Source organism: Leeuwenhoekiella sp. LLG6367-2.1, assembly GCF_045055775.1.
Taxonomy (GTDB): Bacteria; Bacteroidota; Bacteroidia; order Flavobacteriales; family Flavobacteriaceae; genus Leeuwenhoekiella; species Leeuwenhoekiella aequorea.
The window spans coordinates 3,379,876-3,495,218 of the sequence record NZ_CP159331.1 but is presented as its reverse complement, the minus strand read 5'-3'; the positions used below and the strand labels follow the sequence as shown (position 1 = coordinate 3,495,218).

Genomic DNA, 115,343 nt, shown 5'->3' with positions numbered 1-115,343 from the left:
ACAGATGGTGTTGTAATTAAGGTAAATAGTTTTCAGCAACAAGACGAACTAGGATTTACTGCTAAGGCTCCGCGCTGGGCAATGGCCTATAAGTTTAAAACCGAACAAGCAGAGACATTATTAGAAGAGATTACATATCAAGTAGGGCGTACCGGTGCCATAACTCCGGTTGCTAATTTGCAGGCTGTACAGCTAGCGGGTACAATTGTAAAGCGAGCATCTTTACATAATGCTGATCAAATCGCTAAGCTGGATATTCGGGAAGGCGATATGGTTTATGTAGAAAAAGGAGGTGAAATTATACCTAAGATTGTAGGTGTGGACTTTGAAAAACGCTCTATTGATTCAAAGGAAACTCAATATATTACCAACTGTCCAGAATGTAACACCGAGCTCGTAAGGCAACCGGGGGAAGCGCAGCATTATTGTCCCAATACGATGGGATGTCCTCCTCAAATTATCGGCAGAATACAACATTACATTTCTAGAAAAGCTTTAGATATTGAAGGTTTAGGGGGTGAGACCGTTGCCTTGCTAGTAAAACAAGGCTTAATTACTAACTATGCCGATTTATATAGCCTGAAGAAAGAGCAAATATTACCATTAGAGCGTATGGCTGAAAAATCTGCTGTGAATCTTATTAATGGTATTGAAGCCTCTAAAAAGATTGCATTTGAGCGTGTTTTGTTTGGTTTAGGAATACGCTATGTGGGTGAGACGGTTGCGCGTAAATTAGCTAAGCAATTTAAAAATATTGACGCCTTAGCTAATGCATCTTTAGAAGATTTGATTGCTGTAGATGAAATAGGAGAGCGCATAGCTCAAAGTGTAGTTGAGTTTTTTGGTTCTGAGCAAAATAGAGAATTAGTTGATAGGCTTAAAGAATATGGTGTCCAATTAGAATTAGACGCTGCTGTGTTAGAAAATCAAACTGAAAAGCTAAAAGGAAATACGTTTGTAATTTCTGGAGTATTCACCCAGGTTTCCAGAACAGAACTCAAGAAATTAATTGAAGATAACGGAGGCAAAGCTTCAGGGAGTATATCTTCGAAAACTAATTATCTGGTTGCTGGGGAGAATATGGGGCCAAGTAAACGGGAGAAAGCAGAGAAACTAAATGTACCTATAATTACAGAAGCAGAATTTCTAGATATGATCTAGTAATTTTGATAGACTATAAGAAAATATGAAACCTACTAGATTCTGGTACTTAGCACTCTTAAGTTGCCTGCTATACCTTGTTATATCTGAAATTGATATGGAGTGGGGTTTTTATATTAAGCCACTTTATGGGATGTTTTTTTATTTGTTTTATTACTATGCGGTAAAGAAACATAGTATTGTTCTTCTCATTTTTCAGATTACTTCTATTATTGCTGAAGTGTTTTTTGTGCTAGATCTGAATATGTATTTTGATGAGGTACTGTATTTTTATTTTATAGCAACATCCATGATGCTTTTCTTATTTGTACCTATTTTGAAAATTAAATCTAGGGAAATAACACGAGAAATGACTCTGGAGCCTTTACTTGGAGTCTTATTTTGTGCATATTTAATAGGTCATATGTTGACGCTGTTTTATGATAGCGTACCTAATAAATTACTTCTTATAATTGGAGCTGTATTTTTATTTGCCTTCACGGCGGTTTGTTCAGTTATACCCTTACGCTCAGGTCATCCTAGTAATATCAAAGCATATATAATAGCTGGCACCTTAGTTATAGAGTGTGTAACAGGATTTATTTATTATTATATGCTAGAAATACCGATCATGTTTTCGGTACTCACGATATCTATCTGTTTTCATAAGGCCGCAGTAACCTCGTATTTTGTAGATGTTACTAAAATTCTTAAGGATCAGGAAGAATATATCTAAACCCTGATCAACGTAGCAGAATTACTCTTGTTTCCGTCCATATCAAATTCAAAATCAATTCTCCCTAAATTGACACCGGCCCAGCCTACTTGATTTACAAGCACATCCTTGCCTTCGATATTTTTGAGAATTTCAGGTTTCGGTAAAAAGGTATGAGTATGCCCACCTATAATTAAGTCGATGTTTTTAGTTTGAGATGCTAGCTTACGGTCAGATATTTTATCATATTTATAATCGTAGCCCAGATGAGAAAGGCAAATAATAAGATCACATTTATGCTCTTCTTTTAATACACGAGTTGTGTCTTGTGCAATTTCTAAGGGATTGAGGTATTTTGTTTCTTTCGACAGACTTTCAGTTACGAGTCCGTCAAGCTGAATACCCAATCCAAAAACACCTATTTTAATACCGTCTTTTATAAATATATCGTAGGGTTTAGTCAGCCCTTCCATAATTGTATTGGTAAAATCATAATTAGCACTCAGTAACTTAAATTTTGCGTTAGGCATTTGAGCTGCTAATCCGCCAACACCATTATCAAAGTCATGGTTTCCTATAGTAGCGGCATCGTATCCCATCATACTCATCAATTTAAATTCGAGTTCTCCACCATAGAAATTAAAATAGGGAGTGCCTTGAAAGATATCACCTGCATCTAAAAGGAGTGTGTGCGGATTTTCTTTACGTATATTTTGAATAAGCGTCAATCGTCTTGCTACACCACCCTGATTTGAAAAAGACGGATCTTCTACTGGAAAAGGTTCGATGTGGCTATGTACATCATTAGTATGTAAAATGGTGATTTTCTTAGTGCTTCTAGTTTCTGCAAAAAGATTAAAACTAGGAGTTGTACTTAAAAGCGCAGTCGCAGCACCTGTTTGCATTAAAAACTTTCTTCTTTCCATAGAATTTATTCCTTAATAAATCGATTGTCGCGTATGGGTGCGATTGTATCCTGTTTTGTAAAGTGATCAATTAAGATACTTCTCATTTTATAATCTAAAATGGTTGTTGATTTTGGATTTGTAAAAAATACCATTCCGTCTCCACCTTGCTGTAAATAATCATTCGTAGCAATAAAATAAGTTTTGCCATCTTCAATAGCATTGCCGTTCAAAGTTGCAGAAGCTAATTCGTTTTCTGAATTTAGAATGAGTTGCATATTTGATATAGGGTGTGCTTTTCCGGTTTTAAGATATTCAAACATAGCTCGCACATCTTCACTTGTAATTTCTACCACGACAATACTGTTTTCAAAAGGCATAATCTCATATGCGCTTCCCATAGTTACGTCACCTGCACGTAAAACAGATCGTATTCCACCGTGATTTAATACAACACCGTCTATATGTTTACCAGTTTTTTTAAAAAATACCGGATCGCCATATTCGAGAACAGTATCTGCCATCATATTGCCAATAGCCGTGTTGTAAGGGCCATCAGATTTAGACAGACTTTGAGGAGCATAAGCAAGAACTGCGTTCATCTCATCGTCGATACGTTTTTTGTAAGGAGCGATATAATCAATCACCATTTGATTAGACTCAAGGCTGTCTGTGACTGCAATCTGTTTACCTTGTATAGCTTTTAGATTTGCTTGAGAGGGCTTACAGGTAACGAAGAGAAAACCTATAAGTACTAGAGTATAAATTCTATTCATACGTGTTAAATTAGCGGTTTACATTGAGGTATAATTGTCTACATTTGCCGCAAAACAAAGGTAAATGTTTTTAGACGGATGGAAACAATATTCGCTTAAAAGAAAGCTTCAAAAAAGTGTAGAAAATAGCACGTCAAATCATATTGATAGTGGTAATACGCAGCAGATTGGGATTGTATTTGATGCTCGTTATGTAGATAAAAGCCAAATGCTTACTCTGGCGCAAGATGTTTTTAACGGTTGTGAAGTGCAGTTATTCGGGTTTTCAAATACTAAAAATTCAGTAGACTTAATTGAAAATACAAGTTTTTCAACTCGTGACTTTACGGTATTTGGAGGTATTAAGAATGAGGTATTAAATATGTTTCTAGCAAAACCTTTTAATATCTTAATAAGCTATTACGATAGAGAAAATGTATTTTTGCAGTTTGTTACATCACAGTCAAAAGCAAGTTTTAAAGTTGGTCTGCCCGTAGACGATTCAGGAATAAATGATCTTACAATCAGTACTGATTTAGATGATATTACCTTGTTTAAAAGTGAATTAGTAAAGTATTTGAAAATATTAAAACGCATATACTAAATGCAAGAATTAAAAGGTACAGGAGTAGCGCTAGTCACTCCATTTAAAGAAGATCTAAGCTTGGATCTTGAAGGATTAAGTAATGTGATTGAAAATTGTATTGCTGGTGGGGTAGATTATCTTGTTGTAATGGGTACAACGGCAGAAAATGCTACATTAACTGAAGATGAAAAGGAAAAGGTGATAGCGAAGGCTATCGAAGTTAATGCAGGTAGATTACCTCTAGTACTTGGAGTAGGAGGTAACAATACAACTCGTATTATTCAAGAGCTTACCGAAAAAGATTTAAGTGCTTTCACGGCTATTTTATCGGTTTCTCCATATTATAATAGACCGAGCCAAACCGGTATATATGAACACTATAAGGCACTAGCTAGTGTGTCAAAGCTGCCTATAATTTTGTACAATGTACCTGGACGCACAGGAAGTAATGTGCTTCCGGAAACTATTATCAGGTTAGCAAATGATTGCCCAAATATTATAGGAGTAAAAGAAGCGGCTGGAGATATAACGCAAATGATGCGCATTATTAAAGATCGTCCGTCTAATTTTCTAGTTATTTCTGGAGATGATGTTCTGGCCTTGCCTACAATAAGTGCTGGTGGCGATGGTGTAATTTCGGTTTTAGGACAAGGTGTTCCTAAACCATTTTCTAAGATGGTTAAAGAAGGTTTAAACGGTAATTTTAAGGAGGCTTATGCGCTGCATTATCAATTGATGCCTGCTGCAGACCTTATTTTTGCTGAAGGTAATCCTGCAGGGATTAAAGCGATGCTAGCTCAAAAAGAGGTTTGTTCAGATACGGTACGGTTGCCATTAGTCGCAGCAAGTATGTCTTTGAGAGCAAATATTGCAACATACTTAAATGACACTGGTCTTTAAGTTTTTTAATCTATAGAAAAAACCTATTTTTGCACGATGTTTTCAAGAATAAATAAGAAAATTATAATAGTAGCAGTTGCAGCAGTGAGTCTGGCATCTTGTAGTGAGTATCAAAAGGCGTTAAAGTCTGAAGATATGGGTAAGAAGTATGCAATGGCAGATTCTCTATATGACTCTGGTAAATACCGAAAGTCTTTAAAGCTTTGGGAGCAAATTGTACCTAGCTATCGAGGTAAGCCTCAGGCAGAACGCATTATGTTTTTATATGCAGATGCACACTTTCAGGTAGAAGACTATTATTTAGCAGGTTATCAGTTTGATCGTTTTGTTTCTGCCTATCCAGATTCAGAAAAAACAGAGGAAGCACAATACAAAGCGGCTTTAAGCTATGCGGAGTTGTCGCCTAATTATCAGTTAGATCAATCAGAGACTCAAAAAGGTCTTGATCAACTTCAACAATTTATTGCAGCATATCCAGAATCTGAATATACTGAGGATGCTAGTGAGCGCATTAAGGAGTTGAGTATTAAAATGCAGAAAAAATCTTATGAGATTGCAAAGGGATGGCACAAGATTATGGAGTATCCTACAGCTATCTCAGCATTAGATGATTTTATTTCAGATTATCCGGGTTCACCTTTTCGTGAAGCAGCATTTTTCTATAAATTAGATTCTCAGTATCAATATGGTTCAAAAAGTATAAATGTACTTGTAAGACCACGACTGGAAGAAGCGTTAGAAATGTACGAGACCTTGACACGTTATTTTCCAGAAGGAGAATACAGAGCTCAGGCAGATGAGATAAAATTAGATATTGAAAAAATATTAGAAAATTATTCCTAATTAAATAATTGAATTACTATGGACGTTAAAAATATGGAAGCACCAGTAAATACAGTAACTCTTAATAGAAGTGAAATTGACGCTCCTACAGGAAATATTTACGAGGCGATCTCAATTATAGCAAAACGTGCTACACAAATTAATACTGAGATTAAAAAAGAATTATTAGAGAAATTAGATGAGTTTGCTACTTACAGTGACAGCTTAGAAGAGATCTTTGAAAATAAAGAACAAATAGAAGTTTCTAAATTCTATGAGCGCTTGCCTAAAGCACATGCAATGGCGGTTCAAGAATGGTTAGATGATAAAATATATTTTCGCGATACGACTACACCTACAGAGTAGTTTATGTCTATTTTAAGTGAAAAAAAGGTATTACTTGGAGTAACTGCCGGAATAGCTGCCTATAAAGCAGCTATTTTGGTTAGAGGGTTTATCAAAGCCGGAGCACAGGTACGTGTGGTTATGACTCCTGAAGCAAAAGATTTTGTAACCCCTTTAACCCTTTCTACACTTTCAAAAAATGAAGTGCATTCTACATTTGTAAGTACAGATAATGAGAATGCCGTTTGGAATAATCACGTTGAACTCGGCCTATGGGCCGATTTCTTTGTTATAGCCCCGGCGACAGCAAATACACTTTCAAAAATGGCTTCTGGAGCTAGTGATAATTTATTACTGGCGACCTATCTTTCAGCTAAATGTCCGGTTTATTTTGCACCTGCAATGGACCTTGATATGTATAAACATCCTAGTACGCATCACTCCTTTGAGAAACTAATTAGTTTTGGAAATATAATGATTCCTGCTACGAGCGGGGAATTAGCTAGTGGTCTTGAAGGTCAGGGTAGAATGGCTGAGCCGGAGGATATTGTTGCGTTTATTGAACGTGATATGCTGAGCAAATTACCTTTAAAAGGAAAGAAATTTCTAGTTACAGCAGGACCTACCTATGAAGCTATTGATCCGGTACGCTTTATAGGAAATCATAGTAGTGGCAAAATGGGATTTGCAATAGCAGAAGCCGCTGCTAATTTAGGAGCATCGGTTTATTTGATAGCAGGGCCTACACATTTAAATACAACTCATAATTTTGTTACTACAATACGCGTTACTTCAGCTGAAGAAATGTTTGCTGAAGTGACTAAGCATTACGATACTTGTGATGTAGCGATAGCTGCTGCTGCAGTGGCAGATTACAAACCTGCAGCTGTTGCTAATCAAAAAATTAAGAAGAAAGACAGCGCTTTAGTAATAAATTTAGAACCCACGCAAGATATTCTCGCATATATGGGTTCAGAAAAAAAGCAACAGTTTTTAGTAGGTTTCGCTTTAGAAACCGAAAATGAGCTTGAAAACGCAAAAGGTAAATTAAAGCGAAAGAATCTAGATTTGATTGTTTTAAATTCACTAAATGATACAGGTGCCGGTTTTAGAACAGAAACTAATAAGGTAACCTTCATAACAGCAGACAATCAGATTTTGCCACAAGAACTCAAACCAAAAAATGAAGTTGCTGAAGATCTACTTGATATAATTCAAAAAAGAATACATGTATAAACTCGTAGTATTATTCTTGTTTTGTGGACTAGGCTTATCAGCTCAAGAGCTTAACTGTTCTGTAATTATTAATGCAGAGCAAACGGGACAAAGCAATCTTCAGGTTTTTAGAACACTAAAAACCGAGTTGACTGAATTTATGAATAATACCACCTGGACAGATTTAAATGTTAAGCAACAAGAACGTATAGATTGCAGTCTGGTGATTTTAGTATCTAATATCGATTCAGATTCGTTTACTGCTTCGATTCAAGTTCAATCATCCCGCCCGGTTTATAATAGCACTTATAGTACACCGATTTTTAATTTTAACGATAAGCAGTTTAGTTTTAGATATACAGAATTTCAGCCTTTAAATTATAATCCCAATACATTCGACTCTAATTTAATCTCTGTCCTTGCATTTTATGCATATACTATTATAGGTCTTGATGCCGGTAGTTATGAGCTAAACGGGGGTGAGCCTTATTTTGAGGAAGCTAAACAAATTGTAAATACGGCTCAGCAACAAGTGAGTGATGGGTGGTCTGCTCAAAGCGGTACTCAATCACGCTTTAGATTAAATCAGGATTTACTATCTCCTAATTTTAGAGAGTTTTCTGATGTTCTATATGCGTATCACAGAAACGGACTTGATTATATGGCAGATAATCCCAGAGAGGCAAAACAAGGAATTGCAGTTAGCTTAGAACTTTTTAATCAAATGTATTTAAACAGACCTAACAATTTTTTGTCTCGGGTATTTTTTGATACTAAAGCAGATGAAATAGCAAATATGTTTTCATCAGGCCCGCAGGTGAATATAAGTAATCTGGTGTCTATGTTAAATAAAGTAGCTCCTACAAAATCTTCTTCCTGGCAACAAATCAAATTATAAGAGAGCTCCTAAATTCTTTGACTGTCGTTAATTTCTCTACTATATTTACTTTAAATTATTATTCAAAGAAATCTAAACACATTACTTAATTGCTCAATTCAATACACATAAAAAATTACGCTTTAATTGAGGAAGTTAACCTTCAGTTTAACAATGGGTTTACCGTAATTACTGGAGAAACTGGAGCTGGTAAATCAATACTTTTAGGAGCTTTAGGACTCATTTTAGGAAAGCGTGCAGATATTAGTAGTATTGGTAATCCCGATGAAAAATGTGTTATTGAAGCACATTTTGATCTTACACGATACAATTTAGAGCCTTTGTTTAATTCTGAAGATCTGGATTATGAACCGCAAACTATAATTCGCAGAGAAATATTAGCGAGTGGAAAAAGCAGAGCATTTGTAAATGACACACCGGTTACCTTAAACCAACTCTCTGCTTTAGGTATGAACCTGGTTGATATACATAGCCAACATCAAACTATGGAGGTTACTGATGTTGATTTTCAATTTCAGGTTTTAGATGCTTTTGCCGAAAATGGTAAAAATCTTTCCGAGTACAAAAATATTTATACGAGTTATAGAAAAAAAGAAAGTGAATTAAAGAAGCTCATTAAGCAAAAGACAGATGCTCAAAAAGAAGAGGAGTATAAGTCCTTTCTTTTAGAAGAATTATTAGCTGCAAATCTAAAACCCGGAGAACAGGAACAATTAGAATCTGCACACGATACACTTAATAATGTGGAGCAAATCACAGAAGGTTTAGCTGCCGCATATCAAACATTAAGTAGAGAAGAAGTGGGTGTCAATGAGATGCTTCTCACAGCAAAAATCCGCTTATCTAAACTTTCTGGTTTCAGTCCTAAACTACAAGCATTAAATGATCGACTTGAGGCAGTAACCATTGAGCTCGATGATATTTCAGAAAGTATAAATGATCTTGCCGCAGATACAGAAGGTGACCCTACTGAACTTGCGCGCTTAGAAAGTAGATTAAAATTGTTTTTTGACCTTCAGAAAAAACATCAGGTTGTTAGTGTTGAAGAGTTGATAGCGATAAGAGATACACTTGATGAAGAGGTGCAATCTCTTACAAATCTTGATCAAAATATTACAAAGCTTGAACGTGAAATTGCCCAGTCTAAAATAGAGTTAGAAAAAATAGCAGTTATAATAACAGGTAAGCGTAGAAATACCATTGAGCCACTTACTGAAAAATTACAGGAAATATTGTCTAATCTGGGAATGCCTAATGCGCGTTTTGAGGTTAGTTTATCAGATAGTACTTCCTTTTTAGAAAATGGAAAAGATATTTTAAACTTCCTTTTTACTGCCAATAAAGGAATGCGAGCTCAAGAACTTAAAAAAGCCGCATCTGGAGGAGAATTATCTCGTATTATGCTTGCTATTAAATCTGTACTTAGTGATTATACTCAACTGCCTACCTTAATCTTTGATGAGATTGATACAGGTGTGAGCGGTGAAATCGCACTTAAAATGGGGCATATTATGAAAGCTATGGGTAATCGTATGCAGCTCATAAGTATTACTCATTTACCTCAAATTGCAGGGCAAGGAGCACATCACTTTAAAGTATTTAAAGAGGATAAACAACAAAAAACCACTACGGGTATTCGGGTTTTAGATCAGGATCAGCGTATTGCAGAGTTAGCAGAAATGCTGGGTGGCAAAGCATCATCTGATGCTGCATTTGATCACGCAAGGCAACTTCTCAATTAATAAAATAGTATATTTGACCACTTAAATTAAACAACAATTATGTCCTATAATTTATTAAAAGGAAAACGAGGAATCATATTTGGAGCGCTTGACGAAAATTCAATCGCTTGGAAGACAGCAGAACGCGTTCACGAAGAAGGTGGAACTTTTGTCTTAACAAATGCACCTATTGCTATGCGTATGGGAAGCATAAACAAGTTAGCTGAAAAAACAGGTTCTAAAATAATTCCTGCAGATGCAACTTCTGTTGAAGATCTAGAGAAACTTGTGGCCGGTGCTGTTGAAGAATTAGGTGGTAAACTTGATTTTGTTTTACACAGTATAGGAATGTCTATTAATGTGCGTAAAGGACGCCATTATACAGATCAAAATTATGACTGGACTCAAAAAGGTACAGATGTAAGTGCAATGTCTTTTCATAAAACTATGCAGGTGTTGTACAAACACGATGCAATGAATGAGTGGGGAAGTATTGTAGCTTTAACGTATATGGCTGCTCAACGTGTTTTTCCAGACTATAATGATATGGCAGACAATAAAGCATACTTAGAAAGTATAGCACGTAGTTTTGGTTATTTCTTTGGTCGTGATAAAAAAGTACGCGTTAATACTATTTCTCAATCACCAACTCCTACAACTGCAGGGCAAGGTGTTAAAGGATTTGATGGTTTTATAGCATACGCTGAAAAAATGAGTCCGTTAGGAAATGCTACAGCTCAAGAATGTGCAGATTATACAATTACATTATTTTCTGACCTTACTAAAAAAGTTACCCTACAGAATTTATTCCACGATGGTGGTTTTAGTAATATGGGTGTTAGTAACGAAGTGATGGAAGCGTTCGTTAACGAACAAAAATAATATTCAATAAGCTTATTTAAATGCCCGAAGATTCTACTTCGGGCATTTTTTGTATAAATTAACCAGTTTTAATTAAGGTGTATATGAACTTTGTTTTTTCTGTTATTGTTCCTGTTTATAACAGACCTGAAGAAGTTCGGGAATTACTTCATAGTTTATGTTTGCAAACTTATACAAAGGATTTTGAGATAATTATAGTTGAGGATGGATCTACTGAAACTTCTGAAACTGTAATAGAAGAATTTTCAAATCTTAACATCACCTATTTTTATAAAAAGAATACTGGTCCCGGAGACTCACGCAATTACGCAATGCAGCGTGCTAGTGGAAATTATTTTATTATTCTCGATAGTGATTGTGTACTACCTAAAGCATATTTAAGCAGTATAGATACCCATCTTTCCTCTAATTATTCTGATTTTTTTGGAGGGCCAGATGCTGCTGCATCTAATTTTACATCACTGCAAAAAGCCATTAATTATTCGATGACTTCTTTATTAACCACGGGGGGAATACGAGGAAGAAAGGAAGCAGCGACTAATTTTGAACCCCGAAGTTTTAATATGGGAATATCAAAAGCAGCTTTTGAAAAATCTGGTGGTTTTGGTAAAATCCATCCTGGAGAAGATCCTGATTTAAGTATACGATTATGGAACTTGGGATTTAAATCTCAGTTAATTTCGGAGGCTTTTGTGTATCATAAACGTCGTATCTCTTGGTCTAAATTTTATAATCAGGTGCGCAAGTTTGGTTTAGTACGACCTATACTTACAGCCTGGCATCCGCAAACCGCTAAAATAACATTCTGGTTTCCTACTTTATTTACGTTGGGATTATTTATTTCCTTTGTACTTAGTTTATATGGAATATATTTTCCACTTGTTTTAGTTGCACTATATTTTCTCCTTATTCTTGGGCATTCAACTTTCAAAAATAAAAGTTTGCAAGTTGGTTTTTTATCAGTTTGGGCAGTTTTGGTGCAGTTTGCTGGTTATGGTATTGCATTTGCAGAATCTACAATTAGCATACGGTATTTAAAAAACGATCCTCGTAAAAAGTTTCCTCACTTATTTTTTAAGTAATTTTAGCGTTAATCTCTCGTTCCATGTCAGAAAAAAAGAAACGTAACAGGAATTCAAACCTTCGGGTTTTTCTAACAATTTTGTTGGTTGTAGCTTCTATTTCAATAATGATTAAGCTTAATCGCAATTTTAGTTTTACGGTAAAGATTCCGCTTACCTTTCAAAATCTTTCCGAAGACTATATACTTAAAAAAAGTTCGACTACCTCTGTAAAAGTTACCGGTAAGGCCAGCGGATATGATTACTTTAAATACCGTTTTTTTTCACAGGCATTTCCTATAGATTTATCAAATCTTCCTAAGGATGGTAAAGAATCTTATTATGTTTTTAATAAAGAAAGTGATGCGTTAAAAGGAAGTTTAAGTGGTAGTGAGATTATTGCATTTGAACCAGATACAGTATTTTTTCTTCTAGATAGGAATTATGATAAGCGTGTGCCGGTAGTATCTAATTTTGATATTTCCTATTCACCCGGCTACGGAAGCTTTCAGGGAATGCAAATCACACCAGATAGTATTACCGTGCGTGGCCCCGAGTCTGAAGTTGATACCATCACAAAGGTATATACCAGCTCACAAATTTTTGAAAATATAAGAGCATCAAAAGAAGGAGATATATCGGTACATCTCTATAAAAATATTGCTAACGTCGAACTCATACCAAATACTATAAAGTATAGTTTGCAAGTAGATAAATTTACTGAGGGAACGGTTTCTGTACCGTTACAGCTACTTAATGTGCCAGCAAACGTTTCGGCAAAAGTTTTTCCTAAGCGTATTAATGTAATATTTAATGTAAATGTTACAAATTATGATCTTGTAAAATCATCTGATTTTAAGGTGGTAGTTGATTTTGATGAAGCAGATAGTCTATCTACATCTTTAACTCCACAAGTAATTGAGACCCCAGATTTTGTAAGAGATGTGCGTATTAGTGAAAGTACGGTTCAATATTTACTTGTAAAATGAAAATAGTAGGAATTACGGGAGGTATAGGCAGTGGTAAAAGTACCATTGCAGCATATTTTAATTCAGAATACAATATACCGGTTTACTACGCAGACGCTGAGGCCAAGAAATTGATGGTATCTCCAGATCTCAGAACTCAAATTATTGACTTATTAGGAGTAGCGGCTTATAAAGGAACTGATTTAGATCGAATGTTTGTGGCTTCAAAAGTATTTAATGACGCACAGTTACTAGAAGCACTCAATGCAATAGTGCATCCTGCAGTAGGGGAGCATTTTATAAAATGGTCACGCTCTCAGGACGCTCCTTATGTATTAAAGGAGGCGGCTATTTTATTTGAAAACAACACAGAGAAGCTTTGTGACTATGTGATTTTAGTCACTGCTCCCGAAGAAGTACGTATTGATCGTGTTTTAAAAAGAGATCAAACTACTGAAGCAGAGATCAAAAGCAGAATGGATAAGCAGTGGAAGGACTTAAAAAAAATTCCTCTTGCAGATTTTGTTATTGAAAATACAGATCTGGAGTTAAGTAAAAAAATGGTTTCTAAAATTCATAGCCAACTCTTGGCAGCCCCTATAAATACCTAGCTTAATCTTGTTAACATTTGGTTAAACCAATTATTCCCTAAATGTTAAAATCATACATTTGGGGATATGAATAAAAAACTCTTTGTACTACTTGTTGTGTTGATGAGCTTGTCTCTCATAGGCATTATATTTGTGCAGGGTTATTGGATATCTAATAGTATAGATGCCAAGCGTGGTCAATTTGGTTTTAATGCTAAGCAAGTATTAAATGCAGTTGCGCGAGATATTCAAATTAAAGAAGTAAACACGTGGTATAATCCTGTGCTTAAAATGCGGGATAGTTTAGGAATTCCTGATGATGTAAGCCTCTATGATTTAGTTTACAAGCAGGAAGACTCAATAACCAATGAGTCGTATGTTTTTAGAAATAGCATTGTAGAGCAAGACTACAAATTAAGCTCTCCTATTCTTGATTACGAAGTTGATAGCATAAAATTTAAAAAATACCTACAGCGCCAGTATACTCAAATTATCGATAATAACGATATTGACAAAGGGGATGTAGACCGCACCACAATATTCACCAGAATGTCTGATCTAAGTGATATTGAGCGATACAATATTGAACAGGCGGTGATGTATATTACGCGTAAAATACCTATTCATAAGCGGGTAGATGTTGAGGAGCTAGAACGTCTTCTTACAATGGAGCTTGCTGAACGCGATATGGAAACCAATTTTGAATATGCAATTTACAGTAACAATTTTGTTACTAATGTGCGTTCTAAAGATTTTGATATTCAATCTCCAGATCAAAATTTTAGTGTTCCACTTTTTGCAGATGATGATGGTAATAGTGATTATCAATTAGTAGCAAACTTTCCCGGTGAAAAAAAATATGTAGTTTCTTCCGTTATAGGAATGGGAGGGTTGAGTATTTTATTTACGCTAATAATAGTTATCGCATACAGCAGTGCGTTACAACAATTAGTAAAACAACGTCAGATTTCAGAAATCAAAACCGATTTCATAAATAATATGACGCACGAGTTTAAAACTCCTATAGCAACTATTAATCTTGCCCTTGATGCTATAAAAAATCCAAAGATTAATGGCAACCCGGAGGCGTTAACGCGCTATATGGGAATGATACGTGAAGAAAATAAGAGAATGCATGCTCAGGTGGAGAATGTATTGCGCATTTCAAAACTAGAAAAGAACGAACTTGATATTAAGAAAGAGCGTTTAAAACTTCACGATATTATTGAAGATGCAATTATGCATATTGAATTAATTGTTGAAGATCGCCAAGGATATATAAAAACTCATTTGGGAGCTGTAAAAAGCTCAGTTCTTGCAAACGAATCTCATTTTACAAATGTTTTGGTTAACATTTTAGACAATGCGGTTAAGTATTCGACAGATGTTCCTAAAATAGATATCTACACAGAAAATCTAAAAAATTTCATTCTGATTAAAATTAAAGATCAGGGTGATGGGATGACAAAACAAGTTCAAAAGAAAATATTTGATAAATTTTATCGCGAGCATACTGGCGATATACACAATGTAAAAGGTCACGGTCTGGGTCTCGCATATGCAAAACGTATGGTAGAAGATCACGCAGGTGAAATCTGGGTACAGAGCGAAAAAGGCAAAGGCAGTACCTTCATTATTAAACTACCACTAATATCTTAAACAAATGGAAACAGAAAACAAAAAAATCTTACTCGTAGAGGACGATCCGAACTTTGGAACGGTATTGAAAGATTATCTTTCAATGAATGACTACGATGTAACTCACGCAAAAAATGGAATGGAAGGATTTGAGAAGTTCAAAAAGGACGACTTTGATCTTTGTATTTTAGATGTGATGATGCCTTATAAAGATGGGTTCACACTTGCGAAAGAAATACGCGAAAAGAACGAAGATGTGCCTATTATATTCTTAACCGCAAAAGCGATGAAAGAAGATGTCTTAAAAGGATATAAAGTAGGTGCAGATGATTACCTTAATAAGCCATTTGATAGCGAAGTTCTTTTAATGAAAATTAAAGCTATCATGATGCGCAAGGCGACAGATTCTGTTGCAGATAGTAAACAATTTGAATTCCAAATAGGTGGTTTCTTCTTAAATTCTAAGTTGCGTTTCCTTACTTATAAAGAAGATGAGCAAATTAAACTTTCTCCCAAGGAAAACGAATTACTGCGTCTTTTAGCATTGCATGAAAATGATTTAATGCCTCGCGAGCTAGCACTTACAAAAATATGGAGAGATGATAACTACTTTACTTCTAGAAGTATGGATGTTTATATCGCTAAATTACGTAAGTACTTAAAGCGTGATGATACTGTAGAAATACTTAATATTCACGGTGAAGGTTTCCGCCTTGTTGTTAAGAGTGAAGAAGAAAAAAAATAGTGGTATTTGAAAAACGCCTCTTATTCCAGAGGCGTTTTTTCTTTTATTGTTTTTATTATTTCTTCAATAGGTGTAAGATAATCAAACCAGATTACGGAATCATCTCTACGATACCACGTTAATTGCCTTTTGGCAAAACGTCTGGTATTTTTTTTAATTTCCTCAATAGCAGTATTTAAGTCGTACTGGTTATCAAAGTAATTGAATAATTCTTTATAGCCTACGGTGTTTAATGCATTTAAATCTTTAAGGGGAATTAGTGCTTTTGCTTCTTCAATAAGTCTATTTTCTATCATTAAATCAACACGGTGGTTAATGCGATTATAAATCACTTCACGTTCTGCATTAAGACCAATTTTTAGTGTTTTAAAGACTCTCTTTGTTTTATTCTTTGCCAGAAATGAAGAATACGGTTTACCGGTACTTCGGCATATTTCCAAAGCGCGAATAAGTCGTTGCTTATTACTCAAATCTATTGAGTTGTAGTGTTCAGAATCTTTTTCTAAAAGTTCTTTTTGTAAAATTTCTATTCCTTTAGTTTCTAATTCTTTACTAAGATTTTCTCGAATTTGTGGATCTACATCAGGGAACTTATCGAGACCATTAATTATGGCATCAACGTATAGTCCAGAACCACCTACTAAAATCGCTACATCATTATGTACAAAATAGGTGTCTAGTGCCTGAATGCATTCTTTTTCAAATAAACCTACATTATAAGTTTCTTCAATAGATATATGCTGAATAAAATGATGTTTTGCAGTATTAAGTTCGTCTTCTTCCGGTACAGCCGTTCCTATTTTCATTTCTTTGAAAAACTGTCTGGAGTCTGCTGAGAATATTTCAGCATTAAAATGCTTGGCAAGTTTTATGGATAAAGCAGTTTTACCGATTGCGGTAGGTCCTACAATTGCTATTAAAAGTTTATTCATAATGTAAACTGTTTCCGCAATTGTGACAGTATTTTGCAGAGTCTTGATGTTTGCGTGCTCCGCAATTATGACAAACTTGAGTATTAATATGAAGCTTATGCTCGGGTAGCGCACCAGGTTCTTTTTTAGCCATTTCGGCACTCACGATACCCGTAGGAACTGCAATTATACCATAACCCAAAACCATTATAATCATAGCTATAAATTGCCCTAAGGCTGTCACAGGAGCAATATCTCCAAACCCTACGGTTGTTAACGTAACAATACACCAGTAAACACTTACCGGAATACTATTAAAGCCGTGTTCTGGTCCCTCAACTATGTACATTAATGTACCTGCAATTACCGAAAGAATCATAACTGCAAATAGAAAAACAAGTATTTTAGGACGACTATCTTTAAGCGCCTTAGTTAATTTATTACCTTCTCCTATGTATCTCGTGATTTTTAAGATCCTAAAAACACGAAGCAATCGTAATGCTCTAATCGTGAGTAGTGCATTAGTTCCTACAATAAAAAAGGATAAGTAAAGCGGAATTGTAGATATGAAGTCTATAAGACCATAAAAGCTGAAGACATATGCTGAAGCTTTTTTAATGGAAATCACACGTAAGATATATTCTATAGTAAAGAAGATAGTAATTATCCACTCGCTGATATAGAAGTAGTCTCCGTATTTAATTTGCATTCCGGCAACACTTTCTAGCATTACTAAAACAACACTAAGAAGTATTATTATAAGCAGAATTACATCAAATATTTTTCCTGCGGGTGTATCTGCCTCGTAGATTACCTCGTGTATTTTTGATTTCCAGGTATGTTTAGCTAATTCAGTCAAAAAAGAAATTAAATTTAATAAGTAGTATTTATTACTTCCAGATTTTCTAAAGAAAATTCGCCGAGCATTTCATCTTTTAAAAACATTTCGACCACACCATATTCTCCAGAATCACCGTATTTAGAAGTTGCATTTTGATCTTTCACGATGTTAATTTCCTTAATCCAATCTGATTTGATTTGACGAAGGTCACTTTCTGTGATTATATATTTTTTTGTGTCAACCACTAAGATAATCAAAGGAGACTTTGAATCATTGCATATTTTACAATTGAATATTGTGGAATCCTTTTTTTGCTGATTATTTTTTTCGAATTTAGTAGTTTCCTGAGCAACTACTGTAGAAATTGTAAAGCAGGCTATTAAAAAGAAATAAATAATTGATTTCATCTAGTGCGCTAATTCGTTTAAATCTATTGTTTTAATAACCTTTTTGACACGTAAATAACTTTGGATAATGTGTCTGGCATCTAACGAATTTTCCATAGGGGTGATAATTCGGTTTAAGATTTCAGTATTACTTATTTGATAGTTGAGATTAAAATAGCCCAAACCTTTAAAGGCTCCTTCTTCTATTAGAATCAAGCTACGTTCATCTGTAGTTCTGCCTCGGTCTATTAACGCCACACTTTTTTGTTCAAAACTAACTGCATCAATAAATGATTCTACCCGAGTATTATAATCTGAAACAAGTTCTTTATTAAAACAAGCGCCACTGCAAGTGCTGTCAAGGCATCTATCTTCTTTTAGATTTAAGTTGGTTTTTGCTGCACAGAGATTATATTCTTCTAAAATACGTACGAGATTTGATTTTGCTACGTGTAATGTGGCGTAAGTAACAATACTGGATTTTTGAGGATCTGCTTTTTCAACTTGAAGATTAATGTATCCTTTCTCGTCTATAAAACTCACAATTTGAGCCTTAAATTTTAATCGGCGGTAGGAGCGATTGTGAGCAGGCTTTATTTTTTTAATCTCTTCATTCTCCTTTAATTGAGCTATAAGTTCATTACCCGTCTCTTCATAACTAATGGCTTCTACATCTTCTTGAAGCTGTTTTGACTTTCGGTTATCATTGGTAAAGTGCTGAGTAACCCGTTTTTTTATGTTTCGGCTTTTACCAATAAGAATAACTTTCCCGTTTGCATTATGAAAATAATATACACCTGTGGAACTCGGAACTTCAGAAATAAGATCCCTTAATTTTGTATCTAGTTTCTTTTTGGGATTAAGCTTTATCGCTTCTTGTATAATTGTCTTATTCGTGTCTTTTGCCAGTAGTAATTTAAAAAGTTTTACGGTGGCAAGTGCATCACCGCTTGCGCGATGTCTATCTGTAATAGGGATTCCCAGATTGCGTACTAATTTTCCTAAACTATAGCTTTCCTGATCTGGAAGTAAATTTTGTGCAAGCTCTACTGTACATAGACTTTTACGCTGATAATCATAGCCGAGCCTATCAAATTCTAATTGAAGAATACGGTAATCAAATTGTGCATTATGCGCTACAATTATACAGTCTTCGGTGATTTCTATGATGCGTTTTGCTACTTCAAAAAATTTAGGAGCATTACGTAACATCTCGTTATTTATTCCTGTAAGTCCTACTACAAAGGCTTGTATGGGCCGTTCGGGATTTACAAGACTAATAAATTGATCTACAATCTCATGACCATCATATTTATAAATCGCAACCTCGGTAACTCCTTCTTCATTATATTTTCCGCCTGTGGTTTCTAAGTCGAGTATTGCGTACATAAATTATCTGCTGTCTTAAGTTTTGTAAATCAGTAATTTATTAATTATAGTTGCGTTCACCAAAAATAGCACTTCCTACACGTACCATCGTACTTCCATGAGCTATAGCAAGTTTATAATCTCCACTCATACCCATCGAAAGTGTAGTGAAATTATTTTGCTCTTTATACTGGTCGTAGATTTTTTGCAATTCTGAAAACTCCCGCGTTAATTGATCTTGATCATCTACGAAAGATGCCATTCCCATTAAACCAACTACATTTATATTTGGATAGTTTTCTTTAAACGAATTGCTGTCTAATAACTGTTTTGCCTCAGCAGGTTGCATTCCGAATTTACTATCTTCTTCAGCAATTTTAATCTGTAATAGAACTTTAATAATTCGGTTATTTTTTTCAGCTTCCTTATCAATCTCCTTAAATAATTTTAATCTATCTGCACTATGAATTAAACCCACATAAGGTGCCATGTATTTAACTTTGTTCGTTTGAACATGACCTATCATATGCCAGTCGATATCTTTGGGAAGTGATTCCCATTTATCAGTCATCTCCTGGATCTTATTTTCACCAAAAATACGTTGTCCCGCATTATAAGCTTCTTGCAAATCTTCAATAGGTTTGGTTTTTGAAACTGCCACCAGATTTACATGTTGTGGTAAACTAGATTTTATCTGATTAAGATTAGTTTTTATTATAGACATATATTAAACGCAATTAGCTTAAGGGTAAAGTTAAGCAATGCGAAGTTCTATACAGCCTAGAAAAACTCATAAATTGTTATACCACTTCGCAGTTTTGGTTGAATGAAAGTTGATTTTGGAGGCATGGTAAGTCCCTGATCTGATATATCTTTGATTTGCTGTGTAGTAGCCGGAAATAATCCAAAGCCTACAGCATATAATCCTTTATCTACTTTTTGCTTTACAAGAAGCATATCGTCCTTTCCTTTACCATAGCCTAGCCTTACATCTGCTCGTGGATTAGTAATATTAAGTATAGGTTTTAAGACCAAATCGTAGAGTATTTGTGCATCTAAATTTTCCAGAGCATTATTAAAGCTGCGATATTGAACCCGTAAGCTAAGCAAATAGAATTCTCCATCGAGATACATTGAAAATTCGTGAATCCTTGCTGGCTTGACATAGAAGTTCCCTCGGTTTTCAATTTTAAAGACAGAATCTAGTTCTACAAGTAACTGTTCTTTATCCTTTCCGTTTAGATCCTTTATCATTCTGCTAAATGCATGAATACGCAGATGAGACTCCGGAATTATATACGCCATAAAATGGTTAGAAGATTCTCCCGCGCTCTGAGATTGACTTAAATCGTCAAATAAAAGTGCAGAAGAGCTCGATCTATGATGACCATCTGCGATGTACAGAGCCGGCATTTTTGCATATGCGTTTTGTATAGCTTGTATTGTATTGTGGTCAAAAACCGGCCATAAATAGTGTGTGTCTTGATACGTGGTCGTAAACTCATACTCGGCGCGCTGTTGCATAACTGCTTCGCAAATTACTGTTAGCGCTGCAGAATCTGGATGTGTAAGTAAAACCGGTTCAGAATTAAAGCCGGTAATCTTCAAATATTCTTTAAAAATCTCTTCACGATCTTTAATGGTGTTCTCGTGTTTTTTAATGAGGTTATTTTTGTAATCAAGAATACTAGCTGCTGCGATTATACCTACAAATGATTCGTTATCGCGATTTACAATTTTATAGACATAAAATGCAGGCTCTTGATCCTGAATAAATATGCCTTCCTCCTTAAATTCAAGATATCGATTGCGCACTAGTTTATAACGAGCTTCTCCGCTAATTTCCTTATGATATTTATAACCCGGGTTAACGATATGTAAGAAGGAGTACGGATTGTTATCTAACCGTGCCTTGCGTTCTGACTTTGAATACGTATCGTACGATCGGGAAGCTATTAAACTTACTTTATCTCGCGTGGGACGCACTGCTTTAAATGGAATTATTTTTGGCATAAAAAAGTAATTATAGGTCAAATGCAAAGAGGTAATACCCTATATTAATTTGCAAAAAAATTCTGCTTAATCTAAATACTGAAACTATTGAGATTAAGCAGAATAACAAGGAGCTTTTCTTAAAATAGATCTATTTTGTGAATCAAAAATGCCTATCTAATTTAGAAAAAATATAGAATTTAACTGAATTGCGCTGAAACAATTTCTGCTTTCCTGCTTTCGCTGTAATCATAAAAACCTTCTCCAGATTTCACGCCCAGTTTACCCGCACGCACCATATTTACGAGTAGGGGACAAGGAGCGTACTTTGGGTTTTTAAATCCGTCATACATCACCTCAAGAATTGCAAGACAAACATCGAGACCTATAAAATCGGCTAGCTGTAAGGGTCCCATAGGATGGGCCATTCCTAGTTTCATTACAGTATCTATTTCTGCTACACCGGCAACATCATTATATAATGTTTCAACAGCCTCATTAATCATTGGCATTAAAATACGGTTTGCTACAAACCCCGGATAGTCATTAACTGGTACCGGCGTTTTACCAAGCTTTTGGGAAAGATTGGTTATCTTCTCGAGTGTTGCTTTTGATGTACTGTAACCGCTAATAATTTCTACAAGCTTCATTACCGGAACAGGATTCATAAAATGCATCCCGATTACCTGAGCAGCGCGATTAGTCGCCGCAGCAATTTGAGTTATTGATATGGATGAAGTGTTACTGGCAAGAATAGTTTCAGGTTTACAAAACGTATCAAGATTTTTAAAAATATCCAGTTTGATTGTGAGATTTTCGCTTGCAGCTTCAACAACAAGATCGACATCTTTAACCCCGTTTTCTAAGTCATTAAGTGGAATAATATTAAGAAGCGTTTCATTTTTCTGGCTATCTGTCAAAAGCTCCTTAACAACTTGTCTATCTAGATTTTTTGTAATAGTCTCGATACCTTTCTTTAGAGATGCTTCTGAAATGTCGATTAAGTTAACTTTAAAACCATTTTGAGCAAAAGTATGCGCAATTCCATTACCCATTGTACCGGCGCCAATAACTGCAATTTTATTCATTTGATATAGTTTGATAATTACACCAGCAGATTACACTATTCGCGTTATAAGCCAGTGTTATAAGATTAATTCTTTATTTTCTGTAAAGATACTATCGTAAAGTTACGAATTTTTCAACGCTCCACGCTTCGGGTTTTGCATTAAAAAGAACTTTAGTCTTTGCCCAGGTAGAAGTAAATAAATCACTTTTTCTGTATTTTTCTAAAGCTTCTGCACTCGTCCAATGGCTATGAGTAAAGAATACCGAGGATTGCTCTGAGCCTTTGAGTAGTTCTAGAAATTCACACCCTTCAAAGCCACGTATTTTCTCTTTTACTTCGTTAAAAAGAATTTCAAAATTTGCGACCTCTTCCGGTTTGAATTCCATTTTTACAAGACGTACGAGCATAAGATAGATTTAATCAAAATTTACTGTTACCGTGTCTCTATAATCTAAACCAAAAAGTGTCGAAGCACTACCTACGGTAGAAGGATTGCTTTTATAGATAGCTAGCTCCAGATATCCAGACGAATTGAATAAGGCTATTTTTTTGCCATCTTCTTCCCGTTTAGTTTTTTCAATATCAAAATTGATGGCATCACTATATTTATCATAGATTTTTTTAAAATGTGCTCTCCGAGCTTGTATACTAAACGCTCTACTTTTACCAACCTCCTCAAATAAACGTCGAGTGATATTAGTGATCACATTGCCATAATTATCTACATAAATAACATTTCCTATAATTTGTTTTTGTTCGCTATTGATTACAGGCATAATACCGGTTATGGCGCGTATTTCTTTAATAGGCTTGCCTATAACTCCCAGGGTTCCGCCGCGTGCAATATGACAGGCAACCTGTACAAATACATCAAGTTCGGTAAAGTTGGTTTTAATACGGTCATGTATATTAATTTCTACAACTTCCTCAGGGACAATGGTGCGCGTAATCATAGACATAATACCATTGTTTGCACACACAAAATAATGACCTTCCAGTTTTACGGCAATATGTTTGTTTTCTGGTGTCTGCTCAGAATCAATTCCTATAATATGTATAGTGCCTTCTGGAAAATTGCGATAGGCATTTTGAATGATGTAGGCAGCTTCAGTAATATGAAATGGCGATACATTATGCGAGATATCAACAATTTTGGCATCTGCCAATTCAGAATAAATAGCGCCTTTAACCGCACCGGCAAAATGATCTTTTAAGCCGAAATCTGTGGTTAATGTTATAATGGGCATAGGCGGTTTTGTTGATATTTTTAAAGGGTAGAGTTACTAATTTTATTTACATTTGTTAAACGCAAAACTAAAGATAATTAACTAGTTTCTTTATAAAATTCTTCCGCTTTTGAACGAACTTATCATTGAACTTTCAGAGATTACACCAAGAGATTTTTTTGGTGAAAATAATATTAATATTGAGCTACTTAAGAAGTACTTCCCAAAACTGAAGATTGTTGCCCGTGGTAATAATATCAAGGCCTACGGTGATGAAGATCTTTTAGAAGAGTTTGATAAACGTATGACTATGCTCCTAGAGCATTTTGCAAAATATAACAAACTCGATCAGAATTCTATTGAACGTGTTTTAACGAGTGAGAGCAAAGCAGATTACGAGACTTCTGTTGCCAGTGGTGAGATTTTAGTTCACGGGGTAGGAGGAAAGCTTATTAAAGCACAAACTGCTAACCAGCGCAAGATGGTCGACTTATCACGTAAAAATGATATGGTTTTTGCTATAGGACCCGCAGGTACCGGTAAAACATATACAGCTGTTGCATTAGCAGTAAAAGCATTAAAAGAAAAGCAGGTTAAACGCATAATATTAACGCGTCCTGCTGTTGAAGCTGGCGAGAATCTCGGTTTTTTACCAGGTGATTTAAAAGAAAAGCTAGATCCATATATGCAGCCGCTTTATGACGCATTGCGTGATATGATACCACATGAGAAATTGGAGAGTTTTATAGAAAAAGGAGTTGTTCAAATTGCTCCTATGGCTTTTATGCGTGGCCGCACGCTAGATAACGCCTTTGTAATACTTGATGAGGCTCAAAATACTACGCACGCACAGATGAAAATGTTCTTGACACGTATGGGTAAACATGCAAAATTTATGATTACCGGAGATCCTGGTCAAATAGATTTACCAAGACGTGTAATAAGTGGTTTAAAAGAAGCTCTTTTAGTACTTAAAGATGTAGATGGTATAGGTATGGTTTACCTTGATGATAAAGACGTTATACGTCACCGACTGGTAAAAGAAGTAATAGCAGCTTACAAAGCAATCGAAAACAGAGACTAAACTTTAAGAATTACAATCAAGAAATGTCAAATAAAACCATCACCGATACAAATTACAATTTTCCGGGACAAACAGCTGTTTACAAAGGAAAAGTACGAGAAGTATATAGTCTTGAAAATGATCAATTAATTATGGTTGCTACAGATAGGCTAAGTGCTTTTGACGTAGTTATGCCTAAAGGAATACCCTACAAGGGACAAATTCTAAACCAGATTGCGACAAAGATGATGCGCGATACTCAGGATATTGTTCCTAACTGGCTTGAAGCTACTCCAGATCCTAATGTTGCTGTAGGTAAAAAATGTGATCCTTTTAAAGTAGAGATGGTTATTCGCGGTTATATGAGTGGGCATGCTGCACGTGAATATAAGGCCGGTAAACGCATACTTTGCGGAGTAGAACTTCCTGAAGGATTAAAAGAGAATGATAAATTTCCGAAGCCTATAATTACTCCCGCTACAAAAGCCGAAATGGGAGACCACGATGAAGATATCTCTAAAGAAGATATTATTAAACGCGGAATTGTATCTGCGGAAGATTATGCGATTCTTGAAGACTATACTCAAAAATTATTTCAAAGGGGTACCGAAATTGCTCATGAAAGAGGATTAATTCTCGTAGATACTAAATACGAATTCGGTAAAACATCTGATGGTAAGATCGTATTAATTGATGAAATACATACTCCAGATTCTTCCCGTTATTTCTATGCAGATGGCTACTTAGAGCGTCAGGAAAATGGCGAAGCTCAAAAGCAGTTATCTAAGGAGTTTGTGAGACAATGGCTTATAGGAAATGGTTTTCAAGGTCTAGAAGGTCAAAAGTTACCCGTTATGACCGATGAATATATAGAAACTGTATCTGAGCGATATATTGAGTTATTTGAAAATATAACTGGAGAGAAATTTGTAAAAGCAGATCTTTCTAATATTGATAAGCGCATAGAGGACAACGTACTTGCTTATCTTAACAATTAAAGAACTATTCTCCTGCAAAAATGTTTTAGTACAAATGCCTCAAGTACTTTGATAACTTCATAATTCAATAATTAAATTTTAAAGATTTTAAATGATGGAAAAAATTAATTATTGGGTTTCAGAAGCGGCATCATTTGTTTGGGGTTTACCTCTTTTAATTTTATTAATAGGTGGCGGTATATACCTGCTTATTTATTCTAGATTTCTACCGTTCGCATATTTTGCTCACGCCATAAATGTTTTACGTGGTAAATATGATAATCCCAATGATCCTGGGGAAATTAGCCATTTTCAAGCCTTGATGACTGCACTATCCTCTACTGTAGGAATGGGGAATATAGCAGGAGTTGCGGTTGCTATTGCTGTAGGAGGACCCGGAGCAGTTTTCTGGATGTGGGTAAGTGCAATTGTAGGTATGAGCACCAAATTTTTTACTTGTACGCTAGCCATATTATATCGTGGTAAAGATGATGCTGGTGAAATTCAGGGTGGACCGATGTATTTTATAGTTGAAGGTCTAGGAAAAGCCTGGAAACCACTAGCAATAATGTTTAGTGTAGCCGGTTTAGTGGGAGCCCTACCAGTTTTTAATGTAAATCAGCTTACGCAGGCCATTAATGATATTTTACTAGTTCCTAATGGTTATGAAAAAAGCTTTTCAACAGATTTGATCATAGGTATTGTACTTGCTTTAATAACTGGTGTTGTAATTCTGGGAGGATTAAATCGTATTAGTAAAACCGCTTCACGCATTGTACCTGCTATGGTAGGATTATATTTTATCGCAGTCCTGGCCATACTTTTTATAAATGTGGACGTAGTTCCCTATTATTTTAAGCTCATATTTACTGATGCTTTTGCCGCAGATAATTATACTGGCGATCCTATGTTTGGTGGAATTCTAGGAGCTTTAATTGTTCTTGGAATTCGTCGAGGAGCATTTTCAAACGAGGCCGGTATAGGTACGGCTCCCATGGCTCATGGTGCAGCAAAAACAAATGAACCTATACGTGAGGGTTTAGTAGCTATGTTAGGTCCATTTATAGATACTATAATTGTGTGTACGCTTACAGCTTTAAGTATTTTGGTGACCGGTGTTTGGAAGACTAGCGAAGCAAATGGGGTAAGTCTAACTGCAAAAGCATTTTCTGATGCGATTCCGGGGTTTGGACCGTATTTATTATTAGTATGTATTGCTGTGTTTAGCATCAGCTCTTTATTTTCCTATTCTTATTACGGCACAAAATGTCTATCCTTTTTATTTGGAACACGCCATAAACATATCTACAATTATTTTTATATAGGTAGTATTCTACTTGGTGCGACCACATCATTGAGCTTAATGATAAATCTAATTGATACGTTTTTTGCGCTAATGGCAATACCTACAATGCTTACCACACTTATATTGGCTCCTAAAGTAATGGCTAGAGCTCGTTTATACTTTGATAATCTTAAAAATCAACCTTAGAATTTGGTTATTTTAACTGAAGTATAAAAACTAGATTACCTAATTAGATCACTTTACCGCTTAACTACACTTTAGCGCAACTCGTCTACACTAAATTTACGGGCTAACGTTTCATGATGAAATAATGCCATTCTTTTTTGCAACTTTATACTATTAAGTACAAGTTGAATTCACACGCTCTGTCATGAAAAAAAGAATTTTATCTATTCTTCTTATAGAAGATGATCGTATTGAGGTAATGAAACTGAAACGTGTGTTAAGTAAGAATAACTTAAAACACGATCTGGTTGAAGCGCGCAATGGTGAGGAAGCCTTAAAGATTCTAGAGGATAGAAGCAATCTTCCAGATATTATTCTTCTTGATTTAAATATGCCAAAAATCGATGGAATTGAATTTCTCAAAGTCTTGAAAAAAGAGCCTCTATTAAAATATATCCCTACCATAGTTCTAACTACATCAAACAATCATAATGATGTCAAAGAATGTTATGAAATAGGGATTGCCGGTTATGTTTTAAAACCGCTGAAATATGAGGATTATGTTGAAAAAATAGAAAGATTGCTGGAATACTGGAGTATTAATGAAGTTATACATATTTTATGAAAGGAGTAGTATTTACAGAATTTCTCGAGCTAGTTGAAACTAAATTTGGAATCCAGATGGTTGATGATATTATCAAATCTGCTAACCTGGAATCTGGAGGAGCCTATACCGCAGTAGGAACTTATAAATTTGGAGAGATGGTCTCGCTACTTTCAGAATTAAGTAAACGTACCCAGCTTTCAATTGATGATTTACTTTATGTATATGCTCAGCATTTTTTTACTGTTATACAAGTTAGCTATCCGGGATTTTTGAAGACGTTTTCAGACCCTATAGAAATGCTTTCTTCAATAGAAGATCATATACACGTTGAGGTGCTTAAAATATACCCTGATGCGCAATTACCTACTTTTAAAACTCTCGAAAAGACAGAAAATACGTTAACTTTAGATTATATGTCTGGCCGTGCTATGTATAGTTTTGGTTTAGGATTGATGCATGAGACATTTAATTTTTTCAAAATCGATTGTACGATTAGATTAGAAAAAATAAAAGGCGACGGAACGCACGTTAGATTTTTTATTAAAGGAAAAAATGGAAATACCAGACCTTGAGATATATAAACGTATAATCGAACGGGAGCGTAAAGCTCGCAAAATGGCTGAGAGTATTCTTGAGGCAAAATCTTCTGAACTTTATAGAACTTCCCAAGAATTAAAACGATCTAATGAGCGTTTACGGTCTTCTATTTATCAAAAAAATTCTGAGCTCAAAGGTCTTTTTGAAAGTCTGGTAGACGCTTATATCGTTATTGACTTAGAAGGTTACATTTTAAAGATGAATGCTGCTGCCATAAATCTTCTAGGGTATAATTCAGATCAAGAATCGGTGTTTCTTCCGAAGTTAATATTAAAGGAAGATAAGTATAAAGTAATAAAGGGATTTAAAACCTTATTATCTACAGGTAACATTACCAATTTTAAGGTTACAATTCTCACTAAAAATGATAGGCATTGTAGAATTCATATCAATGCAAGTGTTATTAAAAATGAAGAGGGAGAACCGGTAGCAGCTCAAGGAATTCTAAGAGATATCACTTTCGAAGAAGAAAAAGCGCAAATAATTAGTGATCAGAAAAAGCAGCTCGAATTTATTGTAAACAGTTCGCCTCTAGGAATTGCTCTTACTACAAACGGTCTCATTGATAATTGTAATGCAAGTTTTACAAGAATCCTAGGGTATCAAGAGGAAGAAATTATAGGCAAAAGCTTAAAATCTATAACGGTTGCAGCTGAGCAGTCTGATTATGATGACAAGAGTAAACAGCTACATAAAGGCGAAATAAATTCCTTTACTACAACCATAAAATACATTACTAATTTTGGAGAGATTATAACTACAAAGATTAACGTAAGTAGTGTTCAGGATCATAATGATATCACCCTTCAGCAAGAAGTAATTACCATTGAAGATGTTACTAAAGAGCTGTTAGCTCAAGAAAAACTTATTGAATCAGAAAACCGCTTATCAGCCTTGATTTTGAGGCTACAAAGTGGGATTTTACTGGAGGATGAAAATAGAAAGGTGGTTTTAACTAACCCAATGTTCTGTGAGATGTTTGGTATTGATGTTAATCCTGAAATGTTAATAGGGGCAGACTGTATTAAAGCAGCAGATGATGCCAAAACTTTGTTTAAAGATCCCGATAAGTTTTTAGTTCGTATTTCTGAAATATTAGAAAAAAGAGAATTAGTAACTGGTGATGAACTTGAATTGATTGACGGAAGAATTTTACTCAGAGATTTTGTTCCTGTTTATTCAAATGAAAAATACAAAGGGCATTTATGGAGTTATAATGATATAACGCTTAGTAAAAGACATAAGGAAGATCTAAGAAACCAAAAAGAGAAATACAGCAATATAATCGCCAATATGAATCTTGGTCTGGTGGAGACCAATACAGAAGGAAAAATTCTATTTGTGAATCAAAGTTTTTGTGAGCAAAGTGGTTATAGCAAACAAGAATTATTAGGCAAAATTGCCAGTGATATATTTGTAACTAAAAAAAGTAAACAGATTATTCTTGAAAAATTTAAATCTCGTAAAAAAGGGGTTTCAGATTCTTACGAAGTAGAAATAATATCAAAAGATAGAGGTTTAAGAAATTGGCTTGTAAGTGGAGCTCCTAATTATGATATTCACGGTAACCACATAGGAAGTGTAGGTATTCAGCTTGATATTACCGAGTTTAAAAATCTTGAAACTCAAAAGGAACTTCTCTTAGAAAATCTAGAAAAGAGTAATAAAGAATTACAAGAATATGCACACGTGGTTTCTCACGATTTAAAAAGTCCGTTGCGCAGTATTAATGCACTTGCCAATTGGATAAAAGAAGATAATGCGGCAGTCTTAGATGAGCAAAGTTTAGAAAATTTTGAAATTCTTGAAAATACTCTGGAGAAAATGGAGAATCTAATTTCAGGAATTTTGAATTATAGTAGTATTCAAATTGAAACTACAAATGATAAAACAACAGACGTATATGATATTATTCAGGATATACGAGAACTTATGTTTATTCCTAGCAATGTAAGTTTAAATGTCGTGACTAAGTTACCCGTAATTAATGTTGATCGTACACGTCTTCAGCAAGTGTTTCAAAATCTCATTGGTAACGCAATACGGTATTGCGATAAAGATAAAGGGCGCATCGAAATATCCTATATAGATCGAGGGGATTTCCACGAATTTGCAATACGTGATAATGGGATAGGTATTGAAGAAAAATACCACGCAAAGATTTTTAATATATTTCAGTCGTTAACAGATCACGATGATTCAACCGGAATAGGACTATCGATTGTAAAGAAAATTGTTGATATGTATCAAGGTAAGATTTGGGTGGAAAGTATTCCGAAGAAGGGTAGTACGTTTTATTTCAGTCTTAAGAAGACGAAATAATTAATTAATGCAGATTAAAGTTAGACTGAACTTAAATAGAATTATCAATCTGTTTAGAATATAAAATATGATTACGGAAACTCCAGATCTAAACAAGATTAAATATATAGCAGCCGATAGTAAGGACTTTGAATATGAATTGATATCAATTTTAAAAGAAGAATTGCCTTTAGAAATAAATCAGTACTATCTGCACCTCAAAACACAGGATTTTATAAAATGTGCTGCAGACGTTCATAAATTAAAGCATAAAATAAGTATATTGAATATGCATAAGTCTTATGAATTTGCAATTATTTATGAGGATGAACTGAAGTTAGGTGACGATAAATCTTCTTTACATTTTGATAAGATTCTAAATGCGATGTCAACCTTTATTTCAAAAATTTAATACTATGGATTGTATCATAATAGATGACGAAGCTTTAGCACGAGCAATTGTGAGCAATCACTGTAAAAAAGCAAATCTCAATTTAGTTGCAGAGTTTGATAATGCTATTGCAGCCATAAAATTTCTTAATCAGCAGCCAGTAGATTTGATTTTTCTAGATATACACATGCCAGATTTTACAGGATTTGACTTGATTCAAACTCTAAAAAATCCTCCCAGAATTGTATTGACAACATCAGATCGTAATTTTGCTATTGAGGCTTTCGAATATGAGTGTATTGTAGATTATTTAGTTAAGCCAGTAGGATTACCACGATTTTTAAAATCTGTTGAAAAGGCAAAGCAAGTTAAACATCCAGTATCTTACCCTTCTACAAAGCCACTTACCGAGGTAAATGAGGTGAAAACCGAAAAGGGTACAGACTTATATGTGAATATTGATAGAAGACTAATTAAAATAAATTTTGATAGCATTTTAATTATAGAAGCTAAAGGAGATTATATTCTTATTAAAACGGAGTCTAAAAATTATACAGTTCATTCGACGTTGAAGAAAATAGAAGAGAAACTACCAGACAGTAAGTTTTTAAAAATTCACCGTTCGTTTGTAATAAACTTCCATAAAATCATAGACATAGAAGATAACAGTGTTCTTATTGCAAAAGACGTAATACCTATAAGTCGCTCAAATCGACCCATTTTGATGAAGCAGCTAAACTTACTGTAAAGTTGATATCAAGCAAAAACTCAAGCTCCAGATCTTAATTAAAGAACTGGAGCTTTTTTTATTTCCACTAACACAAAGTAGACTTTTAGAGATATAAAACACTGAAATGTAGGAATTTAGACAATTAGTCAAAGTTTTCTGTAGGAAAATGTTAAAAACCGTTTTTTATTATGCATTTCAACGAATTAAATTGTTTGTTATAGATTAATGGTATTATATTTACGATGTAATACAACAAAACCCAACTTATGCTTAAAATTATTAGTACTAGCTTGATTCTGTTTATAGGATCGATAAGTTTTGCAAATTCATCTGAAATAGTAATTCCATCAGACAATTTTAAGTCAGAAATCATTCCTCTCTTTAAGTATAATTTGGATAATGTAAAATTTTACGAAGCGAATAATCTAATAGCATCAGAATTACCTAATGCTGTATTGAGATTGCACGATTTGAAAGAAGTTAATTTTAGAGGTGAGATACTATTAAGACGTTCTCCACTAGAACTTGCAAAGTTAAAATCACCAATTAAAACTGCATAAAGAACCCCAAATTACAATTGAAATTTAGTTTCCCCAAAGACTAATTGATTATTACATTAACTATAACAAAACCTAATTTAGATTTTTTTCTTACAAAGATTTCCCCAATTTGTAGGATCATGTAACCCTTACAATTACAACAATTCCCCAAATCGTAATTGACTAAGAATTTAAGTTGGGAGAAAGGCCCGTTGCGTATGCACGGGTTTTTCATTTTATATAATTTTGAGTTTTATATCCATTTGCCTAATTCCTACCTCTCCGTTTAACGGCTCAAAATTACCACTCGTCTACATTCATCAGCTTCCGAACGTTTTTTTTCAAAATATGTAATTCTAATTGAGAAATTTGAATAGAATTAATAAGGGAAAATATTTAAGGTTTTTTACGATTCACTTTTTTAGTGATTGATGTCTTATTTTTTAGTTAGCCAATTCTAAGGTCAGTTTAAGCCCCCTTATATCTATTCTTTTCAATTACTGAACTCCTTTCACTTTCCCTAGAGCGATTGGAGTTCTTTCATTATGATTAGTCTTCTTTAATCATTCTAAAGGTTAGGTTTATTCTAGAAGTAAGAATTTTTTTAGTAGTAGGTAATCTATGTAACCAGTTCTCTTGTGTTTCTCCTTTCATAACCAGTAAGCTGCCATTCTCTAGAAAAACCTCCACTTTTTCATTTGTACTTTTGTGTTTAAGTAAAAATCGTCGTTCTGCACCTAGACTAATTGAGGCTATAGCGCCATTCTTTTTTAAATCTTTTTCAGCATCGCTGTGCCACGACATGCCTTCGCTACCATCGTGATATAGATTTAATAAGCAAGAATTAAATAATTCACCTGTTTTATCTTCGGTGCGTTGTTTTAAAATTTGTAATTCAGTCGTCCAGGGGAGTGCAGATTTTGTAGTTTTTGAGTACGTATATGAATAGGGTTTATCTCCATACCACGCTACTTTACGTTTTGTTATAATCTTTTTTCCAAAAATAATAGCTTCGTCATTTTTCCAGGCAATATTTTCTAAGAGCTTATTGTAAAATAAATGAGCTTCTTTGGAGTCAAACAGAGATCCATAATAGTTAACTGTACCATCTTTTGGGAGTAAATTTATATTTGAATCTGGTTCTAGTTCGAATAATTTCATACCTTAATTTTAATTAAAGTTCTGTAATTTTAAGTAGTTATGGGAAATATCTGAATCAATTATGATTTGTAAAGTTTGAAGTTTTAAAATTTATATATTTTAATGCATATTAAATTAGCGTGTAGTTTATTTAAAACGAGAGGTTTAAATAGACTTTGCCAACTGCTGTGAAAATAATCTGTATTTTTTTTCAACTAACACTTTAACTTTTTAGTTAATGTATTATATTTGCACCCGCAAAAAGGGTCGCGTAGCTCAGTTGGATAGAGCATCTGCCTTCTAAGCAGACGGTCACAGGTTCGAATCCTGTCGCGATCACTTCTTCAAAGCCTCAGTTTTACTGAGGCTTTTTTTTATTTCCTCACTTTAATTAAACTCAATACGCTAGATAGAAAATCTTGAGAATAGTTCGTGTAGGTTATTAATTCTTTCTATACACTAAAGAATGATATTATTTAAGTTTCTTTAGAATAAACAAGGATGATTACTTTCTGAATCTTTTGGTGCCGATGTAGGGAGATATTATTTGAATACTCGTGTATTTTATTATATATAAAAATATCACTTGGGCAAGAAAAAAATCAAATTATAAAAAGGGTAATTTTAAATCAAGATTCATTTTTAACTATCAGAATGATATATGAAGTTTAAAAAAAGATGTTTTACTTTAGCCTAACTTATTAAAGAGATCATTTGAAAAAGCAAATCACAATATATGATATTGCCGAGAAGCTCAATTATTCTACGTCTACCATTTCTAGGGCTTTACGTGATCATCATTCAATAAGTAAAAAAACTGCTACCTTAATTAAAAAAGAGGCTGAGATTATGGGATATCGCCCAAACACTCTTGCTGCAGGTCTAAGGAAAAATAGAACAAAGACTATAGGTGTTTTAATATCAAGAATTAATAGACCTTTTATGTCATCTTTAATAAGTGGAATTGAAGACCAAGCAAAGAAAGCAGGTTACACGGTCATTATTATTCAGTGTAACGATGATTACGAAAGTGAAGTGAGAAATGCAAAGACTTTATATGATATGAGAATTTCAGGGATCATCTCATCATTGTCAATGCAAACTTCTGATTATGATCATTTTAAACCTTTTTTAAATCGAATACCTTTAGTTTTTGTAGATCGTGTTCCAGAATGCTTGCCTTCTTATAAAGTTATAATAGACAATTATGCATCTGCATATAAAGCAACTAGCCACCTTATCGATCAGGGGTGTTTACGTATAGCGCATTTCGCTGGTTCGCAGCTTAGAAGCATTTACAAGGATAGAAGGAAAGGTTATGAAGATGCTCTAAAGAATGCTGGTTTGAAAGTAGATGAAGAATTGATAATCGAAATGAAAACATTAAGTTCTAAAGAAGGAAAGAAAGCTACAGAATATTTAATGAAAATGAAAAATCCACCTGATGGTCTTTTTACTTCTAATGATACTGTAGCAATAAGTGCAATACAATCTATAAAAAAAATGGGATTAAATGTTCCATACGATTTAGCAATTATAGGTTTTAATAATGACCCTGTTGCTTCAATTATAGAACCCTCGTTATCCTCTATTTCACATCCTGCATCTAAAATGGGCGAACTTTCGGCAAAATGTATTTTGGATAACTTTGATAGTGTAGAGAATGGCGGACAACTTGACCAAACCACAATTCTAGATACTCAACTAATTATTCGCAAATCTTCCTCACGAAAAATAACCATTCAACATTAGAAACGTCGGTTCAAATAATTTAATTGGTAATTTTCACGGTAGAAGAATTAAATTTATGTAGAATATTATATATGACTTATATTTACGCAATCGATTGTGTAAATGTTAATATTTGAAATTTACCATTATATATTTCAAAGTCATTAAGATATTTAGATTTGGTTAAAGACCAAAACTATCTAAATAAGTTATACAGGAATATTGTTTGTAGGATTTCTAAAAGACATTATTGGGATTAATCGAGGGCCTATGTTAAAAATTAATCAGGATTATATTAAATAAAACTACACTGATATTATGAATAAAGTAAAAACTTTAATTAGTTGTGTGTGTATTACTATTTTTTGCTTGACTTTCATGCAGGGACAGATTAGTCTATCTGAAAAAGCCTCTTCTAAAGGGGCTTTTTCTATAGTAGTTGATAAAATGACCACCCCAATTTATTATGATGAAAAGGATGAAGATTTAATAGCAACGGCCTCTGAGCTTCTGGCTCAAGACATTGAACGGGTTACGGGCAGATTACCATTAATCAAAACAAGTAAACCAAATTCAGACAAAGCTATAATAGTTGGTTCCATAAAGAACAGTAGGTTAATTGATCAGCTTGTTAAGAGCGGCAAATTAAATGTTAGTGACCTTCAAAATTCTTGGGAGCGTTTTATCGTTAAAGTGGTTTCTAATCCTTTTCCTGGAGTTGATAAGGCACTGGTTATTGTGGGGAGTGACAGACGAGGTACGGCTTATGGTGTATTTGAACTTTCTAAGATTATTGGAGTTTCACCTTGGTATTGGTGGGCAGATGTACCTGTTACAAAACATAAGAGATTGGCTATAAATGTTACTGATTATATTTCTAAAGAGCCGTCTATTAAATACAGAGGAGTGTTTTTAAATGATGAAGACTGGGGATTAAAACCTTGGGCATCTAAGATGATGGATCCTAAGATTAATGATATCGGTCCTAACACTTATTCTAAAATATCAGAGCTTTTGCTTCGTCTAAAATTAAATATGCTTGCTCCTGCTATGCATGAAGTCACAGGTGCTTTTTACAAATATCCTGAGAATAAGATTATTGCAGATAAATATGGCATACTAATAACAACTAGTCATGCAGAGCCACTACTCTATAATAATACAACAGAGTGGCATCACGATATAAATGGTGATTGGAATTATACTACTAATAAGGACGGTGTTTTAGAGGTAATGGATAAACGTGTTGCAGAAGCTTCCCTCTATGAAAATATTTATACAGTAGGTATGCGTGGCATCCATGATAGAGGTATGAGCGAAGTTCCTAAAGGCTATACTAAAGCAAATGTATTGGAGCAAGTTATAGAGAATGAGCGTGAAATATTAAATAAACATATTGATAAATCTATTACTGAAATTCCACAGATATTTGTACCCTATAAAGAGGTTTTGGATATCTATAGAAGTGGTATGAGATTGCCTGAAGACATTACCCTTGTATGGCCCGACGATAATTATGGGTATATAAAAAAATTAAGTGACACAGAAGAAGCTTTGCGTAGTGGTGGAGCGGGCGTTTATTATCATATTTCATATTTGGGATCACCTAATGATTACTTGTGGTTAAACACGACGCCACCTGCCTTAATGTATGAAGAACTTTCAAAAGCTTACAAAAGTGGTGCACAGCGCTATTGGTTGCTCAATGTAGGTGATATCAAACCTGGTGAAGTTGGAATACAATTTTTTGCAGATTTTGCGTGGGACGTTGAATCATATAGTTTTGAAAAAATTCCCTTCGTGAATGCTGAATTTTTAGCATCTATTTTTGGCGAAAAATATAAATCCGAGTTTAAGCAGATTTACAATACCTACTTTCATTTAGGTTTTGAAAGAAAACCGGAATACATGGGGTGGGATTGGAGATGGAATAGTATAGAAACCAATGAAAAAATTATAGATACAGAATTTTCTTTTAAAAATTATAATGAGGCTGAAAATAGAATAAAAGCTTATACATCTATAGCAAACCAAACGGAAGCAATCTATAAGAAAATTGATAAAAAGCAGAAATCGGCATTTTATCAATTAGTATATTATCCTGTAATAGGAGCATATCTAGAAAATTTAAAAATGCTTACCGCTCAGAAAAACCGCTGGTATGCAAAACAGGGTAGGGCTGCAACTAATCGACTCATAGAAGAAGTTAAAGAATATGACCTAAAGCTTTCTGAAATAACCGAAACCTATAATAATCTCGAAAAAGGAAAGTGGCAGGGGATTATGACCGCTCCAGAACGTGTGCCAGAGGTTCAATTACCACCATTATCTACTATTCAAATTCCTGAAAATGCAGAACTCGGTTTATTTATACCCAATGCTGATGAAGCCTCAGGCTTACATATACTTTCACAGTTTGATGTAAATACCAAAAAGGATTATACGTTTGAAATTTACAATAAAGGCAAAAAACCTCTTAAATGGAAAGCAGTCGTATCAAATGAATATTTAAAATTAAGCCAGGATAGTGGTGAAACCACAGATCAAGATCACATTAAAGTGTCAATAGATTGGAAAAATCTGCCAAAGAAAAAACAGCTTCAAGAAAATATTACAATCAATTCTGGCGATACGACGAAAACAATTTTTGTTAGTATTAAAAATTCAAAAGTCGCAAAAGCCGATGCTTTGCTTTATGTAGCAGATAATGAAGTTGTTTCTATAGACCCTGCTCGATTTTCAAGAATTAATGAGAAAAACGGTTCAAAAGTTTCAATAATTGAAGAATTAGGCTATGCAGGAAACAGTATACAATTTGGAAATATTATTGATAAGGGTTGGGCAAATACTTCAATTGAATATGATTTCTACACAGATAAATCCGGTTATGCTACTGTCTATACGTACGCACTTCCTCTATTTGGTAGGGATGACAATACGGGTACAAGCTACGGAGTGCAAATAGATGATAGTAAGGTAAACTGGGAAAGTACAGCATCAGCAGAATATTCGTTTGACTGGCAACAAAATGTTATACGTAATGCAATTATTAATACCAGTAAAATATGGATTAGGGAGCCCGGTAACCATACCCTTAGGCTCATTGGAGGTGATCCTGGTATGATAATTCAAAAGGCAGTTATAGATTTTGGAGGCCTTCGAGAATCCTATATGGGACCAGAACCCAGTTTAATTGCAGAAGATTAACATAAAGGCACATTTATTTTTTTTATGACATACAGCTCAATGCATACAATGCGTTGGTTCGGTCCAGATGACAGTATCAAATTAAAGGATTTGAGACAATGTGGTATCAAGAATATTGTAACTGCTTTACACGATATAAATGTTGGCGAAGTCTTGCTTATTACTGAAATTCAGAGTCGAATAAAATATATTGAATCCTACAATTTAAAATGGCTGGTGGTAGAGAGCTTGCCGGTTAGTGAGGATATCAAGCGCATGCAAGGCGATTTTAAACGGCATATAACCAATTATAAAAAAAGTATCCATAACCTCGCTCAATGAGGCATTCATACGGTTACCTATAATTTTATGCCGGTATTATATTGGGTTCGCACGCATCACAAACACAATAACCATGACGGCACGCAGGCTCTTTTATACAATCATATATCCTTTATTTATATAGATGTTTTCTTACTGAAAAGACCTGGAAGTGAAGCTGATTATTGTAAAAGTCAAATTCAAGAAGCACAGGCTTATGGCGCGCAATTAAGTACAATAGAAAAGGATGAACTCTTTAAGAATGCTTTATTAGGGTTACTGGGTAGCAAAGGGCATTTTTCAGCAACTCAAATACTCGATCTTCTTAATCAGTACAAGGATATTACAGATGAAAAATTAAGGAAGCATCTAGCATATTTTTTGAAAGAAATAATACCTGTAGCTAAAGCAAATAAAGTGAATTTAGCAATTTACCCGGATGATCCGCCGTTTTCAGTTTTAGGATTACCACGTGTAGTACGCAATTATTTAGACTTAAAAATTGTATTTGAAGCGGTGCCTGATAGCTGTAATGGTCTCTGTTACTGTACAGGTTCTCTGGGAACAGATCCTGAGAATAATTTACTTGAGATGATAGATAAATTCTCTGATCGGATTCATTTTTTACACTGGCGAAATATAAAGCGCTACAATGAAAATATCTTTCAAGAGTCGGAACATCTAAAAGGTGACAATCCCATTGAAAAAATTGTATTAAAATTACTAAAGGTGATGCAGGAGCGAATGGTTAACCTTCCTTTAAGACCTGATCCCGGTTTTTTATACAGCTTTGAAAAAGTCAAAAATTCTTATCCCGGTTATTTTTTAACAGGTCGCTTGAAGGGTTTGGCAGAATTAAAAGGTTTAGAACTAGGGTTTATTTAATTTGAATAACATATTTTTTGAGTATTACTTCAAACTTAATTCAAGTTTGATCCCAGACTACACGGTATAATATTTAAAAGTGTTATAATATAATTTAGAATTTTCAATTTTGTTTTATATAGTTTTAGCTAACAACTAATCTAAAACTTACCAAAATGCTTAATTCAATTATAATGCAAATTCCACACGGGACACCTAATCCAGATAACAACAATCCTGTTGATTTTACAAATCCTTTTGATCTCCTGGTATTTCTAATTTTACCCATTGTACTTGTTGTTTTTTATATTATCTGGAGACGTAAGAGAAACAACCGTAAGTAAATCATAGAATTTTTAAGAATCATTATTTATAACAATAGAAAGCATTTTAATTCGATAACATTTCGTTAATTATTTTAAGAAAAATTTAAATAACTATATTAAATATTTAATAATTATAATTTAAGATGATGGCTAAGCAGTATTTAGTTTATAATTTTAAATAATTACTAATAAAAATAATTGCGTTATGAACTTCTCCAACGAAAATCACTTTCTAAATACAATTGATGATTTGCGAAGACGCCATCAATTTTCTGAAAACGAACTTCAAAAATTAGAGCATCTTAAAACAACACCTATTTTAAGTTTAGCGTATACAGACGTAGGTGGTTTTGATCTTAAAACCGGAAGTTTTTCCAATGAGGGGCAAACTGGAACTTATAAGTTGAAAATAAGTTATTTAAGTTCAAAAAATGCTCAGCAAAAAGTCACTGGTTTTATCCCTAATACAGTGGAGGATTTATAATTAATATTAAAGCCTTCGCATTATGGAAACTTCAGCATCTAATAAACTACTACAGCGTCTTAACGGTTTAAAATTTATTACCTCTAGATATCTAGATATTTATGAGGTAATATCTATTAATTCTAGAAATATTTCACTCAAACGAATTTTCATTAAACTGTATACTAACAAATTAAATTTCATTGAATCATTAGAAAAACTGAAGCAAAATATTGTTTCAGAGTACGCTACCGAATGTAGTAGTAATTCAGTTATTCCTAACGAGTATCTAAGTATGATGCCAGAAATAGGATATACAAGTGTTATTAAAAATTGTTATCAAATAGAAAATGCGATTTATGAGTCTTGTAAATCTGTAATGACACAGACGAATAATACCAGTTTTAAGAATAGTATAGATAACTTTTTACGAGTTCATAAAAATATACTGAAGGATTTAAAGCCTATAAATCTTGACTGTGTAGAATATAATAATCAAACGATCTAACTAAAACACCTATATGAGTAAGCCAGAAAAATTTCCAGAACAAGACCAAAACTTACCGGGAAGTGAAAAAGAAATGAATCCGCAGCCAGAAATTATTAGAGCTAATTATAAGGGTTCAGAAAAATTAAAGAATAAAATCGCCTTAATTACAGGCGGCGATAGTGGTATAGGAAGAAGTGTGGCTGTGCATTTTGCAAAAGAAGGTGCATCGGTAGCCATTATTTATAAATCAGAATCTGAAGATGCTGCATACACTAAAGAATTAGTTGAGAAAGAAGGTCAAGAGTGTTTACTCTTTGAAGGTGATGTAAAGGATGAGACATTTTGCGCTGATAGTGTTAAACAAGCGATAGCTCATTTTGGACATATAAATATCCTGGTAAACAATGCAGCTGTGCAATTTCCAAAAAGTACTGTTGCAGATCTTTCTATTTCTGAAATTAAAGAAACTTTTGAAACCAATATTTTTCCGTATTTCTATTTCGTTAAAGTTTTGGAAGATCAGTTTAAAGATGGGGACTGTGTTATTAATTCAACATCTGTAACAGCTTACAGAGGATCTTCACACCTTCTTGATTATAGTAGTACAAAAGGTTCTATAACCACATTTACCCGATCACTTAGTAAAATGTGGGCTTCTAAGAATATACGTGTAAATGGGGTTGCTCCCGGTCCTATATGGACTCCTTTAATTCCTGCTACTTTTGATGATGTATCAGATTTTGGACAAGATGTTCCGCTAGGAAGAGCCGGCCAGCCCAGTGAAGTCGCTCCGGCATATGTATTTCTGGCGAGTGAAGATAGTTCGTATATAACAGGGCAGGTTATCCACGTGAATGGTGGTGAAGTTGTAGGTGCGTAAAAGAGATAACTGCTTTTAGAAAACGATAACCACTTATAGTGGTTATCGTTTTTTTTTTAAATCAACTTAAGCTCGACAATTTTCAGATTTGTTAAAGTAATTTGAAAGAATCAAGAAGTCATTTTATGAATGGCTATTTTTAAAAGAAAAAATTATGAGATCTATTTGGAATGGTACAATAAGTTTTGGTTTAGTTTCTATACCCGTAAAACTATTTTCAGGATCTGAGGATAGAAAATTAGATCTTGATATGCTAGACAAGCACGATAATCAACGTATTAGATACAAACGTGTGAATGAGAAGACCGGGAAAGAAGTGGTTTGGGGCGACATCGTAAAAGGGTTTAAGAAAGATGACAGTTATGTCATTTTAGAAAATGAGGATTTTGAGAAAGCCAATTTAAAAAAGAGCAAAACTATAGATATTGAAGAATTTGTAAATCAAGACGATGTAGCTGATGTTCTATTCAAAAAGCCTTATTTTCTCGAGCCTCAGAAAGAAGGAAGTAAATCGTATAACTTACTGCGGGATGCTTTAAAAAAAACGAATAAGTTAGGGGTAGGTACTTTTGTAATGAGACAGAAAGAGCATTTAAGTTTGATAGGTCATTATAAAGATGCTTTAGTACTTCACGTAATTCGCTTTACCGATGAGATTCGCGATCCTTCAGAATTAAAACTTTCTAAAACCAAAGTGACTAAAAAGGAAGTTGATATGGCTATTTCTCTTATAGAAAATTATTCTGAAAAATTTGATTTATCAAAATATAAGGATGTTTATAATGATCAGCTTATGAAAATTATAAATGATAAAGCCAAAGGGAAAACCACAAAAGTAGAAGAGGTAAATGTAGAACCTACTGACGCGAAAGATTTGATGGCGCAATTAAAAGCAAGTTTAGAAGCGCGTAAGAAGAAAAAAGCTTCGTAAACTATGAGTCTTCAGAAGTATAACGATAAGCGTGATTTTAAAAACACACCCGAACCTTCTGGTCAACTAGATGCGACAAATAGCAATCGATTTGTAATACAGGTTCATAAAGCTACCCGGTTACACTTTGATTTGAGGTTAGAATTAAATGGGGTTTTAAAGAGTTGGGCGATACCTAAAGGCCCTTCATTAAGCACTAAAGATAAACGACTCGCGATACAAACCGAAGATCATCCTGTATCTTATTTAAATTTTGAAGGGGTGATTCCTAAGGGTAATTATGGAGCTGGTAAAATGCAGATTTGGGATTCTGGTACATTTGAAATTCTGAATGATACAAAGAAGAGTGATCCTGAAGCGTTATTAAAGAGTGGGGATTTAAAAATTAAATTCTCTGGTGACAAGATACGAGGAGATTTTGCTCTGGTAAGAATAAAAAACTCTAAGTCCACAAATCAATGGTTGCTCATTAAAAAGCAAGATGCTTTTTCCACTTCTCTGGATTATGATATTGATTTGCCAGATTTTGCATTACCTAAAGTAAAGTCTGAAGCTTCTCAACCTAAGATAAAAATTGACCAAGTAATAAAACCTATGTTGGCAACACCAACAAAGGAAATATTTAATAATCCCAATTGGATATATGAGATTAAATGGGATGGATATCGCTTAATATCTCACGTGAATGAGGGAAAAGTAACTCTGCAATCTAGAAATGGTCAGGAATACACTAGTAAATTTGATTTAATTACTGAAGAATTAAAAGGCCTTTCACAGAACGTTATTTTGGATGGGGAAGTCGTTATTCTTGAAGAAAATGGATTGCCAAATTTCCAAAAATTGCAGAATTATGAAGCTGGTGTCACTAAAGGGGTGCTGAGATACTATGTTTTTGATGTGATTTATCTGAATGGGTATGATATGCAAAAGCTTCCTCTTATAGATCGTAAAAGTCTCTTGCCCGAAATTTTAGAAGGATTAGAATATTGTAAATACTGTGACCACGTCGAAGGTATGGGTACGATGTTTTACAATCAAGCTATCGAAAGTGGGCTTGAAGGGGTAATTGCCAAAAAGAAAGATAGCCTGTATTATCCCGGAATACGTTTTGAACATTGGTTGAAGATTAAAAACATTGAAAGTGATGAATTTCTAATTTGTGGTTACACTACGCCAACTAATAAACACGATCACTTTGGGTCTTTAATATTAGGTAATTATGTAGATGATAAACTTACCTATGCAGGTAATTGCGGTACCGGTTTTTCAAATGAAATGAAAAAGGATTTACTTGCAAAATTCAATGAATTTGAAACTACAGAAAGTCCTTTTTCAGAAAAGATAACCTTAAAAGGTAGAAAACCACACTGGATGCTTCCGAAGCTGGTATGTGAAGTAAAATTTATGGAACAAACCGAAAATGGCTTGTTGCGACATCCTGTATTTAAAGGCTTACGTTTTGATAAAGAATTAAAGAAAAACGTTTCCTCATCGCCGGCAAAAGAAGTTAAAACAAATATTGATAAATCATCTATATCATCAGATTCAGTTCTTAATATCAACAGTACTTCAGTTTCCATAACAAATATTGAAAAAATTTATTGGCCGGAAACAGGTTATATGAAATATGATTTGATCGATTACTATTTAAATATTTCAGATTTTATTATACCCTATTTAGTTGACCGACCTCAAAATCTACATAGACATCCTAACGGAATTAAAGAGTCGGGATTTTATCAAAAAGATAATGAGTACTTACCCGATTGGATAGAGAGTTACTCGATCTACTCTAAGTCTGCAGATCGAGATATTAATTATTTGCTCTGTCAAAATGAACAAACGCTTATTTATATGGCTAATTTGGGCTGCATCGAACTCAATCCCTGGAATTCAAAAATCACTTCTTTAGACAGTCCAGATTATGGAATAATTGATTTGGATCCTTCTTTAAAAAATTCTTTTGAAGAAGTCATCGAAGTGGCTCAAGCGGTAAAAGAAGTTCTTACTAAAGCGGGGATTGCTGGTTATTGCAAGACTTCTGGATCTACCGGTTTGCATATTTATATTCCAATGGGTGGGGATTATTCCTATGAAGAAGTTCGTAATTTTATAAAATTACTCTGTATATACGTACATCAACTGGTTCCGGAAATTACAAGTATGGAGCGTAATTTAAAAAAACGCGGAGCAAAAATATATTTAGATTACTTACAGAATAGGAGAGGGCAGACACTCGCTGCAGCATATTGTGTGAGACCAAAAAAATATGCTACGGTTTCTACTCCTTTAAAATGGAACGAGGTAACGCAAGGTTTAAAAATCAAAGATTTTACTATTAAAACAACTCCAGAACGCTTACAGGATTATGGTGATTTGTTTATAAACGTTTTAAAGGAAGGAATAGATATGGAATCTGCCCTGCAAAAACTTGAAAGCTGAAAGAATATTTTAAAACAAACAAAAAGGGCTTCAATAACTTGAAGCCCTTTTTGTTTAACTAAGATTTGAGTGCATTAAACTCCCCAGAAATTAAGCAGAGCCTTAGCTGTAGGACCTGCAGATAATGGATTCTGACCAGTGATTAGCAAGCCATCTGTCTCAATATGCGACAAAAACGGTACAGTTGCCGTTTTATAAACAGCTCCCAATTCTTTAAGTCGATCCTCCAGATTATAGGGAATATTGTTAGATCGTAATGCAAGTTTTTCTTCCGTATTTGAGAAGGCAGTAACCTTTTTATTCGCTAGTATAGCGGGATCAAGTTCTGCTGCTTTAAGTAGTGCTGCGGGACCGTGACAAACTGCTGCTACAGGTTTTCCACTATTTATAAAATCTGCGATTAGTTTTCCGCTCAGCTCATTTGAAGCTAAATCAAACATAGGACCGTGACCACCGGGAAAGAATACCGCATCAAAATCTTCAGCGGCTACACTTTCAAGTTTTAAGGTTGTATTCAAAGCAATTTGAGCCACCGTGTCATTTTTAAAACGCTTGTTAGATTGCGTAATATTTTCAGTAAGCTGACTCATTTCATCGATTGGTGGTTTTCCTCCCAATGGGCTAGCAAGAGTTATTTCACATCCTGCATCTACAAATTCATAATAAGGATCTGTAAATTCGCCAATCCATAAGCCCGTTTTTGATTTAGTATTTATTAACTCTTCGTGAGAAGTGAGAATCATTAAAATTTTCTTTGCTCTCATTGGTTGTAAGTATTTAAATATTCTTTGATATAAGAATTCGATTGACCATTAAAAATAATGCCAATTTTAGTTTTCTCAAGAAGTAGTAAAGCTAATTTTCTGCTAAAATTTCTTGAAGGTTCAGTTTTTGAAGTGATCGTTATATACTTTTTTAGCCGCATTAAAACCACACATTCCGTGAACTCCTCCGCCAGGAGGTGTAGATGAAGAGCAAATATATACTTGGTCGTTAGATGTTTTATATGGCGACACTTTTACAACCGGGCGTGTAAACAATTGAGTGATATCTTGCTTTCCACCATTTATATCGCCTCCTATAATATTGGGATTAAACTGCTCTAATTGCTTTGTGTTTTTAGTACTTCGTGCCAAAATAATTTTTTTAAATCCCGGAGCAGCTTTTTCAATCTGATCTTCAATTACTGAAGTCATATCTGTTGTATCTCCATTAGGAACATGGCAGTATGCCCAGGCAGTATGCTTATTTTCTGGGGCCCGAGTTTTGTCAAAAACAGTGTGTTGTGCAATTAAAATATAAGGCGTTTGAGATATTTCACCTTTATGCGTGAGTGCTTCAGAATCTTTAATTTCTTCAGGAGTATATCCTATGTGAATAGTCCCAGCTTTGCGACATTTTTCATTTGTAAATGGAATAGGTTCATCTAGTGCCCAATCAACTTTAAATATCCCAGGACCGTAGTTATAGTTGCTTAGTCTATCTCTGTACGTGGAACTCAATGCTGTGTTTTTAATTTCAAGTAGCTGTTTTGGGGTTAAGTCAAAAACAAAGGAACGGGACTGTGGTAATAATTTAATGTCTGTAACCTTGTGATTTAATATGAGTTTTCCACCGATTGATTCATAATAAGAAATAAGCGCATCTACTAAAGAACTTGCACCCCCTTTAGGAAACGGCCAATTGTATTTATGCGCCATCACACTTAAAACTAAACCAAATGAACTGGAAGCCCAGACATCCATAGGTAAGGTTGAATGCGCAGCAGCACCGTAGAAAAAGGCTCTGGTTTTTTCATTTTCAAAATAATGTTCGCCAAGCTGTTCTGCAGATTGAATAGCTTTAAGTCCAAATCGTACAAAATCAAATGGATGTGATGGGATGGTTAGCGGACCTAGTAAATCTGATGAAATGGCTTCCCAGTTTGACGTAATCTTACTAAATAATGTTAGATATGAATCTTTATCTGTTTCTAGTTGGGAAGCAGTTTCTTCTACATCTGCATAAGCTGCTAATGCACTCCCATCTAAAAATGGATGAGCATAGGGGATTTCTGGAAATACCCATTCTAAACCAAATTTTTCTAGCGGTAAGGTTTTGAAAAATGGAGATGCATATGCCATAGGGTGAATAGCAGAACCAGTATCATGTTTAAATCCCGATAAGGTTAAAGCTTCGGTTTTTGTAGATCCTCCGGCAGTTGAGGATCTCTCATAAATAACCGTGTTTAACCCTTTCTGCTGCAGATAAATGGCTGCACTTATACCATTTATTCCACTTCCTATAATTATGCTATCATATTTCTCCATTAAGGCAAATCGTTTTCGTTAATTCCTTGTAAGTATTGTTTAAATGTCATAACTCCATGTTTATCTCCAATCATATCATGAGTACATATATATTTAAAAAAACTGGTCTTATCGTAAAAATTCTTATCAAAAAGTCGTGGTAAGAAAGCACCGATATCTGCTATTGTCTTTGGTATTTTGACAATTTTGGCACCAAAACGATCTTGAATCATTTCGGCCATTTCAAGTCTGGTATGAATTTCAGGACCGCCTATAAGCTGTACACCTGTAGTTCTATTTTTTAATGTTGTAATGACCACTTCTGCCATATCATCTTGTGAAATACTATTTGTTCTTGCTTCACCATCCCCAATTATAGGAATCATATTACGTTTAGCCATAATGGCAAGATCATGAAGACCAGAAAACATACCTACCGGTCTTAAAATACAATGTGGGATTTCAGTTTCTGTTAATTTATCTTCAAATTTTTTATGACTTTTAGGAATTTCAAAGTCATCGTTGTGCCCAGCTTCTTTAATAGAAACATAAATATAATATGGAACCTTATTTTTTAGCGCATCTAAGAGTACTTCAGCATTACCTACGTGATCAACTTCATTGAACGTGTCAGGAGAGTTTGTAAATAGGCTTACGCTCTTTCCCATACCTGAAATTACAGCGTCCATTCCTAATGTTATTCCGGTTACTTCTTCAGGATTGTTTGCCGGGTCTACAACCCAAATATCATTTGTATAGGGCAACAGCTTAGCCATTCCCTCTTGCGAGCTCGTTTGCGCTCTAAACGGAATTAAATCTCTTTTTAATCGTTTTGCTATTTCCAGCCCCAAAGCACCAGAAGCACCTAATAATAATACACTCGAATTCATAATTTTTTTATTTAAAATTACACAAGTGGAGAGTAGTTCTATTTATAATTATTTATAATTAACTCTAATTTAATAGGGGAGGGTACTACGTTGAGAATGATTACGAACTGCAAGCGCTATCCTGTATTTAGATTAGTTATTCAATATTCTAAACTTCAAATTTCCAAATCATTACTTGTTATTGTATTAAAGATTTGAAAATTAGATATATAAATATTAGCTTTAAAGACATAGTCTAAAAGAAACAATTGAATATTGTAATACTAGTCAATTAAAATTTTGATAATCAGGTAATTAAATTTAAAATAGAATTACTAAACATTATTTGTCTAGTAATATTTATCCCATTAATTATAATTAATAATGTTTCTTACATAATTATAAATGAGTTGGATGTAAATGTTCCCCATAAATGCTTTTAACTTATATAGTAGTCAAACCCCGCTTAGAACATGTTTATATGATCGATAATTACACAATATGCACCAGATAGAAGAACGGGAAGTAAAACGTCTTAAGTGCGTAAGTTCATACAGATCTGTGAATGATTCAACAAAGCAGGACTTTGATCAGATAGCCCGAGTAGCGGCAATACTGGCAGATATGCCATCTGTACTCATAAGTTTCATGGATGTCACACACCATACGTTTATATCTAATTATGGAATTAATCTAAAAGAAATACCGCGCGAAGAGGCTTTTTGTGAACACTTATTGAAGAACCACAAAAATCCTTTAATAGTAGAAAATGCACATCTAGACGAGCGGTTTGTAAATAATACTTACGTGGTAGGCTATCCATTTATAATGTTTTATGCTGGGTTTCCGATCATCACTCACGATGATTATGTATTAGGAACACTCTGTGTAATTGATCATAAACCCAGAGAAATCTCACAACAGCAAATAGATGGTTTAAGTCTGCTGGCTAATCAAATTTTACAAATTTTTGAATTACAGAAGAAAAGCCACGATCTCGAATTAAGTAAAGCCCAGTATAAGCACAAATCGGAGCGCTTTTCTAATATTATAGAAGCCTCTAATGTAGGTACATGGGAATGGGATTTAAATTCTGGAAATGTCTATTTTAATGATAAACTAGCTGAAATGCTGGGTTACGATCTTTATGAAATGCAACCGGAAACGAAAGATTCATTCACAGCACGAGTGCATAAAAACGATGTTGAGCTATTTGAAAGGACATTAACAGCCTATTTTGCTGGGGAAACAGATTTTTATACTTGTGAATATCGCTTACGCGATAAAAAAGGGGGATGGGTTTGGATCCTAGATAGAGGGAGAACAGTTACTTGGAATTCTGATGGAACTCCTAAATTAATGTTTGGGACTCACGCTGATATTACGCAGCGCAAAGTAGACTCGAGAAAGCTTGCAAGTACTAATAAGCGATTAAAGATTGCGCAGAAAATCGCAAAACTTGGTTACTGGGAACTGAATCGTCTTACAAATAAGGAGTTTTGGTCGAATCAAATTTTTGAAATATGGAATATTAATCCGGGAGTGCAAAGCTTCAATTACACGTATTTAATTAGTACGGTTCATCCGGATGATTTACATCAATTTAAAGCCAAATTTCAGACAGAATCTTCAAAATCTGAGTCCTCTTTTCATTTCAGGATATTAGTGGACGGTAAGACTAAGTGGATACGATGCAGTAAAACCTTTAAATTATCAAATCCGGCGCATATTGAGGGAACATTTCAAGATGTTACATCTCAAAAAATGCTCAAACTTTCACTTGTTGAATCTGAAAAAAGATACAGTGATTTATTTCAATTAATGCCTATTCCTTCATTTGTATATAATCTCGAGACTCTTGCCATTACTGAGGTTAATTTTGCTGCAGAAAAAGATTATGGGTATACAAGAGAGGAGTTTTTATCAATGACGCTAAAAGATTTAAGGCCTCAAGATGATATTAAGGTTTTAATGGATGCCGTGAACCGGACCAAAAAGGAGATCGGACTCCAAAAAATAGGAATTTATCGCCACAAGCGTAAAGATGCCTCAGAATTTAAGGTAGAAATTCACAGTAATCAACTCCACGGAAGTAAGAATTTCTCACGAGTAGTAATGGCTGTAAATATATCTGATACGCTCAATTATATTAAGCAAATAGAGGATAAAAATGCTCGTCTTCAAGAAATTTCGCACGTACAGTCACACGTGGTACGAGCGCCATTAGCAAAAATGATGGGTATTATAGGCCTTATTAATGAAGACTTTGATTTAGACGCTGAAGAAAATAAAATGTTTCTTACGGAGATCCTTGAGTCCGCTAAAGAATTAGATAAAATTATACGTTCCATATCAAATAAAGCATCTCAATTAAATAGTTAATACCCCTTTATGGAGCAGGAAGTATTTATAATAGATGATGATAAAGTTATATGCATGGTTCATCAATATTTAATTGCCCATGTTCTTAAAACGGAAACCTCTATCTTCGTAGATGCTTCCGAAGCTCTCGCTGTTATTCAAAAGAATTCTTCTTCTAAAGGCTATTTGATTTACCTTGATATTAATATGCCTGAGTTAAACGGATGGGAATTTATCAAACATCTGGAAAGATTAAAGAATCCGGAAAGATTCGTTATTATACTGGTAACATCATCTGTAGATGTTGCAGATAAATGGAAAGCTAGTCAGTTTGAATGCGTTAAAGGCTATGTAGAAAAACCACTTACAAAAGCGAAATTAATTAATCTTAATTGGTAATGTTTCTATTCCTGCTTATAATTATAGGAAATATTTAAGACTGACTAATCTTATAATTAAGTACCTTAAACTAATTCAATTTAAATTTATTATTAACCGTAAATAAATTAGTTATGAGTAAGGATAGCAAAGAATCTAAGAACGATAAAAAGGAAGATAAACAAAGTATTGATAAAGGTCCTTTAAAGGATAAGCATGTAAATCAATACGGAGAGAAAGACAAAGATAAAAAGCGAGGAGCTTAAATTTTTGAGAAAAAAAAAGGGCTACCATTTGGTAGCCCTTTTTAGTTTATTGAATGTCTAAACTGGAATACTAGAAGCTTTTTCCATTCGATCCCAATTTCTGTGTTTTGCCATAGCATTCACAAATTCTTGAGGTTGCTTAGCATTTACAAATAAAGCTTTATCATCGTTGTATTCTTTGATGTAGCTATTTTTAAGTAAATCTTCAGCTTCATTACAAACTGCAATGGCTTTACAGTGTTTAAAGGCCTCACTTATGAACTTGCTAAACTTTCCGTTCTTAAGCAATGCGTCCACAGATTTTTTTCCTCCAGGCACAAAAACAGCATCAAATAATACACTTTCAGTAGTCATAATTGCCGCTGCAACTTTATGCTCCATATTCTCATCACATTTAATGGTACCGCCGTGTGGAGCAATAATTTTAACCATCGCACCTTCTTTTTCCAGAATATCTTTATACGGTTTAAAATCGCTCATTGAAAAGCCATCTCCTGCAAGTACAGCAACTTTACGCGTAGCAATGCTAATAAATTTAGTATGTGCTTGACTTAAGGCCTTATCAGATTTTAAGTATTCTTTTTTAGGAATAGGCTGAAATTTTTCTACTTCGGCATCAGCACCTATTGCTTGGTTAACAGGCTCTTCGATACTATCAGGAATTGCAAGTCCTAGACCTTCAGCAACTTTGCTAGCAAGATCAGTATCAATGTTGTTAATGATCCACAACATACGTTCCTTGATATAGCCGTGCTCGCACTTGCCTAATTCAAATGTATAGGCATCAACAAGATGCTCTTGTTCCCAAGGAGCTAAACTTCTATAAAAAAGTGCCGGTTGTGAATAGTGATCACTGAAGCTTTCACTACGAGATCGTATTTTGCGCGCGTCTATACGCTCTTCATACGATGTGAATGCACCGTCAGCCATTTTAGCAAGATGCGGACAACCCATAGTTAAGGAATTTGGGAAATAAGCTGTTTGTCCTTTTGGGATTTCAGTTTGCATATGTCCATCACGCTGATTATTGTGAGTAGGTACAATAGGCTTATTAATAGGTATCTGATGAAAATTAGGACTTCCTAAACGTGATAACTGCGTATCTCTGTAAGAGAATAAACGGCCTTGTAATAAAGGATCATTCGTAAAATCTATACCTGGAACAATATGACCCGGTAAGAATGCAACTTGTTCTGTTTCTGCAAAGAAATTTTCTGGATTTCTATTTAAAGTCATCTTACCAATAATTTCCACCGGCACCATTTCTTCTGGAATCAGTTTTGTAGGATCTAAAAGATCAAAATCAAACTTGTGCTCATCTTCTTCAGATACAACTTGAATACCAAATTCCCACTCCGGATATTGGCCTGCTTCAATAGCGTCCCATAAATCTCTTCTGTGGAAATCTGAGTCGGCTCCATTTATTTTTACAGCTTCATCCCAAGTAACAGAATGCACTCCTAATACCGGTTTCCAGTGAAATTTTACAAAATGGGATTTTCCCTCTTTATTTATAAATCGGAACGTATGAATTCCAAAACCTTCCATCATACGGTAACTACGAGGGATCGCACGGTCGCTCATAAGCCAGATATGATTATGAAGAGTTTCGGTAGCACGAGAAACAAAATCATAAAATGTATCGTGAGCAGATGCTGCCTGCGGAATTTCTCTATGTGGTTCTGGTTTTACAGAATGAATTAAATCTGGAAATTTCATCGCATCCTGTATAAAAAATATAGGCATGTTGTTACCTACAAGATCCCAGGTTCCTTCTTCATTATAAAATTTCACTGCAAAACCTCGTACATCTCGCGCAAGATCTGGAGAACCTTTAGAACCGGCTACAGTTGAAAATCGCACAAACACTGGCGTCTTTCTTTTAGTATCTGTAAAAAGACCTGCCTTTGTATAATTTTCTATACTCTTATAAAGTTCGAAGTATCCGTGTGCGGCACTTCCTCGTGCGTGTACAATACGTTCTGGAATACGCTCGTGATCAAAACTTGTGATTTTTTCACGCAATAAAAAATCCTCTAAAAGGGTGGCTCCGCGTTCACCAGATTTTAGAGAATTATTAGTATCGTTTACTTTTAAACCTTGATTTGTCGTTAAGGTTTTGTCCTTAGGATCTTTATAATGGGATGATAATTGGTCGATTTTTTTTGAAGTTGATTCTTCATTTGTTTTATTCGCCATAACATTGAATAGGTTGATTAATAGCTTTAAAATTACTATTGCGAAAAATCAATTATTCAAAATAAAGGTTAAATTATGTTCACTGATAGATTAAAATTATCTTAAATGATATTGTGAAAACAAGATTTTATAGGCATTACACATATCTCGTATATTTTAAGTCTTTGAAAATTATTAATATATAATTTCAACGCAGATTCTAATTCGACAAAGTTTACAAACTACTGCAAGAAATGTATTATTAAAAACAATAATTATTTTTAATGTTATTCAGTTTTAAAATCATCAAATTTATAATGTTCTTCTCTTCCTAAAACTGAAAGGTTTTGAGCTCTCTTGAATAGATGCGCTTCAGTTTCAAAAAAGTGCATCATATAGCCTGCTGTATTTACAAAAATGATAGTATCTCCAATTTCTGGTAATTGAGGAAGTTCGATTCTTCTCTTCAATAGAATATCACGTTCTAAACAATAAGCTCCTGTAAAATACACTTCAACTGGTTTAGCATCTTTATTCGGGTTTTTGTAACACACAAACGGATCGAGTAAAAAATCTGCACTCGAACTTTTCATTTGAGACATATTCATTTCTAAACCAATGAGGTGATTACCACGCGCATCAACTTTGCGATGTGCAACTCGAGCCGCAGTTATTCCAACTTGGTTGAGTAAACTTCTTCCCGGTTCTAATCTTAATTCTATATTTAATTGCTCTAATCTCTGATATACGGCTTTGCTTGAATCATTTGTAGTATCCAATATTTCTTTTAGAAAACTGGCTTTGGAGTTTTCATTATAATAGGGGTAAGTTGCCAGGTCACCTTCTATTTGCCCGTTTCTATTTGTATAACCTAAACCATCATTATTATAGGTAAGAGATTCGCGGTGTTCTAAAATGGCATTTTGAAGCTCTGTTTTAAAGAGGTTCCATTCATTTTGATGTCTTAAATAATTCATCAAAATTCCGCCTCCAATATCTATAAATTTAAATGAGGTTTTTGAAGAGTTAAGTTTTTCAATTAAGTCTAATGTTTGATGTATAGATTCACCTCGTTGTGAAGTACTGTAACCGTCTAAATGAAAATGGAACCCTTCGATACTAAACAAATGCTCATTGGCTTCTGTAAAATAATTTTGCATTAAACTTTCGATGTCATCAATGTCAAAGCCAAAGCGACTCAAAAGTTTGTTGCCTTCATAGTAAAACCCAGAAATACGAATTCCTATTTTAGCTTTGATATTATTTTCTCTTGCAATTTGTGCAGCTTGATCCAATTCGTCCTGATTATCGATCACCAGCAAGACCTTATTTTTAATGGCAAGCTCCAGTACTTTTCTACTCTTTATTGCGGCAGTGGATATAAGTCTATCTGACGCAACCTGAAGATCTATACATTGTTTTAATTCTTCATAACTAGCGGTATCTACACCGATTCCATTTGCGACTGCAGCGGTTATAAGATTCTGAAATTTATTGGCTTTACGTGCAAAGAAAATTTTGCTATCAAAATTATAGGTTGCTAAAATCTCCTGATACTCTTTTATATTACGTGAGAAGGCATCTAAGCTATGTATGTTTATAGGAGATTCGTAAGAATTAAAAAGGGTCTCCTGAAGTTCAAAATTATTGATAAACTTGAACATCCACTCCGAAGTAATAGGTTCTAACTTGGGTAATTTAGTATTCATTTGTAGCGGTTAACCGGTTCGTATTTTTTAAAATTAATAAGGCTGTATTCTGCGCCCATTGCGTTACAGTATCATTGTGCTTTCTGGATAGCGTATCATTATCAAACAGTGTATTTTCTGTGGGCGTCCCATAGCAGACAATATCTTTATTTATGGTATCATTCTGATTTATAATACTGCCATCTGCAGTGCATCTTAGTTCGTTATAATCTATTGATTTCTCCTCTACTGAAAAAAGTCCGTCAGAAGAGTTATTAAAAATAACTGGAGCCTCTTTTGAAAATCCTCTTGGCAATCTCGAATCTACAAGATAATCAACCTCTATAGTTTCGGTATTAGAACAAAAGATAAACTTCTCATTTTCTTTTTTTATAATCGGACTTTTAACAAAAGTGAAATCTAAAATTCCGGCGTTATGAAGTACAATCATTTTTTCAATATTTTGCACAGGAGGTCCGTATGAGATACGATTGAATAATCCGAAATAGCTTTTCTGAAAGAAATTCTTAGACTCTGGTGTTAGACGATTTGTACTGTACAAAAAATTAAAATCATCAGATATAAAACGCCATGCAGATGCCGCTGCCACATATGGGCTAGTAGGATTCGAATTTTCGGTAACCCAAAATTTCCAGTATTTTATAACGCTGAAATCAGTATTTTTTCCTTCAATCTGGTTGGGATTATATAATTCATTCACCGAAAATCGTTTAACCTCAGGATTTTCTTTGTGAAAGACAAGAATTCTTTTTTCGAGTTCGTCAAAAGAGATATCAGGGTCAATGGAGATATTTTTATTTTCAAATAATTGAAAATAAAAGGACGCAATAATATCCTGTTCTACTATAGGTAATAGTTCAGATTCAAAATCAAATATGGTTGTAGTATTTTTAATTCCCGATACAAAGCATTTAAAGTAAAAACTGATTTGTTTTTGTTTCGTGGTATGGTTTCCGCGAGGTATTATAGGAATACCAGACCTGGAAAATGGAAGGATGTATTTAGGTTCTAAACCACTTTTGTAATACATCAACTGTTGTCCGTCAATTTTTTTAAAGTATCCAGATCGGCCTTCGGTAAGTCCTAAAATAGTATCAATAGCAGTTAAGCCCAGACCTTTACAACTTACTATAGCTTGCGATTTTATACCTGTTAGTTTTTCAGAAAAAGGATATACAAATGGAATTGTGGCATCTGTAGAATCGTCCGTAGTTTTTTTACTTATGATACTTGGGGAATGACCAGTTGTAATTAAAAGTTTATCTACAATAACCTGCTTTCCAAATGATTTAGCATCTATACGATATCCAGATTCTATTTTGTGAATTGCATATACGCGAGCAACATAGGTATATATTTTTATTGAAGGTGTAGCAACATCCTTTAACTTATTAAAGTAATAGCTCAGATATGCGCCTACCTCTTTACGTGGAGCAATTTGAGAATTTTCATAATCTTCAGAATTACCGGTACGTTTGGAAATATAGGAAGTAAATGAAGGTATAGTTACTAACGCAGGTGGATCTGAAGCGGGAGCACAAGAAATAAACTGATTGGGATAATTCATCAATAAATAATCAGGTTGATTTACATCGTAAACCCACCCTGTGGCAAATGCTTCAGACTCATTAAAAAGATGAATATTTACATCAGAAGTTATGTTGTACTTTTTTAAAAATGCCAGAATACGCTCAAAGCCATAAAAACCTTTAGGGCCAAACCCAATAATTGCTATATTAAAAGCTTCCGATGGCATTATTTTAATTTTTTAGCTACCCATTCTTCATTATAAATAGTTTCCAGATACCGTTCTCCGCGATCGCAAAGAATTAAAACACATTTTGAGTTTTTTGGTAGTTCAGGTACTCGTTTTAAAAACGCAGTAGTGACAGCACCAGAAGAACCTCCGGCTAATATACTTTCTGTTTCCAATAATTTTTTACATCCCGTTACACATTCCATATCAGAAATATGCATTACATCATAAATAGAAGATTTATCTAAAAATTGTGAAGGTAAACCTGCACCATGTCCGGGAATAAAACGCTCTTTAGGTTTATTACCAAAAATAACGCTACCCTGTGCATCTACAGCGATTAATTTTGTTGAGAGATTTTTCTCTTCGATATATGATGCGCAACCCATTAAAGTTCCGCAAGTGCTAGTTGCTGAAAAAACGTAATCTGCATCGGGCAAACTAGAAGCAATTTCAGACATCGTTACATAATGTGCTTTCGGGTTTGCTCTATTCCCGTATTGATTTGTCCATACCGCATTATCAAGTGTATCTACCAATTCTTGTACGCGATCCAGACGAGCACCTAGATAACCACCATCATCATTAGGTTTTTCTACAATGTCAACTTTTACACCATAAGCATTTAAGATTTTTAAAGTATGCTTGTTAGCTTTGGGATCAACAACAATGATTAGCGGAATATTATAATATCTACAGACTTGTGCTAATCCTATAGCCATATTACCACTACTACTTTCAATAAGGGTAGTGCTAGGGGTTATATCGCCATTCTTGATGCCTTCTTCTATAATACTTAAAGAGGTTCGGTCTTTGATACTTCCGCCGGGATTAGCCATTTCTAATTTGCCATATACATCGATTCCTGTTAAGGCAGAAAGTTGTTTCAGATGTACAAGAGGTGTATTTCCAACAGTATTTAAAATAGAGTCAAACTGCGTAGGACTAGATTTTACTGGAGAAGTGAGAGTCGCATTCATAATTGTAATACGTGTTTATAAATAGCTTGGTTGATTTAATCTCAAATCTATATGATTATTAATCCTGCCTTATTTACAATAACAATATTTAACAAGATGTAGTTAAATATTTTAAAAATTCAAAACCGGTCTATGGTTTAACTCAGTGCATTACTTTAATTTGAGCAACAACTAACAATTCATTCTCAACTATGGAAACCTGGACATTTGCATCTGCCTCAATTATTGTAAAAGTACTAATATCGATACTCGTCATATTTTCGGTAATTATTCTCATAACACGAATAAGCGGTCTGCGCACATTTGCCAAAATGTCGAGTTTTGATTTTGCATCTACGATTGCTATAGGATCAATATTAGCATCGGTGGTATTGAATACGAATCAATCTCTGCTTAAGGGAAGTATAGCTCTAGGAGGTATAGTCTTATTTCAGACGTTTTTTTCCTATGTGACCAGAAAGTCAAAAAAACTGGATTCATTATTTACAAATTCACCCGTAATGTTGATGTATGAAGGTAAAATACTATATGAAAACCTAGATAAAACGAATGTAGGTGAAGATGATTTAATAGCAAAATTAAGAGAAGCTAATGCGCTTAAATTTTCTGAAGTTAGAGCGGTAATTCTAGAGTCTACCGGAGATATGTCTGTTCTTCACAGTTCTGAGACTACAGAGTTAGATGCTAAAGTTTTACAAGGGGTAAAGGGTATTCCAGACTACGTAAATTTGTAGTTAGTATTAAAAAAAAATAAAGCCCTGACTTTTTTAAAAAAGTCAGGGCTTTATTTTTTTACAATTTCGTTGCTAGTTCAGCAATCTTGATTATTACCTCTGTAGCTTTTATCATACTTTCGACAGGAACATATTCAAATCTTCCGTGAAAATTATGACCACCTGCAAATATATTAGGACAAGGTAAACCCATAAATGAAAGTTGAGAGCCATCTGTACCGCCACGAATTGGTTTTATTAATGGTTTAACACCTACTGCTCGCATAGCTTCTTCAGCTAAATCTACAATATGCATGACCGGCTCAATTTTCTCACGCATATTAAAATATTGATCTTTAATTTCAATACTAATAAGCTCCAAGCCATACTGACTATTAATTTCTACAGCCAGATTGTGTAGAACTTCTTTTCTAGCTTCAAAATGTCCGCTATCGTGATCTCTAATGATATACTCAAGTACAGTTTGCTCTACATCTCCTGTAATGCCATTTAAATGGAAAAAACCTTCCCGCTCAGAAGTATGCTCCGGAGTTTCTAAACGCGGTAGCGAATTGATAAAATCTTGAGCAATGTAAATGCTGTTAATCATTTTACCTTTTGCATAACCTGGATGCACACTTTTTCCTTTTACAAAAACTTTTACCCCAGCCGCATTAAAATTTTCAAACTCTAGTTCGCCAATCTGGCTTCCATCCATTGTGTAAGCCCATGCAGCACCAAACTTTTCTACATCAAATTTATGTGCGCCACGACCTATTTCTTCATCGGGTGTGAATCCCACGCGTATAGTTCCGTGCTCAATTTGAGGATTATTTTTAAGGTATTTTAAAGCTTCCATTATTTCGGTAATACCTGCTTTATCATCTGCACCTAATAGTGTAGTTCCATCGGTCGTGATCAATGTTTGACCTTCATATTGCAATAAATCATCAAAATCGCCCGGTGATAAAACTATATCTAAATCGGCATTTAATACGATATCTTTTCCGTCGTAATTTTCTACAATTTGCGGATTAACATTAGTTCCTGTAAAATCTGGTGTTGTATCGTAATGCGCAATAAAGCCAATGGTAGGTACAATAGCCGAAGTTGTTGATGGCAGAGTAGCCATTATGTAGCCATTTTCATCGATGGAGGCATCAGAAAGGCCCATATCTAACAATTCCTGATGCAATTTATTTGCAAGATCCCATTGCTTGGATGTACTGGGTGTACTAAGACTATTTTCATCACTTTGTGTGTCTATAGTCACATAACTCAAAAATCTATTTACTAGTGCGTCTTTTTCTATCATAACTGGAGGTTGCTTATCGATGAGTGTGGCCGTGATATTCCTAATAATTTAAATACAAATATCTTACTTATAATTTATAATTATAATGGCCAACCCGTTGGTAACTAAAATTTTTCGCAAAATTAATATTCTCCTTATAGATTATAGCATACCCGTTAAAATTTATTCTTTAAATGTTGAGTTATTAATCAGTATTAAAAGACTTAATCCTTATTTATTGAATTATTTGCCGTGGATAAACGATTTATTTGAAAAAATGCTAACTATTAAATTACTATTTCTTTTAGAAATTACTTGAGCAAATGTATTTTTGAAGCTACTTACTCAGCTACTATGTATAAATCAATTATTAGGCCTTTACTTTTTAAATATGATCCAGAAAAAGTACATCATTTTACCTTTAAGAGTATTCGCTTATTAAGTGGGATTGGGTTAACTAAACTTTTAAAACCCGTATTTAATGTAGAAGATAAGCGCTTAGAACGTACGGTATTCGGCTTAAAATTTAAAAATCCAGTAGGTCTTGCTGCAGGTTTTGATAAAGATGCAAAATTGTTTCAAGAGCTTTCTGATTTTGGTTTTGGATTTGTCGAGATCGGAACTCTTACTCCTAAGCCACAAGATGGAAACCCTAAAAAACGTCTATTTCGGCTTAAAGAAGATCAAGCAATTATTAACCGAATGGGATTTAATAATGGGGGAGTAGATGAGGCTGTAAAACGATTAAAAAAGAATAAAAATGTTTTAATAGGCGGTAATATTGGTAAAAATAAAATTACGCCTAATGAGGAAGCATTTGAAGATTATAAAATATGCTTTAACGCTTTATTCGATTATGTAGACTACTTTGTTGTAAATGTAAGTTCGCCAAATACGCCTAATTTGAGAGCTTTACAAGATAAAGAACCGTTGACAAAATTATTAACTGGTTTGCAGCAACTCAATGCTAATAAGCAACGTCAAAAACCTATTCTTTTAAAAATAGCTCCAGATCTTACAAATGATCAATTACTCGATATTATCGAGATCGTAAACACAACCAAAATTGCAGGTGTAATCGCTACCAACACAACCATAAGTAGAGAAGGGCTTACTTCAGAAACTAAATCTGAAATGGGTGGTTTAAGCGGTAAACCCTTAAGAAGTCGCTCAACAGAAGTTATACGATTTTTATCTGAAAAAAGTAATAAGGCGTTCCCGATCATAGGAGTAGGAGGTATTCATACAAAAGAAGATGCTATAGAAAAATTAGAAGCTGGTGCTTCGCTAGTACAGCTTTATACAGGATTTATTTATGAAGGCCCCCAACTTATTAAAAAAATAAATTCTGAAATTTTATTGCGCGGCTTATAAAATAAAACCATTTTCTGCTTAAATTACCTAATAAACCCTAAAACCCTAAATACATTAATGTCTATAACAAGCAGCTCTAATATAAAGATGTGGATTATTTTTCTGCTCAACAGCTGGTTGTTGTGTTCGTTAACAAATGTGAGTTACGGGCAAAAAGTCATTATAGATTCTCTTCAAAATATTCTGAAAAATACAAAATCAGATTCCGTACGTAGTGATATTAATGAGCAGATCGCCTACCAATACTTGTATTATAAACCAGATTCTTCCAAGATATATATTGAAAGATCACTCGAATTAGCTAAGAAAATTAATTCTCAAGCTGCAATAGCTAAGGCCCACAATAGAATGGGGACTTACAATGTCGTAACATCCCAATATACAGACGCTATACTTGAATTTCAGAAATCGCTTCAATATTATAAGAAGAGTACAGATTTAAATGGCCTGAGTACGACATATGGAAATCTGGGTGCTCTAGATTTTTATTTAAAGGATTATGATGCGGCTCTTGAAAATTTTCACAAGTCAATTAAGCTTCTTGATACTGCTAAGCATACGAGTCAATACACAAAAGAGATCATTAATTTAGGTGCAGTACATCGTGAAAAGAAAAATCTGGATAGTGCTTACTATTATGCTAAACGCTCTATAGCCTATTCAAAAAAGCTTGTGGATAAGCGTATGCTTTCTGTAGCTAATTATAATATGGGTACGGCCCAGTTTCTACTTAATCAACCTGAAGAGGCTTTAAAAAGTTTGAATGCATCTTTAGAACAAAAAAATGTTCCGTTACAGTTTAAATTACTTGCGACTTGTTATAAAGCTCAAGTGTTGAATAGTCTAGGCAAATACAATGAAGCAGAGAATTTATTAGAAGGGCTTGAGGAGCAGATACTATCTTTAAATGATCACTATCTCACCCTTGTATTTTATGAATCAAAGGAAGTTATCTATCAGTCTTTGAATCAGTATGCAAAAGCCTTAACCTACTCGCAGCGATACAAGACTCTAAATAAGACAGTTCATAACGAGGAGCAAACTAATATTTTTCAGAATATTAAAGCAAAATATGCTCAAGAAGAGCGTGCTTACGAAAATGAGTTATTACGCAATGAGTCTGAAATTCAATCCTTACAAATAGAACGCCAGAAACACGCTATATATGCAGTAGGTATTATACTCGTACTACTTCTGGTAATTATTATAATACTTTATCGTCTCTATAAATTTAAGGCACAGAACAATCAGGTTCTAAAAGACAATCAGAAGCGACTTAATGCAAGTAACAGTGACCTTGCCGCTATTAATCGTCAAAAAGACAATTTGTTTTCAATTGTAGCTCACGATGTTAAAAGTCCGTTAGCAGCAATATTAAACAGCATAAATTTACTTCATGAGGATCATAAAAATTTAAATGAAGAAGAGACTGCCTTGGTGTATAGCGAATTGCAAAAACAAACTTCAGATTTATTTTATCTGATTGAAAATGTGCTTGTGTGGGCAAAATCTCAAATGAATGGTTTTAAATTCAGCTTTAGCAAATTAAATACAGACAAATTTATTAGAGAGGCGCTACAAGTAGAAATGATTTTTATAAACCGAAAAAACATTAAGGTTGTAAATAATATTAACAAAGAAGAAACTATAAATACCGATTCTCAGGTATTGCGTGTATTACTGCGTAATCTAATTAATAATGCTGTTAAATTTACTCCCGTTGATGGTACCATAACATTTAGCACGAATTATAATAAAGACAATTATCATATTGATATTACAGATACGGGTATCGGGATTTCTGAAGATAAAATTAAAAAGGTCTTAGTAGATCAAGAGCGCTATACCTTAAAGGGAACTGCTGATGAACCTGGTAATGGTATAGGTCTTATCTTATGTCAAGAAATAGCTAGTAAAATAGGAGGGCACATTGAAGCTAGAAGTGAAATGGGCAAAGGATCTACATTTACACTAGTTATACCTACCCATATGCATGGAGAATAGTATTGATAACCTACTTCCTTTAAATTGTATCTTTATCCTGTTATTTAAATTTAAAAAATGAGCCAGGCGCTTAAAATTATAGAATGTCCACGTGATGCAATGCAGGGTATAAAAGACTTTATACCTACAGATATGAAGGTGCAATATTTGCAATCTTTATTGCGGTGCGGTTTTGATACACTCGATTTTGGAAGTTTTGTTTCTCCCAAAGCCATACCTCAAATGGTGGATACGGCTGAGGTACTGGGTAAATTAGATTTAAGTAGAACTTCGACAAAATTGCTGGCAATTATAGCAAATTTACGAGGAGCAGAAGAAGCGGTTGTTCATCCTGAAATTAATTATTTGGGCTATCCGTTTAGTATTTCTGAAAATTTTCAGATGCGTAATACGCATAAAACCATAGCAGAATCGGTGGCGTTACTTCAGGAAATATTAAATCTTGCAGATAAACATAATAAAGAAGTAGTTACCTATATTTCTATGGGTTTTGGTAATCCCTATGGCGACCCTTGGAATGTTGAAATAGTAGGAGAGTGGACAGAGAAGCTCTCTAATATGGGAGTTTCAATATTATCACTATCAGATACGGTAGGAAGTTCTGATGCAAAAACCATTGATTATTTATTTAGCAATCTTATTCCAAAGTATCCTCAAATAGAATTCGGGGCCCACTTGCATACGACACCTGTAAAATGGCACGAGAAAATCGACGCTGCCTATAAAGCAGGATGCCGTCGTTTTGATGGTGCTATACAAGGCTTTGGCGGTTGCCCCATGGCAAAAGATGACTTAACAGGAAATATGCCTACAGAAAAAATACTCTCTTATTTTACGAGTGTGAAAGATGATTCTGGTATAAGACCTATGAGTTTTGAATCTGCATACAATGAAGCGTCAAAAATCTTTCATAATTACCATTAATTGAGTTTTTCTTAAGCCGGTCTATCCCAGAAATAGCAATTACCGTCTTTAGTCTAAAAATACACCGCTATTTTAAGATATTAGCAGTACCTTTGCACGCAATTAAATCTTAATTGCAATGACGGCACACGAAACTAAAATAGTAGGAGAAGGTCTAACTTATGATGACGTACTCTTAGTTCCCGCATATTCTGAAGTACTTCCGCGCGAAGTAAACATTCAATCTAAATTTTCTAGAAATATCACACTTAATGTACCCATTGTATCTGCTGCTATGGATACCGTTACTGAGTCACGTATGGCAATTGCTATAGCTCGTGAAGGTGGTATAGGTGTGTTACATAAGAATATGACCATTGAAGAACAAGCGGTGAAAGTTCGTCGTGTAAAGCGTGCCGAAAGTGGTATGATCATCGATCCCGTTACGCTTGGTCTAGATGCAAAAGTAAAAGACGCAAAACGTTTGATGTCTGAGCATAGCATTGGGGGTATTCCTATTATAGATGACAAAGGACACTTACAAGGAATAGTTACAAACCGAGATTTGCGTTTTGAAAAAAATGAAGAGCGTGCTATTGTTGAGGTAATGACTAGCGAAAATTTAATCACTACGGCTGAAGGTACCTCTTTAGGTGAGGCTGAGGTGATATTGCAAGAGAAGAAAATAGAGAAGCTACCGGTAGTTACAGACGATAACAAACTTATAGGCTTAATAACGTTTAGAGATATAACAAAACTTACCCAAAAGCCAATTGCAAATAAAGATACCTACGGAAGATTACGTGTTGCTGCCGCGGTAGGTGTTACGGGTGATGCTGTAGACCGCGTTGAAGCGCTTGTAAATGCTGGAGTTGATGCTGTAGTAATAGATACTGCGCACGGGCATACACAAGGTGTAGTACGTGTATTAAAACAAGTAAAAGAAAAATTTCCCGGACTTGATGTAGTTGTAGGAAATATTGCAACTGCCGATGCTGCAAGATATCTTGTAGAAGCGGGTGCTGATGCTGTGAAGGTAGGAATAGGCCCTGGATCTATATGTACCACACGTGTTGTTGCAGGTGTAGGATTTCCACAATTTAGTGCAGTATTAGAAGTAGGTGCTGCATTAAAAGGTACTGGTGTTCCTGTTATTGCAGATGGTGGTATTAGATATACCGGCGATATCCCTAAAGCGATTGCTGCGGGAGCAGATTGCGTAATGCTTGGGTCACTTCTTGCAGGAACAAAAGAATCTCCGGGAGAAACGATTATATATGAAGGTCGTAAGTTTAAGACCTATCGTGGAATGGGTTCTGTTGAAGCTATGAAAACTGGTTCAAAAGACAGATACTTCCAAGATGTAGAAGATGATATTAAAAAGCTTGTTCCAGAAGGTATTGTAGGTCGTGTTCCTTATAAAGGCGAACTTTATGAAAGTGTTCACCAATTTATAGGAGGTCTACGTGCAGGTATGGGATATTGCGGAGCAAAGGATATTGCAACACTTAAAGATAACGGTCGTTTTGTGAAAATTACCGCAAGCGGAATCAACGAAAGTCATCCACATGATGTTACTATCACAAAAGAATCTCCTAATTATAGTAGATAACAGTTTGGTGATATATAAGTAAAAAAAAATAGGAGCAATTGCTCCTATTTTTTTTTTTGATAACGGTGAAGATATTACTCCGTTTTTAAAGTAACACCAAGTTTCTTAGCAACTGCTTCTGTAAGATCTAAAGCCGGATCAAAATAAGCTACTCCAGAGTTAAGAGTAAGAACTTGAGAATACTTCTGTTCTTTAGCAACAGCATCTAAAGCTTGACCTACTTTCTGATACAATGGCTGCATTAATTCATTTTGTTTAATTTGAATTAAACCTTGAGAATTTTGTCTAAATCTCTGAATGTCCTCTTCCATTCCTACTATTTCCTCTTGCTTAGCCTTTTTATCTTCTTCTGTAGCTGTAGCTTCTGCATTTTGGTATGCCGTTACCGCAGACTGATATTTTGAAACTAATTCTTTGAACTGCTTATCAAGATCAGCTCCGTAAGCTTCTAGATCTTTTTGTACTTGTGTCACTTCATTTAAACTTGAAATCACAAGATCGCTATCAATAGTACCTACCTTTGATTGTGCAAATGCACTCACACTAATTAGAAAAGCTGCTAAGGGGATAAATATTTTTTTCATTCTTTAATTTTTAATACCTCTGGATGAGGCTGTCGTTATATTTATTAATTGGTTTTTAAAAAAGTACAAACAAAGATAAAAAAGCGGTTGAGCTAACAAAGCTTTTTAAAGGTTAATCAAGAAATTCGCCACGATGCGGTTTAAGAGCATCCCGCACTGCAATCATCTCAGATTTATAAACCGTAATATAGGCAATGCTGTAAGAGCTCGATTTTACTTCTATTCCAGTAGTACTATCTTTTAGTTCACTAGAAGCAATATAATCATTGAGATGTATCACGTGATGTTCTGCTATTTTCTTTGAATCTGGACCTCTAAAGTCCCAGATTAATTTAAGTTTAGTGTTCATTATAACTTGTATTTCAATTCTTGTGCCAAAAAAACTAGGCAATTTCTGATTCTGCAAAGTTCTTAAAATCCCGCATATACTTGAGTGATTGTTTTTTGAATATTCCCGGCATAAGTAACCCTAAGGTTTTCATAGCTAAACCTTCAAATTTAAACTCACTCTCAGAGCGCCATACGGTTTTGCCGTCTTCGGTACTTTCAAATGTGTTCTTTTGAATATTTAAGACACCCGGCGCTCTATATTCAGCAATTAAATGATGTGGCATTTCAGTTTCAAGAATGGTTTCTATCATCGTTATTTTACGTTTGCCAAAATCATATTTTAATTCTGTTTTAGCTCCTTGCTCACCAAAATTTCCAGAAACAACTCGGGCAGATATTAATCCGTCTTGCCATTTTTTCAAGTTTTCAAGACTATCCATTTTAGAAATGGTTTCTTTTAGAGGTAAGTCAATTATGATTTTAAGAGAATACTTCATATTATTTCTTTTGTTGCACTTTTTTTGTGAAATATACATATTATAAGATTGGTGCTCTATTAGATTATTTAGAGTTCTCGATGATCTGGTAATTAATGTTTAATTTTGCAGTCTTTTACGTGATAAGTCTTTTATCAAAGTATAAAAAGTTAAAAGCATTTAATTTTAAATTTATGTCACACCTTTTAAATCGAGTCGTCTTTGTTATCACTTGTGCACTGGTTTTGATCTCGTGTGATCTTTTAGGCACAAAGGCTCCGGTAGGAGACCCTGTAGCTCGGGTAGGTGATAGTTATTTGTATAAAGAAGATATCGCAAATCTGGTTACAGCAGAAATGACAGAGCAAGATAGTGCGCTTGTTGTATCAAGTTTTATAACACGCTGGGCAACTCAGAAGTTGTTGATGAGTGGTGCGCAACGTAATATAACAAGCGAGGAGCAGGAGCGATTAAATAATTTAGTAAATCAGTATCGTTCGGAGTTGTACTCACAAGCATATAAAGATGCTCTTGTAGAACGTAATTTAGACAGTACAATTACAGATGCTGAGGCAAAGGCATTTTATAAGGAAAATAAAGCCAACTTTAAGTTGAATGAAGAATTATTGAAGCTTCGGTATATAAAAATGGCAGATACCGATTATAATATTGAAGAGATTAAAAGAAGGTTTACGCGTTTTAACAAACAGGATAAAAAATTTCTAGATTCAATTTCTGTTCAGTTTAAGGCACAATATTTAAATGATTCAACCTGGATACGTAGAGATAAAGTGATCGCGATTATTCCGCCGATATCAGTCGAAAATAGTGACAGGCTACTAAATAAAACTGAATTTTTACAGTTGCGTGATTCATTAGGATTATATTTGATCGCTGTAAAAGATAAGCTTAATCGTAATGCAGATGCGCCTTTAGAATATGTGTTACCAACGGTTAAACAAATACTTCTTAATAGAAGAAAATTAGAATTTATTAAACAATTAGAAAAAGATATTACCAAAGATGCAATCAAAAATAAAGAATTTGAACTCTACAATTAACCTTTATCTAGTTCTCTTGATAAGCCTATTATCAGGAAATCTATTAAGTGCTCAGGAAATCATCTCAACTACAGAAGATACTGAGACTGCAGAAGTGGAGCCTAAAGCACCTACCACAGGAACTACTTTTAAAGTTGATGGAGTAGCGGCAGTTGTTGGGGAGTTTGTGATATTAGATAGTGATATTCAACAAGCTATAGAAAGCCTTAAACAGCAAAAAGTAGAAGCAGAGGCTTTAACAGAGTGTAAGGTGCTTGATAAGCTTATGGAAGATAAGTTATATGCGCACCATGCAGTTGTAGATAGTATTACCATTTCTGAAGACCAGGTACGATCCTACACGCAACAACAAATTGATTATTTCTTGAATCAATTTGGTGGATCTGAAGAACGCGTTTTAAAGTTCTATAAAAAAGAAAAAATGAGTGATCTTCAAAAAGAACTTCTGGAGCTTAACAGAAATCAGGAGTTGGCTAAAGCAATGCAGCAAAAAATTGTTGAGGATGTTGAAGTTACTCCAGAAGAAATACGAGATTACTTTAAAGGTCTTGAGCGTGATGGTTTACCACAATTTGGTGTTGAACTAGAAGTTTCAAAAATTTTAATAGAGCCGGAAGTTCCGCAAGCGGAAAAGCAAAAGGTAATTGACGAACTTAATGGCTACCGTAAAGACATTGTAGAAAATGGAAGCAGTTTTGCAACAAAGGCAGTGTTATGGTCTGAAGATGAGTCTAGTCGAGGAGATGGCGGTCTAATTAAAGATGTGGATCGTAAATCACAATTTGTAAAAGAATTTAGAGATGTTGCTTTTAGTCTGGAAGAAGGCGAAGTAAGTAAGCCTTTTGAAACAGAATTTGGTTACCATATAATAAAGGTTGAAAAAATAAGAGGTCAGAAAATTGATCTAAGACACATCTTAAGAATACCTAAAGTAACTACCGTTGCTGAAAATGAAGCGAAAGATAAAATTGAGAAAATAAAGAAACGTATAGAAGAAGGCGAGCTTACTTTTGCCGAAGCTGCAAAGGAGTTCTCTGATGAGAAAGAAACTGCAAGTGATGGAGGTATAATGATTAATCCGGTAACTCAAGACCGTATGTTTGAATTAAAAAATCTTCCTCCAGATTTATATCCGAAAGTTCAGAATTTAAAAGAAGGAGAAATTTCAATTGCTTTTAATAACCCTACACGTACCGGTAAGACCCGTTATGAAATTTATACAGTTTCTGATCGTCTAGAAGAACACGAAGCAGATTTTGCTTTGGATTATGTGAAAATTAAAGAGTTTACTTTACAGGCAAAGCGTATTAAAGCTATTGAGAAATGGCAGAATGAAAAAATTGCTGAAACCTATATTAAACTTAATGGAACTCGAAAAGACTGTGAGTATAGCAGTAACTGGTTAAAAAAATAATTTATGTCTGATGTTAAGGCGATAGATACACTTGTTGACCGTTTTAAAGATTTAAAAAAGGAAATAGGTAAAATTATCATAGGTCAGGATGAAGTTATAGAGCAAATCATAATTTCAATTTTTTCTGGAGGTCACGCTTTATTAATTGGTGTCCCTGGATTAGCAAAGACGTTGATGGTAAATACTGTTGCTCAAACATTAGGACTAGATTTTAAACGTATCCAGTTTACGCCAGATTTAATGCCCAGTGATATCGTAGGTTCTGAAATATTAGATGAAAACCGCTCTTTTAAATTTTTAAAAGGGCCTGTTTTTTCTAATATCATTTTAGCAGATGAGATTAACCGGACTCCGCCTAAAACACAAGCAGCCTTATTAGAGGCTATGCAGGAAAAAGCAGTAACTGTAGCCGGAAAACAATACAAGTTAAATGCTCCTTATTTTGTACTGGCAACACAAAATCCAATAGAGCAGGAGGGAACTTACCCGCTTCCAGAAGCGCAACTAGATAGATTTATGTTTGCAATAAATCTTTCCTATCCTACTTATGAAGAAGAAGTACGTATTGTAAAAGCAACTACAGCAGATACTAAAACTACGGTGAATGCCCTATTTACTGCCGAAGATATTGTGAGTTACCAGCAACTTATCCGCCGTATTCCTGTAGCAGATAACGTAATTGAGTACGCTGTAAAACTTGTAGCTAAAACAAGACCAGACTCAACTGCTGCTCCACAAATTGTTAAAGATTACATAGATTGGGGTGCCGGTCCCAGAGCCTCTCAAAATTTAATTCTTGCAGCAAAAGCGCATGCTGCAATGCAAGGAAAGTATTCTCCAGACATTGAAAATGTTCAAGCAGTAGCTCAAGGAATTCTTGGGCACCGACTTATCAAAAATTATAAAGCAGAAGCTGAAGGTTTGACGCTACAGGATATTATAAAATCCTTGCTGTAAAGTAATATAGAGACGCTCTAAATAAGCTAAAACAGACGTCTTTTAAATACTTTGAGCGCGTAACTATCTAATTCTTAAAATCAATCAACGATATCGTTATATATTTATCAAAATTTAAAAATTTTTGATATTTCTTCAATAGGTCTTAATCTCTTCAAACACTTCGTATTTTGAAGGCTTTTTCGTATTTTTCCGTCCGCTTTTAAGCGAAATTTTTATACATATTCATTTAACTAAAATTTAGATATGGCATTTGATATTGATATGATCAAATCGGTTTACAGTAATGTAAAGGAGCGCGTTGATGCAGCTCGTGAAGTTACCGGTAAACCTTTAACACTGGCAGAAAAAATATTGTATTCTCACCTTTGGGATGGTAAAACAGATAAGGCATTTGTGCGTGGTAAAGATTACGTAGATTTTGCTCCAGATCGTGTCGCTTGCCAGGATGCTACAGCTCAAATGGCGCTTTTGCAATTTATGCAGGCAGGTAAGAAGAATGTTGCAGTTCCTACCACTGTTCATTGTGATCACCTTATTCAAGCAAAACAAGGTGCTAAAAAAGATTTAATTCGTGCTAATGAAACAAGTAATGAAGTATTTGACTTCTTAGAATCTGTTTCTAATAAATACGGAATAGGTTTCTGGAAGCCGGGTGCAGGTATTATTCACCAGGTAGTTTTAGAAAACTATGCATTTCCTGGAGGGATGATGATAGGTACAGATAGTCATACTGTAAATGCAGGTGGTTTAGGTATGGTTGCTATAGGTGTAGGTGGTGCTGATGCTGTTGATGTTATGGCAGGTATGGCTTGGGAGCTAAAATTCCCTAAGTTAATCGGTGTAAAATTAACCGGTGAGTTAAATGGATGGACCGCATCTAAAGATGTTATTCTTAAAGTTGCAGGCATACTTACTGTAAAAGGTGGGACAGGTGCTATTGTAGAATATTTTGGCCCTGGTGCTCGTAACTTATCTTGTACAGGTAAAGGAACAATCTGTAATATGGGTGCAGAAATAGGTGCTACAACTTCGACTTTTGGTTATGATGAGTCTATGGAGCGTTTCCTCAGAGCTACAGATCGTGCAGATGTTGCGGATGCAGCAAACGAGGTTAAAGAATATTTAACCGGAGATGATGAAGTATATGCCAACCCAGAACAATACTTCGACGAAGTAATCGAAATCAATCTTTCAGAATTAAGACCACATCTTAATGGACCTTTCACTCCAGATTTAGCTACTCCTGTAGGTGAATTAGGTGAGAAAGCTAGAAGAAATGACTGGCCTTTAAAAGTAGATTGGGGACTTATAGGTTCTTGTACAAACTCTTCTTACGAAGATTTATCAAGAGCAGCCTCAATTGCTCAACAAGCGATAGATAAAAAATTAAAGCCTAAGAGTGATTTTGGTATTAATCCAGGATCAGAGCAAATACGTTTTACAGCAGAACGCGACGGTTTGCTTCAGGTTTTTGAAAACTTAGGAGCTACTATTTTTACTAATGCTTGTGGACCGTGTATAGGACAGTGGGATCGTAGCGATCGTAAAGGGGACGAGAAAAATACAATTGTACATTCTTTTAACCGTAACTTCTCTAAGCGTGCAGATGGTAACCCTAATACACACGCATTTGTAGGATCTCCAGAAATGGTTGCAGCTATTGCAATTTCAGGAAGATTAGATTTTGATCCTATTAATGATACACTTCTTAACGAAGATGGTGAGGAAGTAAAATTAGATATTCCTGTAGGTTTAGAATTACCTCCAAAAGGTTTTGCTGTTGATGAAAATGGTTATTTAGCTCCTACCGAAGATGGAAGTTCTGTTGTTGTTAAGGTAGCTGAAGATAGCGAGCGTCTCGAGTTATTAGAGCCTTTTACCCCAATTCAGGATTCTGAGTTAAAAGAGGTTAAGCTTCTTATTAAAGCGTTTGGAAAATGTACTACAGACCACATATCTATGGCAGGGCCGTGGTTACGATACAGAGGACATTTAGATAATATTTCTAATAACTGTCTTATAGGTGCTGTAAATGCATTTAACAAGCAAACAAACTTTGTGAAGAATCAACTTACTGATGAGTATGGTGGAGTTCCTGATACACAAAGAGAATATAAAGCTAAAGGAATCAAAACTATTGTTGTAGGTGATCACAACTATGGAGAAGGATCTTCTCGTGAGCACGCTGCAATGGAACCACGTTTCTTAGGTGTTGCTGCAGTATTAGTAAAATCTTTTGCTCGTATTCACGAGACAAACCTTAAAAAACAAGGTATGTTAGGTCTTACTTTTGCTAATGAAAGCGACTACGATCTAATTCAGGAAGATGATACTTTCAGCTTTGTTGATATTGAATCTTTTGCTCCAGATAAGCCTCTTACATTAGAAGTAACACATGCAGATGGTAGCAAAGACACAATTATTGCAAACCATACATATAATGATGCTCAAATTAAATGGTACCGTGAAGGTTCTGCGTTAAATCTTATTAAGAAGCAGAACGCTTAACCAGCCTTTTTACTAAATATTTATTAAAACCAAACTGCTTTATACCAGTTTGGTTTTTTTATTGAAATTTTTGTACGCTATTTGCGTTAACATAACACAACTTAAAAACTTAAACACAGATATGAAAAAAATTAAATTTCTGGGACTTTTAACGGCAGCTGCATTAGTAGCTTCATGTTCAGGTGACGATGATTCGGTTTCTAGAACAGATATCACGTTACAATCTATTACTCTACTTCCAAGTCTTGAAGAAAATTCGCAATACGAAGTTTGGTTAACTTCGGGAGGTGAAGATATTTCTTTAGGTAAATTTAGAAGTCTTTCAAACGGACAGACATTTTCTGCTGCTTCATCGAGTGTAGAGAATGCTTCGGCTTTCAAAATTAGTTTAGAGCCTGGAAATGATCCTAGTGATGATATAAGTAATACCGTTATCTTATCGGGAAGTTTTAATGGAAACTCAGCAGATCTAACTATTGCAAATTCAATAGGTAATTTCTCTAACGCCTCTGGTATTTTTACCTTATGGACGCCTACAGATTCTGATGCTAATAATAATCAGAATGGTGTGTATTGGTTAAATCCAAATAATGGAAATCCACAAGCCGGTTTAAACCTACCTACACTTCCTGCAGGATGGAGATATGAAGGATGGGTTACTGTTCCTAATGCTAATAATCAATCTGTTAATCTTAGTACAGGTAGATTTAGTTCTCCAACGGGTAGAGATGAAACTGCTGCTTATAGTTCTCAAGTGAATACAGCTCCTCAATTTCCTGGAGAAGATTTTGTTAACCAAAGTATTCTTGGTCAGTTAGGATTTAATTTACTTCCAGATTTAAGATTGAAGAAAGTATTTATTTCTGTGGAACCTGAGCCAGACAATAATTATGCTGAGCCCTTTGTTATACAGCCACTAATTAATCCAAGATCTACTAATTCATTATATCCTACAACTCAGACTATGGATTTAAATACCCTATCTTTCCCGAGGGGAGTTGTTTCAAGATAGTATTTAGAAAACATAGAGTCATAAAAAAGCCGGTCTAACGACCGGCTTTTTTATGACTTTTAATTTAAGTATGTTATGTTATTTAAACGAGTTTATTTATTTTTTCAATAAGTCTACTCATATCTCCTTGTAATTTATCTACTTGACTTTCTAAATGTTGAACACGCTTATTTGCGTCCATATCGATCACATTTAGTGAGCTGGTGATTTTACCACGTACGATTAAAATCTCAAGTATATTGTCAAGATCGTAGCTAATGCTCTCGTATTTACTGTTGTCACTTATTAGAATAAGTGCATTATTAGAAAGATCCTTCTTAATCCGTTTTGTAAGTACAGATTTTGAAGTAACGATTACAGCAACAGAGCCGTCAAGAATTTCAGTAATATCATCAGCATGTTGAGTAATTAGTATATCGCCGTGCATTAAGGTTGGCATCATACTGTCACCTTCTACTTCAAACAGCTTTTGACCATCTGCTGGTTCATAACCTGGTAATTTGAACATGTCTAATGTAGACATCCACTGCTCATTATCTTTGTTTTCTATGAATCCGGCACGAGCCTCTACATTAATAAGAGGTACAAAACCGTTTGAGGAACTCATCATAATCGAGTTATGAGATCCTTTTAAAATACGATCTGTGGGGACACTGTACAATTTACTTAATGTAAGTAAATGTTCAGTTGTAATAGAATTCTGGCCATTTTCTATAAGAGAATAGGCGCCTTGGGTAATACCGAGTTCGGTCGCAACTTTCTTTTGGGATAAAGCAGAGCGCTCACGAAGTAATTTTAGTTGTTTTGATATGGACATTTTATTAAGGTTTAGGGAACTTAAATTTAAAGATGCTGTAAATATAGGATTTATATCTCTTATATTGTTTTTAGTTATATTTTTAATAATATACTAATAATTTTGAATAAACACTGATAATTTATCAACAAATAACAGATTATCGACGAATTCGGCATAAAATGTAATAATTTTCAGATTCATTTTGATAATAACGTATTCTTTACTTGTAGAATTATATCGGCAAATGGCTAATCTTCATCTATTTATAGTAACAAAAAATTAAAATATTCTTACAAATGGAATAGTACAAAAAGTATTATTTTATTCAAAATGAAATAGGTATTAATCGTTTAATAAAAGTGTGATATATTCTGAAATTTGCACATAATTTGAAGTAGTCAAAATAGATAGAAATACTATTTTTGCCTATGCAAAATAACGTACTCATCTTAGATTTCGGTTCGCAGTATACCCAATTAATTGCAAGACGCATACGGGAGCTTAATATTTTCTGCGAGATCAAACCATTTAATAAATTACCAGAAGACTTAAGCAGCTACAAAGCGGTCATATTATCTGGATCACCATCATCTGTTCGTGCATTAGATGCACCGCATCCAGATTTGACAAATATACGTGGTAAAAAGCCATTGCTTGGTGTTTGCTATGGTGCTCAATATTTGGCGCATTTTCACGGCGGTGAAGTAGGACAGTCAAGTACTCGTGAATACGGTAGAGCAAACCTCTCTATGATAAAAGAGGATGAAGCTTTTTTTGAAAACGTAACTCTGGGAAGTCAGGTTTGGATGAGTCATAGTGATACAATTAAGCGCTTACCGGAAGGTGCGGTGCGATTGGCCAGTACTCACGATGTTGAGAATGCTGCTTACAGACTTCAAGGAGAAGAAACCTATGCAATACAATTTCACCCAGAAGTTTATCACTCGACTGATGGAAAGCAGATCTTAGAAAATTTTCTTGTAAATATCGCTCAAGTAGAACAAAGCTGGACTCCAGATAGTTTTGTAGATAGCACGGTAGCGCAACTTAAAAGTAAAATAGGATCAGATAAAGTTATTTTAGGTCTTTCTGGTGGGGTTGATAGCTCTGTCGCAGCTATGCTCTTGCATAAAGCTATTGGAGAGAATCTACATTGTATTTTTGTAAATAACGGGCTTTTACGTAAAAATGAGTTTCAGGATGTATTAAAGCAATACGAGGGAATGGGACTTAATGTAAAGGGAGTAGATGCTTCAGCTCGATTTCTAGATGCTTTAGCAGGAAAAAGTGATCCTGAAGAAAAGCGAAAAACAATAGGTAGAGTATTTATTGACGTTTTTGATGATGAATCGCATCAAGTTGAAAATGCAAAGTGGCTAGCTCAAGGAACAATATATCCTGATGTTATAGAATCTGTTTCTGCGACCGGTGGACCTTCAGCAACTATAAAGTCACATCATAATGTAGGTGGATTACCAGATTTTATGAAACTTCAGGTTGTAGAACCTTTACGTATGCTTTTTAAAGATGAAGTACGTAGAGTAGGAGCAAGTATGGATATGAATCCAGCACTTTTAGGTAGACATCCTTTTCCAGGTCCCGGTTTAGCAATTCGTATTCTGGGAGATATCACTCCCGAGAAAGTAAGAATATTACAAGAAGTAGATGCCGTCTTTATAAATAGTCTTAAAGATTGGGATTTGTATGATCAGGTTTGGCAAGCAGGTGCAATTTTATTGCCTGTCGATTCTGTAGGAGTAATGGGAGATGAGCGTACCTATGAAAAATGTGTTGCGCTAAGAGCTGTAGAAAGTACCGATGGAATGACGGCAGACTGGGTGAATCTACCTTATAATTTCTTACAAAAGGTATCTAATGATATAATAAATAAGGTTAAAGGCGTTAATAGAGTAGTTTACGATATCAGTTCAAAACCACCAGCAACTATAGAATGGGAGTAATTAGTTTATGTTTTAACTAATTTTCGACATATTCATATTATAAAGCAGATACCTAATTAGGTATTTTACTTTAAATAAATCTAATAATGGGGTTTTGAGTCTTGACTTAAAATCCCATTTATAATAAAATCCCAGTAATGAGAAATGTAACCATATTGTTTATTTTCATATTTGTAGTATTTAGTTGCTCAAGTATAGGGCAACAAACCTATTCGAGTCATCGCGTAAGTGAAGGCGAGACTGTGTCCAGTATTGCAAATAAGTATAATGTAACTGTTTATGAAATCTATAAACTGAATCCTGAGGCTAAAGGCCAACTATATCCTGGTTTAGTTCTTATACTTCCTGGTGGAAATGCAGACACTACCGGCTCTAATACTGAAAATGAAAATTTTATATTTCACACGGTACAAAAAGGGGAGACGCTGTATAATCTAACTAAAAAATACGGAGTAACCGAATCACAAATCAAGCGTTATAATCAACATCTGTATAGTGCTGAATTGCGAAACGGAGAGATTATAAAAATCCTGAAACCAAAAGCTTCTGAAGCAATTTCAGAAACTTCAAAACCGACGACTACAAACAGAAAACACATCGTAAAGCCAAAAGAAACTAAGTATGGTCTGGCTTCTATGTACGGTATTTCCGTATCAGATCTTGAAAACCTAAATCCGGGTATTGTTGATGGGTTACAAATAGGAGATATATTAAATGTTCCCGATAAAGCTTACACAAATAATGCTGTCATTGAGGATAGTAAATATGGTTTTTATGAGGTTAAGCCTAAGGAAACCTTATACAGTCTTATCCAGCGATGGAATTTATCTGAAGAACAATTGACTACTTTAAACCCTTCTCTTAAAGATGGATTGAAAAGTGGAATGGTTTTAACGATTCCGAAGTCAAAACTTACAAATGAAATTAAAGTTAGTACTACCGGTGGTGCGATAAATCTTTCTAAGAATCTAAAAAACTTATCTGTCAAAAATGTGGCTGTAATGATGCCATTTAATCTGGGTAGTGTTCAGGTAGATTCTGAAGAATTGAAAAAAAATGCCTTAAAGTCAGATCGCGTAATGAATATTGCGTTGGACTTTTACAGTGGTGTACTTATGGCTGTTGATTCAGCTAAAGCATTAGGGATTTCTTCAAATTTATATGTTTATGACACCCAGTATTCTCGATCTGCGGGTAATGCTACTAATGATCGTAAAATAGAAGAAATCATTAACCGAAAAGACTTTGATAAAATGAATGTTGTGATAGGTCCTTTACTTACATCTAATGTTGAAAAAGCCTCAGCAATGTTGAGAAATAAAGGTATTCCGGTAGTTTCACCTATCGTTCCATCGGTTACAATGAGCTCAAATCTGTTTCAATCTCGTCCAGATGATAAAATTTTAAAAGATCAAATGATCAATTTTATCAAACAGAATGGTCGAGGAAAAAATATAATTATTGTTGCAGATTCTAAAAATCAAAATACAAAACAACGTATTCAAAGTTTATATCCTGATGCAAAAATTGTGTCGCCAAGAAGTAGTGGTAATGGCTATTATATAAGATCTAGTGATTTAGTCTCAAATCTTTCTCGTACCATTCAAAACTGGGTAATTTTAGAATCTAATGATATTGCCTTAATAAGTAATATTACTACAACCTTAAGTACGCAAATGTCTGGCAGTGAGATAACCTTGTTAACTACAGATAAGGGTTCTGCTTATGATAGTGATGATGTATCTAATATTACTTTAATGAAATTAAATTTTCATTTTCCATCTGTGTCAAGAGAATATGATTATACTCATGAATCTTTTGTAGATGCTTACACCTCAAAGTATGGTTATGCGCCTAGCAGTTATGCTGTAAGAGGATATGATATTACATTTGATACCTTATTACGATTAGCAGCTTCAGAAAGTCTTTATACTGCTGCTGATTCTGGTTATATAACCCAATATGTAGAAAATAAGTTCAATTATGTTCAAGACCCGGCTTCTTCAGGATACTATAACAAAGCATCTTACATTATTAAATACGGAAAAAATCTAGAAGAGATTGTGGTTGAAGTTTCTGGTGACACTAATGCAAATACTGGGTATTTAAAAAACTAAACTTTTATGACTAGTAAAGTGACTTATTTAGGTGGATTACGTACTACCTGCGAACATTTAAAATCAGGAAATTCCTTTATTACAGATGCTCCTATAGACAATAATGGTAAAGGAGAAGCTTTTTCACCTACTGATACCGTAGCAACTGCTCTAGCAAGTTGTATGCTTACTGTAATGGGAATTAAGGCTGAATCTTTAGAAGGTGTTAATCTGGAAGGATCTGTAGCATTAATTAATAAGATAATGTCTGCAAATCCTAGACGAATTGCTAGAATCGAAATACAATTAGATCTAAAAGGTGTAGCTGCTGATAAGGATAGAAAGATATTAGAGAATACCGCTAATACCTGTCCCGTTCATAACAGTCTTCATCCAGATATTGAAAAGGAAATTCATTTTAACTGGTTGTAAAGCTAAAACTGATATTATTTATAGAATAAAAAAAAGCCCAATCTTACGATTGGGCTTTTCTAGTATAAGCGGAATATTGTTAATTAGGCGTTAGCCTTATTTTACTTTATTTACGATTGCTTCAAAAGCTTCTGGGTGATTCATTGCTAAATCTGCTAAAACCTTACGGTTAAGTTCGATTTTTGCAGTTTTCACTTTGCCCATAAACTGAGAATAAGACATACCATGTAAACGTACACCCGCATTGATACGAGTTATCCATAAAGCACGGAAATTTCTTTTCTTTTGGCGACGGTCACGGTATGCATATAGCATTGCTTTGTCAACCGCATTTTTTGCAACTGTATAGACGTTTTTACGTCTTCCAAAGTAACCTTTGGCTTGCTTCATTACCTTTTTTCTTCGGGCTCTAGAAGCAACTGAATTTACTGATCTTGGCATAATTTAATTGTTTTTGTAGCAGGCGGGTAGTAATACCACTTTTAAAACGCTTTATTTAATGTTTTGCCTAACTCCAGGGTTTATAAAATAATTGAACCGGTTACGTATTATTTAATACGTAACATAATTTTCACGTTGTTTTCGTCAGCTTTGTGAACGAGAGTATCGTGAGTTAATGCAAGCTTACGTTTCTTAGACTTTTTAGTCAAGATGTGACTCTTAAACGCGTGCTTTCTTTTGATTTTACCAGTACCTGTAAGCTTAAAACGCTTCTTAGCACTGCCTTTTGTTTTCATCTTAGGCATAATTCCTAGTTTATTTAATTAATCCGCTTATGTTTTTTGTTTTGATTTTTTAATATCAAAACAATCCCGTCCTTGTAAAAAAGACGGGATTTATCTTTTGTGTCTTAAAGACTGTTATTTAGCTGTTTTCTTAGGAGCTAAGAACATAATCATTCTTTTACCTTCTAATTTTGGCATTTGTTCAACTTTGCCATAATCTTCAAGTTCCTGAGCTAGACGTAACAGTAATATTTGACCCTGATCTTTATAGATTATTGAGCGACCTTTAAAGAAAACGTATGCTTTTAATTTAGAACCTTCTTCAAGGAACTTAATTGCATGTTTCTTTTTAAACTCGTAGTCATGATCATCTGTATTAGGCCCAAATCTAATTTCCTTTACGACTACTTTAGACGCTTTGGCCTTCATGACCTTCTCACGCTTTTTCTGCTCGTAAACGAACTTTTTATAATCCATCACTTTACAAACAGGAGGTTCTGCATTTGGTGATATTTCAACCAAATCTAATTCCTGTTCATCTGCGATTTCTTGTGCCTTACTGGTGGGATATACCCCCATTTCTACATTATCTCCTACAAGTCGTACTTCACGAGCACGTATCTTTTGATTGATAAGGTGTTGGTCTGTCTTCTGAACCCTCATGGGTCCTCTTGATCTTTTTCTACGTATTGCTATGGCTATATCTTTTTAATTAAACTTCAAATTTCTTTAGTGTTTTGTTGATTTCGGTATTAACAACTTCTGCAAATTCTGCAACTGTCATCGTACCTAAATCCTCACCACCATGTTTACGTACAGAAACCGTACCATCATTAGCTTCTTTCTCACCAATAATTAACATGAACGGTAATTTTTGCATTTCCGCTTCTCGAATCTTACGACCCATTGTTTCTCCGCGGTCATCTACCGTGGCGCGAATTTCGTGATTTTCTAACAATTCTAAAACATTTTGAGCGTATTTCTCATAATTCTCACTGAGTGTTAAAACGATAGCTTGCTGCGGCATAAGCCAAAGTGGGAAATTACCTCCCGTATGTTCTAATAATATCGCTACAAAACGTTCCATACTGCCAAAAGGAGCACGGTGTATCATTACCGGGCGATGCTCTTCATTGTCACTGCCTTTATAGGTAAGTTCAAAGCGTTCTGGCAGATTGTAGTCTACTTGTATAGTTCCTAACTGCCAGCTACGACCTAGGGCATCCTTAACCATAAAATCTAATTTTGGTCCGTAGAATGCAGCTTCGCCGGTTTCTATGACATAATTTAGTCCTTTAGCTTTAGCAGCGTTTATGATTGCATTTTCAGCCTTAGCCCAGTTTTCATCAGAGCCTATGTATTTTTCTTTATTGTCAGGATCACGTAATGAAACTTGAGCTGTAAAGTTTTCAAAGCCTAATGATCCAAATACATAAAGTACTAGATCTATAACTTTCATAAACTCGTCATCTAACTGATCTGGAGTACAAAATATATGAGCATCATCTTGAGTAAACCCGCGTACACGTGTTAAGCCGTGTAATTCACCACTTTGCTCATAACGATATACAGTTCCAAATTCAGCAAAACGTTTTGGTAAATCTCTGTAACTCCATTGCACTGCATTATAAATCTCACAGTGATGCGGACAGTTCATTGGTTTCAACAAAAACTCTTCTCCTTCGGCAGGAGTTGTAATAGGTTGAAAGCTGTCTGCGCCATATTTCGCATAATGACCTGAGGTCACATACAATTCTTTTTGACCTATATGTGGCGTAACTACCATTTCATAGCCTGCCTTTTTCTGTGCAGCCTTTAAAAAGTTTTCTAAGCGTTCACGCAAAGCGGCACCTTTAGGCAGCCATAATGGCAGACCTTGACCTACTTTTTGAGAAAATGTAAATAATTGTAGTTCTTTACCTAGTTTTCTATGATCTCTCTTTTTTGCTTCTTCTAATAACTCCAGATATTCTTTTAAATCTTTCTGCTTCGGAAAAGAAATACCATAAACTCGAGTCAACTGCGGATTTTTCTCATCACCTCTCCAATAAGCACCTGCGACACTCATTAATTTTACCGCTTTTACAAAACTGGTATTAGGCAAATGACCTCCTCTACATAAATCTGTAAAATTATCGTGATCACAAAAAGTTATCGTTCCGTCCTCAAGATTTTCTATTAATTCAACCTTATACGGATTGTTTTGTTTTTTATATAATTCTAAAGCATCAGCTTTAGAGACGCTTCGCATGGAAAACTCGTGTTTTCCGCGGGCGATTTCAAGCATTTTATCTTCGATCTTTTTAAAATCGTGTTCTCCTAATGTGCGTTCTCCAAGATCTACATCATAATAAAAACCTTTATCAATTGCAGGTCCTATAGTAAGTTTTACACCAGGATATAATTCTTCTAATGCCTGAGCAAGAATATGAGCAGAGGAGTGCCAGAAGGCTGTTTTTCCTTCATCATCATTCCACGTGTATAGAACAAGTGATCCATCTGTTGTTAATGGCGTCGTTGTTTCTACTGTTGTATTATTATATTTTGCTGAAATAACATTACGTGCAAGACCTGCACTTATGCTGTTTGCGACATCAAATGGTGTTGCGCCGCTTTCAAATTCTTTTACACTGCCGTCTGGCAAAGTAACCTGGATCATAGTTCAAATTTAAGCTGTAAATATAAGGGGTTTCACGACAATACTAAAAAAATCAAATTCAAAGTTTAGTATAACTTTCAACTTACAAAATTCCTCTTGCCTTTATCTCAAGATATTTATTTATTGTATTCACAGAAAGATCTTCAGGTCGCGTTAAAACAGCTTGTATTCCGTGTTTTTCTAATTCCTTTACCATAAGTTTTTTATCATATTCCATTTTTTGTGCAATTGTTTTATGATAAATTTCCGGAGTGTTTGCAGCTTTTTTCTTGATAAGAGTATCGAGTTCTGTGTTTTCAAAAAAGATAACAACAAGTACGTGTTTTTTTGACAAGCCTTTTAAATAAGGTAGTTGTCGATGCAAACTGCTTATATGTTCAAAGTTTGTATACAAAAGTAACAAACTTCTATGGGTAATTTTGCGCTTTACTTCTGCATATAACCTTCCGAAGTCGCTATCTAAAAATTCTGTATTTATAGCATATAAGATTTCTAGAATAATATTAAGATGTGTTTTTTTATTACTTGCAGCTAAATGATTTTGAATGCTGTTACTGAAAGTTATAAGACCAGTCTTATCATTTTTTTTAAGTGCAATATTACTGAAGGCTAACGTACTGTTTATAGCATAATCTAATAGTGTAAGGCCATTAAAGGGCATTTTCATCACCCGACTTGCATCTATTATAGAATAAACCGGTTGTGATTTTTCGTCCTGAAACTGATTAATCATTAAAGAACCTCGTTTTGCTGTAGCCTTCCAGTTTATTGTGCGCACATCATCACCAGTCACGTAATCTTTTATTTGCTCAAACTCCATTGTGTGACCTATTCTACGTATTTTCTTGAGTCCGAACTGAGTTAGTTTATTATCTATTGCTAAAAATGCATATTTCTTCATTTGAATAAAGGAAGGATACACTTTTACCATCTGTCCATTATTAAATGTATAACGTCGCTTAATGATTTGCAGTGGAGAATGTACGTATATATTGAGATTTCCAAAGTTATAAACTCCTCTGTCAACGGGTCGTAGTGCATAACTAATAGCTACGCGATCTTTTGATTCTATGGAACCTGATTTTAAAAAATCTCGTTTTTGAAATTGAATGGGGATTTCATCAATTATTTCGTAATAGATTTTAAAGCCGTATTTGTTTTGAATGAAGAGAGGAACTTCATTTAAATCACTATTAGAGAACTTTTCGGGTAAATTTCTAGTAGCGGTTATTCCTTCGGCTGTTCTATAAAGAGTTACACAGTCAAATAAGATGATTAGTAATAAAAGCCATAACCCAATTAATGCGATAGGAAAAAATAGATGAACCCAATATGAAATTAAGAATAGAAGTATGAGTATAGCTACGGCGTAGTAAACCCGTGTTCCTAAATATAAACTTTTTATAAATCTAATTATGCGCACTAGCGGGGTACTTCTATAGATTGAACAAGCATATCTATTACATTTTCTGGTGTCATCCCTTCCATTTCCCTTTCAGGAGAAAGAATTACGCGATGTCGAAGCACAGGTATAACTGTTCTTTTTACATCTTCTGGTGTAACAAAATCACGTCCATTGATTGCAGCGAAAGCCTTTGAGGTGTTCATAATTGCTAGTGATGCACGTGGAGAACCTCCTAAATACAAATGAGGATGCGTTCTTGATTTTACAGTGATCGCGGCGATGTAGTTTAAAATCTTTTCTTCAATACGTATTTGATGAATTTGACTGCGGTATTCTGCCAACTGGTCTGGAGTTAGGACAGGTGTAATTGAAGCTTCTTGGCTTATAGTTCGTTCATTGTGGCTTTTTAGAATGGCAATCTCATCGGTAAGGTCTGGGTAACCCACTTTAATTTTAAATAAAAATCGGTCTAATTGTGCTTCAGGTAATGCATAAGTTCCTTCCTGTTCAATAGGATTCTGAGTTGCTAAAACCATAAATGGCTTGTCTAATTTGTATTGATGACCATCTATGGTTATTTGCCGTTCTTCCATTACTTCAAAAAGGGCTGCCTGCGTTTTTGCAGGTGCTCTGTTTATCTCATCAATAAGTACAATATTTGAAAATATAGGCCCGTGTTTAAATTCAAAATTGCTCGTACTCATATTTAATACCGATGTTCCTAATACATCACTCGGCATAAGATCTGGGGTAAATTGAATTCGACTAAATGCCGTACTTAATGTTTTTGCAAATAGCTTTGCGGTTACCGTTTTTGCGATACCGGGAACTCCTTCAATCAATACATGTCCTTCAGATAAAAGTGCAACTATTAACAATTCTATAAACTCGTGTTGACCCACGATTACTTTAGCTAATTCTGATTTAAGTTGGTCTACTGCATTACGAAGTCCCTCTAAGGGAATTCGGTTTACGAAATCCATATTCTCTGAACTTTCAGTAGCAGAAGTAGATTGTAACTCCTTGTTTATATTTTCAGAATTATTAATTGATTCGTCCATCTTGATGGTATTTTTTAAAGTTTTCAATGTAAGAGTTTAACTGTATCAATTCATCTTCAGTAATTACAGCTTTTGGCTTTAGTGTGATGATATAGTCTATTGTATTTTTAATTTCCACTACCGAAACATTGCTTTTAGCAGCAAGTTTTTCGATGAAATCTTGATCTTTTTTATCTGTTGCCAAAATAAAGGTAGACCTTATATATTCCATAAAGTGGTTAATCTGATGAATTGCAATCTGTCTATTATCCTTTTTATCTAAATACATCCCTGCAATAGTTCTCGTATAATCTAGAGTTTGATTTGGCAATGGCTTGATTATTTCTATACTGCGTTGTTTTCGCTTACCCTCAAACAAAACCCAGATAACTGTCGTAAGCAATAGGGTATACCAAGCCCATTTTAAATACCTGTTGTTTAAAATTATATACAAGGGCGATTCTGCTACAGCCTTACTATTTTTATAATTATGATCTAAATAAATTTTACCATTAGCTGGTAGATAGGTGAGAGCCCCAGCCGTATATCTGGCATTTTCTTCTTTTAGCATAAATGCATTTGTAAATCCTTCAGCAAATGTGTTTATTATAATGGTCCCTTTTTTAAATGGTGTTGCAATAAAATTAATTTTAGGCTCTTTGATTTGTGTAGAATCTTCATCTTCCATAAGATCAAATACCCCTAAAACAGTGGTTTTTAAGGTGTCGATTTCATCAAAATACGTGGTGCTAACATCTTTATCTAGCAAATAGGGTGATTTACTTTTTAATTGTGGATTACTCAGATTAACCAGAGGTCGTTTCTTGATTAATTTTGTAGTACTGTAATAAGCAGTACTTAAGTTAAGAGTGTCTAGAAGTGTTTTGCTTACCGTATTTGCAGCGATAAATAAAGTATTACCACTTGCAACCCATTCAAGAAGTTTTTGGGCTTCTGCTTCATCATTATAGACGGAACTATTCAGAAAAAAATAAGTTCCCGTTTTTGTACTATCTATAAACTCAAATGGTGGAATATTAACTTCTTCAAGTCTGTCTTTATCAACAATAGAACTGAGCTGATCGTAAAAAATATAAGTTCCAAAAGGAATTTTATCAATTTTACCATAACTCGGAAACCAGTTTACCGGTTCAGGTTTTGTGGCTTCTGCAGCAATTAAAAGGGTGACAGCGAGAATAAGTATACCCGCTAAAATTTTATAACGTAGTGTCATAGGGTAGCGGTTAATTTTATAAACTCTTTTTCGGCCTTATAAAATGCAGACTCAGTTACTTCAAAGTTTCCATACCATATGAAATCATAAATGCGCGTAAGTTTTGAAAATTCACTGCGCAATTCTGGATTTTTGATTTCGTAGATATAATCAGCATTTGTCTTTTGTACTTGCCAATCGATGAGTTCTTTTTTTGCAAGTTTTTGAAGAAGTAGCAGGTAATAATATCTAACCGCTAATTGATAATTTTTTTGGGTTAGCGCATCATTTATCAGTTCCTGAATATTTTGACTCTCGATAATCTGCTGCTCGTCGGTTACTAATACGGTATTAAGATCTTTCCTTTTAAGAGGGGATCCACCTATATCCACTTTTATAAACAGCCATATTAAAAATGCTACAACGCCTGCAATTAAAAGATAGGGTAGTGCACGTAAGAGAAATCCTAAAATTCCGGTAGCCTCTTCTCCTTGTAAAATCCATTTTATCAACGATTCCCATAAATCATCAAGCCAAGTTTTAAAGCGATTCCACAGATTATCTGGCGGAATTAACTCTTCATAATTAAATGCGTCACTTGATCTGTAATCTTTAAGAATATCACTGTCAAATTCCTGAATATCCACCCTGCGCTCGTCGTATTGAATACTTTTACCAGGTTGTACAGAGTCTTGAATTTCAGCTTTAATACTGAAATTAAATACACTTAGAAATAGAAATAATATGTAGTAAAATGGGTTGTACATTAAATATCAGATCCTATACTATCTATAGTTTCAAAAGTTCCTGTTTGGTTAATTTTTTCGTTTAAGTTGAAATATATAAACGCAATGGCGATAGCAAATATCCCGGCTAAAATATACTGAATTGCGGTTGTAGCTACATTGAGACTAATATAAACCCAATCAAAAACCCCGGAAAGATTTGCCGGTGAAAGTTGTTCTGTTGAAGAAAATGCTTTTACTAATGAGTAAATAATTAACGGAAGAGAAAATACCACATTCGCTACATAAAGCAAGAGCCCTACTACAAGAATTGTGGCAAACGTCATCCACCATTCCCCTTTAACAAGACTAAAACTATAACCAATAGCATCAATCACAGATTTATTTTTAAACACTATAACAGCAAAGGATAATGATAATGGGACAGAGATGTAAACTCCTGGAAGAATACACATCATAAAACCTATTATGAGCATTAAACCAGAGAGAAAAGATAAACCTGTTAATTTACCAAGATCTGCGCGCACTTGTTGTTTAAGTAAGGTCTGATCTACAATTCCTTCATTTTCGATATAAAGTTTGATAAAATTTAAAATGGTTCCATAAAGAACTCCATAATAAAAAAACAGAGCGATCACTAAGCCAATAAGAGAAATAAATACTCCTGAAGCATTAAAGGAACCTTCTAAGATGTTTGTGAAATCTGTAGCAACGCTGGTGTAATAAGCAGAGAACGCAATTAGAATAACAAAAGGTACTGCCGCATTCTGAAGAAGCGCTTTAAATAGAGGTTTGTACTCTAGGCGCAAAAATTTAAAGGTATCAGATAGGACATCTCCAAGTTCTCGCTGTCTTTTAAATTGTATTAGTTCTTTCATGGTTTTAGTTGGCGTTGTTTTTTGTTAACGATATGAGGATATAGGACGTAGTAAAATAATATTAGTAACAAGGAAATGCTAATAATTATAATAGCTAACCAGTCTGGCATTTCAGTATGGCGTGTTACAAAACCTTCCAGAAATCCAGCTATTATAAAAAAAGGAATAGTACTAACGACAATTTTTAAACCATCTTTCATACTGCGTTTAAAGGATGCTAAGCGCGTATACGTGCCAGGAAATAATATTCCAGAACCTAAAACTAAACCTGCTGCTCCTGCAATTATTATCACAGAAATTTCAATAGTACCGTGTATCCATATAGTGCGTACAGACTCCCAAAGCACGCCTTTATCATAGAAGAAATACTGAAAAGAACCCAGCATAACACCGTTTTTCATCATTATAAAGAGTGAGCCTACGCAGAATAAAATTCCGTAGATAAATGCCATTAGAGCGACTTTAATATTATTTATGGTGATCCCTAAGAACATTTCTGTTTCATTCATTTCTTTATAAATCCGCATAGGATCATTATCAGCGATATTTTTTAATGTCATATTCACATATCCATCGCCTAGAATACTGCGCACATAAGCGCCATCTGTAGCGGCACTATAAGCACCTATTATTGCAAAAAGTAAAAATGTCAAAAATGAAAGAAGTAGATGTCTTTGATAACCAAATATTAATTTTGGAAATTCATCAGTAAAAAATGAAATAAATCTGTTGCTCGATTCTCTCTTATTTTTATAAATTTTTTGATGAGATTGTGAAGCTAAGTGATTGAGGTAGCTGGTGGTTTTGCTTTCTGGATAAAATGTTCGGGAATAGCTTAAGTGATCGGTAACTTCTAAATAGAGAGCAGATAATTCATCTGGAGATAAATCACTTTGATTACCTACCATTACATTTTCAAATCTTAACCATTTATCCTTATTTTGCTTCACAAAAGCTGCTTCGCGCATAAAACGGGTATTAGAAGAATCAATTTTGATTAAATTTCCTGAAAACTAGTTTAAATAATTATAAAATCAGGGTAAAGCCTGTAGCAATTCAAATTTGTTATTTAAAGAATAGATTTCTCAAAATTAACAAGGAAGGTAAAGAAAAGAATTAATGGATAATTTTCAAATTGAAACTGCTCAAAATGTGAGCATAAATCAAAATGTAGCAGGAATTGGTGACCGTATTCTTGCGTACATTATAGACTTCTTTATTTTAGTTGCCTATTTTTTAATCACCGTTTTTTCTCTGGCTGCTTTCGGAATTGAAAGCAATTCACTCGCTTCTGCCAGTATATTCTTTATGGTTATAGGAATACCTGCTTTTCTTTATTTTCTCTTTATGGAAACTTTTTGGAATGGCCGCACATTGGGTAAAGCAGCTTTAAATCTAAGAGTAGTAAAAGTTGATGGTTCTAAGCCGGGATTTGGAAGCTTTTTTGTGCGATGGATTATGCGTACAATAGACATATCTCTTACCAGTGGAGGTATTGCTGTGTTTACCATTTTACTTAATGGTAAAGGACAACGTTTAGGCGATATTGCAGCCGGCACTACAGTTATTAGTGAGCGCAAGAAAGTAAATTTAAGACAGACATTGCTAGAAGAAATACCTGAGGATTACGTGCCAAAATATCCACAGGTTACTGTATTTAATGACGCAGATATTCAGAAGGTAAAAACTATCTATAGTCAGTCAAGATATAATGGCAAACACAATGTTATTGTAAAACTAAGCGATAAACTTGCACGCACTATGCAAATCACACCAGAGGAGAAACCTATTCAATTTATAGATCGGGTTTTAAAAGATTATAATTATTATACACAACTGTAATGGAAAGTCTGGCAGCAGATATTATTGATATTTTAGGGACTATTTCATTTGCTATCTCTGGAGTGATAACGGCGACTAAAAAACGAATGGACATTTTTGGGATCCTCATTATTGCAACGGTAACCTCTGTGGGTGGTGGTACTTTACGTGATTTACTCATAGGTAAATCACCGGTTACCTGGATTTTAAATACCTCATTTGTTTATTTAATTTTTATAGCAACCGTAGTGGCTATTATTTTTAGAAAACAACTACGCTATGTGCGTAAATCCCTCTTCCTTTTTGATACAATAGGTATAGCTCTCTATACAATTACCGGCGTACAAATGGGTTTGCTCATAGGTTTAGCTCCTGTTATTTGTATAGCTCTAGGAACAATAACAGCTTGCTTTGGAGGCGTTTTGCGAGATATCTTATGCACTGAAATTCCGGTGATATTTAGAAAAGAAATCTATGCTAGTGCATGTATAGTGGGAGGCGGAATGTTTGTTTTACTCGATCATTTTGATGTGAATACGGTAATTAATTCGGTAATATCTGGTTCATTAGTAATTGTAGTGCGCACATTAGCGGTTATCTTTAAACTACAATTACCTTCTATCTATAAAAAGGAGGAGCTGATATAAATTTTAAAAATCATTTTTATGGGAAAGAAGCGTCCAGAATTAAATTCTCAATTGAAGGAATTTATAACTAATCAAAATATATTTTTTGTAGGTACTGCCGCAGATACTGGTTTTGTGAATGTATCTCCTAAAGGAATGAGCACTTTTTATATACTGAATGATAAAGAAGTAATATGGCTTAATTTGACCGGAAGTGGTAATGAAAGTGCCGCGCACGTTCTTAAAGACCCCAGAATGACAATTATGTTTTGCTCATTTGAGAAGAATCCGCTTATATTAAGATTATACGGCACAGCTGAAACTTTTCACGAACGTGATGCGCAATTTTCAGAATATCTAGAACATTTTGAAGAAACTGCAGGAGCCCGACAAATTTTTAAACTATCTATTGAGCTGGTTCAGACCTCTTGTGGTTTTGGTGTTCCATTTATGGAGTACAAAGGCGAACGTGATATTCTTAAACTATGGGCAGAGCAAAAAGGAGAAGAGGGTATTAAAGAATACTGGACTGAAAAAAATCAAGAAAGTCTTGACGGTTTTGATACCGGTATATTTAATTAATCCATTAATTCAATATCTATATAGATATTTTTTAGTGGCCACTCATTTTCATCAACTTCCACTTTATTAATCTGGTCAACCACATTCATTCCTTTAGTAACTCTACCGAAAACGGTATGTTCACCGTCTAAGTGATGACCTCCCCGTGCCGGTTGAACGATAAACCATTCAAATGGAGAAGATGCATCACTTATATTTTGCTCTAAATATTTTGCTGCCGAAAAAGCACCTCGCACGTGTGTGTGACTTGATGAAGCTTCATTAGGGATCAAATAATTCCCAATGCGTTGTCTTTTTTTAGGAGTTTCATAGCCATCGCTGTTTCCGCCCTGCACAACAAAATTGGGCGAATTTCTATGAATCATAGTATTGTCAAAATAATTTTGTTTTACAAGTAGAATGAAATTTGCACGATGTAATGGAGTATCCTTAAATAACTCAACCTCGATATCACCAAACTCGGTTTTAATACGTACACGGGTCTCTGGGTTGCGTTTTCCGTAGGCAGTTAAAAAGGGAATTAACTCTGCCTGAGATTCAATTATAGAACCTGCTTTGGTTTTTAATTTCTCATTTTGGGCTTTGGCTTTATCTGCCTCAGAGCTATCTGCTTTTTTTTCAACGGTTTGAATACTTTCTTCTTTAACTTTTGATTTTTTATCTTCACAACCGGCACCTGCAAGAAGTATTGCAAGAATTAAAATAGAAAAACTAATACGCATATATGCAGTTTGATGAGTTTATAAAAAGATTGCCAAAATTAAACAATTTACAACTTCTGGGGCAAGAAGCGCATTATCTAATGGCACCTACAGAACGAATAGATGAATTGGCAGCATTAGATATTGAACAGCGCAAACCACGCTGGGCAGGAGTAATGTCATTATTTTACCCCAGTGCTCAAAATGGCGAAACTATGCTTGTGCTCATTTTACGCAAAACTTATAAGGGTGTACACAGCAATCAAGTAGGATTTCCAGGAGGAAAAGCAGAAGCATCTGATAATTCTATTGAAGAAACAGCTCTACGGGAGACAGAAGAAGAAATAGGAGTGGAGCGCTCCAGTATTGAAATCTATAAAAAACTTACCAAAATATATATTCCACCCAGTAATTTCTGGGTGCAGCCATTTATTGGTATTGTTAGACATACACCTAACTTTGTAAAAGAGGAGTCTGAGGTAGAATCAATCCTAGAAGTTAAGCTAACTGAGTTTTTAGCAGACTCCAGTATTGTTTCTCAAACCGTTGATACTTCGTATGGTAAAATGGTAGATGTTCCAGCTTTTTTATTGACAAAAAATATTGTCTGGGGTGCGACAGCTATGATGCTTAGCGAGGTAAAATGGGCTTTGCAACAATTAGAAGAAGATAAAAGGTAGTATTTAAAGTTTTAATTTTATATTTCACAAAACAGCATTACGAGTTTATAACTAATTATGGGGCTTTTTAAAACCAATCCTTTTGGACACTACTTGATTATAAAAAAGTGGTTGATACGTATTATGGGCGTTATGTCTCATAGACGTTATCGAGGTTTTAATGCCTTGCAGATAGATGGTTCTGAAATTATTACAGAATTACCGGGAACAAATGTGCTTTTTGTATCTAACCATCAGACCTATTTTGCAGATGTGGTAGCTATGTTTCACGTATTTAATGCGAGTTTGAGTGGCCGTGTAGATTCTATTAAAAATGTAGGTTATCTATGGGATCCTAAACTTAATATTTATTATGTAGCTGCTAGTGAAACTATGCGTAGTGGGTTGCTACCGCGTATTATGGCGTATGCCGGGGCAGTTTCAGTAAGCAGGACGTGGCGCTCAAAAGGTCAGGAAGTTGATAGACCTGTTAATTTAAGCGATACAGAGAATATAGGTATCGCACTTCACGATGGATGGGTAATTACTTTTCCTCAAGGCACTACAAAACCCTGGAAACCTATACGTAAAGGAACCGCACATATAATTAAACAATACAAACCTGTGGTTGTTCCTATAGTAATTGATGGTTTTAGAAGATCTTTTGATAAAAAAGGAATCCGTATTAAAAAACGAGGAATCCTTCAGACTATGGAAATCAAAGAACCATTAGATATTGATTATGAGAATGACTCTGTAGAAGATATCGTAGAGATGATTGAATATGCCATTGAGCAACATCCGTCATTTTTAAAAGTTATACCTGCTGAAGAACTTAAAAAAGAAGAAGAACTTAATCAAACCCGCAGATGGGATTATTAAATGTGCAAAATTGTTAATTTTAACTTTTTATTGACGCAATTATTGTCCCTCATCGATTATAAGTGTTAAAAATCAACTTTAACACAATTTTTCCTTAACCTTTGCATACTATTATAAAAAAGAGCGCGTTAACCCCCAAGACGTTACCCTAAATATTGTTTATGAAAAGACTTAATTTGTTAATTTTATTGCTAGTAGTAGCAATATCTTCCAATACATTTGCCCAAGAATTACCGCTTAAAAGTTGTATCGACGCTCCGCTCGAGAATTTCAACAGTAAAATTTTAACTACCCAACTTTACAATCAAATCACTAAAGACCCAAAACTTAAAAGCTTAATTGCTAATAAGAAAATGTCTGTGGGAATTGTAAGCTTAGACGATCCCAATGCTATTCAGTATGCGGGCATCAACGGTGAGGAAATGATGTACGCCGCAAGTTTACCTAAAATAGCAATTTTATTAGCTGCAATGGATGCAATTGATAAAGGAGAGATGAAGGAAACTGCCGAGATTAAAAACGACATGTGGTTGATGATTAGTAAATCTAATAATCAAGCCAGTACTAGAATGATAGACCGCCTTGGGTATGATAAAATATCTAGTGTTCTTACTAGTGACAAATACAAATTATACGATAAGACTAATGGTGGCGGTTTATGGGTAGGTAAACGTTATGCTGCTGCCGGTGAGCGCAGACCAGACCCATTAAAGGGATTAAGTCACGCTGCTACAGCAGAACAAGTATGTCGCTTTTATTACAAGCTTGTAACAGGAACATTAGTAAGCGCAGAGCGTTCTAAAGAAATGCTTGATATTATGGAGAATCCATCTTTACATCACAAATTTGTAAATACACTTGAGCGTATTGCTCCTACCGCACGCTTATTTAGAAAATCGGGTTCTTGGCAAAATTACCATTCAGATTCTATTTTAGTTTGGGGAGAGAATGGTCGTAAGTATATCTTAGTAGCTCTAGTAGAAGATCCTAATGGTGAACAAATAATTAGAAATTTAGTATTTCCAGTTGAGAAAGCTTTACAAAAATCTCGAACTTTACTGGCAAGCGCTACAAAAGGTGCTGGTCGAATAGGTGATTAAGAAATTTCTGAAAAAGACGTTTAATATAAGAGATGGTGAGATCACCATCTCTTTTTTAATGCAGTTATACGTCTTTCTTATAATAACGATTCTCTTAATCGTTAAACCCACTGTAAATGCACTTTTTCTTAAAGGTTTGGGTGCAGACAATCTTGCTTTTGCTTACCTATTAATTGCAGGCATAGCAGTAGTAACGTCTTATTTTTATAATAAAGCCGTTAGGCTCTATTCTCTGAAGCGTATAATTATCTTTTCGCTTTCTTTCTTCGCTATTGCATTTATTGTGCTTAGTGTACTCTATAAATTGAAACTTATAAATGGTAGTATTCTTTATATATACTATGTAATAAGTGGAATATTTGCCGTGTTAACAACCAGTCAGTTTTGGCTACTCGCCAATATGGTTTTTAATGCACGCGAAGCAAAACGACTTTTTGGATTTATAGGATCTGGAGCAATTGCTGGTGGAATATTTGGAGGTTACTTAACAACCATATTAGTTCCTTTTATCGGGAATGGTAATATGCTACTTATCGCAGCGGTATTTATCTTATCCTGTATACCTATATTAGCTCAGATTTACAAAAGAGGTTATGTAGGTCGTACTTCACGTTCAACTTCTATGCATCACGCATTAGATGATTCTGCATTTAAATTATTACTGAAATCAAAGCATTTAACTTATCTCGCTTTAATAATTGGTTTAAGTGTAATAATTGCCAAGCTGGTTGATTTTCAATTTAGCGATTTTGCAAGTAAAGCAATCCCTGATGCAGATGAGCTAGCTTCATTTTTTGGATTCTGGTTTTCTACCTTTAATTTATTCTCATTAGGAATACAGCTTTTTCTAACGAATAGAGTTGTAGAAAAATTAGGAGTAAATAGTTCGCTTTTAATACTTCCTTTAGGTATTGCACTAGGATCACTGTTGTTTCTTACTTTTCCTGAATTATGGGTTCTCATAATTATCAAAGGTCTGGATGGTAGTTTTAAACAATCGATAAATAAAGCGGCTACAGAACTTGCCATGGTTCCTATTTCATTAGAGATAAAAAACAGAACTAAATCTTTTATCGATGTTGTTGTAGATAGCGTAGCCACCGGTATTGCCGGCTTTCTTTTAATATTCATAATTAAAGGACTCTCGTTACCTACAAACTATGTTACGGTAATCATCATATTTTTAATTTTGGTTTGGATCGTGGGAATTTTCAAAGTACGCGATACTTACTTCAAAAGCTTTAGAAAGAGTTTACGGGATGCAGTCGCCATTTCTGATGGTGTACCTGTACGTAAACGTAAATCACCTATAGAATTAGGAAAAAGAATTTTGAGCTCTGGTGAACCTGATCAAATACGAATGTATCTAGATCAATTATCAGGGAGAAATGCAAAAATACTGATGCCTAAAATCCTTCAGTTATTAGAACACGAAGATAATGATGTGAAAATTGCTGCTATAAATCAATTGTTTCATTACCCTGAAGGTACAGCAGTAGAGGTGGTGCAAAAACTGGTTCATTTTAAGGATGATGAAGTAGTGTATGCAGCAATGAATTATCTCATTCTCCACACTTCACTAAACGACAGTCGCATTTTTGACTCATATTTAAATCACAGTAGTGATTATATAGCGCACGCAGCATTATTATGTCTTGCTAAAGAATCAAGTACAAATAAAAAAATTGCTTCACGCTATAACTTAGAATTACGTATTGAATTATGGCTGGCAGAACTCGATCTTCCTAATAGTATTCACCGGCCTGAGGAGCTTTCCTTTTTGTTAGAATCTATAGGCTATGCACAGTTTCCACAGTTTTACTCATTCATATCGGTAAACTTTAATAACAGAGATTCGCACATTGTACGCCACGCGATAATTGCAGCGGGAATCTCTCAAGAACCTATGTTTATTGATGCATTGATTGAATTTCTAACGATAAAGGAATATAGAAAAGAGGCTATTGAGGCGTTAAGATCATATGGTGAGTCTATTAGTGAAAACCTACTTGCACGCGAGGCTGCAAAGACTTTAAAAAATAATGTCAAGAAACATATTCCAGCTGTTATTCAAACTTTTGAAACACAAGCTTCAGTACGTATACTATTAAGACTCTTGAAAAGTAAGGATAATTTAATACGAAAAGCTTCTGCAAAATCTCTCTATAAATTAAAACGCAAAGAGTCTAAACTCAATTTCTTTCCGAAGATAATTTTTAAAGAACTACTTAATTTAAGTTATGAGTATCGCGATATAATTAGTAGTAAAAAGGTAATTAGCGGCAATTTTAAAAGGGAAAATTATACGGGTTTATCTTTTGATGATCAAACTGAATTGCGAATTGCGCGCGAAGGTCTTTTAGAGGTTCTTGATATTCAATTAAAGGTGCGTATTGAAACTATTTTTAAACTTCTTGCAGTGTATTATGATCGCAGAGATCTAGATGTGGCTTATCAAGGTTTTGTGAGTCAGGATAAAGATACGCGTGCAAATGCTATCGAATTTTTAGATAATATTCTTTCTCCAAAACTGAAACATATACTCTTACCACTATTAGAACTTACGATCATTGAAGATCAAGATGTGTATGATGAAATCCTTGAAGATTCAGATATTAGTTTTAACAAAGCACTTATTCAACTTATTGAAGTAGGAGATGGTAACCTGCGTTTACCGGTCATTTACTTAATACAATATTTAGGTGACACGAGTTTCTTGCCACTTTTAGCCGGACTTCAGATTACTGCTAAAAATCACGAGGTTCGCTCTTTTGCAGCATTGGCACTTAAAAAACTTCAACCTTCCTTATTAGCAACTACTCAGGACTAATTTTCCTACCTACGCATTTCTGCATTTATAATTTGTGCAACAGCCTGCTTATATTTTACAGGGTTAGACGCTTTCTTAATGGCTTTGTACGTTTTCTGCGGATTAGATGTAGACTGAGAGAAAAATTCCCAGAAGCCTAGCATTTTCATTTTTATGGGTGTTGGACCAGATAAATACTCGTCATAATCTTTGTAGATCGTGTCGTGAAATTCTGAAAATATAGACCAGCGATCTTCCGGATAGGTGCTGGTGTTATTTTTTATCATTTGAGGCAAAAAAGGATCAGCAATGAGTCCGCGACCTATCATAAAATGATCAATTTTAGGAAAACGCTCTTTGATAGCAATGAAGGATTCTACCGAAGTTATATCGCCATTATAATATAATTTATGCTTAGTGCTGTCAATACATTTTTCAAAAGCATCTAAATCGACCGGCCCTTTATAAAGTTGTTTTCCTATACGGGCGTGAATAGCAATATTTTTTAACGGATAGTTATCAAGAATTGGAAAAGCTTCTAATATTTCCTGAGCGTTCTCATAACCCATCCGCATTTTCATAGAAACTAAGATATCTGTTTCGTTATGCGCTTTATGTAGTACTTCATCTATCCTAGACGGATTACAAATTAACCCCGAACCCATTCCAGATTTTGTAACCATAGGATACGGGCAGCCTAAATTCCAGTTTAACTCTGTATAACCTAAATCCCGAACATATTTTGCTACAAAAATAAATTCATCTGGATCATTAGTTATGATTTGAGGAATAACTTCTAGCGTAGTATTATTTTCAAGCATTAAGTCATTTTGATACGACTGTTTAATTTTTAATTTTCCGTTTAATCGTATGTACGGAGAATAAAAGGTATCAATACCTCCAAAAAAATGATTGAACGCCTTACGGAATCTAAAGTCTGTAAATCCCTGCAAAGGGGATGAGAGTAGGGTGTACGACATTAATTTTATTAGTTGGCCAAAGATAAAGTAATGATGCAGTTGAAAATATACGAATTCTAGAAATTTTAAAATTTGTTCACATTGAGGCACTTTAATAGGACTATATTTGTCTTTCGTGTATATTTTCAGGCTATTATCGTGAGTTTATTTCATCGTTTTTTACTGGGTTATCTGCTGGTTATGAGTGTAACTAGCACGGCACAGGAAACTAAATATAAGTATCAGTTTACATTAGGTCACGATAATGATATTACCCTTATAGGAAGCCCTACAGATTGGCACTATACCTACGGAATACATCTTAATTTCAATTGGTTACCGAAGCAAAATTCTTTTACAGGCAGTTTGTTTAAAAATAAGGAATTTGTAATGTTTAGATCCGGTTTGCACGTGGAAGCTTATACACCAGATTACTCAACAAAAAAACAACACGTTAATATACGCCAACCCTTTGCCGGATGGGGATATGTTAATTTTGAAAGTACATATGCTTTTGAAAATTCATTCCTAAAATTAGGATTAGATCTAGGTATTTTAGGTCCTGCAGTGCAAGCCGGGGAAATTCAAAATTTTATTCATCAGTATATTTCCGGAGATAAACTGGTAACACAATGGGAGGATCAAATTCCAAATAAATTAGGAATAAATTTAAGAGCGACTTACGCTAGAAATATATTTACAAAAGATTGGTTTAATATTTATGCAAAAGCCGCAGCTTCCGGAGGAACTGTATTTGCGTACATAGAACCTTCACTAAACCTGCGGTTGGGTATATTTGACAAACTTTCCAGGACAAATTCTCAAGGAAATGTGTTGCTAAGCAGTATGCATAAAGAGCTCTATTTTGAAGGTTCTCTTTCACCGCGATTGTCTTTTTATAATGCTACTTTACAGGAAGAAGATGCTAATGGCGATATTTTGGTAGCTGAAGACTTGATAGAGTCATTTTATTTAAATGCCTCTCTTGGACTGTTTTATACAATAAACAGATATTCTTTTGGTATAAAATGGAACTATACCGATGGTAAAATTGAAGGCAACAGACCACACCGCTATATGATGCTAAGGGGAAGTATAAGATTTAATTAGACTAATAATTTTGATGTGAAATTCGATTTTCAATCTCAGTACGAGAATGTTTTCCGTCTATATACTCCACAGCTTCTACCACACGTACAAAGAGATTTTCACGACCCAGAAGATCTACAACACCGGTTTTAAACAAAATATCCCGTGTAGGTCCTGTGGCGCCGGCTATCATTAATTGTATCTCTTGATCTTTCAATTCAAGGATAAGGTGTTTAATGATATAAGTAGCACTACTATCTATATAATTTATGGCTTCAGCATTTATGATAATTACCTTCAGATCGGGCCCTTTCGCAATTTTATGTCGTTTTAATTGCTTGTAGAAGTAATCTTTATTTCCGAAGAACAACTGCGCATCAAAACGTAAAACTAAAATATCTTTTCGGTCAATGATATCAGGAGCAAAGCGCGTAATATTTTTAAAATAAGTAGTTCCTTTAATTTGACCTAATACAGCCATATGGGGCTTTGATGTCCTGTAAACCATTAAAAGTAATGAAAATAAAACTCCTAAAATTATACCTTCTTGAATTCCTACGAGCAGGGTGATAAAAAAGGTAGCCATAAGAAGAACAAACTCATCTTTCTGGTATTTATATAATTCTTGCGGGTATTTAAAATCTATCAAACTTGTGATTGCCAGCATTATAATAGAAGCCAGAATCGCATTAGGTAAATAATAAAATAAAGGGGTCAAGAAAAGTAAGGTAAGCGCTACAAGAGCAGCACTTATAAAAGCGGCAACACCCGTTTTAGCACCAGCTTGAAAATTTACTGCGGTACGGCTAAAACCGGCTGTTGTAGGATAACTTTGAAACAGTGATCCCATAATATTGCTTGTTCCTAGAGCTATAAGTTCTTGATTGGGGATAATCGTATTTGCATTTACTTTTTCATCAAGTGCTTTGCCTATAGATATAACCTCCATAAAAGCAATTAATGCCATTGCCAGAGCAATTGTAAATAGGTCTCCCAAATTTGACCAGGGAACTTCTGGTATTTTAAATGCGGGAAGACCATCAGGTATTTTACCTACTAGTTGGAGTCCGTAATCTGCAATAGGTGTAAAATAGGCTAGAGCAATACCCAGAATAACAACCACAATTGCTGTTGGAATTTGACTATTAAGCCTTTTTATGATTAGCATTAAAGCTATTCCCGAGAGTCCTACAATTACAGCAAGAGGATTTATCTGATCGAGCTGCAAAAATGTTTGTTGTAAAATATGAAGCGTTTTATTACTGGTAATTTCTATACCTAATAAATGCTTCAGCTGACTTATTCCTATTATTAATGCAGCGGCAGATGTGAATCCATTTATAACGGGCTTAGATAAAAAATTTACTAAAAAACCCATTTTGAGAAAGCCCATTGTAAGCTGAATGGTACCAATAAATAGCGATAAAAATATGGCCATCGATATATACTCATCAATACCAGAAATTGATAAAGCGCCTAAACCCGATGCAATTAACAAAGAATCCATTGCAACAGGACCTATGGCAAGCTGCCTACTCGTTCCTGTAAGTGCATAAATAACTTGTGGAACTAATGCTGCATAAAGTCCAAAAACCGGAGGCAGACCCGCAATCATTGCATAGGCCATACCCTGAGGGATGAGCATTACACCTACTGTGATTCCGGCAAAAATATCGCCAGATAAATAGGATTTTTTATAGGCGGGTAACCAACTTAAAATGGGAAAATACCTTTTCAAATTATTAATTTTAAGGCGTAAATGTATATAGGTTCAACAAATCTTCAAGTAACACAGGTTACAAACCTAACTATTAAATGTACAACTATTGTTTAGCTTAAATCTATCTTAACTTAATTTGAATGGCGAGAATTTAAAGTAAAATTGAAATTAGGAATCAAATAGGTAGTTTGTCTAAGAAAGTACATCACAACTTTGCACTTTTAAAAGTATCTGAATCCTAAAATTGTATATTTGAAAACTATGTTTGATGCCTTCTTAAAGCACATTTCTAATAACTTTCCTATTCTCTTTAAAAGCAGAGTTCTTCTTGCCGTTAGTGGAGGGATCGATAGCGTTGTACTTTTACATCTGCTCAAAAAAGCCGGTGTTGATTTTGCAATTGCGCATTGCAATTTTTCGCTACGCGGAAAGGAAAGCGATCAGGATGCAAAATTTGTAGAGGAGCTTACACGAGCATTAAACGTACCTATCTATATTCAAAAGTTTAATACTAAAGCGTTTGCCTTAGAGAATAAAGTTTCTACCCAAATGGCAGCCCGCGAATTACGATATGCCTGGTTTATGGAGTTATGTGCTGAGCACAACTTAAGCCATACGGTTACCGCTCATCACGCACAAGATGATCTGGAAACATTTTTAATTAATATAAGTAGAGCAAGCGGTATTGAGGGACTCACAGGAATGACCGAGAATAGTGATTTTATATTGCGTCCATTATTACCGTTTAGCAGAGATCAAATAGCGGCTTATGCAGAGCAACACGCGATTAACTGGCGTGAAGACAGTAGTAATTCTACCGATAATTATCTACGAAATCATTTGCGGCATCACGCAATTCCTGCTTTGAAGGAAGCATCACCTGATTTTCTGACACAGTTTAAAAAAACGCAAACCTACTTACAGGAATCTGCTACGTTGTTAGAAGATTATACAGCTTTTTTATTTTCAAAAATTGTCACGCAATCCTTTAAGGGTTATGAACTTAATATTCCTCAATTATTAGAAGTGCCGAATACTAAATTGGTATTATATCAATTATTAAAAGGTTTTGAGTTTACAGATTGGGACACTATTTACGATTTGCTAACGGCACAATCTGGTAAACAAGTAATAGCAGGAAAACATCGTTTAATAAGAGATAGAGAGGTACTGCTATTAACAGAACATAAAGTAGAGGATCAAGAAGAGTTTAAAGTAACGAGCAAAGATTCTTTAATTAATATTCCTGGGCTCACTTTAAAAATTGAAGAAGCATCTCAATTTGATAAAAAAGATAATAACGCTGCCTTTTTTAATAGAGACCAGTTAGAATTTCCACTTACAGTGCGCAAATGGAAGGAAGGTGACATCTTTTATCCTTTTGGGATGCACGGAAAGAAAAAAATAAGCAAATATTTTAAAGACAATAAATTTTCGACTTTAGATAAAGAAAGCGCCTGGTTACTTTGTTCTGGAGAAAATATAATATGGATTGTAGGTGAGCGCACAGACAATCGTTATAAAATTAAGTCGGGCACGACTAAACTTGTAAAATTCACGGTTATTTATGATTAAATATGGTTTCCTTCTTGTAATGTTCTTTTTTTCACTTACAGGAAATGCACAGATATTCACAGATTTAGAAAAAACACAAAATCCTGTAGAATGGGAGGCGAGCGTAAATAAGCTAGACAGTTCTAGATTTCAACTTATAATTGACGGTGCTATAGATACAGACTGGCACGTTTATTCACAATTTACCGATACAAATGGCTCTTTACCATTGGAGCTCGAATTTTTAGGTAGTGAATCTTCATATACCCTAGAAGGTCCTACAGAAGAAGGAGAAACATTTACAGCTTATAGCGAGGTGTTTGAAGTAGAGGAGACTTTTTTTAAAGATCAAGCCAGACTTTCTCAGACCATTAGCGTGACCGACTCAAACATCAATTTTGTAAAATTGATACTTAAGTATCAAGTGTGTAAGGAAGTCTGCATTAATGAAGAGAAGTACTTTGTTTTTAACCTTCATACTCTAGAAGGAGAAGTTATTAAGGATTACAATGAGTTCGAAAATTTTTCCACAGAGCTTGAAAATCCAAAACAGTCGCAAACGGCTATTGAAGATTTTGAAGATGAAGAAAAACAGGATTTATTGACTATATTTTTGCTTGCATTTGCTTCCGGATTTTTAGCACTATTAACTCCGTGTGTTTTTCCAATGATTCCTATGACGGTTAGTTTTTTTACGAAGCAAAGTAAAAACGCTGCGGTAGGAAGACGTAACGCCTTATTGTACGGATTGTTTATCGTCATTATTTATGTTCTTTTAGGAACATTGGTTACTGCGATATTTGGAGCAGATGCGTTAAATGCATTGTCTACAAATGTTTGGTTCAATATAATTTTCTTCGTTCTATTAGTCATTTTTGCTATTTCGTTTTTTGGAGCTTTTGAAATTATGTTACCTAATTCTTGGGCAAATGCAGTAGATCGCAAAGCTGATAGAGGAGGAGTTATAGGTATATTTTTTATGGCATTGGCTCTTGCCATAGTTTCATTTAGCTGCACCGGGCCTATCGTGGGTACGTTACTAGTGCAGGCGGCTTCAGAGGGAGGATTAGCTCCTATATTAGGAATGCTTGGTTTTTCATTAGCGATCGCTATACCTTTTGCTTTATTTGCTTTATTCCCGGGATTAATGAACTCTTTACCTAAATCTGGTGGGTGGTTAAATTCTGTGAAAGTGGTTCTAGGTTTTCTAGAACTGGCATTGGCATTTAAGTTCTTGTCAAATGCCGATTTGGTTTTACAAGCTCATCTGCTAGAACGCGAAGTTTTTCTCGCTATTTGGATTGCAATTTTTAGCGGACTAACCCTGTATCTTTTTGGAAAAATCAGACTATCTCACGATTCGCCATTAGCGCATATATCTTCAGGTAGAGTACTGCTAGGATTAACTGTGTTAGCCTTTACTATATATCTTATACCTGGTCTCTGGGGAGCACCGCTTAAATTAATTACTGGATTTCCCCCGCCTATGAATTATAGCGAATCACCATACGGTGTGGGATACATGAAAGGTGGTCAAAATGAGTTGGGAGAATTACCAGAAGATTCAGAACTGGGTCCTTATCAATTAATAACCTTTACAGATTATGATGCAGGGATGGCTTATGCAAAGGCTGTAAACAAACCCGTATTATTAGATTTTACTGGTAAAGCCTGCGTTAATTGCAGAAAGATGGAGGAGCGCGTTTGGGGTGAACCACAAATTCTTGGAAAACTTCAGAATGATGTAGTTTTAATTTCATTGTTTGTTGATTTAAAAGAAGATTTACCCAAAAATGAACAATATGTAAGTGAAACGACTGGAAAACGCGTGAAAACTGTAGGTAATAAATGGAGCGATTTTCAGATTACAGAATATCAAATTAATGCACAACCTTATTATGTTTTATTGAACACGCAGGGGGATGTTTTAAATACGCCTATTGGTTATACTCCAGATGTATCAGAGTTTGAAGCCTGGCTAAAAGAAGGTATTTCGGCTTATACAAGATAAACTTCACTAAATTTAGTGATCCAAAAATTTGAATTAACTTATACATACAACTGAATGAAAAACTTTAAAATTGCACTGGTTGCATTCTTCATGTTCCTTTTTGCAGGATTACAAGCTCAAACCGAAGCCTATGTAAAAGAGCATTATGACAAAAAGGAGGTCAAAATTAAGATGCGTGACGGTATTCTTCTGCACACAACGATTTACAGTCCAAAAGATAAATCACAGGAGTATCCCATTTTAATGATGCGTACTCCGTATAGCTGTGCTCCATATGGAGAAGAAAATTTTAAAGGAAGAATAGGACCTAACCAATATTTAGTAGAAGAAGGCAACATTTTTGTTCATCAAGATGTTCGTGGCCGTTGGAATAGTGAGGGTGTTTATGATAATATGCGAGCATATATTCCTAATAAAAAGAAAAAGCAGGTAGATGAAGCTAGTGATACGTATGACACAATTGATTGGTTAGTTAAGAATGTCGATAATACTAATGGTAATGTAGGAACCTGGGGAATTTCTTATCCCGGTTTTTATGCGACTTATTCGCTGCTGAGTGAACATCCTGCCTTAAAAGCAGTCTCTCCACAGGCTTGTATTTCAGATTTTTTCTTTGACGATTTTCATCATAATGGTGCTTTTTTAGAAAGCTACTGGAGAGCTATTTCGTTATTCGGTTATATGAAGACCGAGCCTAGCACAGAAGCCTGGTATAAGTTTCCTGATTTACCATCTGAAGATCAATATCAATTTTTCTTAGATCAAGGTCCCTTAACAAATTTAGATACCTTCTATAAAAAAGATAATATATTCTGGGAGCAGTTTAAAGAGCATCCCAATTATGATGAGTTCTGGAAAAGCCGCGGAATTCTTCAACATTTAAAAAATATTAAGCCAGCAGTAATGGTAGTAGGTGGTCTTTTTGATGCTGAAGATTTATATGGTCCGTTTAATACCTACAAAAATATAGAAGCGAACAGCTCAAATTATAATATTATGGTTTTCGGTCCTTGGAGTCACGGAGACTGGGCGCGACAGACTGAACGTCAGGCGATAGGTAATGTATATTTTGGAGATAACCTATCAAGAGATTTCCAAAAAAACTATGAGACTGTATTCTTTAATCACTTCTTGAAAAATGATGGTAAAGGAACTATTAATTTACCGGAAGCTTCTATGTATGATAGTGGAGCAAGAGAATGGAATAGCTATTCTAATTGGCCGGCTAAAGAAGCTGTGAAGAAGAGCTTTTATTTAGGAGCAGGACAGTTACTATCTGAAAATGCAGATCCAGATTTTGAGAATACATTTGTAAGTGATCCTCAAAAGCCAGTACCTTATTCTGAAGATATTAAGATGGTTTTTACACCTCGTAAATATATGACAGACGATCAGCGATTTGCGGCGCGCAGACCAGATGTCTTAGTTTATGAGACACCGGTTCTAACCGAAGATATGACTTTAAGTGGTGAGATACTGGCAAAATTACAAGTTGCTACGACAGGAACAGATGCAGACTGGGTTGTAAAGTTAGTAGATGTATATCCTCCAGATGCACCAGATTACCCCGAGACTCAAGATTATTTAAAAATGGGTAACTACCATATGATGGTGCGTAGTGAGGTTATGCGTGGTCGTTTTCGTGATAGTTTTAGTGATCCAAAGCCTTTTGAATCCAATACTAAAACTCCGGTAAATGTGAAACTTCAAGGGGTTAACCATACCTTTTTAAAAGGTCATAAAATCCAAATTCAAATTCAGAGTACGTGGTTCCCATTAATCGATCGTAATCCACAAACCTTTGTACCTAATATTTATAAAGCAAAGGCTGAAGATTTTACTAAAGAATCACATAGCGTATTTGGGGATTCAGAAATTCAATTCAGTATTATAAATTAAGCATATGAGAGTTCAATTTAATCTCTTTATATTAAGTGTTTTTCTTGTTTTAGGATCTTGTAAAAAAGAATCTTCAGAAACAGTAACTCAGGAAGAAATTAATAAGCAAAGTAGTGCCTTAAATGCCTGGTTTGAAAAACAGTTTCAAGAAGATTTAGCATTATCTCCACAGGGGCAAACCAATTTAGGATACAAGACCAACTACGGAAAATGGGATGATATCTCTTCAGAAATGATGCTTACTAATCTCAATAATGCCAAGGAGCGCCTTTCATATCTTGAAAATGAAGTTAATGTAAATGCATTAGATTCTGTTACAGCTGTGAGTTATAAGCTGTATGTATTAAATATGAAAAACGATATTGAAGATTATGAATATCGTTTTTATAATTATCCTGTAAATCAGATGTACGGTTTACACTCGAGTGTTCCCGCATTTCTTATCAATAAACATAGGATAGATAGTATTGCAGATGCAGAGGCCTATATTTCTCGTATTAAAGGGGTTAAACCATTGTTTACTGAGTTGCGCAATCAGTTAGGGATACGGGAGTCAAATCAAATAATTGCTCCAAAATTTGTATTAGATCGTGTACTTGATGATAGTAGAAATATTTTAAAGGGTAGACCTTTTGAAAAGTCTCAGGAACAAATGCCAATTTTAGCCGATTTTGAGTCTAAAATTGACAAGTTGAAGCTTGATAGTGCAAGTAAAGATAGATTAATGCTTGAAGCGACAAATGCACTTATAGATAGCTTACAACCTGCATATAATGAGTTAATCGACTTTGTGGAGAATCAAAAAATAAGAGCAACCACAGATGATGGCGTATGGAAATTCCCTAGAGGTGATGTTTTTTATGGTATTGCTTTAAACAGGGCAACTACAACCTCTATGACTGCGGAAGAAATTCACGAGTTGGGACTGAGTGAAGTAGCACGTATTCAAGGTGAAATGAAAGAAATTATGAAGCAGGTTAAATTTAAAGGAAGTCTACAGGATTTCTTTGAATTTATGCGTAATGATAGCAAATTTTACTACGAAGATTCCGATGAAGGAAGAGCAGCGTATATGACCGAAGCAAAGTCAATTATTGATGATATGCGTGGTCGTCTTGATCAATTGTTTATTACAAAACCAAAAGCAGCAATAGAAGTTAAGCAGGTAGAGTCATTTAGAGAAAAAAGTGCTGGTAAAGCTTTTTATAATTCTCCGGCACCCGATGGTTCTAGACCGGGAGTTTACTATGCAAATTTATATGATATCAAGGCTATGCCAAAGTATCAAATGCAAGCTCTTGCTTATCATGAGGGAATTCCAGGTCATCATATGCAGTTAGCCATCGCTCAGGAGCTAGATAGCTTACCAAAATTTAGAAAGTTTGGTGGCTATACAGCCTATATAGAAGGCTGGGGTTTGTATTGTGAATATTTACCTAAGGAAATGAATATGTACAAAGACGCGTATTCAGATTTTGGCAGGCTAGCAATGGAATTATGGAGAGCGTGCAGACTCGTAGTCGATACAGGTATACACCATAAAAAATGGACGCGTGAAGAAGGTGTAGCTTATTATAAAGAAAATACTCCCAATGCAGAAAGTGACTGTATCAAAATGGTAGAACGCCATATTGTAATGCCAGGACAGGCCACGGCTTATAAAGTAGGGATGAATAAAATTCTCAATTTGCGTTCAAAAGCTCAATCAGAATTAACCGATAAGTTTGATATTAGAGCATTTCACGAAGTACTATTAGGTCAGGGAGCATTACCTCTTTCGCTTTTAGAAGAGCGAGTAAATACCTATATAACTACGGAAAAACAAAAACAATAGGATTTGATCTATCTTAGAATTGTATTTATAATTTTGGTTCTTTTAGAACTCCGCTATAAAAAATTTAAGACACCCAAAGAATTAATTCTTTGGGTGTTTCTCGTTGGTATCTTTAGTTGGTTAGGCTATATCTTATTTCTTGTTTTTAGAAAAAGACTTTTGGTGAGAAGAGATCGGTTTAATCTCGAATTCAAAAAACGGAATCGAAATACTTTAGGTAATTAATTGAATAATTCTTCAGAAACGTCATGTCATTTCAGCATTATATTAGGTAGAAACTGCGTACTATAAATAAATTAAAAAGCTATTAATAAGCTGATTAATAGTAATTTAAAAAAGAAAAACACCTTGCTTTCGCAAAGTGCCTTTCACCCCTAAATTATTAATGACATAGTAAATTTACAATTTACTTGAGAATATCCTTAGAGAATTTATAAGTAAATCGATTAAGTTTTTACAAGTATATAATTTTCAGATTTATCCAAAAAAGAAAAACACCTTGCTTGCGCAAAGTGCCTTTCACCCCTAAATCATTAATACATTTTAAATTTAATTCCCCTATTAATTAAATGAAAAACGGTATAAATCATTGATTAATACACTGTAAATCTATTTAAATGTATAGTTTCTCAAAAGGGGAAAAACACCTTTTTTAGAATACTGAATCATCGGAATTTCCTACAAAAGCTTTTTATTATCCTTATTAATAGAACCTTGATAAATAATGCAAGCAAATTTTAATTGATAATTAATTTAAGTGTTTGTTTCAATTCTCCACGTATTGTTTCTATTAAATATATTCCGGAGGTTAAATCATCAATTGGAACTTGTTTATTTTTTAAGTTTTTAAAATCAATGCTTTTTACAAGTGCACCATCCGTTGTGTAAATATGAAGATCATCTACATCTTGGCTTAATTTAAAGTAGGAGCTTGCCGGATTTGGAAATATAGCAATTTGGTTTGCAAAATTTTCGCTACTAGTACTTAAAGTTGCATTTGTATTTCCAAAAATTCTATATTCTCCAGCTTCTAAACGTATGGGAGTTGTTGTAGCCGTTACCTCATATTCTTCATTATTCATAAGGTTGTACCACATACCAGTTTCTTGAAATTGAGGATTGATATCTTGTGAGGTCATACTTAAATTTGCAAGTACTGTTACATAGTTGACTTCACCTTCAATTGCATTTTTATTAGATAAATGTATTTTTTTGACAAGATCTGTATTTCCGGTTTCTACTGTAAAATCAGTTGTTTCAAAAATAGGAAGTTGCTTTTTTAAAGCAATCATAGCAGCCCACGTGTTTCGTAATTTTATACGAGCATCGGTACTCAAGTAATTCCAACCTGTGGGTTTGGGGCTTAACTTGCAGCTATCATCACCAGGATTGCTTCCATCTTCGCAAGTAAAGATGCTTATGTCATATCCTAATTCGCCAAACTGCCAGATCATTTTAGGTCCCGGAATTGTGAAAAATACCGCTCCCGCAGCTTCCATACGTGCTAAGGCCGTATTTAGGTCTTTTGTATTATAAGAAGTCGTTGAATTCCCGAATGCTATATTTTTATACATTAAGCGCTCTTCATCGTGACTTTCCATATAGGTAACAGCAGCAGGATTATCAAATCCCTTTGCCTTGTACGATGCAGCATCAAAATTAGAATCGCTTGCATAACCCATAGTAGATTGATTGTACGCATTGGTATGTTTATTCCATAGCATTATTCCTTTTCCTTCGTTAAGGCGATAATCTGCCCATTGTTTTTCTTCAGATATGGTTCCCAGATGCTCAAAAATGATCATAAAATCTGAATCTAATTCCCATTGCATATCTGCATATTCTTTGAGAACATCTACACGATCTTGTTGATATGCATTTGTACAGGATTCGTCGGCAGCGGTACAATTTTGAGTAAAGCCTTTAGTCAAGTCCCAACGAAATCCATCCACTTTAAATTCCTCTATCCAGTATGATGCCGTACGCTTAACATAATTTTTTGTAGCGGTCTTAGAATGATTAAAATCATTAAAAACACTATAAGAATGAGTTGCGGTTTGATTAAAGAACGGACTATCTGCACTGGGTTGACCGCCAGTACCGCCATTACTTGTATTATACATTCTGTAGTACGGATTTTGTCCGCTTGCATGGTTGTAAACCACATCGATTATTACAGCGATTCCTTTTGCATGAGCTGCATCAATTAAAGCTTTGAATGCATTTCTGGTTCCATAATATTTATCTAACGCCATATGAAATGATGGATTATACCCCCAACTCGAATTACCATCAAATTCCTGAACAGGCATAAGCTCTAAAACATTAATACCCAATTCTGATAAGTAATCCAAACGATCTATGACACTTTGAAAATTTTGCTCAGTATCAAAATCACGAATCAGTACCTCATAAATCACCAGATCCTCGCGTTTTGCAGGTTTAAAATCTGTGATCTGCCATTGGTAATCCTCTTCATTTAGCTGAATATAGGATATCGCCTCTGAAGTTTTACCAGACGGATAAGCAGGTATGTTTTCAAACGTGGATGTCTTTATAAATTGATCATTAAATTCATCAAGAATAAGTGTAGAGTAGGGGTCTGCAACGCGCAGATTATACTCAACAACATATTGATACAATAAATGTTCTTTTGGGGTATTTGTAAGATCAATCGTTATCCAATGACGATCTGCTGTATCATCATAGTTCATTAAATACTTTGAGTCTAAGGTCCAGTTAGATTCATTAAAATTCCCTATTACATGAATAAATTCTTTTTCTGGAGCATAAAATACCAGAGTAGCTTCGTTTGGTTTAGACTTATCATAATTAAAACCATCTATCATTCCTTCAGGCATAGGTAATGCTTGAGGAACAGGTTTTACTAAAGTCGTAAAACTGCGCACCACAAGATTTGAAGTTCCTGTTTGGGTAACCTCTAGACGGTAATTAGTATTTAGTGTTGGGTTTGCTGTATATGTATAATTTTTTGTCGAGTTCGCTGAATTAAGAAGATTTCCATTAGCAAATAATCTAAAATCAGCCGTTACAGTAGAAGTTGCTATAATATTAAGATCAGAACCACTAGCAACACTAGAACTGGTTGTAGTGGGTGCAGTTAATGTAACATCAAAAGCACCTACTGATTTAATGAGATCGGTACTTTGCTGTGAACCATTTTGATTTTTTACTAATAACCCTATTCTGCTAATACCAGTATTTTTATAGAATTCTGTTGGTTTTAGAACATAAGAATAGGTACCATCACCATTATTTGTAAAGCGTGAAGATTCTGGAGAATTGCCAAAATCTGTGCCTATTGCCTCCGGATTATTAATTTGAGTTCCTGAAGAATCATAATGCCAAGTCCACAAATAAACTCCGGAAGTCCAGGAAACATTTGAGGCAGTTATTGTAATATTCTGATCTTCTGAAAAAGGCTCCGGACTCAGCGTGATAGTTTGAGCAAAAAAGGAAACTGGTAAAGCAAGGAAAAGAAGTACGAGTAGTTTTGTTTTCATTCTCAAATTTTTAAGATTAAAAAAGGCCGTGCAAGCACGGCCTTTATGGTTTTATTTTTTTTTATTCTACAGGAATAAAAATATATCCGGCGGTTAGATCATTAAACCAAATATCATACGTTCCTGCTGTAACAGGAATATTTGATGAAGAATTGAGAACTCCATAACCGCTTATTGTAGTAGTCGCTCCCCAGTTAACATCCCAAGAATCATTTGCTCTAAATTTAAATTCACCATCAAATAATTTCACATTCTTTGCATACCAGATATGAGGATCAAAAGTAGATTGTGTAAGGTTTGAATCTGGATCACTCCAGCCATCATCTCCACCAGTACGTGAAGAACCTATATAACCCATAGCTGGGTAAACCGTTGCAGCACTAGCATCATATGGAGCAATGCTATAAACACCCGTTTTTGTATTTATATCAAGTTTATAATAGCCGGTGGTAGGAACACTCAATACACCGGGTTCTTGACCTGAAGTTTCATTACTTACAAATGTATTATTTGTAACTCCCCACTGTGGTTGCCATTGTCCTGGCGTCTCTAATAATTTGAATGCAAAATCACCACCACCATTAAATTTAGCAGTATATGAATACACATTCTTGTTATTAGGATCTCTTATTATAGGTGCATTATTATTATTGTTTTCCCAATTTGCAGCCGTTGCGCTTCCTACTAAAAATAAATTAGTTACCGCTGTACTATAGGTAGTCACAGAAAATGCAACTGGTAGAGAAAGTCGTTCGTTTACTCCTGTATCACTAGTTATAGTAGCTCTTATTCGAGTTTCAAGATCAATAGAACTTTCTTCATCAGCGCCCAGTGATAACGCCAGCGCATTAAGCTGTGAGTTGGATAGGGTGAAAGCATTCAAATCTGTTACTTGCCCAATGGTCTGAACGTCTTCAAAATTTGTTTCTGCAACTGCCAGTTCTATGCTATAAACAACTGAAACCGCAGTACCTTCAGTAGAAAAATCGGTCCACATCATTTCAAGTGCTGTTGCATCAGGAGTTTCCCCATCTAAAACAATACTAAAATCAGCATCCGGATTAGTAATTACCGGAGCGGCTACAGCATAAGGCGTTATCGTATAACTTAGAGCTTCCGTAGATTGACTCTCAGAATTAATACGCACATAAACTGGAAATGCCTTATACGGCTCTGCTCCCGCGTCTAATAAAAGTGCGTTTAAGTTACTTACCGATATGGTAAAATTAGTATCCTCACTGGTACCTAGAGCGATCTCGTTAGTAAAACTTTCATCTGTCGCCATTACCACATTATACGTAGATGCGGCGTCTAGCTCCTCATTCCAGCTAATTGTAAAGGCTGCATTCTCTGGGTAAGAAGCGTTTAAAACTAAGTTTGAAAAATTGGTGCTATTTATCTCAAATGAACTTTGACCCTCTTCAAGAATAAGATCTTCAGTATTATCGCAGCCTATTAATGTAGCTAAAGCGAAAAGACTAAATAGTGACTTTTTTAATAGTGTGTTCATATTCTTTATTTTGAAAAGTTAAGTGGAATCATCGCGTAATCACCCGTGATATCATTAAACCATATTTCGTAATTATCTTTTACAGGTACCGGGATACTCACACCATCAACAACAGAAACTCCAGAAAACTCTGAAGAACCTCCGTATGTCGTACTTCCGTTTGCTAAAAATGTCACAGAACCTGCTTCTAATGGAGTAGAGCGTATGTACCAGATATGCGGATCAAAATCTAAAGCCGTTAATGAAGCTGAACTTCCCGCATTGCCATCAAGAGAAACCGATGTGAATGGAGCACCTACGTTAGGTACATCTGTAAGTGTAAAACTTCCTGTAGAAAAGTTTACAGTAAATTTTTGATACCCTTCTGAAGTAGAGCTAAAAACCGGAGGATCTGGATCATCATCTGTAGCTCTTAAAACCAATGTGCCGCCATCTTGACCATACTGTGGAGCCCACTGACCACGATTTGCTAAAATTTTGAAAGCATCTGCAAGAAATCTTCCTGTATAGGAGTACTCATTTTCGTTGAACGCATTTCTAAATAGAAGCGGGTTATTTTGATCATTGTTCCAGCCCGGAGCGGTTGCAGCACCTACTAAATAATAGTCGTCAAAAGGATATGAAAAGTACGGATTAATCATAATTTCAATAGGTTCAGAATAGCTTACATTAGAAGCCTGAGTACCTATAGACGATTTAATACGGATGAATGCCTGCTGCCATTCAAAAGGAACAAATCCTAAATCATTTGCGGTATTGTTTAAAGCACTTACTGAAATTGTAGCTTCGGTATTTGTAGTGCTTACAGCCGTAATTGGAGTTGTAAAGGTATCTTCAGTAGCAAATTCTACAACGTAGTTTACCAACGTAGGCAAACCATAGCTCGCCTTATTCCAACTAATGGTTACTGCGGGATTACCGGGATTGGTTTGATCTAAAGCAACCCGGTTTATATCTAATTCTGCAAGTAAAGGTGCATCTTCAACCGCCACGGTCAATTTTTCATCGTCTTCACTGCAACCAGTCATTATAACCAGCGCAATCAAGAGTGCACCATATTTAATTTTTGATATCATAGTTTGTATGTTTTAGTTTCTAGTAACCTGCGTTTTGTGTTAGGTTAGCATTAGAGGATAAACTTTGATTAGGTATGGGAAACAATTCTCTGAATTGAGGAATAGCTGTTCCTGTTTGGGGTCCTCCTTTGTAAGACCATAAATAAGAACTACCAGAATAAACTCCAAAGCGTATTAAGTCTTGTCTACGATGGCTTTCCCAATACAATTCTCTGGAGCGCTCATCTAATATAAAATCCAGAGTAAGTTGGCTCTGCGTAATATTTCCAGATGTATTTCCAAAAGCACGTTCTCTCAACTCATTAATGTAACCCAGCGCCTGAGCAGTAGAACCACCGCCACCTCTTAGAGTAGCCTCGGCATACATAAGAAGAACATCTGCATATCTAAATAGGGGATAGTCTGTATCTGTGAAAGTACGGTCACTTCCAAAACCTCCGGTTGAAGTTCTGTTTGAGAATTTTGTGATAATATAACCTTCTGCAGTATTTCCTACGTTATTTATTTCTTCAGTACGATCTGCAGTAATTAGTGTATTACGGCTGTCATTTCTGTAAAGTGGATTACTGGTAAATAATCTTGAGAATTCTGGACGAACTCTAAAAAGACCACCAAAACCAGTAGCATTTACACCCAGGCTCTCCCCGTTATTTTCAGGAACACCTACTTCACCTTGAATAATAATGGTTGTACCTCCGTAATTTTGAGTATTTGTACCGTCATTTGATATTGGGAAAATGATTTCGTTTTGAGCACCATTCGTATTGTTATCTGCCATAAAGTTGAACAAATAATTAGGTGTTAAACTATATCCACTTCCTATCAAAGTCTCACAAACAGTAATACAATCTGCATAACGGGCAGTACCTGTATA

Annotated in this window: 101 protein-coding genes, 1 tRNA gene and 1 pseudogene (2 of these 103 only partly in view); 62 read left to right on the top strand and 41 right to left on the bottom strand. The window is 34.7% G+C overall.

The window, feature by feature from the left end; genetic code table 11:
- Positions 1 to 1,161, top strand: the 3' portion of a protein-coding gene (ligA, locus tag ABVM53_RS15580) for an NAD-dependent DNA ligase LigA (RefSeq protein ID WP_405327954.1). Its footprint begins 831 nt before the window's first position; 1,161 of the gene's 1,992 nt are visible here — the last part of the coding sequence; the start codon falls outside the window, past its left edge; it ends in the stop codon at positions 1,159 to 1,161.
- A 25-nt stretch (positions 1,162 to 1,186) separates the two neighbouring features.
- The gene (locus tag ABVM53_RS15575; protein ID WP_405327951.1) at positions 1,187 to 1,876 is read left to right on the top strand and encodes a hypothetical protein; all 690 of its coding nucleotides are present in this window, start codon (positions 1,187 to 1,189) and stop codon (positions 1,874 to 1,876) included.
- Here ABVM53_RS15575 and ABVM53_RS15570 read toward each other — a convergent pair.
- Both ABVM53_RS15570 and ABVM53_RS15565 read right to left on the bottom strand, forming a co-directional pair.
- The gene (locus ABVM53_RS15570; protein ID WP_405327948.1) at positions 1,873 to 2,781 is read right to left on the bottom strand and encodes a bifunctional metallophosphatase/5'-nucleotidase; all 909 of its coding nucleotides are present in this window, start codon (positions 2,779 to 2,781) and stop codon (positions 1,873 to 1,875) included. The genes ABVM53_RS15575 and ABVM53_RS15570 overlap by 4 nt on opposite strands.
- A gap of 5 nt (positions 2,782 to 2,786) precedes the next feature.
- A complete protein-coding gene (locus ABVM53_RS15565; RefSeq protein WP_405327946.1) occupies positions 2,787 to 3,536 on the bottom strand; it encodes a 5'-nucleotidase C-terminal domain-containing protein in 750 nt (249 codons plus the stop codon).
- A 64-nt stretch (positions 3,537 to 3,600) separates the two neighbouring features.
- Here ABVM53_RS15565 and ABVM53_RS15560 point away from each other — a divergent pair, with 64 nt between their 5' ends.
- The 13 genes from ABVM53_RS15560 to ABVM53_RS15500 all read left to right on the top strand — a co-directional run bounded on the left by ABVM53_RS15560 (position 3,601) and on the right by ABVM53_RS15500 (position 15,886).
- Entirely contained in the window at positions 3,601 to 4,119 is a 519-nt protein-coding gene (locus tag ABVM53_RS15560) for a DUF6913 domain-containing protein (RefSeq protein WP_405327943.1), read from the top strand.
- Positions 4,120 to 5,001, top strand: coding sequence for a 4-hydroxy-tetrahydrodipicolinate synthase (gene dapA, locus ABVM53_RS15555; protein ID WP_405327940.1), 882 nt, complete (start codon positions 4,120 to 4,122; stop codon positions 4,999 to 5,001).
- Between the two features lie 36 nt (positions 5,002 to 5,037).
- Positions 5,038 to 5,844, top strand: a complete 807-nt coding sequence (locus tag ABVM53_RS15550) for an outer membrane protein assembly factor BamD (protein ID WP_128756775.1) — start codon at positions 5,038 to 5,040, stop codon at positions 5,842 to 5,844.
- 18 nt (positions 5,845 to 5,862) lie between these two features.
- A complete protein-coding gene (locus ABVM53_RS15545; RefSeq protein ID WP_128756776.1) occupies positions 5,863 to 6,189 on the top strand; it encodes a DNA-directed RNA polymerase subunit omega in 327 nt (108 codons plus the stop codon).
- A 3-nt stretch (positions 6,190 to 6,192) separates the two neighbouring features.
- Positions 6,193 to 7,404: a bifunctional phosphopantothenoylcysteine decarboxylase/phosphopantothenate--cysteine ligase CoaBC gene (coaBC, locus tag ABVM53_RS15540; RefSeq protein WP_405327936.1), complete on the top strand. Its 1,212-nt coding sequence runs from the start codon at positions 6,193 to 6,195 to the stop codon at positions 7,402 to 7,404.
- Positions 7,397 to 8,281, top strand: a complete 885-nt coding sequence (locus ABVM53_RS15535) for a DUF4835 family protein (RefSeq protein ID WP_405327933.1) — start codon at positions 7,397 to 7,399, stop codon at positions 8,279 to 8,281. The genes coaBC and ABVM53_RS15535 overlap by 8 nt, the downstream gene beginning before the upstream one ends.
- Positions 8,282 to 8,370: 89 nt before the next feature.
- A complete protein-coding gene (gene recN, locus ABVM53_RS15530) occupies positions 8,371 to 10,023 on the top strand; it encodes a DNA repair protein RecN (protein ID WP_405327930.1) in 1,653 nt (550 codons plus the stop codon).
- A 39-nt stretch (positions 10,024 to 10,062) separates the two neighbouring features.
- Positions 10,063 to 10,884, top strand: coding sequence for an enoyl-ACP reductase (locus ABVM53_RS15525; RefSeq protein WP_128756780.1), 822 nt, complete (start codon positions 10,063 to 10,065; stop codon positions 10,882 to 10,884).
- An 83-nt stretch (positions 10,885 to 10,967) separates the two neighbouring features.
- A complete protein-coding gene (locus tag ABVM53_RS15520; protein WP_405327927.1) occupies positions 10,968 to 11,966 on the top strand; it encodes a glycosyltransferase in 999 nt (332 codons plus the stop codon).
- A gap of 23 nt (positions 11,967 to 11,989) precedes the next feature.
- Positions 11,990 to 12,934, top strand: coding sequence for a CdaR family protein (locus ABVM53_RS15515; protein ID WP_405327924.1), 945 nt, complete (start codon positions 11,990 to 11,992; stop codon positions 12,932 to 12,934).
- Positions 12,931 to 13,524, top strand: coding sequence for a dephospho-CoA kinase (gene coaE / locus ABVM53_RS15510; protein WP_405327921.1), 594 nt, complete (start codon positions 12,931 to 12,933; stop codon positions 13,522 to 13,524). The genes ABVM53_RS15515 and coaE overlap by 4 nt, the downstream gene beginning before the upstream one ends.
- 66 nt (positions 13,525 to 13,590) lie before the next feature.
- Complete coding sequence (locus tag ABVM53_RS15505) at positions 13,591 to 15,162, top strand: HAMP domain-containing sensor histidine kinase (protein ID WP_128756784.1); 1,572 nt, start codon at positions 13,591 to 13,593, stop codon at positions 15,160 to 15,162.
- A 4-nt stretch (positions 15,163 to 15,166) separates the two neighbouring features.
- The gene (locus ABVM53_RS15500) at positions 15,167 to 15,886 is read left to right on the top strand and encodes a response regulator transcription factor (protein WP_128756785.1); all 720 of its coding nucleotides are present in this window, start codon (positions 15,167 to 15,169) and stop codon (positions 15,884 to 15,886) included.
- A gap of 20 nt (positions 15,887 to 15,906) precedes the next feature.
- Here the strand turns inward: ABVM53_RS15500 and miaA are convergent, their stop codons facing one another.
- From miaA to ABVM53_RS15455, 9 genes are all read right to left on the bottom strand, one after another.
- Entirely contained in the window at positions 15,907 to 16,818 is a 912-nt protein-coding gene (miaA, locus tag ABVM53_RS15495; protein ID WP_405327917.1) for a tRNA (adenosine(37)-N6)-dimethylallyltransferase MiaA, read from the bottom strand.
- Entirely contained in the window at positions 16,811 to 17,656 is an 846-nt protein-coding gene (locus tag ABVM53_RS15490; protein WP_128756787.1) for an ion transporter, read from the bottom strand. The genes miaA and ABVM53_RS15490 overlap by 8 nt, the downstream gene beginning before the upstream one ends.
- 14 nt (positions 17,657 to 17,670) lie before the next feature.
- Positions 17,671 to 18,045, bottom strand: coding sequence for a hypothetical protein (locus ABVM53_RS15485; protein ID WP_405327913.1), 375 nt, complete (start codon positions 18,043 to 18,045; stop codon positions 17,671 to 17,673).
- Positions 18,046 to 19,413, bottom strand: coding sequence for an exonuclease domain-containing protein (locus tag ABVM53_RS15480; RefSeq protein ID WP_405327910.1), 1,368 nt, complete (start codon positions 19,411 to 19,413; stop codon positions 18,046 to 18,048).
- A 40-nt stretch (positions 19,414 to 19,453) separates the two neighbouring features.
- The gene (locus ABVM53_RS15475; RefSeq protein WP_405327907.1) at positions 19,454 to 20,116 is read right to left on the bottom strand and encodes a YggS family pyridoxal phosphate-dependent enzyme; all 663 of its coding nucleotides are present in this window, start codon (positions 20,114 to 20,116) and stop codon (positions 19,454 to 19,456) included.
- 56 nt (positions 20,117 to 20,172) lie between these two features.
- The gene (locus tag ABVM53_RS15470; protein WP_371456758.1) at positions 20,173 to 21,405 is read right to left on the bottom strand and encodes a DUF1015 domain-containing protein; all 1,233 of its coding nucleotides are present in this window, start codon (positions 21,403 to 21,405) and stop codon (positions 20,173 to 20,175) included.
- Positions 21,406 to 21,584: 179 nt separating this feature from the next.
- Positions 21,585 to 22,472: a 3-hydroxyacyl-CoA dehydrogenase family protein gene (locus ABVM53_RS15465; protein WP_405327904.1), complete on the bottom strand. Its 888-nt coding sequence runs from the start codon at positions 22,470 to 22,472 to the stop codon at positions 21,585 to 21,587.
- Between the two features lie 91 nt (positions 22,473 to 22,563).
- Positions 22,564 to 22,860 (bottom strand): putative quinol monooxygenase, encoded by a 297-nt coding sequence (locus tag ABVM53_RS15460; protein ID WP_405327901.1) that lies wholly within the window; start codon positions 22,858 to 22,860, stop codon positions 22,564 to 22,566.
- A 9-nt stretch (positions 22,861 to 22,869) separates the two neighbouring features.
- The gene (locus ABVM53_RS15455) at positions 22,870 to 23,700 is read right to left on the bottom strand and encodes an S-adenosyl-l-methionine hydroxide adenosyltransferase family protein (RefSeq protein WP_405327898.1); all 831 of its coding nucleotides are present in this window, start codon (positions 23,698 to 23,700) and stop codon (positions 22,870 to 22,872) included.
- Between the two features lie 109 nt (positions 23,701 to 23,809).
- Between ABVM53_RS15455 and ABVM53_RS15450 the strand changes: the two genes are divergently transcribed.
- The 9 genes from ABVM53_RS15450 to ABVM53_RS15410 all read left to right on the top strand — a co-directional run bounded on the left by ABVM53_RS15450 (position 23,810) and on the right by ABVM53_RS15410 (position 32,376).
- Complete coding sequence (locus ABVM53_RS15450; protein ID WP_128756795.1) at positions 23,810 to 24,763, top strand: PhoH family protein; 954 nt, start codon at positions 23,810 to 23,812, stop codon at positions 24,761 to 24,763.
- 23 nt (positions 24,764 to 24,786) lie between these two features.
- A complete protein-coding gene (locus ABVM53_RS15445; protein ID WP_405327895.1) occupies positions 24,787 to 25,740 on the top strand; it encodes a phosphoribosylaminoimidazolesuccinocarboxamide synthase in 954 nt (317 codons plus the stop codon).
- A 94-nt stretch (positions 25,741 to 25,834) separates the two neighbouring features.
- Complete coding sequence (locus ABVM53_RS15440; RefSeq protein WP_405327892.1) at positions 25,835 to 27,211, top strand: alanine/glycine:cation symporter family protein; 1,377 nt, start codon at positions 25,835 to 25,837, stop codon at positions 27,209 to 27,211.
- A 184-nt stretch (positions 27,212 to 27,395) separates the two neighbouring features.
- Positions 27,396 to 27,815 (top strand): response regulator, encoded by a 420-nt coding sequence (locus tag ABVM53_RS15435; RefSeq protein ID WP_128756797.1) that lies wholly within the window; start codon positions 27,396 to 27,398, stop codon positions 27,813 to 27,815.
- Entirely contained in the window at positions 27,812 to 28,369 is a 558-nt protein-coding gene (locus ABVM53_RS15430) for a heme NO-binding domain-containing protein (RefSeq protein WP_405327890.1), read from the top strand. The genes ABVM53_RS15435 and ABVM53_RS15430 overlap by 4 nt, the downstream gene beginning before the upstream one ends.
- Positions 28,350 to 30,716: a PAS domain S-box protein gene (locus ABVM53_RS15425; protein WP_405327887.1), complete on the top strand. Its 2,367-nt coding sequence runs from the start codon at positions 28,350 to 28,352 to the stop codon at positions 30,714 to 30,716. The genes ABVM53_RS15430 and ABVM53_RS15425 overlap by 20 nt, the downstream gene beginning before the upstream one ends.
- Before the next feature lie 67 nt (positions 30,717 to 30,783).
- On the top strand, positions 30,784 to 31,107 hold the full coding sequence (locus ABVM53_RS15420) for an Hpt domain-containing protein (RefSeq protein WP_405327884.1): 324 nt from the start codon (positions 30,784 to 30,786) through the stop codon (positions 31,105 to 31,107).
- Between the two features lie 4 nt (positions 31,108 to 31,111).
- Entirely contained in the window at positions 31,112 to 31,834 is a 723-nt protein-coding gene (locus tag ABVM53_RS15415) for a LytR/AlgR family response regulator transcription factor (RefSeq protein ID WP_405327882.1), read from the top strand.
- Between the two features lie 248 nt (positions 31,835 to 32,082).
- Entirely contained in the window at positions 32,083 to 32,376 is a 294-nt protein-coding gene (locus tag ABVM53_RS15410) for a hypothetical protein (protein WP_405327879.1), read from the top strand.
- 528 nt (positions 32,377 to 32,904) lie between these two features.
- On the opposite strand, the gene ABVM53_RS15405 is transcribed toward ABVM53_RS15410, so the two are convergent.
- Complete coding sequence (locus tag ABVM53_RS15405; RefSeq protein WP_405327877.1) at positions 32,905 to 33,516, bottom strand: alpha-ketoglutarate-dependent dioxygenase AlkB family protein; 612 nt, start codon at positions 33,514 to 33,516, stop codon at positions 32,905 to 32,907.
- A 244-nt stretch (positions 33,517 to 33,760) separates the two neighbouring features.
- Between ABVM53_RS15405 and ABVM53_RS15400 the strand changes: the two genes are divergently transcribed.
- The 10 genes and pseudogenes from ABVM53_RS15400 to ligD all read left to right on the top strand — a co-directional run bounded on the left by ABVM53_RS15400 (position 33,761) and on the right by ligD (position 45,129).
- A tRNA-Arg gene (locus tag ABVM53_RS15400) sits at positions 33,761 to 33,834 on the top strand.
- A 375-nt stretch (positions 33,835 to 34,209) separates the two neighbouring features.
- Positions 34,210 to 35,247 carry a LacI family DNA-binding transcriptional regulator gene (locus ABVM53_RS15395; RefSeq protein WP_405327874.1) on the top strand — a complete coding sequence of 346 codons (1,038 nt, stop codon included), beginning with the start codon at positions 34,210 to 34,212 and terminating at the stop codon, positions 35,245 to 35,247.
- Positions 35,248 to 35,604: 357 nt separating this feature from the next.
- Positions 35,605 to 38,433 (top strand): glycosyl hydrolase 115 family protein, encoded by a 2,829-nt coding sequence (locus ABVM53_RS15390; protein ID WP_405327871.1) that lies wholly within the window; start codon positions 35,605 to 35,607, stop codon positions 38,431 to 38,433.
- Positions 38,434 to 38,457: 24 nt separating this feature from the next.
- Positions 38,458 to 39,618: pseudogene (uxuA, locus tag ABVM53_RS15385) on the top strand (mannonate dehydratase).
- 155 nt (positions 39,619 to 39,773) lie between these two features.
- Positions 39,774 to 39,941 carry a BatA domain-containing protein gene (locus ABVM53_RS15380; protein WP_128756804.1) on the top strand — a complete coding sequence of 56 codons (168 nt, stop codon included), beginning with the start codon at positions 39,774 to 39,776 and terminating at the stop codon, positions 39,939 to 39,941.
- A gap of 187 nt (positions 39,942 to 40,128) precedes the next feature.
- Complete coding sequence (locus ABVM53_RS15375) at positions 40,129 to 40,407, top strand: hypothetical protein (RefSeq protein ID WP_371456744.1); 279 nt, start codon at positions 40,129 to 40,131, stop codon at positions 40,405 to 40,407.
- Positions 40,408 to 40,429: 22 nt separating this feature from the next.
- Positions 40,430 to 40,894, top strand: a complete 465-nt coding sequence (locus ABVM53_RS15370; protein WP_405327867.1) for a hypothetical protein — start codon at positions 40,430 to 40,432, stop codon at positions 40,892 to 40,894.
- 13 nt (positions 40,895 to 40,907) lie between these two features.
- Positions 40,908 to 41,756 (top strand): SDR family oxidoreductase, encoded by an 849-nt coding sequence (locus ABVM53_RS15365; protein WP_405327864.1) that lies wholly within the window; start codon positions 40,908 to 40,910, stop codon positions 41,754 to 41,756.
- Positions 41,757 to 41,910: 154 nt separating this feature from the next.
- Positions 41,911 to 42,687 carry a Ku protein gene (locus ABVM53_RS15360; protein ID WP_405327861.1) on the top strand — a complete coding sequence of 259 codons (777 nt, stop codon included), beginning with the start codon at positions 41,911 to 41,913 and terminating at the stop codon, positions 42,685 to 42,687.
- A gap of 3 nt (positions 42,688 to 42,690) precedes the next feature.
- Positions 42,691 to 45,129 (top strand): DNA ligase D, encoded by a 2,439-nt coding sequence (ligD, locus tag ABVM53_RS15355; protein ID WP_405327858.1) that lies wholly within the window; start codon positions 42,691 to 42,693, stop codon positions 45,127 to 45,129.
- A 74-nt stretch (positions 45,130 to 45,203) separates the two neighbouring features.
- Here the strand turns inward: ligD and ABVM53_RS15350 are convergent, their stop codons facing one another.
- The 3 genes from ABVM53_RS15350 to ABVM53_RS15340 all read right to left on the bottom strand — a co-directional run bounded on the left by ABVM53_RS15350 (position 45,204) and on the right by ABVM53_RS15340 (position 48,307).
- Positions 45,204 to 45,893, bottom strand: a complete 690-nt coding sequence (locus ABVM53_RS15350; RefSeq protein ID WP_405327855.1) for a type 1 glutamine amidotransferase domain-containing protein — start codon at positions 45,891 to 45,893, stop codon at positions 45,204 to 45,206.
- 120 nt (positions 45,894 to 46,013) lie between these two features.
- Entirely contained in the window at positions 46,014 to 47,438 is a 1,425-nt protein-coding gene (locus tag ABVM53_RS15345) for a phytoene desaturase family protein (protein ID WP_405327852.1), read from the bottom strand.
- A complete protein-coding gene (locus tag ABVM53_RS15340; RefSeq protein WP_405327850.1) occupies positions 47,438 to 48,307 on the bottom strand; it encodes an SDR family oxidoreductase in 870 nt (289 codons plus the stop codon). The genes ABVM53_RS15345 and ABVM53_RS15340 overlap by 1 nt, the downstream gene beginning before the upstream one ends.
- A 480-nt stretch (positions 48,308 to 48,787) precedes the next feature.
- On the opposite strand from ABVM53_RS15340, the gene ABVM53_RS15335 reads away from it, so the two are divergent.
- The 3 genes from ABVM53_RS15335 (at position 48,788) to ABVM53_RS15325 (ending at position 51,291) form a co-directional block, all read left to right on the top strand.
- The gene (locus ABVM53_RS15335) at positions 48,788 to 50,668 is read left to right on the top strand and encodes a PAS domain S-box protein (RefSeq protein ID WP_405327847.1); all 1,881 of its coding nucleotides are present in this window, start codon (positions 48,788 to 48,790) and stop codon (positions 50,666 to 50,668) included.
- A 9-nt stretch (positions 50,669 to 50,677) separates the two neighbouring features.
- Positions 50,678 to 51,046, top strand: coding sequence for a two-component system response regulator (locus ABVM53_RS15330; protein WP_405327844.1), 369 nt, complete (start codon positions 50,678 to 50,680; stop codon positions 51,044 to 51,046).
- A gap of 113 nt (positions 51,047 to 51,159) precedes the next feature.
- Positions 51,160 to 51,291, top strand: a complete 132-nt coding sequence (locus tag ABVM53_RS15325) for a hypothetical protein (RefSeq protein WP_371456734.1) — start codon at positions 51,160 to 51,162, stop codon at positions 51,289 to 51,291.
- A 57-nt stretch (positions 51,292 to 51,348) separates the two neighbouring features.
- Here ABVM53_RS15325 and ABVM53_RS15320 read toward each other — a convergent pair whose 3' ends face one another.
- The 4 genes from ABVM53_RS15320 to sbnA all read right to left on the bottom strand — a co-directional run bounded on the left by ABVM53_RS15320 (position 51,349) and on the right by sbnA (position 57,914).
- Positions 51,349 to 53,490, bottom strand: coding sequence for a catalase (locus tag ABVM53_RS15320; protein ID WP_405327840.1), 2,142 nt, complete (start codon positions 53,488 to 53,490; stop codon positions 51,349 to 51,351).
- Positions 53,491 to 53,756: 266 nt separating this feature from the next.
- On the bottom strand, positions 53,757 to 55,178 hold the full coding sequence (locus ABVM53_RS15315) for a Y4yA family PLP-dependent enzyme (RefSeq protein ID WP_405327837.1): 1,422 nt from the start codon (positions 55,176 to 55,178) through the stop codon (positions 53,757 to 53,759).
- A complete protein-coding gene (locus ABVM53_RS15310) occupies positions 55,168 to 56,934 on the bottom strand; it encodes an FAD/NAD(P)-binding protein (protein WP_405327835.1) in 1,767 nt (588 codons plus the stop codon). The genes ABVM53_RS15315 and ABVM53_RS15310 overlap by 11 nt, the downstream gene beginning before the upstream one ends.
- Complete coding sequence (gene sbnA / locus ABVM53_RS15305; RefSeq protein ID WP_405327832.1) at positions 56,934 to 57,914, bottom strand: 2,3-diaminopropionate biosynthesis protein SbnA; 981 nt, start codon at positions 57,912 to 57,914, stop codon at positions 56,934 to 56,936. Before sbnA ends, ABVM53_RS15310 begins: the two co-directional genes overlap by 1 nt.
- Before the next feature lie 191 nt (positions 57,915 to 58,105).
- On the opposite strand from sbnA, the gene ABVM53_RS15300 reads away from it, so the two are divergent.
- Positions 58,106 to 58,648, top strand: a complete 543-nt coding sequence (locus ABVM53_RS15300) for a DUF421 domain-containing protein (RefSeq protein WP_405327829.1) — start codon at positions 58,106 to 58,108, stop codon at positions 58,646 to 58,648.
- 58 nt (positions 58,649 to 58,706) lie between these two features.
- Here ABVM53_RS15300 and pepT read toward each other — a convergent pair whose 3' ends face one another.
- Positions 58,707 to 59,942 carry a peptidase T gene (gene pepT, locus ABVM53_RS15295; protein ID WP_405327826.1) on the bottom strand — a complete coding sequence of 412 codons (1,236 nt, stop codon included), beginning with the start codon at positions 59,940 to 59,942 and terminating at the stop codon, positions 58,707 to 58,709.
- A 333-nt stretch (positions 59,943 to 60,275) separates the two neighbouring features.
- Here pepT and ABVM53_RS15290 point away from each other — a divergent pair, with 333 nt between their 5' ends.
- The 4 genes from ABVM53_RS15290 to guaB all read left to right on the top strand — a co-directional run bounded on the left by ABVM53_RS15290 (position 60,276) and on the right by guaB (position 65,814).
- Positions 60,276 to 61,295: a quinone-dependent dihydroorotate dehydrogenase gene (locus ABVM53_RS15290; RefSeq protein WP_405327823.1), complete on the top strand. Its 1,020-nt coding sequence runs from the start codon at positions 60,276 to 60,278 to the stop codon at positions 61,293 to 61,295.
- A 57-nt stretch (positions 61,296 to 61,352) separates the two neighbouring features.
- The gene (locus ABVM53_RS15285) at positions 61,353 to 63,299 is read left to right on the top strand and encodes an ATP-binding protein (RefSeq protein ID WP_405327820.1); all 1,947 of its coding nucleotides are present in this window, start codon (positions 61,353 to 61,355) and stop codon (positions 63,297 to 63,299) included.
- A 57-nt stretch (positions 63,300 to 63,356) separates the two neighbouring features.
- Complete coding sequence (locus ABVM53_RS15280; RefSeq protein ID WP_405327817.1) at positions 63,357 to 64,223, top strand: hydroxymethylglutaryl-CoA lyase; 867 nt, start codon at positions 63,357 to 63,359, stop codon at positions 64,221 to 64,223.
- Positions 64,224 to 64,341: 118 nt separating this feature from the next.
- Entirely contained in the window at positions 64,342 to 65,814 is a 1,473-nt protein-coding gene (gene guaB, locus ABVM53_RS15275) for an IMP dehydrogenase (RefSeq protein WP_371456724.1), read from the top strand.
- 74 nt (positions 65,815 to 65,888) lie between these two features.
- On the opposite strand, the gene ABVM53_RS15270 is transcribed toward guaB, so the two are convergent.
- The 3 genes from ABVM53_RS15270 to ABVM53_RS15260 all read right to left on the bottom strand — a co-directional run bounded on the left by ABVM53_RS15270 (position 65,889) and on the right by ABVM53_RS15260 (position 67,225).
- On the bottom strand, positions 65,889 to 66,398 hold the full coding sequence (locus ABVM53_RS15270; RefSeq protein WP_405327814.1) for an OmpH family outer membrane protein: 510 nt from the start codon (positions 66,396 to 66,398) through the stop codon (positions 65,889 to 65,891).
- A 112-nt stretch (positions 66,399 to 66,510) separates the two neighbouring features.
- Positions 66,511 to 66,747 carry a hypothetical protein gene (locus ABVM53_RS15265; protein ID WP_405327812.1) on the bottom strand — a complete coding sequence of 79 codons (237 nt, stop codon included), beginning with the start codon at positions 66,745 to 66,747 and terminating at the stop codon, positions 66,511 to 66,513.
- Between the two features lie 34 nt (positions 66,748 to 66,781).
- Positions 66,782 to 67,225 (bottom strand): SRPBCC family protein, encoded by a 444-nt coding sequence (locus tag ABVM53_RS15260; RefSeq protein WP_405327809.1) that lies wholly within the window; start codon positions 67,223 to 67,225, stop codon positions 66,782 to 66,784.
- A 173-nt stretch (positions 67,226 to 67,398) separates the two neighbouring features.
- Here ABVM53_RS15260 and ABVM53_RS15255 point away from each other — a divergent pair, with 173 nt between their 5' ends.
- From ABVM53_RS15255 to ABVM53_RS15235, 5 genes are all read left to right on the top strand, one after another.
- The gene (locus ABVM53_RS15255; RefSeq protein ID WP_128756828.1) at positions 67,399 to 68,265 is read left to right on the top strand and encodes a peptidyl-prolyl cis-trans isomerase; all 867 of its coding nucleotides are present in this window, start codon (positions 67,399 to 67,401) and stop codon (positions 68,263 to 68,265) included.
- Positions 68,249 to 69,679 (top strand): peptidylprolyl isomerase, encoded by a 1,431-nt coding sequence (locus ABVM53_RS15250; protein WP_405327806.1) that lies wholly within the window; start codon positions 68,249 to 68,251, stop codon positions 69,677 to 69,679. The genes ABVM53_RS15255 and ABVM53_RS15250 overlap by 17 nt, the downstream gene beginning before the upstream one ends.
- Before the next feature lie 3 nt (positions 69,680 to 69,682).
- On the top strand, positions 69,683 to 70,636 hold the full coding sequence (locus ABVM53_RS15245) for an AAA family ATPase (protein WP_405327803.1): 954 nt from the start codon (positions 69,683 to 69,685) through the stop codon (positions 70,634 to 70,636).
- Positions 70,637 to 70,882: 246 nt separating this feature from the next.
- Positions 70,883 to 73,147 (top strand): aconitate hydratase, encoded by a 2,265-nt coding sequence (locus ABVM53_RS15240; RefSeq protein WP_405327800.1) that lies wholly within the window; start codon positions 70,883 to 70,885, stop codon positions 73,145 to 73,147.
- Between the two features lie 121 nt (positions 73,148 to 73,268).
- Positions 73,269 to 74,159 (top strand): anti-sigma factor, encoded by an 891-nt coding sequence (locus ABVM53_RS15235; RefSeq protein ID WP_405327797.1) that lies wholly within the window; start codon positions 73,269 to 73,271, stop codon positions 74,157 to 74,159.
- Between the two features lie 82 nt (positions 74,160 to 74,241).
- Here the strand turns inward: ABVM53_RS15235 and ABVM53_RS15230 are convergent, their stop codons facing one another.
- A complete protein-coding gene (locus ABVM53_RS15230; RefSeq protein ID WP_371456715.1) occupies positions 74,242 to 74,976 on the bottom strand; it encodes an XRE family transcriptional regulator in 735 nt (244 codons plus the stop codon).
- A 410-nt stretch (positions 74,977 to 75,386) separates the two neighbouring features.
- Between ABVM53_RS15230 and guaA the strand changes: the two genes are divergently transcribed.
- The 3 genes from guaA (at position 75,387) to ABVM53_RS15215 (ending at position 79,447) form a co-directional block, all read left to right on the top strand.
- Complete coding sequence (gene guaA, locus ABVM53_RS15225; RefSeq protein WP_405327793.1) at positions 75,387 to 76,919, top strand: glutamine-hydrolyzing GMP synthase; 1,533 nt, start codon at positions 75,387 to 75,389, stop codon at positions 76,917 to 76,919.
- Positions 76,920 to 77,056: 137 nt separating this feature from the next.
- Positions 77,057 to 79,036 carry a LysM peptidoglycan-binding domain-containing protein gene (locus ABVM53_RS15220; protein WP_405327790.1) on the top strand — a complete coding sequence of 660 codons (1,980 nt, stop codon included), beginning with the start codon at positions 77,057 to 77,059 and terminating at the stop codon, positions 79,034 to 79,036.
- A 6-nt stretch (positions 79,037 to 79,042) separates the two neighbouring features.
- Positions 79,043 to 79,447 carry an OsmC family protein gene (locus tag ABVM53_RS15215; RefSeq protein ID WP_405327787.1) on the top strand — a complete coding sequence of 135 codons (405 nt, stop codon included), beginning with the start codon at positions 79,043 to 79,045 and terminating at the stop codon, positions 79,445 to 79,447.
- A 96-nt stretch (positions 79,448 to 79,543) separates the two neighbouring features.
- On the opposite strand, the gene rplT is transcribed toward ABVM53_RS15215, so the two are convergent.
- The 10 genes from rplT to ABVM53_RS15165 form a co-directional block, all read right to left on the bottom strand.
- Positions 79,544 to 79,888 (bottom strand): 50S ribosomal protein L20, encoded by a 345-nt coding sequence (gene rplT, locus ABVM53_RS15210; protein ID WP_128756837.1) that lies wholly within the window; start codon positions 79,886 to 79,888, stop codon positions 79,544 to 79,546.
- Between the two features lie 107 nt (positions 79,889 to 79,995).
- Positions 79,996 to 80,193, bottom strand: coding sequence for a 50S ribosomal protein L35 (gene rpmI / locus ABVM53_RS15205; protein WP_128756838.1), 198 nt, complete (start codon positions 80,191 to 80,193; stop codon positions 79,996 to 79,998).
- 114 nt (positions 80,194 to 80,307) lie between these two features.
- Positions 80,308 to 80,835: a translation initiation factor IF-3 gene (gene infC, locus ABVM53_RS15200; protein ID WP_128756839.1), complete on the bottom strand. Its 528-nt coding sequence runs from the start codon at positions 80,833 to 80,835 to the stop codon at positions 80,308 to 80,310.
- A gap of 49 nt (positions 80,836 to 80,884) precedes the next feature.
- Complete coding sequence (gene thrS, locus ABVM53_RS15195; RefSeq protein ID WP_405327783.1) at positions 80,885 to 82,831, bottom strand: threonine--tRNA ligase; 1,947 nt, start codon at positions 82,829 to 82,831, stop codon at positions 80,885 to 80,887.
- Positions 82,832 to 82,913: 82 nt separating this feature from the next.
- Entirely contained in the window at positions 82,914 to 84,245 is a 1,332-nt protein-coding gene (locus ABVM53_RS15190) for a DUF58 domain-containing protein (RefSeq protein WP_405330879.1), read from the bottom strand.
- 8 nt (positions 84,246 to 84,253) lie between these two features.
- Complete coding sequence (locus ABVM53_RS15185; RefSeq protein ID WP_405330878.1) at positions 84,254 to 85,219, bottom strand: AAA family ATPase; 966 nt, start codon at positions 85,217 to 85,219, stop codon at positions 84,254 to 84,256.
- A 61-nt stretch (positions 85,220 to 85,280) separates the two neighbouring features.
- The gene (locus ABVM53_RS15180) at positions 85,281 to 86,510 is read right to left on the bottom strand and encodes a DUF4350 domain-containing protein (protein ID WP_405327781.1); all 1,230 of its coding nucleotides are present in this window, start codon (positions 86,508 to 86,510) and stop codon (positions 85,281 to 85,283) included.
- Positions 86,507 to 87,256, bottom strand: a complete 750-nt coding sequence (locus ABVM53_RS15175; protein ID WP_405327778.1) for a DUF4129 domain-containing protein — start codon at positions 87,254 to 87,256, stop codon at positions 86,507 to 86,509. The genes ABVM53_RS15180 and ABVM53_RS15175 overlap by 4 nt, the downstream gene beginning before the upstream one ends.
- Positions 87,256 to 88,113 (bottom strand): hypothetical protein, encoded by an 858-nt coding sequence (locus tag ABVM53_RS15170; RefSeq protein ID WP_405327776.1) that lies wholly within the window; start codon positions 88,111 to 88,113, stop codon positions 87,256 to 87,258. Before ABVM53_RS15170 ends, ABVM53_RS15175 begins: the two co-directional genes overlap by 1 nt.
- Entirely contained in the window at positions 88,110 to 89,081 is a 972-nt protein-coding gene (locus ABVM53_RS15165) for a stage II sporulation protein M (RefSeq protein ID WP_405327773.1), read from the bottom strand. The genes ABVM53_RS15170 and ABVM53_RS15165 overlap by 4 nt, the downstream gene beginning before the upstream one ends.
- A gap of 151 nt (positions 89,082 to 89,232) precedes the next feature.
- Between ABVM53_RS15165 and ABVM53_RS15160 the strand changes: the two genes are divergently transcribed.
- From ABVM53_RS15160 to ABVM53_RS15150, 3 genes are read left to right on the top strand one after another with little or no spacing between them, the layout of a single operon-like run.
- On the top strand, positions 89,233 to 89,955 hold the full coding sequence (locus ABVM53_RS15160) for an RDD family protein (RefSeq protein ID WP_405327770.1): 723 nt from the start codon (positions 89,233 to 89,235) through the stop codon (positions 89,953 to 89,955).
- On the top strand, positions 89,955 to 90,581 hold the full coding sequence (locus ABVM53_RS15155; RefSeq protein WP_405327767.1) for a trimeric intracellular cation channel family protein: 627 nt from the start codon (positions 89,955 to 89,957) through the stop codon (positions 90,579 to 90,581). The genes ABVM53_RS15160 and ABVM53_RS15155 overlap by 1 nt, the downstream gene beginning before the upstream one ends.
- Positions 90,582 to 90,599: 18 nt before the next feature.
- Positions 90,600 to 91,142 carry a pyridoxamine 5'-phosphate oxidase family protein gene (locus ABVM53_RS15150; protein WP_405327765.1) on the top strand — a complete coding sequence of 181 codons (543 nt, stop codon included), beginning with the start codon at positions 90,600 to 90,602 and terminating at the stop codon, positions 91,140 to 91,142.
- Here the strand turns inward: ABVM53_RS15150 and ABVM53_RS15145 are convergent.
- Positions 91,139 to 91,864, bottom strand: coding sequence for a peptidylprolyl isomerase (locus ABVM53_RS15145; RefSeq protein ID WP_405327762.1), 726 nt, complete (start codon positions 91,862 to 91,864; stop codon positions 91,139 to 91,141). The genes ABVM53_RS15150 and ABVM53_RS15145 overlap by 4 nt on opposite strands.
- A gap of 2 nt (positions 91,865 to 91,866) precedes the next feature.
- Between ABVM53_RS15145 and ABVM53_RS15140 the strand changes: the two genes are divergently transcribed.
- From ABVM53_RS15140 to ABVM53_RS15125, 4 genes are all read left to right on the top strand, one after another.
- Entirely contained in the window at positions 91,867 to 92,523 is a 657-nt protein-coding gene (locus ABVM53_RS15140) for an NUDIX hydrolase (protein WP_405327759.1), read from the top strand.
- A 57-nt stretch (positions 92,524 to 92,580) separates the two neighbouring features.
- Entirely contained in the window at positions 92,581 to 93,384 is an 804-nt protein-coding gene (locus tag ABVM53_RS15135) for a lysophospholipid acyltransferase family protein (protein ID WP_371456701.1), read from the top strand.
- Positions 93,385 to 93,545: 161 nt separating this feature from the next.
- Positions 93,546 to 94,484 carry a serine hydrolase gene (locus ABVM53_RS15130; protein ID WP_405327756.1) on the top strand — a complete coding sequence of 313 codons (939 nt, stop codon included), beginning with the start codon at positions 93,546 to 93,548 and terminating at the stop codon, positions 94,482 to 94,484.
- Positions 94,477 to 97,314: an Npt1/Npt2 family nucleotide transporter gene (locus ABVM53_RS15125; protein WP_405327753.1), complete on the top strand. Its 2,838-nt coding sequence runs from the start codon at positions 94,477 to 94,479 to the stop codon at positions 97,312 to 97,314. Before ABVM53_RS15130 ends, ABVM53_RS15125 begins: the two co-directional genes overlap by 8 nt.
- 5 nt (positions 97,315 to 97,319) lie before the next feature.
- Here the strand turns inward: ABVM53_RS15125 and ABVM53_RS15120 are convergent, their stop codons facing one another.
- On the bottom strand, positions 97,320 to 98,273 hold the full coding sequence (locus ABVM53_RS15120) for a tRNA dihydrouridine synthase (protein WP_405327750.1): 954 nt from the start codon (positions 98,271 to 98,273) through the stop codon (positions 97,320 to 97,322).
- Positions 98,274 to 98,411: 138 nt separating this feature from the next.
- Here ABVM53_RS15120 and ABVM53_RS15115 point away from each other — a divergent pair, with 138 nt between their 5' ends.
- The gene (locus ABVM53_RS15115) at positions 98,412 to 99,362 is read left to right on the top strand and encodes a lipid A-modifier LpxR family protein (RefSeq protein WP_405327748.1); all 951 of its coding nucleotides are present in this window, start codon (positions 98,412 to 98,414) and stop codon (positions 99,360 to 99,362) included.
- Between the two features lies 1 nt (position 99,363).
- Here the strand turns inward: ABVM53_RS15115 and ABVM53_RS15110 are convergent, their stop codons facing one another.
- Positions 99,364 to 101,079 carry a SulP family inorganic anion transporter gene (locus ABVM53_RS15110; RefSeq protein ID WP_405327745.1) on the bottom strand — a complete coding sequence of 572 codons (1,716 nt, stop codon included), beginning with the start codon at positions 101,077 to 101,079 and terminating at the stop codon, positions 99,364 to 99,366.
- Between the two features lie 243 nt (positions 101,080 to 101,322).
- On the opposite strand from ABVM53_RS15110, the gene tilS reads away from it, so the two are divergent.
- From tilS to ABVM53_RS15090, 4 genes are read left to right on the top strand one after another with little or no spacing between them, the layout of a single operon-like run.
- Positions 101,323 to 102,636 (top strand): tRNA lysidine(34) synthetase TilS, encoded by a 1,314-nt coding sequence (gene tilS / locus ABVM53_RS15105; protein ID WP_405330877.1) that lies wholly within the window; start codon positions 101,323 to 101,325, stop codon positions 102,634 to 102,636.
- Positions 102,629 to 104,626: a cytochrome c biogenesis protein CcdA gene (locus tag ABVM53_RS15100; protein ID WP_405327742.1), complete on the top strand. Its 1,998-nt coding sequence runs from the start codon at positions 102,629 to 102,631 to the stop codon at positions 104,624 to 104,626. Before tilS ends, ABVM53_RS15100 begins: the two co-directional genes overlap by 8 nt.
- Positions 104,627 to 104,680: 54 nt before the next feature.
- Positions 104,681 to 106,525 (top strand): CocE/NonD family hydrolase, encoded by a 1,845-nt coding sequence (locus ABVM53_RS15095; RefSeq protein ID WP_405327740.1) that lies wholly within the window; start codon positions 104,681 to 104,683, stop codon positions 106,523 to 106,525.
- Positions 106,526 to 106,529: 4 nt separating this feature from the next.
- Entirely contained in the window at positions 106,530 to 108,359 is a 1,830-nt protein-coding gene (locus ABVM53_RS15090; protein WP_405327737.1) for a DUF885 domain-containing protein, read from the top strand.
- A gap of 737 nt (positions 108,360 to 109,096) precedes the next feature.
- Here the strand turns inward: ABVM53_RS15090 and ABVM53_RS15085 are convergent.
- From ABVM53_RS15085 to ABVM53_RS15070, 4 genes are all read right to left on the bottom strand, one after another.
- A complete protein-coding gene (locus tag ABVM53_RS15085) occupies positions 109,097 to 111,883 on the bottom strand; it encodes an alpha-amylase family glycosyl hydrolase (protein ID WP_405327734.1) in 2,787 nt (928 codons plus the stop codon).
- A 61-nt stretch (positions 111,884 to 111,944) separates the two neighbouring features.
- Complete coding sequence (locus ABVM53_RS15080; protein WP_405327731.1) at positions 111,945 to 113,393, bottom strand: SusE domain-containing protein; 1,449 nt, start codon at positions 113,391 to 113,393, stop codon at positions 111,945 to 111,947.
- A gap of 5 nt (positions 113,394 to 113,398) precedes the next feature.
- Positions 113,399 to 114,469, bottom strand: coding sequence for a SusE domain-containing protein (locus ABVM53_RS15075; RefSeq protein WP_405327728.1), 1,071 nt, complete (start codon positions 114,467 to 114,469; stop codon positions 113,399 to 113,401).
- Between the two features lie 19 nt (positions 114,470 to 114,488).
- Positions 114,489 to 115,343, bottom strand: the 3' portion of a protein-coding gene (locus tag ABVM53_RS15070) for a RagB/SusD family nutrient uptake outer membrane protein (RefSeq protein ID WP_371456688.1). The gene runs 750 nt beyond the window's last position; only the last 855 of its 1,605 coding nucleotides appear in the window; its start codon lies beyond the right edge, outside the window; the stop codon is at positions 114,489 to 114,491.

Excerpts from the sequence above, each read along its gene's own strand:
- tilS (WP_405330877.1), top strand. The coding sequence starts at position 101,323 with ATGTTTGATGCCTTCTTAAAGCACATTTCTAATAACTTTCCTATTCTC.
- ABVM53_RS15345 (WP_405327852.1), bottom strand. The coding sequence starts at position 47,438 with ATGGAGAAATATGATAGCATAATTATAGGAAGTGGAATAAATGGTATA.
- ABVM53_RS15130 (WP_405327756.1), top strand. The coding sequence starts at position 93,546 with ATGAAAAGACTTAATTTGTTAATTTTATTGCTAGTAGTAGCAATATCT.
- ABVM53_RS15420 (WP_405327884.1), top strand. The coding sequence starts at position 30,784 with ATGATTACGGAAACTCCAGATCTAAACAAGATTAAATATATAGCAGCC.
- ABVM53_RS15165 (WP_405327773.1), bottom strand. The coding sequence starts at position 89,081 with ATGCGCGAAGCAGCTTTTGTGAAGCAAAATAAGGATAAATGGTTAAGA.
- ABVM53_RS15255 (WP_128756828.1), top strand. The coding sequence starts at position 67,399 with ATGTCACACCTTTTAAATCGAGTCGTCTTTGTTATCACTTGTGCACTG.
- ABVM53_RS15545 (WP_128756776.1), top strand. The coding sequence starts at position 5,863 with ATGGACGTTAAAAATATGGAAGCACCAGTAAATACAGTAACTCTTAAT.
- ABVM53_RS15240 (WP_405327800.1), top strand. The coding sequence starts at position 70,883 with ATGGCATTTGATATTGATATGATCAAATCGGTTTACAGTAATGTAAAG.
- ABVM53_RS15535 (WP_405327933.1), top strand. The coding sequence starts at position 7,397 with ATGTATAAACTCGTAGTATTATTCTTGTTTTGTGGACTAGGCTTATCA.
- ABVM53_RS15330 (WP_405327844.1), top strand. The coding sequence starts at position 50,678 with ATGGAGCAGGAAGTATTTATAATAGATGATGATAAAGTTATATGCATG.
- ABVM53_RS15445 (WP_405327895.1), top strand. The coding sequence starts at position 24,787 with ATGTCAAATAAAACCATCACCGATACAAATTACAATTTTCCGGGACAA.
- ABVM53_RS15505 (WP_128756784.1), top strand. The coding sequence starts at position 13,591 with ATGAATAAAAAACTCTTTGTACTACTTGTTGTGTTGATGAGCTTGTCT.
- ABVM53_RS15175 (WP_405327778.1), bottom strand. The coding sequence starts at position 87,256 with ATGTACAACCCATTTTACTACATATTATTTCTATTTCTAAGTGTATTT.
- rplT (WP_128756837.1), bottom strand. The coding sequence starts at position 79,888 with ATGCCAAGATCAGTAAATTCAGTTGCTTCTAGAGCCCGAAGAAAAAAG.
- ABVM53_RS15095 (WP_405327740.1), top strand. The coding sequence starts at position 104,681 with ATGAAAAACTTTAAAATTGCACTGGTTGCATTCTTCATGTTCCTTTTT.
- ABVM53_RS15310 (WP_405327835.1), bottom strand. The coding sequence starts at position 56,934 with ATGCCATCGGAAGCTTTTAATATAGCAATTATTGGGTTTGGCCCTAAA.
- ABVM53_RS15415 (WP_405327882.1), top strand. The coding sequence starts at position 31,112 with ATGGATTGTATCATAATAGATGACGAAGCTTTAGCACGAGCAATTGTG.
- ABVM53_RS15380 (WP_128756804.1), top strand. The coding sequence starts at position 39,774 with ATGCTTAATTCAATTATAATGCAAATTCCACACGGGACACCTAATCCA.
- ABVM53_RS15245 (WP_405327803.1), top strand. The coding sequence starts at position 69,683 with ATGTCTGATGTTAAGGCGATAGATACACTTGTTGACCGTTTTAAAGAT.
- ABVM53_RS15525 (WP_128756780.1), top strand. The coding sequence starts at position 10,063 with ATGTCCTATAATTTATTAAAAGGAAAACGAGGAATCATATTTGGAGCG.
- ABVM53_RS15185 (WP_405330878.1), bottom strand. The coding sequence starts at position 85,219 with ATGGATTTCGTAAACCGAATTCCCTTAGAGGGACTTCGTAATGCAGTA.
- ligD (WP_405327858.1), top strand. The coding sequence starts at position 42,691 with ATGAGTCTTCAGAAGTATAACGATAAGCGTGATTTTAAAAACACACCC.
- ABVM53_RS15155 (WP_405327767.1), top strand. The coding sequence starts at position 89,955 with ATGGAAAGTCTGGCAGCAGATATTATTGATATTTTAGGGACTATTTCA.
- sbnA (WP_405327832.1), bottom strand. The coding sequence starts at position 57,914 with ATGAATGCGACTCTCACTTCTCCAGTAAAATCTAGTCCTACGCAGTTT.
- ABVM53_RS15085 (WP_405327734.1), bottom strand. The coding sequence starts at position 111,883 with ATGAAAACAAAACTACTCGTACTTCTTTTCCTTGCTTTACCAGTTTCC.
- ABVM53_RS15390 (WP_405327871.1), top strand. The coding sequence starts at position 35,605 with ATGCAGGGACAGATTAGTCTATCTGAAAAAGCCTCTTCTAAAGGGGCT.
- ABVM53_RS15425 (WP_405327887.1), top strand. The coding sequence starts at position 28,350 with ATGGAAATACCAGACCTTGAGATATATAAACGTATAATCGAACGGGAG.
- ABVM53_RS15235 (WP_405327797.1), top strand. The coding sequence starts at position 73,269 with ATGAAAAAAATTAAATTTCTGGGACTTTTAACGGCAGCTGCATTAGTA.
- ABVM53_RS15560 (WP_405327943.1), top strand. The coding sequence starts at position 3,601 with ATGTTTTTAGACGGATGGAAACAATATTCGCTTAAAAGAAAGCTTCAA.
- ABVM53_RS15135 (WP_371456701.1), top strand. The coding sequence starts at position 92,581 with ATGGGGCTTTTTAAAACCAATCCTTTTGGACACTACTTGATTATAAAA.
- ABVM53_RS15120 (WP_405327750.1), bottom strand. The coding sequence starts at position 98,273 with ATGTCGTACACCCTACTCTCATCCCCTTTGCAGGGATTTACAGACTTT.
- ABVM53_RS15150 (WP_405327765.1), top strand. The coding sequence starts at position 90,600 with ATGGGAAAGAAGCGTCCAGAATTAAATTCTCAATTGAAGGAATTTATA.
- ABVM53_RS15270 (WP_405327814.1), bottom strand. The coding sequence starts at position 66,398 with ATGAAAAAAATATTTATCCCCTTAGCAGCTTTTCTAATTAGTGTGAGT.
- ABVM53_RS15360 (WP_405327861.1), top strand. The coding sequence starts at position 41,911 with ATGAGATCTATTTGGAATGGTACAATAAGTTTTGGTTTAGTTTCTATA.
- guaA (WP_405327793.1), top strand. The coding sequence starts at position 75,387 with ATGCAAAATAACGTACTCATCTTAGATTTCGGTTCGCAGTATACCCAA.
- ABVM53_RS15410 (WP_405327879.1), top strand. The coding sequence starts at position 32,083 with ATGCTTAAAATTATTAGTACTAGCTTGATTCTGTTTATAGGATCGATA.
- ABVM53_RS15220 (WP_405327790.1), top strand. The coding sequence starts at position 77,057 with ATGAGAAATGTAACCATATTGTTTATTTTCATATTTGTAGTATTTAGT.
- ABVM53_RS15460 (WP_405327901.1), bottom strand. The coding sequence starts at position 22,860 with ATGCTCGTACGTCTTGTAAAAATGGAATTCAAACCGGAAGAGGTCGCA.
- ABVM53_RS15100 (WP_405327742.1), top strand. The coding sequence starts at position 102,629 with ATGATTAAATATGGTTTCCTTCTTGTAATGTTCTTTTTTTCACTTACA.
- ABVM53_RS15370 (WP_405327867.1), top strand. The coding sequence starts at position 40,430 with ATGGAAACTTCAGCATCTAATAAACTACTACAGCGTCTTAACGGTTTA.
- ABVM53_RS15335 (WP_405327847.1), top strand. The coding sequence starts at position 48,788 with ATGCACCAGATAGAAGAACGGGAAGTAAAACGTCTTAAGTGCGTAAGT.
- ABVM53_RS15090 (WP_405327737.1), top strand. The coding sequence starts at position 106,530 with ATGAGAGTTCAATTTAATCTCTTTATATTAAGTGTTTTTCTTGTTTTA.
- ABVM53_RS15340 (WP_405327850.1), bottom strand. The coding sequence starts at position 48,307 with ATGAATTCGAGTGTATTATTATTAGGTGCTTCTGGTGCTTTGGGGCTG.
- ABVM53_RS15515 (WP_405327924.1), top strand. The coding sequence starts at position 11,990 with ATGTCAGAAAAAAAGAAACGTAACAGGAATTCAAACCTTCGGGTTTTT.
- miaA (WP_405327917.1), bottom strand. The coding sequence starts at position 16,818 with ATGAATAAACTTTTAATAGCAATTGTAGGACCTACCGCAATCGGTAAA.
- ABVM53_RS15170 (WP_405327776.1), bottom strand. The coding sequence starts at position 88,113 with ATGAAAGAACTAATACAATTTAAAAGACAGCGAGAACTTGGAGATGTC.
- ABVM53_RS15260 (WP_405327809.1), bottom strand. The coding sequence starts at position 67,225 with ATGAAGTATTCTCTTAAAATCATAATTGACTTACCTCTAAAAGAAACC.
- ABVM53_RS15350 (WP_405327855.1), bottom strand. The coding sequence starts at position 45,893 with ATGAGAGCAAAGAAAATTTTAATGATTCTCACTTCTCACGAAGAGTTA.
- ABVM53_RS15430 (WP_405327890.1), top strand. The coding sequence starts at position 27,812 with ATGAAAGGAGTAGTATTTACAGAATTTCTCGAGCTAGTTGAAACTAAA.
- coaE (WP_405327921.1), top strand. The coding sequence starts at position 12,931 with ATGAAAATAGTAGGAATTACGGGAGGTATAGGCAGTGGTAAAAGTACC.
- ABVM53_RS15435 (WP_128756797.1), top strand. The coding sequence starts at position 27,396 with ATGAAAAAAAGAATTTTATCTATTCTTCTTATAGAAGATGATCGTATT.
- ABVM53_RS15550 (WP_128756775.1), top strand. The coding sequence starts at position 5,038 with ATGTTTTCAAGAATAAATAAGAAAATTATAATAGTAGCAGTTGCAGCA.
- ABVM53_RS15570 (WP_405327948.1), bottom strand. The coding sequence starts at position 2,781 with ATGGAAAGAAGAAAGTTTTTAATGCAAACAGGTGCTGCGACTGCGCTT.
- coaBC (WP_405327936.1), top strand. The coding sequence starts at position 6,193 with ATGTCTATTTTAAGTGAAAAAAAGGTATTACTTGGAGTAACTGCCGGA.
- ABVM53_RS15320 (WP_405327840.1), bottom strand. The coding sequence starts at position 53,490 with ATGGCGAATAAAACAAATGAAGAATCAACTTCAAAAAAAATCGACCAA.
- ABVM53_RS15215 (WP_405327787.1), top strand. The coding sequence starts at position 79,043 with ATGACTAGTAAAGTGACTTATTTAGGTGGATTACGTACTACCTGCGAA.
- thrS (WP_405327783.1), bottom strand. The coding sequence starts at position 82,831 with ATGATCCAGGTTACTTTGCCAGACGGCAGTGTAAAAGAATTTGAAAGC.
- ABVM53_RS15145 (WP_405327762.1), bottom strand. The coding sequence starts at position 91,864 with ATGCGTATTAGTTTTTCTATTTTAATTCTTGCAATACTTCTTGCAGGT.
- ABVM53_RS15325 (WP_371456734.1), top strand. The coding sequence starts at position 51,160 with ATGAGTAAGGATAGCAAAGAATCTAAGAACGATAAAAAGGAAGATAAA.
- ABVM53_RS15565 (WP_405327946.1), bottom strand. The coding sequence starts at position 3,536 with ATGAATAGAATTTATACTCTAGTACTTATAGGTTTTCTCTTCGTTACC.
- ABVM53_RS15140 (WP_405327759.1), top strand. The coding sequence starts at position 91,867 with ATGCAGTTTGATGAGTTTATAAAAAGATTGCCAAAATTAAACAATTTA.
- ABVM53_RS15280 (WP_405327817.1), top strand. The coding sequence starts at position 63,357 with ATGAGCCAGGCGCTTAAAATTATAGAATGTCCACGTGATGCAATGCAG.
- ABVM53_RS15520 (WP_405327927.1), top strand. The coding sequence starts at position 10,968 with ATGAACTTTGTTTTTTCTGTTATTGTTCCTGTTTATAACAGACCTGAA.
- guaB (WP_371456724.1), top strand. The coding sequence starts at position 64,342 with ATGACGGCACACGAAACTAAAATAGTAGGAGAAGGTCTAACTTATGAT.
- ABVM53_RS15285 (WP_405327820.1), top strand. The coding sequence starts at position 61,353 with ATGTCTATAACAAGCAGCTCTAATATAAAGATGTGGATTATTTTTCTG.
- ABVM53_RS15455 (WP_405327898.1), bottom strand. The coding sequence starts at position 23,700 with ATGCCCATTATAACATTAACCACAGATTTCGGCTTAAAAGATCATTTT.
- pepT (WP_405327826.1), bottom strand. The coding sequence starts at position 59,942 with ATGATAGAAAAAGACGCACTAGTAAATAGATTTTTGAGTTATGTGACT.
- ABVM53_RS15375 (WP_371456744.1), top strand. The coding sequence starts at position 40,129 with ATGAACTTCTCCAACGAAAATCACTTTCTAAATACAATTGATGATTTG.
- ABVM53_RS15470 (WP_371456758.1), bottom strand. The coding sequence starts at position 21,405 with ATGCCAAAAATAATTCCATTTAAAGCAGTGCGTCCCACGCGAGATAAA.
- ABVM53_RS15075 (WP_405327728.1), bottom strand. The coding sequence starts at position 114,469 with ATGATATCAAAAATTAAATATGGTGCACTCTTGATTGCGCTGGTTATA.
- ABVM53_RS15315 (WP_405327837.1), bottom strand. The coding sequence starts at position 55,178 with ATGAATACTAAATTACCCAAGTTAGAACCTATTACTTCGGAGTGGATG.
- ABVM53_RS15575 (WP_405327951.1), top strand. The coding sequence starts at position 1,187 with ATGAAACCTACTAGATTCTGGTACTTAGCACTCTTAAGTTGCCTGCTA.
- dapA (WP_405327940.1), top strand. The coding sequence starts at position 4,120 with ATGCAAGAATTAAAAGGTACAGGAGTAGCGCTAGTCACTCCATTTAAA.
- ABVM53_RS15230 (WP_371456715.1), bottom strand. The coding sequence starts at position 74,976 with ATGTCCATATCAAAACAACTAAAATTACTTCGTGAGCGCTCTGCTTTA.
- ABVM53_RS15265 (WP_405327812.1), bottom strand. The coding sequence starts at position 66,747 with ATGAACACTAAACTTAAATTAATCTGGGACTTTAGAGGTCCAGATTCA.
- ABVM53_RS15300 (WP_405327829.1), top strand. The coding sequence starts at position 58,106 with ATGGAAACCTGGACATTTGCATCTGCCTCAATTATTGTAAAAGTACTA.
- ABVM53_RS15440 (WP_405327892.1), top strand. The coding sequence starts at position 25,835 with ATGGAAAAAATTAATTATTGGGTTTCAGAAGCGGCATCATTTGTTTGG.
- ABVM53_RS15365 (WP_405327864.1), top strand. The coding sequence starts at position 40,908 with ATGAGTAAGCCAGAAAAATTTCCAGAACAAGACCAAAACTTACCGGGA.
- ABVM53_RS15485 (WP_405327913.1), bottom strand. The coding sequence starts at position 18,045 with ATGAAATCAATTATTTATTTCTTTTTAATAGCCTGCTTTACAATTTCT.
- ABVM53_RS15475 (WP_405327907.1), bottom strand. The coding sequence starts at position 20,116 with ATGTCTATAATAAAAACTAATCTTAATCAGATAAAATCTAGTTTACCA.
- ABVM53_RS15500 (WP_128756785.1), top strand. The coding sequence starts at position 15,167 with ATGGAAACAGAAAACAAAAAAATCTTACTCGTAGAGGACGATCCGAAC.
- infC (WP_128756839.1), bottom strand. The coding sequence starts at position 80,835 with ATGAGGGTTCAGAAGACAGACCAACACCTTATCAATCAAAAGATACGT.
- ABVM53_RS15180 (WP_405327781.1), bottom strand. The coding sequence starts at position 86,510 with ATGACACTACGTTATAAAATTTTAGCGGGTATACTTATTCTCGCTGTC.
- ABVM53_RS15290 (WP_405327823.1), top strand. The coding sequence starts at position 60,276 with ATGTATAAATCAATTATTAGGCCTTTACTTTTTAAATATGATCCAGAA.
- ABVM53_RS15405 (WP_405327877.1), bottom strand. The coding sequence starts at position 33,516 with ATGAAATTATTCGAACTAGAACCAGATTCAAATATAAATTTACTCCCA.
- ABVM53_RS15160 (WP_405327770.1), top strand. The coding sequence starts at position 89,233 with ATGGATAATTTTCAAATTGAAACTGCTCAAAATGTGAGCATAAATCAA.
- ABVM53_RS15465 (WP_405327904.1), bottom strand. The coding sequence starts at position 22,472 with ATGAATAAAATTGCAGTTATTGGCGCCGGTACAATGGGTAATGGAATT.
- ABVM53_RS15080 (WP_405327731.1), bottom strand. The coding sequence starts at position 113,393 with ATGAACACACTATTAAAAAAGTCACTATTTAGTCTTTTCGCTTTAGCT.
- ABVM53_RS15480 (WP_405327910.1), bottom strand. The coding sequence starts at position 19,413 with ATGTACGCAATACTCGACTTAGAAACCACAGGCGGAAAATATAATGAA.
- rpmI (WP_128756838.1), bottom strand. The coding sequence starts at position 80,193 with ATGCCTAAGATGAAAACAAAAGGCAGTGCTAAGAAGCGTTTTAAGCTT.